General features: G+C 60.6%; 102 protein-coding genes, 1 pseudogene and 1 riboswitch (1 of these 104 cut by a window edge). Of the genes and pseudogenes, 34 read left to right on the top strand and 69 right to left on the bottom strand.

The genetic code is table 11. The features are described 5' to 3' along the window. From IE061_RS13435 to IE061_RS13425, 3 genes are all read right to left on the bottom strand, one after another. On the bottom strand, positions 1 to 461 hold the beginning of the coding sequence (locus IE061_RS13435; protein ID WP_039179803.1) for an NADH:ubiquinone reductase (Na(+)-transporting) subunit B. It extends 766 nt beyond the left edge of the window; the window shows 461 of its 1,227 coding nt (coding positions 1-461); its start codon is at positions 459 to 461; the stop codon falls past the left edge of the window. Then, a complete protein-coding gene (locus IE061_RS13430) occupies positions 461 to 1,810 on the bottom strand; it encodes a Na(+)-translocating NADH-quinone reductase subunit A (protein WP_144983153.1) in 1,350 nt (449 codons plus the stop codon). Before IE061_RS13430 ends, IE061_RS13435 begins: the two co-directional genes overlap by 1 nt. A 284-nt stretch (positions 1,811 to 2,094) precedes the next feature. Continuing rightward, the gene (locus IE061_RS13425) at positions 2,095 to 3,558 is read right to left on the bottom strand and encodes a glyceraldehyde-3-phosphate dehydrogenase (protein WP_193461833.1); all 1,464 of its coding nucleotides are present in this window, start codon (positions 3,556 to 3,558) and stop codon (positions 2,095 to 2,097) included. Positions 3,559 to 3,803: 245 nt separating this feature from the next. Between IE061_RS13425 and mfd the strand changes: the two genes are divergently transcribed. Together mfd and IE061_RS13415 are read left to right on the top strand one after the other, a co-directional pair. Further along, a complete protein-coding gene (gene mfd / locus IE061_RS13420) occupies positions 3,804 to 7,253 on the top strand; it encodes a transcription-repair coupling factor (protein WP_193461832.1) in 3,450 nt (1,149 codons plus the stop codon). A gap of 97 nt (positions 7,254 to 7,350) precedes the next feature. Continuing rightward, positions 7,351 to 8,475, top strand: coding sequence for a L,D-transpeptidase family protein (locus IE061_RS13415; RefSeq protein ID WP_193461831.1), 1,125 nt, complete (start codon positions 7,351 to 7,353; stop codon positions 8,473 to 8,475). Positions 8,476 to 8,655: 180 nt separating this feature from the next. Here IE061_RS13415 and IE061_RS13410 read toward each other — a convergent pair whose 3' ends face one another. The 6 genes from IE061_RS13410 to IE061_RS13385 form a co-directional block, all read right to left on the bottom strand. After that, positions 8,656 to 8,919, bottom strand: coding sequence for an Lpp/OprI family alanine-zipper lipoprotein (locus IE061_RS13410; protein WP_016914087.1), 264 nt, complete (start codon positions 8,917 to 8,919; stop codon positions 8,656 to 8,658). A gap of 226 nt (positions 8,920 to 9,145) precedes the next feature. Further along, entirely contained in the window at positions 9,146 to 9,778 is a 633-nt protein-coding gene (locus tag IE061_RS13405; RefSeq protein WP_039179791.1) for a L,D-transpeptidase, read from the bottom strand. Between the two features lie 186 nt (positions 9,779 to 9,964). Then, on the bottom strand, positions 9,965 to 10,429 hold the full coding sequence (locus tag IE061_RS13400) for a 2-hydroxyacyl-CoA dehydratase (RefSeq protein WP_193461830.1): 465 nt from the start codon (positions 10,427 to 10,429) through the stop codon (positions 9,965 to 9,967). 60 nt (positions 10,430 to 10,489) lie between these two features. Beyond that, the gene (locus IE061_RS13395; protein ID WP_039179786.1) at positions 10,490 to 10,951 is read right to left on the bottom strand and encodes a DUF6586 family protein; all 462 of its coding nucleotides are present in this window, start codon (positions 10,949 to 10,951) and stop codon (positions 10,490 to 10,492) included. Then, positions 10,948 to 13,575: a type I DNA topoisomerase gene (topA, locus tag IE061_RS13390; protein ID WP_193461829.1), complete on the bottom strand. Its 2,628-nt coding sequence runs from the start codon at positions 13,573 to 13,575 to the stop codon at positions 10,948 to 10,950. The genes IE061_RS13395 and topA overlap by 4 nt, the downstream gene beginning before the upstream one ends. Before the next feature lie 320 nt (positions 13,576 to 13,895). After that, the gene (locus tag IE061_RS13385) at positions 13,896 to 16,328 is read right to left on the bottom strand and encodes a DUF3141 domain-containing protein (protein WP_039179986.1); all 2,433 of its coding nucleotides are present in this window, start codon (positions 16,326 to 16,328) and stop codon (positions 13,896 to 13,898) included. Positions 16,329 to 16,578: 250 nt separating this feature from the next. Between IE061_RS13385 and IE061_RS13380 the strand changes: the two genes are divergently transcribed. Both IE061_RS13380 and lipA read left to right on the top strand, forming a co-directional pair. Continuing rightward, a complete protein-coding gene (locus tag IE061_RS13380) occupies positions 16,579 to 17,577 on the top strand; it encodes a LysR family transcriptional regulator (RefSeq protein WP_039179984.1) in 999 nt (332 codons plus the stop codon). An 85-nt stretch (positions 17,578 to 17,662) separates the two neighbouring features. Beyond that, entirely contained in the window at positions 17,663 to 18,715 is a 1,053-nt protein-coding gene (gene lipA / locus IE061_RS13375; protein ID WP_193461828.1) for a lipoyl synthase, read from the top strand. A gap of 72 nt (positions 18,716 to 18,787) precedes the next feature. On the opposite strand, the gene lipB is transcribed toward lipA, so the two are convergent. From lipB to IE061_RS13320, 11 genes are all read right to left on the bottom strand, one after another. After that, positions 18,788 to 19,438 (bottom strand): lipoyl(octanoyl) transferase LipB, encoded by a 651-nt coding sequence (gene lipB / locus IE061_RS13370; RefSeq protein WP_193461827.1) that lies wholly within the window; start codon positions 19,436 to 19,438, stop codon positions 18,788 to 18,790. A 1-nt stretch (position 19,439) separates the two neighbouring features. Beyond that, complete coding sequence (locus IE061_RS13365; protein WP_193461826.1) at positions 19,440 to 19,754, bottom strand: HP0495 family protein; 315 nt, start codon at positions 19,752 to 19,754, stop codon at positions 19,440 to 19,442. A 131-nt stretch (positions 19,755 to 19,885) separates the two neighbouring features. Then, positions 19,886 to 21,091 (bottom strand): D-alanyl-D-alanine carboxypeptidase family protein, encoded by a 1,206-nt coding sequence (locus tag IE061_RS13360; RefSeq protein WP_039179772.1) that lies wholly within the window; start codon positions 21,089 to 21,091, stop codon positions 19,886 to 19,888. 66 nt (positions 21,092 to 21,157) lie between these two features. Then, a complete protein-coding gene (locus IE061_RS13355; RefSeq protein WP_193461825.1) occupies positions 21,158 to 22,135 on the bottom strand; it encodes a septal ring lytic transglycosylase RlpA family protein in 978 nt (325 codons plus the stop codon). Continuing rightward, positions 22,128 to 23,105, bottom strand: a complete 978-nt coding sequence (gene mltB / locus IE061_RS13350; RefSeq protein ID WP_096922827.1) for a lytic murein transglycosylase B — start codon at positions 23,103 to 23,105, stop codon at positions 22,128 to 22,130. Before mltB ends, IE061_RS13355 begins: the two co-directional genes overlap by 8 nt. A gap of 93 nt (positions 23,106 to 23,198) precedes the next feature. Next, complete coding sequence (gene rodA, locus IE061_RS13345; protein ID WP_186299140.1) at positions 23,199 to 24,362, bottom strand: rod shape-determining protein RodA; 1,164 nt, start codon at positions 24,360 to 24,362, stop codon at positions 23,199 to 23,201. Next, entirely contained in the window at positions 24,362 to 26,269 is a 1,908-nt protein-coding gene (gene mrdA / locus IE061_RS13340) for a penicillin-binding protein 2 (protein WP_096922826.1), read from the bottom strand. Before mrdA ends, rodA begins: the two co-directional genes overlap by 1 nt. Before the next feature lie 65 nt (positions 26,270 to 26,334). After that, positions 26,335 to 26,802, bottom strand: coding sequence for a 23S rRNA (pseudouridine(1915)-N(3))-methyltransferase RlmH (rlmH, locus tag IE061_RS13335; protein ID WP_144983136.1), 468 nt, complete (start codon positions 26,800 to 26,802; stop codon positions 26,335 to 26,337). Then, the gene (rsfS, locus tag IE061_RS13330; protein ID WP_096922824.1) at positions 26,799 to 27,185 is read right to left on the bottom strand and encodes a ribosome silencing factor; all 387 of its coding nucleotides are present in this window, start codon (positions 27,183 to 27,185) and stop codon (positions 26,799 to 26,801) included. Before rsfS ends, rlmH begins: the two co-directional genes overlap by 4 nt. Before the next feature lie 107 nt (positions 27,186 to 27,292). Further along, the gene (gene nadD / locus IE061_RS13325) at positions 27,293 to 27,943 is read right to left on the bottom strand and encodes a nicotinate-nucleotide adenylyltransferase (protein WP_039179756.1); all 651 of its coding nucleotides are present in this window, start codon (positions 27,941 to 27,943) and stop codon (positions 27,293 to 27,295) included. Then, a complete protein-coding gene (locus tag IE061_RS13320; RefSeq protein WP_193461824.1) occupies positions 27,940 to 29,247 on the bottom strand; it encodes a glutamate-5-semialdehyde dehydrogenase in 1,308 nt (435 codons plus the stop codon). Before IE061_RS13320 ends, nadD begins: the two co-directional genes overlap by 4 nt. A 149-nt stretch (positions 29,248 to 29,396) precedes the next feature. Here IE061_RS13320 and IE061_RS13315 point away from each other — a divergent pair, with 149 nt between their 5' ends. The 4 genes from IE061_RS13315 to IE061_RS13305 are packed head-to-tail and all read left to right on the top strand — an operon-like array spanning position 29,397 to position 32,591. Continuing rightward, the gene (locus IE061_RS13315; protein ID WP_193461823.1) at positions 29,397 to 30,251 is read left to right on the top strand and encodes a hypothetical protein; all 855 of its coding nucleotides are present in this window, start codon (positions 29,397 to 29,399) and stop codon (positions 30,249 to 30,251) included. Further along, positions 30,248 to 30,787, top strand: a complete 540-nt coding sequence (locus tag IE061_RS18255) for a hypothetical protein (protein WP_308429547.1) — start codon at positions 30,248 to 30,250, stop codon at positions 30,785 to 30,787. The genes IE061_RS13315 and IE061_RS18255 overlap by 4 nt, the downstream gene beginning before the upstream one ends. 16 nt (positions 30,788 to 30,803) lie before the next feature. Then, positions 30,804 to 31,175, top strand: coding sequence for a diguanylate cyclase domain-containing protein (locus tag IE061_RS18250; protein WP_308429546.1), 372 nt, complete (start codon positions 30,804 to 30,806; stop codon positions 31,173 to 31,175). A gap of 18 nt (positions 31,176 to 31,193) precedes the next feature. Continuing rightward, a complete protein-coding gene (locus IE061_RS13305) occupies positions 31,194 to 32,591 on the top strand; it encodes a bifunctional DedA family/phosphatase PAP2 family protein (RefSeq protein WP_193461822.1) in 1,398 nt (465 codons plus the stop codon). A gap of 35 nt (positions 32,592 to 32,626) precedes the next feature. Here the strand turns inward: IE061_RS13305 and IE061_RS13300 are convergent, their stop codons facing one another. The 3 genes from IE061_RS13300 to mpl form a co-directional block, all read right to left on the bottom strand. Continuing rightward, a complete protein-coding gene (locus tag IE061_RS13300) occupies positions 32,627 to 33,247 on the bottom strand; it encodes a LysE family translocator (RefSeq protein ID WP_081192893.1) in 621 nt (206 codons plus the stop codon). 81 nt (positions 33,248 to 33,328) lie between these two features. Next, positions 33,329 to 33,943: a flavin prenyltransferase UbiX gene (locus tag IE061_RS13295; protein ID WP_081192891.1), complete on the bottom strand. Its 615-nt coding sequence runs from the start codon at positions 33,941 to 33,943 to the stop codon at positions 33,329 to 33,331. Next, positions 33,936 to 35,336, bottom strand: coding sequence for a UDP-N-acetylmuramate:L-alanyl-gamma-D-glutamyl-meso-diaminopimelate ligase (mpl, locus tag IE061_RS13290; RefSeq protein WP_193461821.1), 1,401 nt, complete (start codon positions 35,334 to 35,336; stop codon positions 33,936 to 33,938). The genes IE061_RS13295 and mpl overlap by 8 nt, the downstream gene beginning before the upstream one ends. A 220-nt stretch (positions 35,337 to 35,556) precedes the next feature. Between mpl and IE061_RS13285 the strand changes: the two genes are divergently transcribed. Beyond that, complete coding sequence (locus IE061_RS13285) at positions 35,557 to 35,946, top strand: glutaredoxin family protein (RefSeq protein ID WP_016914112.1); 390 nt, start codon at positions 35,557 to 35,559, stop codon at positions 35,944 to 35,946. A 24-nt stretch (positions 35,947 to 35,970) separates the two neighbouring features. Here the strand turns inward: IE061_RS13285 and IE061_RS13280 are convergent, their stop codons facing one another. Continuing rightward, positions 35,971 to 36,456 carry a hypothetical protein gene (locus IE061_RS13280; protein ID WP_193461820.1) on the bottom strand — a complete coding sequence of 162 codons (486 nt, stop codon included), beginning with the start codon at positions 36,454 to 36,456 and terminating at the stop codon, positions 35,971 to 35,973. 288 nt (positions 36,457 to 36,744) lie between these two features. Here IE061_RS13280 and IE061_RS13275 point away from each other — a divergent pair, with 288 nt between their 5' ends. The 7 genes from IE061_RS13275 to pepQ all read left to right on the top strand — a co-directional run bounded on the left by IE061_RS13275 (position 36,745) and on the right by pepQ (position 44,805). Continuing rightward, positions 36,745 to 38,316 (top strand): ABC transporter substrate-binding protein, encoded by a 1,572-nt coding sequence (locus IE061_RS13275; RefSeq protein WP_193461819.1) that lies wholly within the window; start codon positions 36,745 to 36,747, stop codon positions 38,314 to 38,316. Between the two features lie 146 nt (positions 38,317 to 38,462). Beyond that, complete coding sequence (locus IE061_RS13270) at positions 38,463 to 39,512, top strand: ABC transporter permease (RefSeq protein WP_016914115.1); 1,050 nt, start codon at positions 38,463 to 38,465, stop codon at positions 39,510 to 39,512. After that, positions 39,509 to 40,453 (top strand): ABC transporter permease, encoded by a 945-nt coding sequence (locus tag IE061_RS13265; RefSeq protein ID WP_193461818.1) that lies wholly within the window; start codon positions 39,509 to 39,511, stop codon positions 40,451 to 40,453. Before IE061_RS13270 ends, IE061_RS13265 begins: the two co-directional genes overlap by 4 nt. 7 nt (positions 40,454 to 40,460) lie before the next feature. Beyond that, positions 40,461 to 41,477: an ABC transporter ATP-binding protein gene (locus IE061_RS13260; protein ID WP_016914117.1), complete on the top strand. Its 1,017-nt coding sequence runs from the start codon at positions 40,461 to 40,463 to the stop codon at positions 41,475 to 41,477. Then, positions 41,474 to 42,529, top strand: a complete 1,056-nt coding sequence (locus tag IE061_RS13255) for an ABC transporter ATP-binding protein (RefSeq protein WP_016914118.1) — start codon at positions 41,474 to 41,476, stop codon at positions 42,527 to 42,529. Before IE061_RS13260 ends, IE061_RS13255 begins: the two co-directional genes overlap by 4 nt. Before the next feature lie 49 nt (positions 42,530 to 42,578). Beyond that, positions 42,579 to 43,490 carry a LysR family transcriptional regulator gene (locus tag IE061_RS13250; protein ID WP_100731378.1) on the top strand — a complete coding sequence of 304 codons (912 nt, stop codon included), beginning with the start codon at positions 42,579 to 42,581 and terminating at the stop codon, positions 43,488 to 43,490. A 10-nt stretch (positions 43,491 to 43,500) separates the two neighbouring features. Beyond that, entirely contained in the window at positions 43,501 to 44,805 is a 1,305-nt protein-coding gene (pepQ, locus tag IE061_RS13245; protein ID WP_081138902.1) for a Xaa-Pro dipeptidase, read from the top strand. Positions 44,806 to 44,887: 82 nt separating this feature from the next. On the opposite strand, the gene IE061_RS13240 is transcribed toward pepQ, so the two are convergent. From IE061_RS13240 to IE061_RS13220, 5 genes are all read right to left on the bottom strand, one after another. After that, positions 44,888 to 45,499, bottom strand: coding sequence for an OmpW/AlkL family protein (locus tag IE061_RS13240; protein WP_189463575.1), 612 nt, complete (start codon positions 45,497 to 45,499; stop codon positions 44,888 to 44,890). 568 nt (positions 45,500 to 46,067) lie between these two features. Next, positions 46,068 to 47,732 carry a diguanylate cyclase gene (locus IE061_RS13235; RefSeq protein WP_230478468.1) on the bottom strand — a complete coding sequence of 555 codons (1,665 nt, stop codon included), beginning with the start codon at positions 47,730 to 47,732 and terminating at the stop codon, positions 46,068 to 46,070. Continuing rightward, positions 47,722 to 48,114 carry a response regulator gene (locus IE061_RS13230; protein ID WP_081192875.1) on the bottom strand — a complete coding sequence of 131 codons (393 nt, stop codon included), beginning with the start codon at positions 48,112 to 48,114 and terminating at the stop codon, positions 47,722 to 47,724. The genes IE061_RS13235 and IE061_RS13230 overlap by 11 nt, the downstream gene beginning before the upstream one ends. Then, positions 48,111 to 51,299 (bottom strand): response regulator, encoded by a 3,189-nt coding sequence (locus IE061_RS13225; protein ID WP_193461816.1) that lies wholly within the window; start codon positions 51,297 to 51,299, stop codon positions 48,111 to 48,113. The genes IE061_RS13230 and IE061_RS13225 overlap by 4 nt, the downstream gene beginning before the upstream one ends. Beyond that, a complete protein-coding gene (locus tag IE061_RS13220; RefSeq protein WP_193461815.1) occupies positions 51,286 to 53,019 on the bottom strand; it encodes a sensor histidine kinase in 1,734 nt (577 codons plus the stop codon). Before IE061_RS13220 ends, IE061_RS13225 begins: the two co-directional genes overlap by 14 nt. A 185-nt stretch (positions 53,020 to 53,204) precedes the next feature. On the opposite strand from IE061_RS13220, the gene IE061_RS13215 reads away from it, so the two are divergent. Further along, positions 53,205 to 53,969, top strand: a complete 765-nt coding sequence (locus IE061_RS13215; RefSeq protein ID WP_193461814.1) for an SDR family oxidoreductase — start codon at positions 53,205 to 53,207, stop codon at positions 53,967 to 53,969. 62 nt (positions 53,970 to 54,031) lie between these two features. On the opposite strand, the gene IE061_RS13210 is transcribed toward IE061_RS13215, so the two are convergent. Continuing rightward, positions 54,032 to 55,096, bottom strand: coding sequence for a 2,3-butanediol dehydrogenase (locus IE061_RS13210; protein ID WP_016914124.1), 1,065 nt, complete (start codon positions 55,094 to 55,096; stop codon positions 54,032 to 54,034). Positions 55,097 to 55,111: 15 nt separating this feature from the next. Further along, positions 55,112 to 56,926 (bottom strand): NAD(P)/FAD-dependent oxidoreductase, encoded by a 1,815-nt coding sequence (locus IE061_RS13205; protein WP_016914125.1) that lies wholly within the window; start codon positions 56,924 to 56,926, stop codon positions 55,112 to 55,114. Positions 56,927 to 57,214: 288 nt separating this feature from the next. Here IE061_RS13205 and IE061_RS13200 point away from each other — a divergent pair, with 288 nt between their 5' ends. The 3 genes from IE061_RS13200 (at position 57,215) to IE061_RS13190 (ending at position 61,307) form a co-directional block, all read left to right on the top strand. Beyond that, on the top strand, positions 57,215 to 59,188 hold the full coding sequence (locus tag IE061_RS13200) for a sigma-54-dependent Fis family transcriptional regulator (RefSeq protein WP_193461813.1): 1,974 nt from the start codon (positions 57,215 to 57,217) through the stop codon (positions 59,186 to 59,188). 82 nt (positions 59,189 to 59,270) lie between these two features. Next, positions 59,271 to 60,125: an AAA family ATPase gene (locus IE061_RS13195; protein ID WP_039179688.1), complete on the top strand. Its 855-nt coding sequence runs from the start codon at positions 59,271 to 59,273 to the stop codon at positions 60,123 to 60,125. Between the two features lie 3 nt (positions 60,126 to 60,128). After that, positions 60,129 to 61,307, top strand: coding sequence for a vWA domain-containing protein (locus IE061_RS13190; protein ID WP_081138895.1), 1,179 nt, complete (start codon positions 60,129 to 60,131; stop codon positions 61,305 to 61,307). Positions 61,308 to 61,466: 159 nt separating this feature from the next. On the opposite strand, the gene IE061_RS13185 is transcribed toward IE061_RS13190, so the two are convergent. From IE061_RS13185 to IE061_RS13165, 5 genes are all read right to left on the bottom strand, one after another. Next, positions 61,467 to 61,994, bottom strand: coding sequence for a cytochrome b (locus tag IE061_RS13185; protein ID WP_039179682.1), 528 nt, complete (start codon positions 61,992 to 61,994; stop codon positions 61,467 to 61,469). A gap of 122 nt (positions 61,995 to 62,116) precedes the next feature. Continuing rightward, positions 62,117 to 62,677, bottom strand: coding sequence for a hypothetical protein (locus IE061_RS13180; RefSeq protein ID WP_193461812.1), 561 nt, complete (start codon positions 62,675 to 62,677; stop codon positions 62,117 to 62,119). A gap of 148 nt (positions 62,678 to 62,825) precedes the next feature. Continuing rightward, positions 62,826 to 64,769 carry a tripartite tricarboxylate transporter permease gene (locus tag IE061_RS13175; protein ID WP_193461811.1) on the bottom strand — a complete coding sequence of 648 codons (1,944 nt, stop codon included), beginning with the start codon at positions 64,767 to 64,769 and terminating at the stop codon, positions 62,826 to 62,828. Between the two features lie 83 nt (positions 64,770 to 64,852). Next, positions 64,853 to 65,983, bottom strand: a complete 1,131-nt coding sequence (locus IE061_RS13170) for a Bug family tripartite tricarboxylate transporter substrate binding protein (protein ID WP_193461810.1) — start codon at positions 65,981 to 65,983, stop codon at positions 64,853 to 64,855. A gap of 52 nt (positions 65,984 to 66,035) precedes the next feature. Further along, on the bottom strand, positions 66,036 to 67,148 hold the full coding sequence (locus tag IE061_RS13165; protein ID WP_084123794.1) for a 4-oxalomesaconate tautomerase: 1,113 nt from the start codon (positions 67,146 to 67,148) through the stop codon (positions 66,036 to 66,038). A 171-nt stretch (positions 67,149 to 67,319) separates the two neighbouring features. On the opposite strand from IE061_RS13165, the gene IE061_RS13160 reads away from it, so the two are divergent. Continuing rightward, positions 67,320 to 68,225, top strand: coding sequence for a LysR family transcriptional regulator (locus tag IE061_RS13160; RefSeq protein ID WP_026001725.1), 906 nt, complete (start codon positions 67,320 to 67,322; stop codon positions 68,223 to 68,225). On the opposite strand, the gene IE061_RS13155 is transcribed toward IE061_RS13160, so the two are convergent. Together IE061_RS13155 and IE061_RS13150 are read right to left on the bottom strand one after the other, a co-directional pair. After that, positions 68,218 to 69,681, bottom strand: a complete 1,464-nt coding sequence (locus IE061_RS13155; RefSeq protein ID WP_193461809.1) for a cobyric acid synthase — start codon at positions 69,679 to 69,681, stop codon at positions 68,218 to 68,220. The two genes, IE061_RS13160 and IE061_RS13155, sit on opposite strands and share 8 nt — an antisense overlap. Positions 69,682 to 69,767: 86 nt before the next feature. Further along, entirely contained in the window at positions 69,768 to 71,108 is a 1,341-nt protein-coding gene (locus IE061_RS13150) for a cytochrome P450 (protein ID WP_193461808.1), read from the bottom strand. Between the two features lie 204 nt (positions 71,109 to 71,312). Here IE061_RS13150 and IE061_RS13145 point away from each other — a divergent pair, with 204 nt between their 5' ends. Then, entirely contained in the window at positions 71,313 to 72,233 is a 921-nt protein-coding gene (locus IE061_RS13145; RefSeq protein WP_081138889.1) for a glutaminase, read from the top strand. A gap of 34 nt (positions 72,234 to 72,267) precedes the next feature. Here IE061_RS13145 and IE061_RS13140 read toward each other — a convergent pair whose 3' ends face one another. Continuing rightward, the gene (locus IE061_RS13140; protein ID WP_100731384.1) at positions 72,268 to 73,116 is read right to left on the bottom strand and encodes a bifunctional transcriptional activator/DNA repair enzyme AdaA; all 849 of its coding nucleotides are present in this window, start codon (positions 73,114 to 73,116) and stop codon (positions 72,268 to 72,270) included. Between the two features lie 93 nt (positions 73,117 to 73,209). Continuing rightward, positions 73,210 to 73,668 carry a hypothetical protein gene (locus tag IE061_RS13135; protein ID WP_193461807.1) on the bottom strand — a complete coding sequence of 153 codons (459 nt, stop codon included), beginning with the start codon at positions 73,666 to 73,668 and terminating at the stop codon, positions 73,210 to 73,212. Positions 73,669 to 73,789: 121 nt separating this feature from the next. On the opposite strand from IE061_RS13135, the gene IE061_RS13130 reads away from it, so the two are divergent. Next, positions 73,790 to 74,392, top strand: coding sequence for a YqaA family protein (locus IE061_RS13130; protein WP_193461806.1), 603 nt, complete (start codon positions 73,790 to 73,792; stop codon positions 74,390 to 74,392). Positions 74,393 to 74,419: 27 nt separating this feature from the next. On the opposite strand, the gene IE061_RS13125 is transcribed toward IE061_RS13130, so the two are convergent. After that, the gene (locus tag IE061_RS13125) at positions 74,420 to 74,827 is read right to left on the bottom strand and encodes a DUF4019 domain-containing protein (protein WP_039179653.1); all 408 of its coding nucleotides are present in this window, start codon (positions 74,825 to 74,827) and stop codon (positions 74,420 to 74,422) included. 64 nt (positions 74,828 to 74,891) lie between these two features. Next, positions 74,892 to 75,359 (bottom strand): GNAT family N-acetyltransferase, encoded by a 468-nt coding sequence (locus IE061_RS13120; protein WP_230478467.1) that lies wholly within the window; start codon positions 75,357 to 75,359, stop codon positions 74,892 to 74,894. 98 nt (positions 75,360 to 75,457) lie between these two features. On the opposite strand from IE061_RS13120, the gene IE061_RS13115 reads away from it, so the two are divergent. Further along, positions 75,458 to 76,207, top strand: a complete 750-nt coding sequence (locus IE061_RS13115) for a class I SAM-dependent DNA methyltransferase (RefSeq protein WP_016914144.1) — start codon at positions 75,458 to 75,460, stop codon at positions 76,205 to 76,207. Between the two features lie 16 nt (positions 76,208 to 76,223). On the opposite strand, the gene IE061_RS13110 is transcribed toward IE061_RS13115, so the two are convergent. Continuing rightward, positions 76,224 to 76,694 carry a YehS family protein gene (locus tag IE061_RS13110; protein WP_016914145.1) on the bottom strand — a complete coding sequence of 157 codons (471 nt, stop codon included), beginning with the start codon at positions 76,692 to 76,694 and terminating at the stop codon, positions 76,224 to 76,226. A gap of 8 nt (positions 76,695 to 76,702) precedes the next feature. Next, positions 76,703 to 77,125: a tetratricopeptide repeat protein gene (locus tag IE061_RS13105; protein WP_193461805.1), complete on the bottom strand. Its 423-nt coding sequence runs from the start codon at positions 77,123 to 77,125 to the stop codon at positions 76,703 to 76,705. 194 nt (positions 77,126 to 77,319) lie between these two features. On the opposite strand from IE061_RS13105, the gene IE061_RS13100 reads away from it, so the two are divergent. Beyond that, positions 77,320 to 78,516, top strand: a complete 1,197-nt coding sequence (locus IE061_RS13100) for a DEAD/DEAH box helicase (protein WP_016914147.1) — start codon at positions 77,320 to 77,322, stop codon at positions 78,514 to 78,516. Positions 78,517 to 78,564: 48 nt separating this feature from the next. Here IE061_RS13100 and rho read toward each other — a convergent pair whose 3' ends face one another. From rho to IE061_RS13085, 3 genes and pseudogenes are all read right to left on the bottom strand, one after another. Beyond that, positions 78,565 to 79,539 (bottom strand): transcription termination factor Rho, encoded by a 975-nt coding sequence (gene rho / locus IE061_RS13095; protein ID WP_193461804.1) that lies wholly within the window; start codon positions 79,537 to 79,539, stop codon positions 78,565 to 78,567. 68 nt (positions 79,540 to 79,607) lie between these two features. Further along, positions 79,608 to 79,775: a hypothetical protein gene (locus tag IE061_RS13090; RefSeq protein ID WP_193461803.1), complete on the bottom strand. Its 168-nt coding sequence runs from the start codon at positions 79,773 to 79,775 to the stop codon at positions 79,608 to 79,610. A 144-nt stretch (positions 79,776 to 79,919) separates the two neighbouring features. Continuing rightward, positions 79,920 to 80,141 (bottom strand): annotated as a pseudogene (locus IE061_RS13085) (Txe/YoeB family addiction module toxin); the annotation flags it as partial. 86 nt (positions 80,142 to 80,227) lie between these two features. On the opposite strand from IE061_RS13085, the gene IE061_RS13080 reads away from it, so the two are divergent. Beyond that, on the top strand, positions 80,228 to 80,467 hold the full coding sequence (locus IE061_RS13080; protein WP_016914150.1) for a type II toxin-antitoxin system ParD family antitoxin: 240 nt from the start codon (positions 80,228 to 80,230) through the stop codon (positions 80,465 to 80,467). Beyond that, positions 80,467 to 80,760, top strand: coding sequence for a type II toxin-antitoxin system RelE/ParE family toxin (locus IE061_RS13075; protein WP_193461802.1), 294 nt, complete (start codon positions 80,467 to 80,469; stop codon positions 80,758 to 80,760). Before IE061_RS13080 ends, IE061_RS13075 begins: the two co-directional genes overlap by 1 nt. Before the next feature lie 66 nt (positions 80,761 to 80,826). Here IE061_RS13075 and IE061_RS13070 read toward each other — a convergent pair whose 3' ends face one another. Together IE061_RS13070 and IE061_RS18330 are read right to left on the bottom strand one after the other, a co-directional pair. Continuing rightward, a complete protein-coding gene (locus IE061_RS13070; RefSeq protein WP_193461801.1) occupies positions 80,827 to 81,624 on the bottom strand; it encodes a hypothetical protein in 798 nt (265 codons plus the stop codon). Further along, positions 81,624 to 81,821 (bottom strand): helix-turn-helix domain-containing protein, encoded by a 198-nt coding sequence (locus tag IE061_RS18330; protein WP_373294985.1) that lies wholly within the window; start codon positions 81,819 to 81,821, stop codon positions 81,624 to 81,626. The genes IE061_RS13070 and IE061_RS18330 overlap by 1 nt, the downstream gene beginning before the upstream one ends. A gap of 128 nt (positions 81,822 to 81,949) precedes the next feature. Between IE061_RS18330 and IE061_RS13060 the strand changes: the two genes are divergently transcribed. Beyond that, the gene (locus IE061_RS13060) at positions 81,950 to 83,170 is read left to right on the top strand and encodes a DNA cytosine methyltransferase (protein ID WP_193461800.1); all 1,221 of its coding nucleotides are present in this window, start codon (positions 81,950 to 81,952) and stop codon (positions 83,168 to 83,170) included. A gap of 135 nt (positions 83,171 to 83,305) precedes the next feature. Here the strand turns inward: IE061_RS13060 and IE061_RS13055 are convergent, their stop codons facing one another. The 19 genes from IE061_RS13055 to IE061_RS12965 all read right to left on the bottom strand — a co-directional run bounded on the left by IE061_RS13055 (position 83,306) and on the right by IE061_RS12965 (position 103,975). Further along, positions 83,306 to 84,937 (bottom strand): UvrD-helicase domain-containing protein, encoded by a 1,632-nt coding sequence (locus IE061_RS13055; protein ID WP_193461799.1) that lies wholly within the window; start codon positions 84,935 to 84,937, stop codon positions 83,306 to 83,308. Between the two features lies 1 nt (position 84,938). Then, complete coding sequence (locus IE061_RS13050; protein WP_193461798.1) at positions 84,939 to 86,639, bottom strand: ATP-dependent nuclease; 1,701 nt, start codon at positions 86,637 to 86,639, stop codon at positions 84,939 to 84,941. Between the two features lie 161 nt (positions 86,640 to 86,800). Further along, on the bottom strand, positions 86,801 to 88,093 hold the full coding sequence (locus IE061_RS13045; protein WP_193461797.1) for a hypothetical protein: 1,293 nt from the start codon (positions 88,091 to 88,093) through the stop codon (positions 86,801 to 86,803). Between the two features lie 111 nt (positions 88,094 to 88,204). Next, the gene (locus IE061_RS13040; protein WP_020742832.1) at positions 88,205 to 88,894 is read right to left on the bottom strand and encodes a VIT1/CCC1 transporter family protein; all 690 of its coding nucleotides are present in this window, start codon (positions 88,892 to 88,894) and stop codon (positions 88,205 to 88,207) included. A gap of 557 nt (positions 88,895 to 89,451) precedes the next feature. Beyond that, complete coding sequence (gene cobO, locus IE061_RS13035; RefSeq protein WP_081135016.1) at positions 89,452 to 90,063, bottom strand: cob(I)yrinic acid a,c-diamide adenosyltransferase; 612 nt, start codon at positions 90,061 to 90,063, stop codon at positions 89,452 to 89,454. Positions 90,064 to 90,096: 33 nt separating this feature from the next. Next, a complete protein-coding gene (locus IE061_RS13030; protein WP_016914164.1) occupies positions 90,097 to 90,537 on the bottom strand; it encodes a YtoQ family protein in 441 nt (146 codons plus the stop codon). 107 nt (positions 90,538 to 90,644) lie between these two features. Next, entirely contained in the window at positions 90,645 to 91,955 is a 1,311-nt protein-coding gene (locus tag IE061_RS13025) for a cobyrinate a,c-diamide synthase (RefSeq protein ID WP_193461796.1), read from the bottom strand. A 14-nt stretch (positions 91,956 to 91,969) separates the two neighbouring features. Then, the gene (locus tag IE061_RS13020; RefSeq protein ID WP_193461795.1) at positions 91,970 to 92,758 is read right to left on the bottom strand and encodes an ABC transporter ATP-binding protein; all 789 of its coding nucleotides are present in this window, start codon (positions 92,756 to 92,758) and stop codon (positions 91,970 to 91,972) included. Beyond that, a complete protein-coding gene (locus IE061_RS13015; RefSeq protein WP_193461794.1) occupies positions 92,758 to 93,729 on the bottom strand; it encodes a FecCD family ABC transporter permease in 972 nt (323 codons plus the stop codon). Before IE061_RS13015 ends, IE061_RS13020 begins: the two co-directional genes overlap by 1 nt. After that, entirely contained in the window at positions 93,729 to 94,586 is an 858-nt protein-coding gene (locus IE061_RS13010) for a cobalamin-binding protein (protein ID WP_193461837.1), read from the bottom strand. Before IE061_RS13010 ends, IE061_RS13015 begins: the two co-directional genes overlap by 1 nt. Before the next feature lie 40 nt (positions 94,587 to 94,626). Then, positions 94,627 to 96,432: a TonB-dependent receptor domain-containing protein gene (locus IE061_RS13005; RefSeq protein WP_193461793.1), complete on the bottom strand. Its 1,806-nt coding sequence runs from the start codon at positions 96,430 to 96,432 to the stop codon at positions 94,627 to 94,629. 144 nt (positions 96,433 to 96,576) lie between these two features. Beyond that, positions 96,577 to 96,813: riboswitch (cobalamin riboswitch) on the bottom strand. 85 nt (positions 96,814 to 96,898) lie between these two features. Beyond that, the gene (locus IE061_RS13000; protein WP_096922782.1) at positions 96,899 to 97,336 is read right to left on the bottom strand and encodes a bifunctional adenosylcobinamide kinase/adenosylcobinamide-phosphate guanylyltransferase; all 438 of its coding nucleotides are present in this window, start codon (positions 97,334 to 97,336) and stop codon (positions 96,899 to 96,901) included. After that, positions 97,288 to 97,941 (bottom strand): histidine phosphatase family protein, encoded by a 654-nt coding sequence (locus tag IE061_RS12995; protein WP_193461792.1) that lies wholly within the window; start codon positions 97,939 to 97,941, stop codon positions 97,288 to 97,290. Before IE061_RS12995 ends, IE061_RS13000 begins: the two co-directional genes overlap by 49 nt. Next, positions 97,893 to 98,654 (bottom strand): adenosylcobinamide-GDP ribazoletransferase, encoded by a 762-nt coding sequence (locus IE061_RS12990; RefSeq protein ID WP_193461791.1) that lies wholly within the window; start codon positions 98,652 to 98,654, stop codon positions 97,893 to 97,895. The genes IE061_RS12995 and IE061_RS12990 overlap by 49 nt, the downstream gene beginning before the upstream one ends. After that, positions 98,651 to 99,199 (bottom strand): bifunctional adenosylcobinamide kinase/adenosylcobinamide-phosphate guanylyltransferase, encoded by a 549-nt coding sequence (locus IE061_RS12985; RefSeq protein WP_081135024.1) that lies wholly within the window; start codon positions 99,197 to 99,199, stop codon positions 98,651 to 98,653. Before IE061_RS12985 ends, IE061_RS12990 begins: the two co-directional genes overlap by 4 nt. After that, on the bottom strand, positions 99,183 to 100,295 hold the full coding sequence (gene cobD, locus IE061_RS12980; protein WP_193461790.1) for a threonine-phosphate decarboxylase CobD: 1,113 nt from the start codon (positions 100,293 to 100,295) through the stop codon (positions 99,183 to 99,185). Before cobD ends, IE061_RS12985 begins: the two co-directional genes overlap by 17 nt. Beyond that, complete coding sequence (gene cbiB, locus IE061_RS12975) at positions 100,295 to 101,302, bottom strand: adenosylcobinamide-phosphate synthase CbiB (RefSeq protein WP_193461789.1); 1,008 nt, start codon at positions 101,300 to 101,302, stop codon at positions 100,295 to 100,297. The genes cobD and cbiB overlap by 1 nt, the downstream gene beginning before the upstream one ends. After that, positions 101,299 to 102,390: a nicotinate-nucleotide--dimethylbenzimidazole phosphoribosyltransferase gene (gene cobT, locus IE061_RS12970; protein ID WP_193461788.1), complete on the bottom strand. Its 1,092-nt coding sequence runs from the start codon at positions 102,388 to 102,390 to the stop codon at positions 101,299 to 101,301. Before cobT ends, cbiB begins: the two co-directional genes overlap by 4 nt. 109 nt (positions 102,391 to 102,499) lie before the next feature. Continuing rightward, positions 102,500 to 103,975, bottom strand: a complete 1,476-nt coding sequence (locus IE061_RS12965) for an efflux transporter outer membrane subunit (RefSeq protein ID WP_096922777.1) — start codon at positions 103,973 to 103,975, stop codon at positions 102,500 to 102,502. A 148-nt stretch (positions 103,976 to 104,123) separates the two neighbouring features. Here IE061_RS12965 and IE061_RS12960 point away from each other — a divergent pair, with 148 nt between their 5' ends. From IE061_RS12960 to IE061_RS12935, 6 genes are all read left to right on the top strand, one after another. Next, positions 104,124 to 105,200 carry an efflux RND transporter periplasmic adaptor subunit gene (locus IE061_RS12960; RefSeq protein ID WP_081192001.1) on the top strand — a complete coding sequence of 359 codons (1,077 nt, stop codon included), beginning with the start codon at positions 104,124 to 104,126 and terminating at the stop codon, positions 105,198 to 105,200. 8 nt (positions 105,201 to 105,208) lie between these two features. After that, positions 105,209 to 108,331 (top strand): efflux RND transporter permease subunit, encoded by a 3,123-nt coding sequence (locus tag IE061_RS12955; protein WP_193461786.1) that lies wholly within the window; start codon positions 105,209 to 105,211, stop codon positions 108,329 to 108,331. 201 nt (positions 108,332 to 108,532) lie between these two features. Next, positions 108,533 to 110,434: a phosphogluconate dehydratase gene (gene edd, locus IE061_RS12950; RefSeq protein WP_193461785.1), complete on the top strand. Its 1,902-nt coding sequence runs from the start codon at positions 108,533 to 108,535 to the stop codon at positions 110,432 to 110,434. Beyond that, entirely contained in the window at positions 110,434 to 111,399 is a 966-nt protein-coding gene (glk, locus tag IE061_RS12945) for a glucokinase (RefSeq protein WP_193461784.1), read from the top strand. Before edd ends, glk begins: the two co-directional genes overlap by 1 nt. Before the next feature lie 17 nt (positions 111,400 to 111,416). Beyond that, entirely contained in the window at positions 111,417 to 111,905 is a 489-nt protein-coding gene (locus IE061_RS12940; protein WP_230478466.1) for an aldo/keto reductase, read from the top strand. Between the two features lie 16 nt (positions 111,906 to 111,921). Beyond that, complete coding sequence (locus IE061_RS12935; RefSeq protein ID WP_193461783.1) at positions 111,922 to 112,887, top strand: carbohydrate kinase family protein; 966 nt, start codon at positions 111,922 to 111,924, stop codon at positions 112,885 to 112,887. A 21-nt stretch (positions 112,888 to 112,908) separates the two neighbouring features. Here the strand turns inward: IE061_RS12935 and IE061_RS12930 are convergent, their stop codons facing one another. Then, complete coding sequence (locus IE061_RS12930) at positions 112,909 to 114,327, bottom strand: glycoside hydrolase family 32 protein (protein ID WP_230478465.1); 1,419 nt, start codon at positions 114,325 to 114,327, stop codon at positions 112,909 to 112,911. Positions 114,328 to 114,703: the final 376 nt, after the last annotated feature.

Genomic DNA, 114,703 nt, shown 5'->3' with positions numbered 1-114,703 from the left:
ACGAAGAAGCCTTCGTTGACTTCGTGGCCACGCTTGACCGCGAACAGGACTTCCCAGAAACCGCCGACCGCGAAGGTCACCAGATAGATGGGCAGGAAGTAGGTGGCACCGAGTACGAAGTTGGCCCACAGGCTACCCGGATCATGGCCACCCGCCAGGGTCATCATGATCGCTTCGCGCCAGCCGCCCATGGAAGCATAGCCTGCTTCGATGGCGGTGTTGGCTTGCCAGCCAGCGTTCCACATACCGAAGAACATGGCCGGGAAAGTACACATCCACACGGTGATCATGATGCGTTTCAGATCGACGCCGTCACGAACGTGGGCAGTGGTCTTGGCGACACTCGGGGGTGAGTAGAAGATGGTGTCTACCGCTTCGTACAGCGGATAGAACTTCTCGTACTTGCCACCCTTGTGGAAATGCGGCTCGAGATTATCGAGTGTTTGTCGAATACCCATCATCAGGCCTCTTTCTCGATCATGGTGAGATTGTCACGCAGGATGGGGCCGTACTCGTATTTGCCGGGGCAAACGTAGGTACACAGCGCCAGATCCTCTTCGTCCAGCTCCAGACACCCGAGCTGCATGGCAACCTCAATGTCGCCCACAATCAGCGAACGCAGCAGCTGCGTCGGCATGACATCCAACGGCATGACGCGCTCGTAGTTGCCCACCGGCACCATGGCACGCTCGGAGCCATTGGTGGAAGTGGTTGGCGCGTAGTTGCTCAGGCCTTTGAACTTGGACAGGTAGATGCCCATGATGGAGTGACGGTTCGCACCCAGCGAGAGCCATCCCATGAAGGTGCGCTTGTTACCCTCTTCCAACAAGCTGACCTGATTATGGAAGCGACCCAGATAGGTGATATTGCCCTCGGCGGCAAAGCCTGAAAATACCGAACCGGAGATGACACGAGTGTCCTCGGGTTGGATCACTTCGCCTGCCAGGAGTTCCTGGGTACTGGCGCCCACGCGGGTGCGCAGCAGACGAGGTTTCTCGGCGCGTGGGCCGCCTACCGCGACGATGCGGGTGACGTCCAGCTTGCCTTCCACGAACAGTTTGCCGAACGCGATCACATCCTGATAACCGATGTGCCACACTTTCTTGTGCAGCGCGACAGGCGACAGGTAGTGAATGTGCGTGCCGACCAGACCTGCAGGGTGCGGCCCGGCAAAGGTTTCGGTCTTGACGCCGCTGACATCGCTGCCGGGCAGTGATGCGTTGGCACCCGTGCACAGAAAAACGTTGCCCTCGGTCAGGCGGGTTAGCACCTTGAGGCCGTCTTCGAATGCCTGGGAGTTCTCATTGATGATGAGTGCCGGGTCAGCGCTGAGCGGATGGGTATCCACGGCGGTGACAAAGATATCGGCAGGAACGCTGTCGATGGCAGGCGTGCGCGAGAAGGGACGGGTGCGCAAGGCAGTCCAGAGACCCGACTCGACCAGTTGGTCGACAACGGTCTGACGATCCAACTGTCCTAAAGTGCCACGATCATGGGAAGCGAATGTCATCGCTTCTTCATTTTCGTCGACTTTAATGACCACAGACAGCAAACGACGTTTTTCGCCACGGTTGATAGCTACCACTTCACCAGCGGCGGGTGCGGTGAAGCGCACGCCGTCGACTTTCTTGTCGGTGAAGAGCAGTTGGCCTAGTTTGACCTTATCCCCTTCCTGAACTTCCATCGTTGGCTTCATGCCAACGTAGTCGGTGCCCAGGATTGCCACGTGACGCACAAGCTGCGCATCTTCAATACGCTGCTCAGGCGCTCCCGTGATGGGGAGATCCAGGCCTTTTTTGACTTCGATCATAGTCTCGCCCAGTTGATGGATCGGATATACGAAGGTAAGGGGTTCGATTGCTTAATTTCTGCTCAGCGAATTCTTGTTTTCTGTTCAGATTGTTACCAGTCCGGCCCAAGCAAGCTTGGACCACCCCGAAAAAATCCATCGTATTATAAAGATAAGCGCGGCCAATGACCACATCCCTGACCGCCTCCGAAAGTGCTATATACAAAAACGCCACCCGAAGGTGGCGCTTGAAAGGCATGGTGTTTCATCTAATGCTGTATTAGTCGAACACCCTCGCCGACCGCTCAGCTGGCCTGACGCGGCAGTTTCAGGAACTGCACGTTGGACATGTGCTGAAGAATGCGGATGACCTGGCAGCTGTAACCGAATTCGTTGTCGTACCAAACGTAGACCACGGCATGGTTGCCGTTGGCGATGGTCGCCTTGGCGTCCACGATACCGGCATGACGATTGCCGACGAAATCCGACGAGACCACCTCCGCAGAATCGACGAAGTCGATCTGTTTCTGGTAGGCCGAGTCGATGGACATGCGACGCAGGTAGTCGTTGAGCGCCACTGCATCGGTGCCCTTCTCCAGGGTCAGGTTCAGAATCGCCATGGAGACGTTGGGCGTGGGCACGCGGATGGCGTTGCCGGTCAGCTTGCCTTCCAGCTCGGGCAGCGCCTTGGCGACGGCCTTGGCCGCACCGGTTTCGGTCAATACCATGTTCAGGGCAGCGCTGCGTCCGCGACGGTCGCCCTTGTGGTAGTTGTCGATCAGGTTCTGGTCATTGGTGTAGGCATGCACGGTTTCTACATGGCCGGTTACCACACCGAACTCATCGTTGAGCACTTTCAACACCGGCACGATAGCGTTGGTAGTGCACGACGCCGCCGACACGATGCGGTCGCTTTCGCCGATGGTTTCGTGGTTGATGCCAAACACGACGTTCTTGATATCGCCTTTGCCCGGCGCCGTGAGCAGCGCCTTGGCCGCGCCCTTGCACTCCAGGTGCTGGCCCAGGCCCGCTTCGTCACGCCAGATACCGGTGTTGTCCACCACCACGGCGTTATGGATATCGTAAGCGGTATAGTCGATCTCGCTGGGCGAATCGGCGTAGATCACCTGAACCACGTTACCGTTGATGGTCAGCGTACGCGCTTCGGCGTCTACCGTGATGGTGCCATCGAAGGGCCCATGGACAGAATCACGACGCAGCAGGCTGGCGCGCTTCTCGAGGTCCTTGCCCACGTCGCCACGGCCACGCACCACGATGGCACGCAAACGCAGCAGGTTGCCGCCACCGGCTTTTTCGACCATGACACGGGCCAGCAGGCGACCGATACGGCCAAACCCGTAAAGCACCACGTCCTGGGGCTCGCCGGTACTGGCACCGGGCTGGTAGCCATTGATGATGTCGTTCAGCTCGCCGCGCAGGAAAGCGTTCAGGTCACCGCCGCCCTGACGCTTGAACATCACCGCCAGCTTGCCCACATCGACGTGGGCCGGCCCCAGGTTCATCTCGCTCATGGCCTGAACGATCGGGAAAGTGTCTTCCACGGACAGCTCGGTGCCCTCGATCTTGCGCACGAAACGATGGTCTTTAAGAATCCGAATAACCGACCGCTTGATCAGAGAACGTCCGAACATGGTGGCGACAACGTTGTTCTGGCGATACAGCTTCCCGACCAGCGGGATCATTTGCTCAGCCAGAGCTTCGTTGTTCTGCCAATCCTGAAAAACGTTGTCGAGAGTTTGCTGACTCACGGGCGGCCTCATAGGTAGTGAAGGGGATTTTCAGGGGGCATTATCCGGAGCCAGCGGCGTGGCCGCAATGAATGGATAGTCGCACAGGATGTAGGGGTATTACAGAAATAGGGCATTGACTACAAACACCAATGATGCAACGCGCGATGACGCCCCCGCCCGGCCCATGGGCCGAAAGGCGCTGCGTAAAAGTGTCGTTCGTGTATGATTCTGGTTCCGTTCCAGCGCAAAACGAAGCCGACTCCATGACCTCTTTTTCTCTGCTCGAACCGCCTCAGCCGCAAGGGATACGCGATACGCTCTACCTGAAAGCGCCGCCGGGCAGCGCCACTGCGCTGGCATTGGCCCAGGTGGCGGCCAGCGCACCGCTGCTGGTCATTACGCCCAATACCGCCAGCGCCCAGCGCCTGGAGCAGGATCTAGCCTTTTACAGCAGCGTGCCGGTGCTGCCGTTCCCCGATTGGGAAACATTGCCTTACGACAGTTTTTCACCGCACCAGGATATTATCTCCGCCCGCCTGCGCACACTGAGGCAGCTGCAGGACGGCGCGCGCGGCATCGTGCTGGTGCCCATCAATACGCTGATGCAGCGCTTGCCACCGGTGTCTTACATTGCAGGCCGCGTCATGACCCTGCAGTCCGGCGCCAGGCTCGACCGTGAAACCTTCCGCGAATCGCTTTCACGGGCGGGCTATCGCGCGGTGGAAACGGTCTACGAGCCGGGCGAATACGCCATGCGCGGGGCTATCATCGACCTGTTCGCCATGGGCATGGACGAGCCGATTCGTATCGACCTGTTCGATGACGAGATCGACACCCTGCGCCACTTCGACCCGGGCAGCCAGCGCTCTACCGACAAAATCGACGGCATCGAACTGCTGCCCGCCCACGAGTACTCGCTAAGCCGCAGCGCCATTGCCTGCTTCCGCGAGCAGTTCGAGACCCTGTTCGACGTCGACCCGCGCCAGTGCCCGCTCTACAACGACGCCCTGAAGGCCATTCCTTCACCGGGACTGGAGCAGTACCTGCCGCTGTTCTTCGACGAAACCGCGTCGCTGTTCGAGCACGTGACAGATGACACCCGGATCGCCCTGCTGCCGGGCGTCTTCGCTGCCGCCGAACAGCACTGGCAGGCCATCGAAGCGCGCTACGTCAATCTGGGCGTCGACCCGACACGCCCCCTGCTGCCGCCCCATCGTGCGTTCTTTCCGGTCAGCGACGTGTTTGCGGCCATCAAGGCACGACCCCGAGTGGAGTTCACCGAGGACGAGCAGCAGCGCCATGCGCTGGCACCCCAAGCCCGCGCCCTGCCCTCGCTGGCCATCAATGCGCGGGCCAAGCAGCCGCTGGCCGAGCTGGCAAACTTCATGGCGGCGCAACCCGATACGCGCCTGCTGTTCGTGGCGGAATCTCGTGGCCGCCGGGAAGCACTGGAGGAAGTGCTGGCGCCGCTCAAGCTCTCGCTACCCCACGTGGAGAGCTTCCACGCCTTCCTGCAAGGCAATCAGCCCCTGGCGATCACCGAAAGCCTGGTGGCCAGCGGCCTGTGGCTGGAAACGCCCGACCTGGCGGTGATCAGCGAAACCGAGCTGTTCGGCGACGTGGTACGACAGAGCCGCCGCCGCGAGAAAGCCACCGATGACAACGAACTGGCAGTTCGCCACTTGTCGGAACTCCGCGAGGGCGCGCCGGTGGTCCACCAGGCCCACGGGGTGGGCCGCTATCTGGGCCTGGAAACCCTGGAAGCCGGGGGCCAGGCCAACGAATTCCTGGCGCTCTCCTATGCCGACGGGGCCAAGCTGTACGTTCCGGTGGACAGCCTGCACCTGATTTCTCGCTACAGCGGTGCCGACGACGAGCTGGCACCGCTGCACAAGCTGGGCTCCGACCAGTGGGAGAAGGCCCGCCGCAAGGCCGCCGAGAAGATTCGCGACACCGCCGCCGAACTGCTCGACATCTACGCCCGACGCGAGGCCCAGCAAGGGGTGGTCTACGAAGCCCCCGGCGAAGAGTACGTGCGCTTCGCGGCCAGCTTCCCCTTCGAGGAGACTCCCGACCAACAGGCCGCCATCGAAGCCGTGATCAGCGACATGGTATCGCCCCAGCCCATGGACCGCGTAGTCTGCGGCGACGTGGGCTTCGGCAAGACCGAAGTCGCCATGCGCGCAGCGTTCCTGGCCGTGCAGTCGGGCAGGCAGGTGGTGGTCCTGGTGCCCACTACCCTGCTGGCACGCCAGCATTTCGAAAACTTCCGTGACCGCTTTGCCGACACGGCGGTGAACATCAGCCTGATCTCGCGCTTTACCGGCGGCAAAGAGATGACCCAGACCCTGGAAAGCATCAAGAGCGGGCAGACCGATATCGTCATCGGCACCCACAAGCTGCTGTCCAAGAGCGTCGAGCTGCCCAAGATGGGGCTACTGATCATCGATGAGGAGCACCGTTTTGGCGTCGCCCAGAAGGAGAAGCTCAAGACCCTGCGGGCCGAGATCGACATTCTCACGCTGACCGCCACGCCCATCCCGAGAACGCTGAACATGGCGATGAGCGGCATTCGCGACCTCTCCATCATCGCGACGCCACCCGCCCGCCGCCTGTCGGTCAAAACCTTCGTCCAGCAGCGCGACGACAGCGTGATCAAGGAGGCCCTGCTGCGGGAAATTCTGCGCGGCGGCCAGGTCTACTTCCTGCACAACGAAGTCAAGACCATCGAAAACGCCGCCGAACAGATTCGCGAGCTGGTGCCGGAAGCGCGAGTGGCGGTGGCCCACGGCCAGCTGCCGGAGCGTAGCCTGGAACGCGTGATGTCCGACTTTTATCATCGGCGCTTCAACGTACTGGTGTGCTCGACCATCATCGAAACCGGCATCGACGTGCCGAGCGCCAACACCATTCTGATCGAGCGGGCCGACAAGTTCGGCCTGGCCCAGCTGCACCAGCTGCGTGGGCGCGTGGGCCGCAGCCACCACCAGGCCTACGCTTATCTGCTCACGCCTTCGCCGAAGGCAATGACCCGGGATGCCGTCAAACGCCTGGAAGCCATCAGCGCCTCCGACGACCTGGGCGCGGGCTTCACCCTGGCCAGCCACGACATGGAAATTCGCGGCGCCGGGGAGCTGCTGGGCGACGAACAGAGCGGCCAGATGGAAACCATTGGCTACTCGCTTTACATGGAGATGCTCGACCGCGCCGTGAAGGCCATTCGGGCAGGCAAGACGCCCAACATCGACGCCCCCTTCAACACCGGCGTGGAAATCAGCCTGAACCTGCCCGCGCTGATCCCCGACGACTATCTGCACGACGTGCAGCAGCGCCTGGTGATGTACAAGCGCATTGCCAACACCCAGTCGGATGGCGAGCTCAAAGAGCTGCAGGTAGAGCTGATCGATCGTTTCGGCCTGCTGCCTCAGCCGCTGAAGAACCTGATCCGCCAGACGCGGCTGCGCCAGCGCGCCGAGCAGCTCGGCATTGCCCGCATCGAGGCCGGTGAATCCAGGGGCCGAGTGCTGTTCGACGGCTCTACCCAGGTCGACCCATTGACCCTGGTAACGCTGATCCAGACCTCCCCGCAGCACTACCGACTGGACGGTTCCGACACGTTAAGATTTGAATTTGCGATGGAAACCGCCGAGCAACGCTTTGAGAAGGTTGAAACACTGTTAAACACCCTTAATCAAAAAGTAGCGAAGGCGTGAACCTTGGGGCAAACTTGTCATTAAGCAGACAACCCTGCCAACGCATGGCCAACCACCGCCAGGCGTCTCTGCAGTGCATACTTGATTAGGAACGACCATGAAGACTCGCAAGATCATCAACCGTTGGGGCCCCACCAGTCTGGCGGTCCTGCTGGCCGCCAGCTTGACCGGACCCGTTTATGCCCAGCCCGCCTCAGAGCAGGCTGCGGTCAGCAGTGAAGCCACTGCCGGTGCCGAACAGGTCGCCGAGGCGCGCCACGAACTGCCACGCGGGCATTTTCGCCTGCCCGAGCAGGGTGACATCATCGGTGAGTACTACACGGTAACGGTGGACAACCCCGAAGAGACCCTGATCGACATCGCCCGCCGCCACAACATCGGCTACGAAGAGATTCGCATGGCGAATCCTGGCGTCAGCATGTGGGTACCTGGCGAAGGCACGGAAATCGTCATTCCGGCCCAGTACATCCTGCCCCCCGCACCGCGTGAAGGGGTGGTGGTGAACCTGTCGGAACTGCGCCTGTACTACTACCCGGCCAACAACCCCGGCATCGTCGAGACCTACCCGGTCAGCGTCGGTCGTGACGGTTTCGCCACCCCGGTCGGCATTACCCGCACCACCGTCAAGGTCAAGGACCCCGCCTGGGCACCGCCCGCCTCCATGCGTCGTGAAGCCGCCGAGCGTGGCGAGCCTGCCCCGGCCATCGTGCCGCCAGGCCCTGACAACCCGCTGGGCCGCCACGCGATCCTGCTGGCCATGCCGAGCTACCTGATTCACGGCACCAACCGTCCTGACGGCGTCGGCATGCGCGCCAGCCGCGGCTGTATCCGCATGTACCCCGAAGATATCGAGTCGCTCTACGAGCGCCTGCCCAGCGGCACCCAGGTCAACCTGATGGATGCTCCCTTCAAGGCAGGCTGGGCGGCTGACGGTACGCTGTTCGTGCAGTCTTACCCGCAGCTGGAAGAGAACGTCGAAGGCTCTGAGCCCCTGCGCGACGCCATGGAGCGCCTGAACGCCCTGGTGGAAGACCAGGTGGATATCGACGAAGCCCAGATCCAGCGCGCCATCGCCGAGCCTGACGGCCGTTTTGTCGCGCTTCACGGCCCGCAAGCCGCCGTTGAAGAACAGCCCCAGCCTGAAGCGCAGCAGCCGCAGCTGGAAGGCATTCTAGGCGACATCGAGCTGTCTACCGTAGTTCGTATCGAAGGCGACGCTTAATGCCTTCCAGGGCCGCCTCTGGCGGCCCTGTCATCTTCCGCCAAGCTCGCTCGACGATTGGCGACAGGAATGAAAGCAAAACCTGAATAAACGCCAAAAAAAACCCCGCCAGTTGGCGGGGTTTTTTCACATCTAACAGCAGCCGTCGGGTTCTTGACGAACCTGACGACCCAAGCAGAATTACTTCTGCATGGAACGCTGGAACATGCGGTTCATTTCTTCACGGTTCTGCTCAGACATCTGCAGGGCAGCTTGCGCGTCGCGCTGAGCCTGGTTTGCAGTGTTCAGAGCCTGTGAAGCCATGCTGCGAGCTTCTGCAGCGTCAGCTTGTGCAGATTCAGCAGTCATGCGAACTTCTTCCAGAGCGCTGGTAGAAGCACAGCCAGCCAGGATTGCCAGAGAAGCAGCAGCGGCGGTCATTTTCAGAGCAGTCTTAAGAGTCATGATGTTCTCCTTGAGTCTTCCTTGGGTACTACGTTTAAGGGTATGACAAAAAATAAAGCTAAATTATTAGCTTAGATTTGTCTACCTGCGATGCAGGTTCTTTTCACCGACTTGTACCAGGGCTTACCCGTAGGGTACGCAAGTCAAACGCTGTTTTATAATAGACCACAGCGGTTGTCTATAGTCGCGTGTCCAAAAACCTGGAACTTCCTTCAACAACATAAGCCTAGCGGATCACCACGCGTGTGCCAACTCCTACTAGCTCGGCAACCCGCTCGATTTGCTCATTGGTCACTGCCACACACCCTTGGGTCCAGTGGAAGTTGCCATGGATATCGGGGTCTCCTCGGCCAATGCCGTGAATCCCAATGGCTCCCCCCAGCGCGGTATCCTGCGGCGGGGAGCCGTAACGGCGATAGTGGTCGAAATAGGCCTCGTAGTCCGCCTGGGAGTAGATGCCTTTTTCGAGCGCCATGCGCGCGTGAGGTGGCGTAGGATAATCGATACTGATGAAGATATGCCACTGGCTTTCGAAATTAAATCGATTAATTCTGAACTCACCCAGCGGCGTCACGTTACCACCGCGGATACGATGCGTTCTGGCGCCCCCACGGCCTAGCGATACCGGCGCGAACCGCTCCAGCAGCGCATGACCACGAAACACGCTCAGCGTCGCCTCCTTGTCGTCTACCAGCACCCACACCTCGTTGCTGTGGCGTGGCACATCTGCCCTGGCCAGCAAGGTGGCGACCAGATCGGTAGGCTCGTAATCAGGCAGGGCACTGGTAGCCGCTGCACTGGCCACTACAGGCCAGCCCAGTGCCAGCGCCAAAAATCGGCGACGGTTTACAGGCATCATTGTTGCTCTCGAAAATGGGGTCGGCTCGACATCAGGTAAGCCAAGGCCGACCGATAACGCATGGATGGAGGCTGTTATACCCTATTCATGCGGCTTTTGTCAGCGTATCGACCCCACAATAAACGCCCAAAATACCCGCCATCTCAACCGCCAACTGTGCTTCAACGTAGCTTTGCAGACCTGGCGCTAGACGCCCTCCAGCTCTTGCAGGCTAGCCACCAGCTTGCGCGCTTCGGCGGCATGCCCATGGGCCAAGGTCGTAAAGAACGTTTCCTCAGGGGCCACTCTGGCCCGCGAGGCGCGATGCTCGTAGAGGGCCTGAAGCTGCTCGTGCGACTCCACGGCCGTGGCGGTCAACTCATCCAGTGAACCGGCCACGTCCCGCTCTGCCAAGGCTTCCAGCACCGGCGGCTGAGGAAAATCGCCTGACTCGTCGAACCATAGCTCCAGCACTTCGCGCTGATCCGAGCCATCGTGAAACAGCGCCTCCAGCCCGGACTTCATGGTCAATTCACTGCTGGCGAGATAGTTGAGCGCCATGGCCAGCCGCTCGTGTTCTGCCGCATCGGCTGCCGCGCTGTACTGGCGCGCCATACGCTCATGGTAGCCAGCAGCCCACTGCATCAGATCCTTCACTTGGTTGTATCGCATCCTTGCCTCCTGTTGAGTGACACACTCCATAGCATGGACATGATCAGCCATTTTTCAAGCCTACCACTCCAGGCTGGTCTCCCTGAGCAGCGCCATTTCACGCTTCGCAGACTGAAGATGTTCCAGCAATTGCTCGCCCAGGGACGCCTGAGCGCCTACGGCGATCATGGCGGGGTTATGCACCTGACGGCGGGCTGCGCCCTCGTCGCCATGCAGCTTCTCCAGTTGCGCTGTGAGCCACGCCAGCCAGCTATCCGGGCGCTGCAGCTCGTCACGCAGGCGCTGCAGCTCGGCAAGCGCCGGGCCGTCGCTGGCCAGCAGCCGCCGCCAGTCATGATCCGGTAAGCGCGCATGCTCGGTGACCTCTTTCAACAACGACACCAGCGCCAGCTCGAACAGCGCCAGCGCGCCCTCCTCCAGCGCCATCTGACGGGCAGCAGCGTGCTCGTCATCGCCCACCGGAAGCCCAATCATCAGCTCGGCTTGATAGACGAGCTGGTTAGTACGCGAACGGGCACTCACTTGCGCTTGTCCTCCACGTGCCATTTACCGCCTTCGTAGGTGGCTTTCCAGCCCGTGGCCTTGCCCTCTTCGTCGGTCATCACGTACTGCTCTTTATTCTTGCGTGAGTAACGAATCTGCGCCGGGCGGCCATCCGGGTCTTCGCTGGGCGCCTTGAGCAGGAAGTGGTACTTCTCGGGCAGCTCGTCGGCATGGGCCTTCAGCTCGTGAACCAGCGGCGGGCGTGTTTCACGGTTCTTGGGGAACTTGCTGGCCGCCAGGAACAAGCCGCTGGCACCATCACGCAGCACGTAGTGGTCTTCCACCTTCTGACAGGCCAGCTCCGGCATGGGAATCGGGTCCATCTTGGGCGGTGCCACTTCGCCGCTGCGCAGCAGCTTGCGGGTGTTCTTGCACTCGCTGTTGGTGCAGCCGAAATATTTACCGAAGCGCCCGGTCTTGAGCTGCATGTCCGAGCCACACTTGTCGCATTCGATCAGCGGGCCATCGTAGCCTTTGATCTTGAATTTGCCGCCCTCGACTTCGTAACCATCGCAATCCGGGCTGTTGCCACAGATATGCAGCTTGCGGGTTTCGTCGATCAGATAGTTGTCCATGGCCGTGCCACACTTCGGGCAGCGGCGCTTGGCGCGCAGCGCATCGGTTTCTGCCTCTTCCCCGGCATCTTCAGCCACGGCTTCTTCACCGGGAATGAGGTCGATGGTGGTCTTGCAACGCTCCTTGGGCGGCAGGTTGTAGCCGCTGCACCCCAGGAACACACCGGTGGAAGCGGTTCGAATCTGCATTTGACGACCACAGCTGGGGCAGTCGATGTTGGTCGCCACCGGCTGATTGGGGCGCATCCCTTCATCGCTCTCGGCCTTGGCCAGCTCATTACGAAACTCGTCGTAGAAAGCATCCAGCAGCGCCTGCCAGTTGCGCTCGCCCTCGGCGACTTCATCCAGGCTGTCTTCCATGCGCGCCGTGAAGGAGTAATCCATCAGGTCAGGGAAGGACTCCTTGAGGCGCTCGGTGACGATATCGCCCAGCTTTTCGGCATAGAAACGGCGGCTTTCCAGCTTCACATAACCCCGATCCTGAATCGTGGAAATGATCGAGGCGTAGGTAGATGGACGCCCGATGCCCTGCTTCTCCAGCTCCTTGACCAGGCTGGCTTCGGTGTAACGCGCAGGCGGCTTGGTGAAGTGCTGCTGAGGGTCGAGCACTTCGAGCCCCATGGGCGTGCCGGTGGGCAGGTCGGGGAGGGTCTGATCCTCGTTCTTGCCGGTCGGCTTCATGACTCGGGTGTAACCATCGAACTTGAGCACGCGCCCTTTGGCACGCAGCTCGTAGCCATCAACCTCGACACTCAGGGTGCTGGAAAGATACTCCGCCGGGGTCATCTGGCAGGCCACGAACTGCCGCCAGATCAGCTCATACAGGCGCTCGGCGTCACGCTCCATGCCCACCAGATCCGTGGACTTGCGCTCCACGCTGGAGGGGCGGATCGCTTCGTGGGCTTCCTGTGCGCTCTCTTTGCTGCTGTAGCGGTTGGGCGCTTCGGGCAGGTAGCGCTCCCCATACTCATCACCAATAAACGAACGCACGCTCTCGACCGCATCCTTGGACAAATTGGTCGAGTCGGTACGCATATAAGTGATGTAGCCAGCTTCATACAGCCGCTGGGCCATGGTCATGGTCTTCTTGACCGAGAACCCTAGCCGCCCGCTGGCCGCCTGCTGCAGCGTCGAGGTAATGAAGGGAGCGGTGGGCTTGGAGCGTGTCGGTTTGTCTTCGCGAGACGTGATCGACAGTTTGGCCTTGCTCAGCTTGGCAATTCGCTCCAGAGTCTCTTTTTCCGAAGTGGGGCGGAAGGCCTGGCCATCCTGCCGCGCCAAAGCAAAACGCACCAGCTCACCCTCGGGCGAGACCAGGTCCGCATGCACGTCCCAGAACTCTTCGGGGATGAAGGCGCGAATTTCTCGCTCACGCTCGACGATCAAACGCACGGCCACCGACTGTACACGGCCGGCAGACAGGCCACGGGCAATCTTGGCCCACAGCAGCGGCGAGAGCATGAAGCCCACCACGCGGTCGAGGAAACGGCGCGCCTGCTGAGCTTCCACACGGGGGATGTTCAGCACACCGGGGGTCTTGAAGGCATCCTGGATGGCATTCTTGGTGATTTCGTTGAACACCACGCGTTTGTAGCGGCTGTCGTCACCACCGATGGTTTCCCGCAGGTGCCAGGCAATGGCTTCCCCCTCGCGGTCCAAATCCGTGGCGAGATAGACGGCATCGGCTTTTTCGGCCAGCTTCTTCAGCTCGGCCACGACCTTTTCCTTGCCGGGCAGAATGTCATAGTTGGCCGCCCAGCCGTTGTCCGGGTCGATACCCATGCGGCGAATCAACTGGTCGTGGGCCTTGCGCTGCTTGTACTCGGCTTTCTCTTCCGCTGACATCTTGCGCGTTGCCGCGGCCTGGCGAGCGCGCTCCTTTGGGTCGGAGGCTGCCTTACCCGAGCCGCTGGTCGGCAGGTCACGGATGTGACCCACGCTCGACTTCACGATGAAATCGTTGCCGAGATACTTATTAATCGTCTTCGCTTTCGCGGGCGATTCGACGATGACCAGTGACTTGCCCATAGTGCTCCACTTTCCTGATGCCGAGGCGCTATCGCCCCGGCGCTAAATACGTTGTCGCCCTAAATCATGCCTTGGCGACCATGAGAAAAATGCGCCTACCCTACCCCAGCCCTTGCCCAAGCGCTAGTAGCAACCTTGTGCAGCGGTACACACGATGAGGTAGTGCCTCCTCGAAGAGGCCGTCGCAATCGACCGTGCTTTTTTTATATCGAGTAGCTAGACACTAGACTGCCGTATAGCACTCGGCAACCTTAAGCGGGGTTCTCCAACCAATCGCCCCCGCTGAAAAGCGGGGGCGTCGGCGGTGATGACACGAACGGCTAGCGCTTGCGTGACGTTCCGCGCCGCGCATTGGCTGACCTGGTCGCAGGCTTTTTAGCAGCCGCGGCAGGGGCTGAAGATGCCGCTGAAGGCTTGGCTTCCTGAGTGGTCGCGCCCTCGGTGTCGGTATCGGTGACGACTTCGGCCTTGGCCTCTGACTTGTTCTCAGGCTTGACCTGAGGTTTGGTGTCAGGTTCAGCCTCCAAGCTGTCGGCGGTTGCAGGCAGCGCAGGACGCGCTTGACCAAACAGCGCCTTGACCTGTTCGAAACGCTCGGCGGCATGGGCAGTCAGCTCACCGCTGGCCGAGAACACGTGCTCCAGATGCTCCAGGTGACCATCGATGGCCGCATTGTCCTCACCTTCCAGCAACACGGGCAGCGTGCTCAGGGCCTGCTCACGATCCAGCTTGAGAATGAAGAACTGTTCACGCACCAGGCGCTTGAACTCGCTCAACGAGCTGCTGGGCTCGAGCTTCGCACGCGAGGCGCGCAACCGCTTGAAGTTGCGCTCGTCGGTGGCGGGCGCACCGCCCAGCACGTAGATCACCGCTCGCATCACGGCTGCATGCGGGCCACCTTGGGTGATTTGCTTGCGCAGCTCATCCTGCTGATGCTGGATGAAGCGACGATGCTCCGGCTCGGCACCCGGACGGCGACGATGCACATGGGCATCACCATAAAGCCCGACGGCCGCCTGCAGCAGTGGCTGGCCATAGATATCCATGAACAGTCGCTCGGTGCTGCTGTCCCTGAAATCGCGCAAGGCATTGAGGCTGGCGACGATCTGATCCGAGGCCATGGTCTCGAACGCCTTGAACACGTTGTCCTGCCCTACCGGCTCACGATGCTTGCGCACGTAATCGGCCATCACCGGCAGCGGCACGCTCAGCGGGTTGCGGTCCGACAGCAGCTTGTAGCCCAGGCGAATGGGGTGCATGCGTCGGATCCAGCGTGCGGCCTCGGGCGTCATTACCGCCTGAAGCCAGGGCTGCATGTAAATCCGATACAGCCCCAGATTGATCTCCGAGATGCGTGCAACGGTGGCGAAACGGCGGTCATCTTCGGGCTTGTGCATGACATCCCGATCCAACTCCTCGAAGTTGCGCGGGTTGAATTCGAGCAGGTAGTCACGCTCGATCAGCTCGGCATCGGCTCGTTCACTGGCATGGGAAATCGTCGTTTCGTAAAGCCCTGGCGGCATCACGTCGATGTAATCCATATTGGCCGTGAATTCGGAGTGTTCCTTGCGGGAAACGCTGCCGGAAACGAAAATCCCCAGATGGCCCGTGGTGTCATGCAGGCAGTAGATGATGGTCTGGTCATTGGCGATGATATCCTCTTCGCCTTCGTACAGATCACGAATCCATCCCAGCGCCTGCGGCGGCGGGGTAATGTCGTCGCCACGGGAGCAGAACACCACCACCGGCGAACGCACGTTGCGCAGATCGATGCGGCGCCCGTCGCGGGTCACCAGCTGGGCCGTGGAGAGCCGGTTGCCCACGAACAGATTATCGACGATGTACTGGATTTCTTCTCCACCCAGCACCACGTGACCACCCCACCAGCGCTCGAACTCAAGATAACGCGAGGTTTCGGTGTCGATATTGGCATACAAGTGGTACTGCTTTTTCCAATAGGTGTTGGCCGGATTCAGGCGCTCGAAGTTCTGCACCAGCCAGGCGCCATCGAACAGACCATTGCCCATGTCACTGGTCAGCGCCGTGATCCAGCTACCGCCCACCATGCCGCCGGTATAGCGCATCGGCGCCTTGCCGTGCTCGCCCGCCCAGTAAGAGAGCGGCGCACCGGCAATCAGGATGGGCCCGAACACGTCGGGTTCCAGTGCCGCTGCCATCATGATCTGCCAGCCCGCCTGACAGTTGCCTACCACCATCGGCTTTTCAGTGGTTTCTGGGTGTAGCTCGATGACATGACGCAGGAAAGCGATTTCGGCTTCTACCACATCCTCGACCGTTTGGCCGGGCTCGGGAAAGGGCAGAAAGCCAATGAAATAGCACGGGTGACCCGCCTTGAGCGCCACGCCCAGTTCGCTGTCGGGCTTGAAGCCGCCGATGCCTGGGCCATGCCCGGCCCGTGGGTCGACCACCACGAACGGGCGCTTGCTGGGATCGGTGACCGTATCGCCCTTGGGCAATACGCGCAGCAGTTCGTAATTGGTCGGGTTGGGCAGCGTCCGCCCATCCATCAGCACTTCGGTATCGAACCCCAGCACGTTGGGCTTGGTCTGCTCCATATGGGCCAGGTACTGGTTGCCCCGTTCGCGCATCACATCCCAGTACAGCACGTTGCGCTCGACGCTGTCGCGCCAGTAGCTCAAGGCAGCACGGCCAAACCCGAACGGGTCCATCATGCTTGTCAGCGCGCTGTTGCCCAGAGTGGGGGAAAGCAAGGGATTAGCGAGAAAGTTCATAGAGTCTCCCGTGGGGTTGATGCGGGGCACCAAGCCCGAAGCCATGATGCTGCAATGCAATATAGTTTAGGCCACTCCTTGCCAGACGTCGATCATTACCCATGCATGAACCTGTGTAACAACCTATGCATGAACCATCGAGCGACAGCGATTCAAGGCGTTAGCGGGCAAAGGATGGTAGCATTTCGACATGGACCCACGCGCTTGGGAGTCGCTGACGCTGACCGAGCACGTTTACCTCGAGGTGGTTATGTCATCCCCGTCGCTGCTCAACCGCTTGACGTTTCGCCAACTGCAGGTGTTTCAGGCCGTACATCGCCAGCGCTCGTATTCGCGTGCCGCCGAACAGCTGGGCCTGACTCAACCCGCCGTGAGCGCCCAGATTCGCCAGCTGGAACAGGCGCTGGGGCAGCCGCTGTTTCGCTATGCCGGTAAAACCCTGCATGTACTGCCAGCCGCGGATACGCTGGCGCTCTCCACTCGGGAAATCTTCGGACAGCTCTCGCGCCTGCAGATGCACCTTTCAGATATTAACGGCAAGATCAGCGGCAAGTTGAGCATTGCAGCGGTTTCTTCTGCCCAATACGTGGTGCCCTACCTGCTGTCACGCTTTCGCGCCCGCTACCCCGATGTGCAGCTGCGTCTGAAAGTATGCAACCGCAGCCAGGCACTGGAGCGCCTCGCCGACCAGCAGGATGACGTGGTCATCATGGCCATGGTGCCAGAGGACGATGGCTTGGTGGTCATGCCGGTATTGGAAAATGAGCTGGTGGCCGTGGTATGGCCGGAGCATCCGCTGCTCCAACTGGCTAACCCTACCCTCTCGGACTTTGCCCGCCACTATGTATTGATGCGTGAGCCGGGGTCAGGCGTGCGCAGCGCCTTCGAGCAGCTGGCGGTCGATCAGGAAGTCGGGCTGCCCCACCGTATCGAGCTGGGCACCAACGAAGCGATCAAACAAGGCGTGATGGCGCATCTGGGCGTGGCGGTACTGCCGCGCATGGCCATTCAGCTGGAGCTGGAACAGGGGCTGCTGGCCACGCTGGCGCTGCCCCACTTTCCGATCCGCCGCGCTTGGTGCACCGTCTATCGCCGTGACCACTTTCCCACGCCGGTGGCGGAGCTGTTCTTGCGTTTCACCCGCGAACACCTCAGCGAGCTGCGTGCGCATTTCCAGGCGCCTCCCAGCCCCCTCCCCAGCCACGGCGTTTCCTGCCTGCCAGGCCTGAGCGTCGAACAGACCCCGTGATGCGCGACGGTGTCTTGTTGATTGCCAGATATGTTACATTATCTACCACCTACGTATCAGTTAGCGTGACTCGAGGCTCTCTCCTATGAGCAACACCCCTTCCCAGCGCGTGCCCAGCGGCGAAAAATTCCGCAACGAACACGGCATGACGGTGATCAAGGACGGCATGAAGCAGCGCAAGGCGCAGGCCGATGCGCCCGCCCTTGAACGCAAGCCCAAATGGCTGCGCGCCCAGATTCCAGGCGGCGAGCGTTTCGAAGCCGTCAAGAAAAACGTATCGACTCACCGGCTGAGTACGGTGTGCGCCGAATCCCACTGCCCCAACATGGGCGAGTGCTGGAGCAACGGCACCGCGACCATCATGCTGATGGGCTCCGTCTGTACCCGCGCCTGCCGCTTCTGCGCGGTGGACACCGGCAATCCCAAGGGTTGGCTGGACAAGGAAGAGCCCGAGAATACCGCCAAGTCCGTCGAGCTGATGGGCCTGCGCTATATCGTGCTGACCTCGGTCGACCGGGATGACCTGGAAGATGGCGGTGCCACGCACTACGCCTCGTGCATTCGCGCCATCAAGGCACGCACCCCCGAGGTCGTGGTGGAGGCTTTGACGCCGGATTTCGACGGCGATCAGGCCGCCATCGAGCGCGTGGTCGACTCCGGCCTGGAAGTGTTTGCCCAGAACGTGGAAACCGTGGAGCGGCTGACCTCCAAGGTACGCGACCCGCGTGCCGGTTACCGCAAGACGCTGGACGTATTGGCCCATGCCAAGCGCCACCGTCCGGACGTGATCACCAAGACCAGCCTGATGCTGGGGCTGGGTGAAACGGAAGAAGAGATTCTGCAGACGTTCGACGACCTGCGCGACATCGGTGTGGATATCGTCACGCTGGGGCAGTACCTGCGCCCCACCAAGAACCATCTGGCAGTAGAGCGCTATGTCACGCCGGAAGAGTTCGAGCGCTATCGCGTGCTGGGCCTCGAGAAAGGCTTCATGGAGGTTCCCTCCGGCCCGCTGGTGCGTTCGAGCTACCGCGCCGACCGCGTGTTCGAAAAGAACAACCTGGGCCTGGCCGCCCCTGCCGCAGTGCCTGGCCAGGAAACCGACAGTAACCGTATTCCGGCCTTCAACGTCGGCTGATACCCCGCACGAATGTCACCGGCATGCCCTTTCGGCATGCCGGTGAACCCGTCTTTTGCAGCACTTACTCGATCACGACGCCGAATCCACCAGCGATCGGCCTAGCTGCTCCGCCAGCGCCAGGGCCAGTTCCCCCCCGATATCTGCGCCATCGTCCAGCGTCACCAGATCGCCCAGACGCGTCACCTGCATGCCTGCATAGCCACAGGGGTTGATGCGCCCAAACGGCGACAGGTCGCCGTCCACGTTCAATGCAACACCGTGGTAACTGGCCCCTCGACGAATGCGCAGCCCCAGCGATGCAATCTTGGCCTCCCCCATCACCGTGCGGGTATACACGCCCGGCGCATCCGGCTTGGCCCAGGCATCGACACCATGGCGGGCCAGCACGTCGATCACCGCATTTTCCAGGGCGCTGACCAGCTCACGCACACCGATCTTGCCACGCCGCACGTCCAGCAACGGGTAAAGCACCACTTGCCCAGGCCCATGGTAGGTCACTTGACCGCCACGGTCGGTATTGACCACCGGGATATCGCCCGGCATCAGCAAATGTTCGGGTTTGCCCGCCTGCCCCTGAGTGAAGACCGAGTCGTGCTCGACCAGCCAGAACTGGTCGGGCGTATGCTCGTCACGGCAGTCGGTGAGCTCGCGCATGGCTTCCCAGACAGGCTGGTAGGGCCGACGCCCCAGGCGGTGCAGCTCGATGGGTGCGGGGCTCATGTCACACCACCATGTGCACGCGGCCCGTGGCTTTCAGCTCATCGAACAGGCTGGCCAGCTGTTGTTCACCGGTCGCCACGATGGTCACCCGTACCGATTGGAAGCGACCATTGCGACTATCCACCACCTGCAGGGTGGTTTCGTCGAAATCCGGCGCGTGCTTGACGATGACCTGGCATACACAAGCGGGAAAATCATCCGCCGCATCGCCTACCACCTTGAGCGAGTAGTCGCAGGGAAAAGTGATCTTGGGCGGCTTACTGGCCGTGGAGGGCTGGCGCAGGTCACGCAGCGGAGACTTGGTATCTTTTTTCATGAGTTGCCTATCTATGACGAATGCTAAAACGAATGAAACCCTGACGATGACGCCAGAGCTTCTGGTTGCGACCGGGAGGCTGGGGCATCGCAGGCAGGCCACGTCGGCCTGCCCAGCGTGCTCGAGGCTCGTCAGCTTCTGAAGTTGCCGATCAGGTTGCTGAAGAAGCGCTGCACCTGATCGAAGAAGCGCTTGAACAGGCCGCCCTCTTCGACGTTTTCCAGCGCCACCAGCTGGCGCTCGCCAACCATTTCGTCACCCAGGTAGACTTCCAGAGTACCGACTTCGTCGCCAACGGCGACGGGCGCACTCAGGTCGCTATCCAGATTCAGACGCGCGCGCAGCTCTTCGTTACGGTTGCGCGGCAGCGTCATGAAGACTTCACCATCGACACCCACGCGTAGTTCATTGGTGTCACCACCCCACACCCGCGGCGTGGCCAATACGGCACCGCGCTCATAGAGCTTCATGGTTTCATAGAAGCGGAAGCCGTAGCTGAGCAGCTTCTGGGTTTCCTGGGCGCGAGCCTCTTCGGAGCTGGTGCCCATGACCACGGAGATCAGGCGCATGCCATCACGCTCGGCAGACGACACCAGGCAGTAGCCCGCTTCGGTGGTCCAGCCGGTTTTCAGACCATCCACCGACGGGTCACGCCACAGCAGACGGTTGCGATTGGGCTGGTCGATGCCGCCAAAGGAGAAGTTGCGCTGTGAGTAGATGGCGTAGTGGTCAGGGTAGTCGTTGATGATGTACTGAGACAGGATGGCCATGTCTCGCGCCGTGGAGTAGTGCTGGTCACCCGGCAACCCGGTGGCGTTCTGGAAATTGGTGTTGTGCATGCCCAGGCGCGTGGCATGCTGGTTCATCAGGTCGGCGAACGGTGCTTCGCCGCCGGCCAGATGCTCGGCCATGGCCACGCTGGCATCGTTGCCGGACACGATGATGATACCGTGCAGCAGATTATCCACCGATACGCGGTCGCCCACCTCGATGAACATCTTGGAGCCACCGGTACGCCAGGCATTTTCGCTGATATTGACCATGTCGGTCAGGTTGATGGTGCCACGGTCCAGCTCCCGCTCGACCAGGTAGGCGGTCATCAGCTTGGTCAGGCTCGCCGGCGGCAGGCGCTCGTCGGAATTGTGCTCGGCGAGAATACGTCCGCTATTGGCATCCATCAAAATCCACGAGCTGGCCGCCAGCTGTGGAGGTGCCGGAATGATGGTCTGGGGTTGCGGCTGAGGAATCACCTGAGCCGAAGCAGGGATTGCCACGACGGTCATGGCAGCAAAAAGACACAGCTTGGCGGTCCGGCGAATCGATATCAATACATTCATCACACACGTCTCACTTACATTGGGTGGCAGCAGAGTGACGCTGCCGGGTGACTAAATTGGAACGCATTATCGCACTATAAACACTTGAGGAAAGCCCGCCCGGCGCAGATCTTCTCGGGCCTGGTTTTCCTGGGCAGGACTGACGGGCCCTACCTGAACACGATGCACCTCCGCCTCGCTTTTCACACGCACGCCATGGGCCAACTCCCCAGAAAGGCGCTGCTGCAATTGCTGGGCACCCTCTGCCGTGCCTAACGCGGCAATTTGCAGGAAGATGCCGTCGCCGCTTGCCTGAGCGGGCGCTGGCGAAGGGGAAGACGCTGGCGCAGCCGGGGCGCTCACGACACTCGGTGCCGACGCTGCGGGTACCGGTGCGCTTTCCGCCGTCGAGCGGGCCGACTCCCCACCTCGACCACGCTCTGCCAACCATTGCGCCGGGTCGATGGCCTCGACGCGAACAGGCCCCGTGCCATCGTCCAGAATGCCTAGTCGAGCCGCTGCGGCGTAGGAAAGGTCGATTTCGCGATCGCTGTGGAAAGGGCCACGGTCATTGACGCGCACGATCACCGAACGGCCATTGGCCAGACTGGTGACACGGGCAAAGGTCGGCAACGGCAGCGAGCGATGCGCCGCCGTCATCTTGTACATGTCGTAGATCTCACCGTTGGAGGTGGCGTAGCCGTGGAATTTTTCACCGTACCAGGAGGCCGTGCCCTGGCGAGCATAACCCCGCGAGTCCGGCAGTACACGGTAGGTTTCGCCCCACACCTCGTAGGTGGGGCGATTGCCTGCACGTGAGGGCTCCTCGATGCGCGGCTCGGCATCGGGCACCTGGCTGACGTCCGGCGGTGCTACCGGATAGGCATCGCCGGACATGGCATAGCGTTCGCCGCTGGGAGCGGCGCTGGCCACGGGCGAAGCGCTGGGCTGCGACGCGGCGCTGCCGCTGTCACGCTGCGGCGCTTGGCTGGCACAGCCGCTCACCAGCATCGCTAACACGAGAGAACCGCTCACATAACGGGCATTGGTCAACAGGTTAGTCATGCTCACTCTCAAACTGATGCTGGATCGCGTCCGCCAATTCGGCCACGGCCATGCCGTAAAGGTGGCTGTGATTGTAGCGAGTAATCACATAGAAGTTGAATTCACCCAGACGGTAGCCTTGCTCATCTTCTGAAAAATCCAGCAATAGCGGCACCACGGGGGCATCAGGGGCCAGCGGCGCCTCGCTAGTGATGCCCTGCTCCACCATGTCGGCGGCGGTCAAGGAGGGGCGCGAGGTCTGGTTGAAGGCGATGCCTTCGGGGGCTTCCTGTGGGCCGACGGCATCGTGGTAGATGGCGCCATCACGCTGCCAGCCATGCTCGGCAAAGTAGTTGGCTACGCTGCCGATGGCATCGACCGGGTTGTTCCACAGGTCGCGAATGCCGTCGTCATCGAAATCGACCGCGTAGGCTTGGTAACTGGTAGGAATGAACTGCGGATAGCCCATGGCCCCGGCGTAAGAGCCGTAGAGCGTTTCCGGCTCGACACCCTGCTCGTAGGCAATGGCCAGGAAAGCGGCCAGCTCGCCACGGAAGAAGCGCCCCCGCTGGGGGTGATGAAAGGCCAGCGTTGCCAGCGAATCGAGCACCTTGTGCGTGCCTTTGTGGCGCCCGTAATAGGTTTCCACGCCGATGATGGCGGTAATCACCTCAGGAGCAACACCAAAGACTTCTTCGGCACGAGCCAGCGTCTCGGCATGCTCGCGCATGAACTCGGCACCTTCTTCGATACGCTGCTGGTTCAGAAAAATATCGCGATATTCGAACCAGCGCAGACGCCGTTCTGCCGCCCCCGCCATGGCATCCAGCACGTTCTGGCGAAATGTCGCCTGCTCCAGCGCTTGCGTCAGCCACTGCTCGGGTACGCCCTGCTCCACCAGTTCACTGACCAATTGGCGCGTCTGCTCGTTGACGCGGGGGTCGAAATCGACCTCCTCGGCCGCCCAGGTGGCCGAGGCTGAACATGCCATCAGCGCCGCCAGTAAATACCCGCCCGCTCTTCTTCGCGCCCTGTTCATTTGCTTACCACTCCTGTGAAAAAGCGTCGACTGCACTTTGATCATTCAACGCGGCAATAGCCGCCGATGGGCGTGTATCGACATGAGAATACCGAACCCGGCCAGCAAGGTCACGCTGGAGGTGCCGCCGTAGCTCACCAGCGGCAGCGGTACCCCCACCACGGGCAGGATGCCGCTCACCATGCCGACATTGACAAACACATAAATGAAGAACGTCAGAATGATACTGCCCGCCACCAGGCGTCCAAAGGTGTCCTGGGACGCCGCCGCCAGCCACAGCCCACGACCGACGATCATGACGTACAGCAGTAGCAGCAGCAGCATACCGACCAGGCCGAACTCTTCGCCCAGCACGGCAATGATGAAATCGGTGTGGCGCTCGGGCAGGAATTCGAGCTGTGACTGCGTGCCCTCCAGCCAGCCCTTGCCCCACAGGCCACCGCTACCGATGGCGGTGGTGGACTGGATGATGTTCCAGCCGGAGCCGAGCGGGTCGCTCTCCGGGTCCAGAAAGGTCAGCACCCGCTGGCGCTGGTAGTTGTGCATGTTCATCCACAGTAGCGGCAGGCCCGCCGCCACCAGGGCCACTACCAGGCTAATCAAGCGCCAGGAGAGCCCCGCCAGCAGCACCACGATCAGCGCCGCGCTGGCCATCAAGAGCGAGGTTCCCAGGTCTGGCTGAATCGCCGTCAACACCACCGGCGCGCCAATGATCAGGGCACACACCGCGATGTCCCGCAGCCTCGGGGGGAGCTGACAGCGATTGAGGTATGCCGCCACCATCAGCGGTACGGCCAGCTTCATCATCTCAGAGGGCTGGAAGCGAATCACGCCGGGTATTTCCAGCCAGCGCTTGGCTCCCATGCCGATATCGCCAGCAATCTCCACGGCCACCAGCATGGCAAGCCCTACGCCATAAGCCAGCGGCGCCCAGCGCAGAAACGTGGTGGGGGAAAACTGTGCCAGCACGAACATGCCCACCAGGGCCAAGCCAAAGCGCATGGCCTGAGCAATCACGACTTCGATGCGCTGCCCAGAAGCGCTGTAGAGCACCAGCAGGCCGCCCGCCATCAGCGCCAGCAGCAGGCCCACGAGCCAAGGGTCGATGTGAATACGCTCCCAAATGCTCTTGCGCCTGGCGATGCCGCTATCGGGTGGGCGAACCGGGTGCCCTCGCCAAGAGCGTGTCAGCAGTTGCAGCGGCATCATCAGTTACCCTCCACGCGGCCGTTATCCTCTTCCAGCACTTCCTTGACCTCATCGGCTTCCGGCGCCGCCTCTTTCAGCAGCCAGGCATCGGTCATGGCGCGCGCCATGCGGGCAGCATGGGTACTGCCGCCCCCGGCATTCTCGACGATGACCGATACGGCGATTTCAGGCTCTTCCAGCGGGGCAAAGGCCATGAACAGCGAGTGGTCGCGCAGCCGCTCTTCCAGCTCTTCGGCGTTGTAGCGCTGATCCTGGCCCAGCGAAAACACCTGGGCCGTACCCGACTTGCCGCCCATGCGATACTCCAGGCCCACCCCGGTGCGCCTTGCCGTTCCTTCGCTGCCGGTCAGCACTTTCTCCATGCCGTTGAACACTCTGTCCCACCAGTTCTCATTGGCCAGGTCGATGTCGGGCAACGTGTCCGGCAGTTCCAGCGGGACGGGGTCTTCACCAATGCGCAGCGCCAGCCGAGGCTTGACCCAGTGACCACGGTTGGCCAAGGCCGCCGTGGCACTGGCCAGTTGCAGCGGGGTAATTTGCCAATACCCCTGACCGATACCGACCGAAAGGGTTTCCCCCGGGTACCAGGGCTGGTTGAAGCGTGCGCGCTTCCAATCACGAGAAGGCATCAAACCGGTGCTTTCTCCCTGAACGTCGTGAGCGACCCGCTGCCCGAAGCCAAAGTTGGACATCTGATCATGCAAGCGATCGATACCAAGGTCATGGGCCAGGGAGTAGTAGTAGGTGTTGTTCGACACGGCAATGGAGCGTTCCATGTCGACACGCCCATGCCCCCACCGCAACCAGTTACGGTAGCGACGGGAGTCATTGGGCAGCTGATAGAAGCCCGGGTCATTGATGGTGCTGTCCGGGGTGATCACCCCTTCCACCAGTCCTGCCAGCGCCAGAAACGGCTTGATGGTGGAACCAGGGGGGTAGTGGCCACGAATGGCGCGGTTGAACAGCGGCAGATCGATGTCTTCCTGCAGGGCGCGGTAAGACGCCACATCGATCCCGGTGACGAACTGGTTGCTATCGAAACCAGGCGTCGACACCATGGCCAGAATTTCTCCGGTGCGCGGCACGATGGCCACGATGGAGCCTCGCCGACCCTCCAGCAGCTCGTAGGCGAGCATCTGAAGCGAGCGGTCCAGGGTCAGGGTCAGGTTGGCACCGGGTACCGGGTCGGTGCGCCCCAGCTCGCGCAGCACCCGGCCACGGGCGTTGGTTTCGACCTTGCGAAGTCCCGCCTGGCCGTGCAATTCCGACTCGTAAAAACGCTCCACTCCGGTCTTGCCGATAAAGTGGGTGCCTGCGTAGCGGCCGGTGTCCAGGGTTTGCAGCTCTTCGGCATTGATCCGCCCCACATAGCCCAGCGCATGGGCCATCATTTCGGCGTCCGGGTAGTAACGCAGCAGCTGGGCTTCTACCTCGACCCCGGGCAGGCGGTGGCGATTGATGGCCAGGCGGGCAATCTGCTCTTCACTCAGATCGCTCATCAGCAGCGCGGGCTGAAACGGCCGCTGGCGCTGGCGAGAACGAACGTTGAAGGCCTCGATCTCTTCTTCCGGCAGCTCCAGAAGTTCCACCAGCAGCGCCAGGGTATCCTCCAGGCTATCGACACGCTCACGCACCAGCGTCAGGTTGTAGGTCGGCCGATTTTCTGCCAGCAGGGCGCCGTTACGGTCGTAGATCAACCCGCGATTGGGCGGCAGCGGCTCGACCCGCACGCGGTTTTTCTCGGAGCGGGTGCTGTAGAGGTCGTGCTGGACGATTTGCAGATACCCCAGTCGACCGACCAGCAAACCGGTCAAGACGATGACCACGAACACTGCCAGCAGCGACCGAACACGGAAGATACGCAGCTCTTGCTCAGGGTTCTTTAGCGTGTCACGGCGCTTGGGCATGGCAACAGACAACTCTCAATCAAACGATGAACGCAACGGCCACGGGGGTCGATAACAGATAACGTCTAACGGTGATAAGGGTGACCCACGAGCAGGGTCCATGCCCGATAGAGCTGTTCGGCGAGCATGATCCGCACCAGCGGGTGCGGCAGTGTCAGCGGCGACAGCGACCAGGCCTTGTCGGCCATGGCCGAGAGAGAAGGCTCCAGCCCATCGGGCCCGCCGACCAGCAGCACTACGTCCTGACCAGACATTCGCCAGGCATCGGCCTGCTGGGCAAGCTGCTCCGTGGTCCAGGGCTTGCCCTTGACTTCGAGAGCCACGACGATTTCATCGCCGCGCAGCTTGTCGCGGATCCGCTGGGCTTCTTGAGCTCGTGCTTTGGCGATGTCGGCATTCTTGCCACGCTGTCCCAGCGCGATCTCTTCGATTTCCAGGGCAAAATCACGCGGTAGCCGTTTGCGGTAGGTCTCCACGCCTTGTTCCACCCAGGCAGGCATTTTGGTTCCCACCGCCAACAGCCGAACCTTCATGACATGGAGGCTCGCTCTTCGACCTGACGCAGTGCATCGCCGATGGCGCCCGCATCGTTGGGCAGGTCTGCCCACAGACGCTCGAGGTCATACAGCGCGCGCGCTTCGGGAAGCATGACATGAACGACGATGTCACCCAGATCGACCAACACCCAATCCGCGTTCTCACCGCCTTCGACACCGCGAGGGTGCAGACCGGCAGCCTTGGCTTTCTCGACGAGATTCTGCGCCAGTGCTGCCACATGACGGGTAGACGTACCGCTGGCAATCAACATGAGGTCGGTGACCTCGGTCAATTTCGACACGTCCAACTGCGTAATATCACGAGCTTTAAGTTCTTCTAGCGCTTCGATGGCTAGGTTTTTCAATGTATCGATGTGCATGACTCCTGACGACAACCCCATTATTGACCTGACGATGATAGACGCCCGCCATTGGCAACGGGCGTTTGAGGCGGCCATTGTAACGGCTTCTTTCACGACTGCCAGCGCTATTCGCTGCTTTGATACCAGCCCTGTTGCAAAATGGCCGTTTCCACCGCGTGGGGCAGTAAATAGCGCACGCTTTCGCCTGCTTGCAGGCGCTGGCGAATGTAGGTCGCGGAGATGGCCATCAGGGAAGGCAACTCCAGCACCAACAGATGCCCTTGAGCCTGCTGCATCATCGTCTCGACGCTGTAGACTTCGCGATTGCCCACCAGTTCCTTCAGCGGTGCTGGCCAATCGTTGCTGTACCCGGGCCGAGCGATCACCACGACGTGCCCTAGCGCCCAAAGACGCTCGGCACGGTCCCACTGATGGAGCCGCAAAAAAGCATCCATGCCGATCACCATCACCAGTCGGGCCGAGGGGCCGTAGAGGTCGCGCAGCTCCGTCAGCGTATCCACACTATAAGAGGGGCCTGCTCGGCGTAGCTCACGGCCATCGGCCAGCAGGCCAGGGGTATCCGCGATGCCTGCTTCCAGCAGGGCCAAGCGCTGCTGCGGCGATACCTGCGGCACACCGCGCAGCGGTGGCTGCGGCGCAGGCACCATGTGCAGCACTTCCAGGCCCAGCGCGTCGCGCACTTCCAGGGCACTGCGTAGATGGCCGTTGTGCACCGGGTCGAAGGTGCCACCAAACATGCCGATACGCTGGCTCATTGGCGAACCTGGCCGTCTCCGAACACGATGTATTTCTGCGTGGTCAGGCCTTCCAGGCCGACTGGACCACGGGCGTGCAGCTTGTCGGTGGAAATACCGATCTCCGCCCCCAGGCCGTACTCGAACCCATCGGCAAAGCGCGTCGAGGCGTTGACGATCACCGAGCTGGAGTCCACTTCGGCCATGAAACGGCGCGCCAGCGTGTAATCCTGCGTGACGATGGCATCGGTGTGGTGGGAGCCGTATCGTTCGATGTGTTCGATTGCTTCGTCCACGCCATCTACCACCTTGATGGCCAGAACCGGGGCGAGGTACTCCGCGTGCCAGTCCTCCTCGGTTGCTGCCAGCGCCTGGGGCAATAGCGCCCGCGTCCGCTCGCAGCCGCGCAGCTCTATCTGGTGCTCGGCGTAGGCACGCGCCAGCTCCGGCAGCAGAAGATCGGCAACCGGGGCATCCACCAGCAGGGTTTCCATGGTGTTGCAGGTGCCGTAGCGGTGGGTCTTGGCGTTCAGTGCGATGGCCAGCGCCTTGGCAGGGTCGGCGGCGGTATCGATGTACACATGGCAAACGCCATCCAGGTGCTTGATCACCGGGACACGCGCTTCCCGCGAAATGCGCTCGATCAAGGACTTGCCGCCACGCGGGATGATCACATCGACATACTCGGGCATGCTGATCATCTCACCCACCGCGGCGCGATCCGTGGTAGCAACGACCTGAACGCTGCCCTCGGGCAGGCCCGCGTCTGCCAAGCCTGCCTGAATGCATCGGCTCAGGGCCGCATTGGATGCACTGGCTTCCGAGCCTCCACGCAATACACAGGCATTGCCGGACTTGAGACACAGGCTGGCGGCTTCCAGGGTGACGTTGGGGCGCGATTCGTAAATGATGCCGATCACCCCCAGCGGAACCCGCATCTTGCCGACCTGGATACCGCTGGGCCGGTAGCTCATGCCATCGATGGCACCGACCGGGTCCGGCAGCGCCGCCACTTGATGCAGCCCCTCGATCATGGCATCGATCCGCGCGTCATTGAGCGCCAGGCGATCCAGCAGCGCGCTGTCCAGGCCATTGTCCCGGCCCCGCTGCATGTCCTCCTGATTGGCCTTCATGATCTCGCCGCGCGACGCCTCAAGGCGCTTCGCCATGGCATACAGCGCCTGATTCTTGGCCTGGGTATCGGCACGGCGCAATACGCTGGCCGCCGCCCTGGCCCCCTGCCCCACGGCCACCATGTAACGAGCCACATCGCCGGCCGCCAGATGGTGTTGGGCGTCTTGTTGGAATGCGTCAGCGCTGCGCATGGGATCTCCCTGTGTAAGCAATACTGAAAGTAGGTAGGCTTATATTACGCCATGAGGGCATTATACTGAGGGATTGACAGGTTCGAGCCAAGCAATGCGTTATGCTACGGCCGAGTAACCCTCGTTTATCAGCCAGATAGTAAGCCACCATGCAAAGCAAATACAAAATCAGCCCGCTGAGGGCGACGTTGTTCGCTGCCGCCGTCGCGCTGGCCTTCTGGACACCCACCGCGCCGCTGGCAGCCGCCATTGCGCTATGGCTGGCCGTGGCCTGGCTGTTCATTACGGCGCTACTGCTCGACTTCAGCCATCGACGCTCGCGAGGGCTGCCTTGGCAGTTGCTGGCCGGTACGCTCCTGCTGTCGCTGATTGCCGTTGCCCCTGAGCGTCACCTGTTGCTGATATGGGCCTGGGGCGCAGTGTTCATGCTGCCACAACCCCGCTGGGTGGCCACCTTCAATGTCTGCGCTGCCCTGCTGGCCTGCCTGATCATCCAGCCACTGCTCACCCTGCCAGAGTGGTGCCTGCTGGTGGCATCCTTGGGGACGCTGTGCCTGCTGGCCATGGCACGGACTTACCTGCTGGTGCACTTGAGCGGCACCATGCGCCAGCGCCTGCGGCTGATTCCGGGGCTCAACCTATGGGCAGGGGAGCAACTGCTGCGTGATTTGACCAAGGAGCAGACACGCTCCGAACGAGAAGCCATTCACGCCGAAGTGCTGGTCATTCATCTCCGGCTCCACCAGCTCTGGCCTGCGGCCCACAAACTGTGCAGCCTGCTTTATAGCTTCGAAAACGTTTACCGCCTGAATGCCACTACGCTGGCCACGCTCATGTTGGCCAGAACGCCCCGCGAGGCCGCCCATCGTCGCCAATTGCTATGTGCGGCCCTGCCGGAGCACACCGTTTGCCAACCGCTTCCCCTGATAGAGCTTGAGCTGGAAGCGCTGACCCTCGAGGCTCTGGCCCAGATGGGTAAACAGCGGCCGAGCGTCATCACATGACGACGTCCGCGCCCCCCAAACGGCTGATGAGCCTGGCTTACAGTGCCAGCCTGATCGTTATCTGTGCTTACACCGCTTGGCTGTACGCCATGGGCAGCTACCGTGAACTGTTGGTTCCACTGTTCATGACCACCCTGATACTGGCCAGCCTGATGATGCACCTTGGGCGAGGCATCAAACCCTACCTGCCACGCTGCTTGCTGCTGGGCAGTCTGTTTCTGGTGGCGATGCACGGCGTACTGACCCACGCCAACCTGCCGCTGTATTGGTTAGGCCTGCCCCTTGCCGCCGCGTTCATTCTTCTGCCACTGTGGGGAGCGCTGGCCACCAATCTGGTCGCCATGGCCGTGATCATCTGGCAACTGCCCACGCTGAACGAGGAGTTTGCCCTGGGCTTTGCTGCCCTGACTCTACTGCTCGCACTGCCCCCCGTGGGAGCACGCCCGGCGCAAGGCGCTGTTGAGGGCAACCGACCCCAACGACAACGATTGCGATGCGTACCATATCGATACGCTGAAGGAGCGCCTCAGGAATGAGTTTCAGCGCGCCGCAATGCTCAACAAGCGGCTGGCCGTGCTGGTACTGCACTTGCCGCAGCTGGACATGGCAGAGGAGCAATTTGGCCAGCGCGCCAAGACCGCGCTGCTGGGCGCGTTGTGCAGCGAGGTCAATAGCCGCTGCCGTGATCACGACATTCTGGGCCGTGCGGGCAGTGCGACCTTCTGGCTGGTCTTGCCCGATACCAGTGAAAGCGGCGCGCTACTCGTGAAAGAGCGCCTTCAGCGCGCCCTGTCACGGCGCGTATTGGTAGAAACAGGCCAGTTGGAAGCACGGCTCGCCACTTGCCTGCCCATGCGCAAGGAGAGCTTCGAGCGCTACTTGCAGCGTCTGGAAGCACGCGCAGAATCCATTACCCATTTATAACCGCAGACGGAGTCACTCTTGGCGATTGTCGATACCCTGCTCTCTCTTACTCTTTCCCCTCCTTTGCTGCTGCTTCTGGTGTTGGGTATCGCCCTGGTCGAGTCGCTGGCACTCATTGGCCTGCTGGTCCCCGGGGTCGTATTGATGACCGCGGCTGCCACCTTGGCGGGCCACCAAGGGCTCGACCTGCCCTGGCTGATTGGCGCGGCGTTCATTGGCGCGATCATCGGCGACAGCGTCAGCTACTATCTGGGCTATCGGCATCGTGAGGCGGTGTTGTCCCGCTGGCCGCTGTCGCTTCACCCCGAGTGGGTGGGTCGTGGGGCACGCTTTTTCGAACGTTATGGGGTCTACTCGGTCTTCATTGGCCGCTTCGTCGGGCCTGTTCGCCCAGTGATTCCGTTGGTGGCTGGCATGATGCAGATGCCCGCACGCACTTTCGCCTGGGCCAACATTACCTCCGCAGCGCTCTGGGCTCCCGCCTATGTACTGCCTGGCTATCTGGTCGGCCATACCTGGCAGCAGCGGCTGAACCTGCCCACGAACGTGGAAATGGCCGTCATCCTGATTGCCGCCACGGTGGTGGTATTGGCCGTGGTGTTTTCATGGGGACGTGCCCAGGTGGACCGCCAGGGGCGCGTCTATTTTGCGCTGGCACGCATCGTGCGGCGCATTCCGGTCATGCGCCGCCCCTGGTTGGCCATGAGCCGTTCGGGGGAAGTGCCGCTGGGTTCCCTGCTGCTGCTCATTACCGCGCTTACCGGGGCCTCTGCCTGGACGCTGTACGTGATGCACCATGTGACGCCGTTGACGGTCGATCTGGAAGCTCAACGGCTATTCGACTGGCTCGACTCCCCCTGGCTTGCCCACGCCAGCCTGCTATTGGCCATGATCGGTGACAAGGCGGGCATCGTGGCCCTGGTCAGCCCGTGGGCGTGCTGGCTGCTGGTGGCCAAACGCTTCGATGCACTGCTGCATGGGGCTCTGGCCCTTGGCGGCATTGCCCTGATCAACACCGCGGGCAAGGCACTGTTCGCCCGGGCACGCCCCACTACCCCGGACCACTTGACCGGCTCATACGCCTACCCCAGCGCGCACACCTCTACCTGGGTGGTGATGATCGGGCTGGCGGCCGCCGTGATGGCCGCGCGCCTGCCTCGCCAGCGGCGTGCCTGGGTCTACTGGATGGCCATTGTCGTCACGCTGCCGATGGCGCTCTCGCGTTTGGCTCTGGGCGTGCACTGGCTAAGTGATCTGGTGGGAGGCGCGCTCATGGGGCTGGTGGTCTGCGCTCTGGTTCAGCTCAACTGGCAGCGGCGCTATCGCACGCCGCTACCCGCCATCCCTTGGGTGACGCTCACAGGAGCATCGCTGCTGCTGGTGAGCGCGAGAATGCTACTGTTCGGGCCGGTTTGATGGCGCCATCGCGTGGCTGGCTCGGGCTGGCGTGATCAGCCCAGCGCCAGCCACGCGCCCACGCCAAACATCAGCGTCCCGGCAATGCGGTTCAGCAGGCGTACGTTACCGCTTTTGCCCAGCACGCGACGCAGCGTCTTGCCTCCCGTGGCATACACCAGCATGCTGCCGAACTCGATGACCAGAATCAGGACAATCAACAGGCTGAGCTGGGGGACCAGCGGGCGGCTGCTGTCCAGAAACGGCGGCAGCAGCACCATGAAGAATGCCCAGCCCTTGGGGTTGGCCACGGCGGTCACCAGCCCCTGCATGGCCAACTGCCAGCGGCCTGCAGGCGGCCCTGTATCCAGCTCGCCAGGAATGGCCATGCGCCCCCGCGAGCGCCACATCATCACCCCCAGATACGCCAGGTAAGCCCCACCAATCCACTTGAACGCAGTGAACAGCTCAGGCTGGCGCAACATCAACGCGGCCACCCCTGCCCCTGCCGCCGCGGCCACCAGGCCCACGCCCATCAACTCACCGATCATCATCCAGAGCGTACGCTTCACCCCTTGGGTCATCCCCAGCACCATGGCCAGCGTCATGCACATGCCGGGGGTCAGCGATACGAACAGAAAGGTTGGCACGAAGACCGATAGAGTAGCCCAGGACATGGTGACGCTTCCTTGTGGTGAACGGTGGCGAAAGTCATTGATATGGCGAATCGTAGGCACAAAAGTGTGGCACCGCCGGGATTACCCTTCGCCCCAGCGTGGCATCAAGCGATGCTCGATGCCCAGCTGGTTGAGAATCCGCGCGACGATGAAATCGATCAGATCCTCCATGGACTGAGGGCGATGATAAAACCCCGGCGCGGCAGGCAGGATCACCACACCCAGGCGACTCAGAGTGAGCATGTGCTCCAGGTGAATGGGAGAAAAAGGACTCTCCCGGGGCACCATGACCAGCGTGCGCCGCTCCTTGATCGCCACATCGGCGGCACGCTCGATCAGGTTGTTGCTGGCCCCGGTGGCCACCGCAGAGAGGGTGCCGGTGGAACACGGGCAGATCACCATGGCGGAAGACGCGCCGGAGCCCGAGGCCACGGGGGCCATCCAGTCTTCACGCCCAAAGCAGCGAATTTGTCCGGGCCTGGCACCGCTTTGCGCCACCAGGGCCTCCTCCAGTCGCTGAGGCTGAGCAGGCAGCGATACCTCCGTTTCCGTGGCAATGACCATATGGGCCGCCTTGGAGATCATGACCCACACTTCATGGCCCGCCTCGACCAGCACGTCGATCAAGCGCAGGCCATACTGCGCCCCCGAAGCGCCCGTCAGCGCCACCGTCACAGGGGGGTTGAACTCACTCATCGGATACTCCTGTTGCAGGGTTTGCCGCTGTCAGCGCCGCCAACAGGCGCTCATGAACACCATCGAAACCACCGTTGGACATCACCACGATCCGGTCGAGCGGTGACGCCTGGGTGACCACTGCCTGTACCAATGCATCGATATCCCGATACAGCGACGCCCGCGACCCTTGCGCCTCTACCAGAGAGTCCATCGACCACTCCACGCCAGCAGGCTGGAACCAGAAGCTGTGATCCGCATCGGCAACGCTGTCGTTCAGACGTTCACGCAGCGCGCCCAGCCGCATGGTGTTGGAGCGCGGCTCGATCACGGCCAGCAGCCGCCCCCGCGGTGTGGCGGCACGCAAGCCCTGCAGCGTGGCGGCAATGGCGGTGGGATGGTGGGCAAAGTCGTCGATCACCTGAATGCCGTTGACCTCGCCACGCACCTCCTGGCGACGACGGGGCGTCTGGAAGCGTGCCAGCGCCGCGCAGGCACGCGGCAGGTTCACCCCGCACAGCCGTGCGGCCGCCAGGGCGGCCAAAGCATTGCGGGCGTTGTGCTCCCCCGTGAGCGACCACTCCACCACGCCGTCCTCCTCGTCCTGCTCACGGCTATACAGCACCTGAAAGCGGCTGGCGTCGGCATGCTCCAGACGCAGCTGCCACTGGCTGTCGGACTCGCTGCCAAAGCGGGTGACCGGGCTCCAGCTGCCCATGGCCAGCACACGATCCAGCGCGAGCTGCTGGTCAGCCACCAGCAGATGCCCCTTGCCTGGCACGGTACGCACCAGGTGGTGGAACTGGCGTTCGATGGCGGCCAGGTCGGGAAAGATATCGGCGTGGTCGAATTCGAGGTTGTTCATCACGGCGATCGTCGGGCGGTAGTGCACGAACTTGGAGCGCTTGTCGAAAAAGGCCGTATCGTACTCGTCCGCCTCGACCACGAACGGTGCTGCTGCGCCTCCTAGCCTGGCCGACACGCCAAAGTTGCGCGGCACACCGCCAATCAGAAAGCCGGGCTCCAGGCCTGCGCTCTCCAGCAGCCAGGCCAGCAGGCTGGCCGTGGTGGTCTTGCCGTGGGTGCCCGCCACGGCAATGACCCGGCGGCCCGGCAGCACGTACTCCGCCAGCCACTGGGCACCCGAGGTGTAGCGCAGGCCGCTATCAAGCAGCGCCTCGACTTCCGGGTTACCGCGTGAGAGAGCGTTGCCCACCACTACCAGGTCCAACGGGCCCTGCAGGTTGTCGGCGCGATACCCCTCCATCAGCGTGATGCCCGCCTCGGCGAGCTGAGTGCTCATGGGCGGATACACGTTCGCATCCGACCCACTCACCTCGTGCCCCAACTCACGGGCCAGCAGCGCAAGACTGCCCATAAAGGTGCCGCAGATACCAATCACATGTAAACGCATGGGCGAGCGCTCCTTCCATGACCCTGACAACGGACTGAAATATCAGCCTAAATGCATACATTAGGGGAAAGATTATCATGCCCGGGACGCCAGCTCATCTGGTTCCCTTCGCGACACCCGGTATCAGGGCAGGAAAGTGACAACGGGTGGCTTTTGATGCAGGATGCGGCACCTATCATGCCTTAAACACCCCGCTGCGCTGGCGAGAGGAGCTTTTATCATGCGCATTATCGTTCGTTACTTTTTCCGTGGCCTTCGCGTGCTGCTGGCCCCGGTGATGCTAGTGTCGGAAAAACTCTCCACGCCGCGCTCGGTGGAGCGCAGCGCCGAGGAGCAGGCTGAGGTCGACGCGGCCTGTGAGGCATTGGCGCTGTATCAGTTTCGTAGCTGCCCTTTCTGCATCAAGGTACGCAAGGAGATGGCGCGGCTTGGTTTGAAGATCGAACTGCGCGATGCCCAGTTGGACCCGGACCACAAGCAGGCCCTGCTGGAAGGCGGCGGCAAGGTCAAAGTGCCTTGCCTGCGCATCGCCCATGAAGACGGTCGTGAAGAGTGGCTGTATGAGTCCGATGAGATCAATCGCTGGCTACATCAGCGCTTTGGGGCCTGATTTGGTGCCTTAGTACCTGCCACGTCAAAACTCGACCTTGCGGGCCGTCACGTCGAACGTGACGGCCAGGCTAACACCCTCTTCCACAAGAGGGTCAGCCTCCGGGCTATGCTGTAGCGCCAGCGGCCCCTCGAGGGTGCCCTGAAGATGTAACCGGCTGCCTTCGCGCTCCACCCGAGCAAGCACCACGGTCAGCTCGTCATCGGTGGCCGTGTAATACGGCGGGTGAACGGCATCGCCGATCAGATGCAGTACTCGGGCATTGGTGAGCCGCTCATCAGTCAGCACCAACTGAATGAGCAACGCGTCTCGGGCCACCCATTTCTCCGGGTCCCGGTAGCCGGTCATCTCCACCACCCAACGGTCTCCCTCTTCGATGAACGTGGCACTGGGCTCGCTGCTGGGATCGAGGATAAACCACTGCTGGTCCTCTCCATCCAGCGTCCCTGTGATCCCTGCAGCTAGCTCGCTGGCAGCCGCCCAGCCTGTCATGGCCAGCAAAACAGTCATTAGTAACGGTTTAACACCTTGTATTTTCATTACCTTTCCCTTGTGGCTTACCTGCCGGGCACTTTTGCACGACCGCATGATCACGACTTTAGTCTTACAGCAGATGCCGTGGCGGCCGCGCCAGCCCCGATCATTCAGTAGATGAATGAGGCCTGTCATTATTTCGATTGTGTGTCACAACCACCTGTCTCTATGTTGTCAGGATAGCTTACGAGCTGACCGTGTCTGTTTTGTGGATGGGCCATCCGTCGACAAAACGAACAATAAACAATACACATGGGAACGATCATGACGCTGAAAAAGACACTACTGGCCACTGTCGTGGGTGCTGCCATGGCAGGCACCGCACTACTGCCGCTGACTGCCAGTGCAGAAACCCTGCGCATCGGCTACTCGGCCGACCCTGAAACCCTCGACCTGCACGAACAGCTTTCCGGCGGTGTCCTGCGCTTCTCGCATCTGGCCTTCGACCCCCTGGTGCGTTGGACCAAGGACTTCCAGTTCGAACCGCGTCTGGCCACCGAGTGGAAACAAGTAGACGACACCAATGTACGCATGACCCTGCGTGAAGGCGTTACCTTCCATTCCGGTAACCCGTTCACTGCCAAGGACGTGGTCTGGACCATCGAGCGCTTGAAAGAGAGCCCGGATTATCGCGCCATTTTCGAGCCGATCGCCAGCGCCGAAGCGGTCGATGACTACACCATCGAAATCACCACCACCGAGCCTTACCCGCTGCTGTTGAACCTGGCCACCTACATCTTCCCCATGGACAGCGAGTTCTACACGGGTGAGACCGACGACGGCAACGACAAGGCGGAAATCGTCAAGGCAGGCAACTCGTTTGCATCGCGTAACGTTTCCGGCACCGGGCCCTTCGTGGTCACCGACCGTCGCCAGGGCGTTCGCGTCGACTTCGAACGCTTTGAAGACTACTGGGACACCGAAAGCGAAGGTAACGTGACCAGCATCGTGCTGACGCCGATTGCCGAAAACGCCTCCCGCGTGGCGGCCCTGCTGTCCGGTGGCGTCGATTTCATCGATGCCGTACCGCCCAACGACCTGGACCGTGTGCGCGATGCACAAGGCGCCAATCTGGTTGAAATCCCCGGTACGCGTATCATCGGCTTCCAGCTGAATGAAGAGCGCGTCGAGGCTTTCCAGGATGCACGCGTGCGTCAGGCCGTCGACCTGGCCATCAACCAGGAAGGCATTGCCGACCGTCTGATGCGTGGCTTTGCAACGCCTGCAGGCCAGTTCTCACCGGAAGGCTACTCCGGCTATAACGCGGACCTGGTACCTCGCTACGATCTGGAGCGTGCTCAGGAGCTGATGGCGGAAGCGGGCTACGAAGAGGGCTTCAGCGTCGACATGATCGCTCCGAACAACCGCTACGTGAACGATGCGCAGATTGCCCAGGCCGTGGCCAACATGCTGGCGCGTATCAACATCAACGTTAACCTGCGCACCATGCCGCTGGCCCAGTACTGGCCGGAGTACGACACGCGTCAATCCGACATTGCCATGATCGGCTGGCACTCGGACACCGAAGACACCGCCAACTTCTTCCAGTACCTGTCGTTCTGCATCGACACCGAGAGCGGTGCCGGTCAGTACAACTACGGCAGCTACTGCAACGAGGAAATCGATGCGCTGGTAACCCAGGCCGACAGCGAAACCGACCTGGAAAAACGTGGTGAAATGCTGCGTGAAGCCGAAGCCATGCTGTACGAAGACGTTGGTTTCATCATGCTGCATTGGCAGAACCTGGCCTATGCCGCCGCTGACGGCATCGACATCGAGCCGGTGGTCAACGCCACCGACTTCCCCTACCTGGGCGATCTGGTGATTACGCGTTAATCACCCCTTAACGACATAACCCACGCAAGGACGCTTCGCTCTCCAGGATTCAGGAGGGCGAAGCGTCGTGCATGACGCGACCCGCCGGGCAGCGTCATGCCTTGCCCTGATGTTTAGTGAAACTTTCCACACAGGTGGCGTACGCCATGATTGCTTTTCTAATCAAGCGGCTGATGCACGCAATATTGGTGATGTTTGTCATCAGTGTACTGGCCTTCGCCATCCAGGATAACCTGGGTGACCCTGTACAGCAGATGGTCGGACAGTCGGTCCCCGAAAGTGAACGTGAAGCCATTCGCGAACGGCTGGGGCTCAACGACCCCTTCCTGGTGCAATACGCACGCTTCGCCAGAAACGCCCTTCAGGGCGATTTCGGCTACTCCTATTTCTACCGTGAACCGGCGCTGGAGGTGATTGCTCGCCACTTGCCTGCTACCCTCGAGCTGGTGTTCGCGGCCACGCTGATCATCGTATTGTTCTCTGTTCCCATCGGGGTATACAGCGCCATCAAACCGCGCTCGCCCATCTCGCGCTTTTTCATGGGGGCCTCGATCATCGGCATTTCGATACCGGTGTTCCTGACCGCCATCGTACTGATCCAGATTTTCTCCATTGGCATGACCGTTTCGCTGTTCCCGGAGGGCACCGCCTGGGGCGCCTGGCTGAACAGCGCGCTCTCTACCCAGGGCAACATGCCCTCCTTTGGCCGTGGCTATGATTTGGTCCACGTGGTCGGCCACTGGGATACCAACCTGGTCACCTGGGACGGCATCAAGCATCTGGTGCTGCCTGCAGTCTCGCTGGCCTCCATCATGCTGCCGCTGTTCATCCGCCTGATTCGCGCCGAAATGATGGAAGTACTGCAATCGGAGTACGTGAAGTATGCCCGCGCCAAGGGTATTTCCATGCGCCGGGTCTACTTCGTGCATGCGCTGAAAAACACCATGCTCCCGGTGATTACCGTGGGGGGCGTTCAGATCGGTACCATGGTGGCTTATACCATTCTGACCGAAACCGTGTTCCAGTGGCCGGGCATGGGACTGATGTTCCTGGATGCCATCAACCACGCCGACATTCCGCTGATCGTCACTTATCTGATGATCGTCGGGGTCATTTTCGTGGTGACCAACACCATCGTGGATTTGATCTACGGCTTCGTGAATCCCACCGTTAAACTGACTGGTAAGCCCGCATGACAACGTCCACTCCTCCCTCAGCCCCCAGCCGCTGGGAGCGCTTGCGCGACTCTTTCCTGTGGTACAGCTTCAAGCGCGACCGTACCGCTCAGCTCTGCCTGGCCGTGTTCATCTGCCTGGTGGTGGCGGCCTTCGCGGCGCCACTGCTGGCCCCTACCGACCCCTACGACCTGCGCCAGATCGACATCATCTCGTCGGAACTGCCGCCGTTCTGGATCGACGGAGCCGACGAGCGCTACACCCTGGGCACCGATGCCCAGGGGCGCGACCTGTGGTCGATCATTCTGTACGGCACGCGGGTATCGCTGCTGATCGGCTTTGGCGCGGTGGCACTGCAAGCCCTGCTGGGCGTGACCTTTGGCCTGATGGCCGGTTATCTGGGCGGGCGAGTCGATGCCTTCCTGATGCGCCTGGCAGACATTCAGCTGTCGTTCTCGACGCTGATGGTGGCCATCGTGGTCGGTGCCGTGGTGAAAGCCACCATGGGCAGCGCCTTCTACAGCCAGTACGCCGTGCTCATGCTGATTCTGATCATCGGACTCGCCGAATGGCCGCAGTATGCGCGTACCGTGCGCGCATCGGTACTGGCAGAGAAGAACAAGGAGTACGTGGACGCCGCCCGCGTCATGGGGCTGCGCAGCCGACGCATCATGTTCCGTCATGTGCTTCCCAATACGCTGTCGCCGATCTTCGTCATCTCCACCGTTCAGATCGCCAACGCGATCATCTCCGAAGCGGCGCTGTCGTTTCTGGGGCTGGGCATGCCGGAAACCCACCCGTCGCTGGGTTCGTTGATCAAGGCGGGCTTCGACTACATTCAATCCGGCTCCTGGTGGATCACCATGATGCCCGGCGCGGTATTGGTGGTGCTGGTGCTGTCGATCAATCTGCTGGGCGACTGGCTGCGCGATGTCATGAACCCACGACTGTATAAAGGCTGAAGACACCATGGCACTTCTTGAAGTCTCACAACTGGATGTTCGCTTTGCCCTGCGTCAGGGTGAAGTCCGCGCCTTACGGGATGTCAACTTCACCCTGGAGCGAGGCGAACGGCTAGGCATCGTCGGTGAATCCGGCGCGGGCAAATCGGTGGCAGCCTTTTCACTGCTCAACCTGATCGCACGGCCCGGATTCATTGCCGGTGGCAGCATCACCTTCGAGGGTAAAACCCTCAACACCATGTCCGAGCGGGGCCTGCGCAAGGTGCGCGGCAATCGTATCTCGATGATCTTCCAGGACCCGATGATGACCCTCAACCCGGTGCTCTCGATCGGTGAGCAGATGGTCGAGTGCCTGAAAGCGCACCGCCGCATCTCCACCCGCGAGGCCCGGGCCATTGCTCTGGACAAGCTCAAACAGGTGCAGATCCCGTCGCCGGAAAAGCGCCTGGACCAATACCCCCACGAGCTTTCCGGCGGCATGCGCCAGCGTATCATCATCGCCATTGCGCTCCTGTTGGACCCCGACATCATCATTGCCGATGAGCCGACCACCGCGCTGGATGTCACCATCCAGGCGGAAATCATGGCGCTGCTGCTGGAGCTTTGCGAGCAGCACAACGTGGGCCTGATCCTGATCACCCACGACTTGGGCGTCGTCAGCCAGGTCACCCAGCGCATGCTGGTCATGTACGCAGGCCGCGTGATCGAGCAGGGGCCGACCCGTGAAATCATCAATGACCCCCAGCACCCCTACACCCAGGGGCTGATCAACGCCCTGCCCCAGATGGCCACCCCCGGCGAAAAACTGAATCAGATTCGGGGCAGCATGCCGTCGCTTTCCAACTTGCCCACCGGCTGCGCGTTTCATCCCCGCTGCGACTTTATCCTGCGCAGCGACGGTCAGCCGCGCCCGGCGTGTACTCAGCAGGTGCCCACGTTCGTGGAGTCAGGCAACTGCCGCGTTGCCTGCCATATGGTGGCTGAAATGCTCGAAGATCGCCGCCTGAAGGAGGAGAGCCTATGAATGCCCAGGCCGACACACGCCCAACGACCGCTCCCGCTACGGCCAGCGATACGCTGCTGGAAATACGCGATCTGAAAAAGCGCTTTTCGCTATCGGGCGACTTTCTCGAGCAGCTGCGCTTCAAGGGCGGCAAGCTGGTTCGTCATCAGGAGTACGTGCACGCCATCAACGGGGTCAACCTGGAGATCAAGCGTGGCGAAGCGCTCTGCGTAGTCGGCGAATCCGGCTGCGGTAAATCCACCGTAGCACGCACGGTGATGGGGCTGATTACCCCCTCCGAAGGCGAAATTCGTTACGGCGGCGAGCGCATCGACCATCTCTCCACCCGTCAACTGCTGCCTTATCGCAAGCGCATGCAGATGATTTTCCAGAACCCCTACGCGTCGCTGAACCCGCGCATGACGATCCAGCAGACGCTGGAAGAGCCGCTGCGCCTGCACCACCCAGACTGGAACCGTCAGCAGATTCTCGACAAGGTGGAAGAAGTGATGCGCTCGGTGGGCATCGACCCGGACTGGGGCAAGCGCTTTGGCCATGAGTTTTCCGGTGGGCAGCGCCAACGCATCGCCATCGCCAGGGCGCTGGCCGTGGACCCGGAATTCATCGTGGCCGATGAGCCCATCTCGGCTCTGGACGTATCGATCCAGGCCCAGGTGCTGAACCTACTGATGGACGCCCAGCGTGACCGCCACCTCACCTACCTGTTCATCACCCACGACTTGGCGGTGGTCGAGCACTTCGGCACCCGCGTGGCGGTGATGTACCTGGGCACGGTGTGTGAAGTCGCCACCACGGCCACGCTGTTTGCCAAGCCGCGCCATCCCTATACGCAGGCGCTGCTGTCGGCCATTCCTCGGCTGGAAGATGACCGCCCCCAACACATTCGCCTCTCCGGTGAAGTGCCGACGCCGGTCAATCTGCCTAGCGGCTGTGTCTTTCATGGCCGCTGCCCCCATGCCAACGCCCGCTGCAAGCAGGAGATTCCGGCATTGCAAACACAGGATGACGGCACTCGCGTGGCGTGCCACGCTGTCGAGGAGGGGCGCTTGTAATGGCCCGCTTCATTCAGGCCTCACGCGAGGCCGTCTTGCGAGGTAAGGCATGGAAATTCGCTGGCTAGAAGACTTCATTGCCTTGGCCAGAACGCGACACTTCTCCCGCGCTGCCGACGAGCAGCACGTGACACAGCCTACTTTTTCACGGCGCATCAAGCTGCTGGAAGAGGAAATGGGCGTGACGTTGATCAACCGACAGACCCTGCCACTGTCGTTGACCCCAGCGGGAGAAGAGTTCCTGACGCTCTGCGAACAGGTCACCGAGCGCGTGCGCCTCACCAGAGAGCGCGTTCGGGCGATCAGCGCTGGCCAACAGCGCCGCATCATGGTGGCTGCCCCACAAAGTCTGCTGGCCCACTTTTTGCCCGAATGGCTGGCCCAACAGGGTTGGCAAGAGCGTGTGCAGCCCTACTTGCGCGCCACGGGCTGGGTGGCCAGCGACTATTTTCAGGCACTGGCCAGGGCCGAATGTGATCTGGCCATCTGCTACTGGCCCGTGGGCCGCTGCGATCTGGACATCGACACCAGCAGCAGTACCTATCGCGTCATTGGCCAGGAGCGGCTGATACCCGTGACGGGCCTGACCAGCGATGGGTCGCCCTGCACGCAGCTACCTGGCACGCGCCAGCAGCCGGTGCCCTGGCTTGCCTACCCCAAACGCGGGCTGTTGGGTTCGGCGGTCAAGGCACACCTTGCCCGCCTTCCCCATCCGACCTACCTGACCGCGCAGAGCGAGAACCTCTACGCCGCAGGCATCAAGGAACTGGTACTGTTGGGCTACGGCATGAGCTGGCTACCCGAACGCAACGTGGCCAGCGAACTGGCTAGCGGCCAACTGGTGCGCGCAGGCGACAGCCGCTGGGACGTGCCCATGGAGTTGAGGCTGTACCGTCACCACCAACACCACCACGCAGAGCTGGACAGCTTATGGAGCGAGCTCCCTCCCCTACGACCCTAAAGGAAACCCCATGTCTGCATCACTGAACGCACGACAGCGTGAGCATATCGCGCATCTTCGCCAGGCTTATAGCCAGTTGCTTGAGCACCATCAGCTGGATTGTCTGGCCATTTACAGCGGCCACGCCCGCTACCATTTTGCCGATGATCACACTACCACCTTTCAGGCCTACGGGCATTTCACCCACTGGGTAGGGTTGGCCGATGTTCAGCACAGCTGGATCGTGGTGCAGCCCGGTCAGCGGCCTCAGCTCTATATCTACGCGCCAGCCGATTTCTGGCACTTGCCCACCCAACTGCCGGAAGAGCCGTGGGTAGCCGAATTCGACGTGCATTTGTGCAGCGACAAGATCACCCCGCCGCTAGCGGGCAACGCAGCCGTGATTGGTGATATCGAGACCCTGGAGAGCGTTTCTGTGCTCGCCAACTCCGCACAGCTGCACCCCGCCGCCCTCGTCCGTGCGTTGGATGAGCTGCGCATGTACAAGACCGCCTATGAGATTGCCTGCCTGAGGGAAGCCAATCGTCTGGCCGTTGCCGGGCATCAGGCCGCCAAGGCGGCGTTTGTGGGCGCCGCCAGCGAGCTGGACATTCAGTTGGCCTACCTGCAAGCCAGCCGACAGCTCGAGTCGGACGTGCCCTACCAGAACATCATCGGGCTCAATCAGCACGCTGGCGTACTGCATTATCAGCATTATGACCTGAGCGCCCCCAGCCAGCGCCACAGCTTGTTGGTGGATGCCGGGCGGCGCTTTCGCGGCTACGCGGCGGACATCACCCGCACCCACGCAGGCCCCGATGCCCCGGCCGCCTTTGGCGAGCTGGTCACTGCCCTGCACCACCTGAAAGATCAATTGATCCAGCACGCCGCGCCCGGCGTGGAGTTTGTGTCGCTCCACGAGCAGATGCATCGCTATCTGGCCGAAATTCTGGTGCAGCACGGGCTGTACGAAGGCAGCGCGGAGAGCGCTATCGAGCTGGGCGTGACCCGAGCGTTCTGCCCCCATGGCTTGGGCCACTCGCTGGGCATCCAGGTGCATGACGTGGCGGGGCTGATGCACTCCGATGGCACGCCAGCGCCGCCGCCACCGCAACATCCGGCGCTACGCCTGACGCGCACGCTGCGCCCCGGCATGGTGGTCACCATCGAACCCGGGCTCTACTTCATTCCCATGCTGCTGGCACCGCTGCGCCAGCAGGGAATTGCCGTCAACTGGGCCACGGTGGACGCTTTGGCCGCCTGCGGTGGTATCCGCATCGAAGACAACATCGTGATCACGGAAAGCGGTTGCGACAACCTGACACAACTACATTAGTGCCAGGTAAGAAAACGCCCGGTTCCAATGAAGGAACCGGGCGTACCTTGGCGATTAACCGCCAGACTTGGAAACGTTAGGCTTAGAAACGGTAGGTAATACCACCGCCGACGGTGACGGGCTCGATATCCACTTCACCGACACGGCCTACGCCCTCCAGGTTGATGTCGGAATTGACGTCGGCGTAGCTCACATAGCCGTTCAGCATGATGTTTTCGGTGACAGCCAGATCAAGGCCTGCCTGACCGATGACGCCATAGCTGCTGTCCACGCTCAGGCCTTCCGGCTCACCCGAGAAGCGAGTGTAGTTCAGGCCCACGCCCACATAGGGCTGGACGCGAGAATCCAGGCCACCCATCGGGTAGTAATTGACCAACAGATTCACCGGCAGGCGATCAACGCTGCCTACGTCGCCACCCGGGCGCGTATTCAGGTCATGCTCGAATTTCTCGGAGCTGTTCAGCTCCATGCCGATCTTGTCGGTGAACAGGTAACCCGCACCAAAGGTAAAGCCACGGGCGCTTTGCACGTTCAGGTCCGCATCGCCCACGTTGCCGTTACCAGAGCCGGTATCTGTTTGGGCAACACCGCCACGCACGAACACATCACCCGCTTCGTAGGCCATGACGGCTTGGCTTGCCATGACAGCGCTGGCAGAAACAACGGCGGCAGTCATCAGTTTCAATTTGCTCATCAGGGTATCCTCTTGCGTCTTCCTTGGGGGGTAAGTGCCGGATCACACCAGCTATCCTATACAACATATACCATACGAACACTGTTTCCAAATTTCCTGTGAAATTTTATTATAGGTTTTTGGTCTCTGATAGCTTTTTTTAAAGAGGCATACCATCAGGCACGCAGGTGCCCTCACGGTGGGTATCTGGGCAAGTTGCCCCGATACCCATCGTAGCCAAACGACAGGATGACAAACGACAGGCATAAAAAAAGTCCCCCGAAGGGGACCCAGGTGGAGCACGCCAGCTCACTCGTTGTACCGTGCGACAGATCGCATCGGCATGGCAAAGAAGGGAGAGCTTCAATAATCCGCTGGTCAGGCTAACGGTGAAGACTCTATTCATTTGCCGCTTGCCTAATATATAGCGAGCAACGTGCCAATATTATATAAATAAATTAAAAACAACATCTTATAAAAATTTACACCTGTTTCTCGTAGGATCCTCAGCGCCAGGAAGCATGGTTCGCACCAATGGTGCGCAGGAACTCAGGTTTATGCTTCATAACGACGCTTGCCCCCCACGGTATCAGCTGCACACCTGATTGCGCCCACCGCGTTTGGCGCGATAGAGCGCTTCGTCGGCCAGCACCAGTAACCGCTCCCTGTCACTCTCTGCCACGTCCAGACTGCATACCATGCCCGCCGAAAGCGTACACGCAAACTCCTGCCCACCTTGGCTAAAACGCAAGCGCGAAAAGTATTCGCGGACATCCTCCAGACGTTTTCGACCATCTTCGGCACTGCAATGGGGCAGCACCAGCAGGAACTCCTCCCCCCCATAGCGACCAATCATGTCGGTTTGTCGCAGACGCTGACGCAGTAGAGTGGCTACCGAGGCAATCACCACATCGCCAATGGCATGCCCATGAGTGTCATTGACCGATTTGAAGTGATCAATATCGACCATGGCCACCACCACAGAGTAGGCCTGGCGATAACTTCGCGAGACCTCATTGATTGCGGCACTCTTGATGCTGGCGTGCTTCAGCAGCCCCGTCAGGCTGTCCTTGTTCAGCAAAGCCGATAGCGTACGCGAACGCGCCACGCGTACCCGAATCGAGGCCACCAGCTGCGCGGCCTGGATGGGCTTGGTCAGGAAGTCGTCAGCGCCATGGCTCAGGGCATCCACCTGCTTGCCCAGGTCGGTTTCCGCCGACAGGAAAACGATGGGCAGGCTGCTCCACTCATCGTACTGTCGTACCACCGATGCCAGGTCCGGGCCATCGTAGTCGGGCATGTGCACGTCCATCAGCAGCAGTTCGGGACGGAATGAATGCAGTTGGTCGAGGATATGGCGAGGGTTGTCGAGAATTCGCACCTCCATGCCCGCAGCTTCCAGCACCAGCTGGTAGTACGCCGCCAGCTGCTGGTCATCATCCACCACCAGAATGCGGGCAGGTGGCGCCTGGCGTTCTTGCAGCAGTTGCTCCAGCCGATTCACCAATTGAGGAATGTTGACCGGCTTCAGGAAGTAGCCACGGGCATTGAGCTGGGCAGCGCGCATGCGCGCATCGAAGGTATCACTGTCGCTGATGAACAGAACGGGACATGATAACGCCTGCAAGGGTGCCAATTGTCCGTCGTTGGTCATGGCATCTGCGATCACCATATCCGGAGTGCCCGTCGCCATCTCCTTGCAGGCATCCATGACATCGGTGAACAACCGCACCGAATAGCTGAAGTTGATCAACTGCTCCTGAATCCGCCGCCCCAGCTCGCGATCCTCTTCGATCAGCCAGATGGTGGCCGTGGCACTGACTTTTTCAGCGCTGACATCGACCGACATGCCTGGCTGCTTGTTAGGCATCAGCTCCATTTTCATGGCGTGGAGCTGATTATTGACCGCATCGATCAGCGGCAAATCCAGCGGCTGGTCATTCTCTTCCAGCCAGCGTTTGAGGCCGGCTTCCAGGGTGCGCGCCTGCTGGCCGATACCGTCAAACCCAAAGGTACCCGCCGAGCCTGCCAGCTTGTGCAAACGGCGATAGACGTTTTCCAGCACCTCTTCGTGCACCGCCCGCAGGTCAGCGTCGTTGGTCACCATGCCAGGGGTGAGCAGCTGCTGACGAACCTCCTGATGCAGCGCGCTCATGGCGTCACACAACGAGGTCAGTTCGTTTTTCAAGCTGTGCTGATAATTTTGCCGTAATAGTGTCAGCTTCTGTTCCAGCGTCTCGGAATCACTTTTCACCACACGCTTGCTCCCAGAGAGAACGCACCTGGGGTGCCAGGGTCATCGGGTCGAAGGGCTTGGCGATCACGCTTTCTGCCCCCAGGGCAATGAGCTGCTCGACTTCATGCGGTTGCACTTTGGCGGTCATGAAAGCGACCGGCACGTTCGCCAACGCCGGACGTTGCCGCAGCGCGGCCAGGGTGGATGGCCCATCCATGCCCGGCATCATCACATCCAGCAGGATCATGTCGGGGGCAAAGGCCTCGGCCTCAGCCAGCGCCTGCTCTCCCGACGAGCACACCTTTACCGTCAGCCCTCCCACGACCTCCAGCGCCAGCTTGGCCACTGTTTGGATATCGGGGTCATCCTCGACATATAAAACCCGTTCTAGAACATTCATTCCTTACCTTCCATCAGAGCCAGCTGCGTACGTTGTTGAACCGCCTCGAGCAATTGCTCAGAGGTGATACGCGATTTTAGAAATACCGCCTCGACCCGGTGTTGATCTGCCTCACTGATCGACTGTCCGGACAAAATGATGATGCTCGCCTCCGGTTGCTGCTGACGGATCTGCTCCAGCAGTTCCCAGCCATCCCCATCGGGCAACCCGATATCCAGAATCACGGCATCATAACGCCGCTGCCCCAGCGCCCGACGGGCCATGGCCACGTTGATCGCGTGCTCGCAATCCGCGTGAGGGCTCAACATCGTATTGATAACCGCATGGAGGTCCGAGTCGTCTTCGATATGCAACAGAGAGAGTCGCGTCGGCTGGGCATGCAGCTTTTCACTCAGCAACGCCAGCAGGTGGTGAACCTGGATAGGCTTGGCCAGCCAGGCAATATCTTCCAGATAGCCCTCCAACGCCACCTGCCCCCGCTCTACCGTGCCGGTCACGACCAATACCGGCGTGTGCTGGGTGGCGTGCTGTTCACGTAGCGCGTGGATGACCTCAAAGCCACTCATGTCAGGCAGCCCTAGATCGACAGTCACCGCACCGTAGCGATGCCGCGCCAGCTTTGCCAGCGCAGAAGCGCCGTCATAAGCTAGATCCACCCGGTATCCGGCCTCGGTGAGGGTGTCCTTGAGCACCCGAGCCACGGAAGGATCGTCTTCGATCACCAGCAGATTGGCCGTGGTATCGGGCTCACTTTCCCGCCCCACCCCTTCAGAGGGATGCAGCGGCAGTGTGAACCAGAAGCAGCTGCCCTGCCCCTCCTGCGACACAAAGCCAATCTCGCCCTCCATATGCTCGACCAGCTCGCGGGTAATGGCGAGCCCAAGGCCCGTTCCCCCCTTGGCACGGGAGTCGGAGGCGTCTACCTGGGCAAATTTAGTGAAGATCCTGGACTTGAAATTATCGGGTATCCCTGGCCCCTGGTCGGTCACGCTCACCCGGACCTTGTCCGACTGCTTTTCCACCACGATACGAACTTCTCCGCCCTCGGGGGAAAACTTGACGGCGTTCGACAGCAGGTTGGCCAGCACCTGCTGCAAACGCTGGCCATCCACGCGCACCTGACTGTCAGGGTACGGGTTATCCAGCGTCAGCGAGACATGGCGCTCGTGGCGATAATGACGATTCTCTTCGATGGCGCTTTCCAGCAGCCGGTGCAGCGGCTGCCATTGCATATCGAAGGCCAGCTTGCCTGCGGCAATTTTTTCGATGTCCAGCAGGTCATTGATCAGGTGGGTCAGACGCTGGCTGTTCTTGTGGGCAATGGTGACCATTTTCATGACCGTTTCCGGCACGCTACCCAGAGCCCCGGCCGTCACCATGCCCAAGGCGCCTGAAATCGAGGTCAGCGGTGTACGCAGTTCATGGCTCACCGTGGAGATGAACTCGTTCTTCATCTGTTCGATGCGCTTGGATTCGGAAATGTCTTCGGCAATGCCGAGGAACCCGGTAATACCGCCCTGCTGGTCACGTATGGCGGTCACCACCAGCTTCACCGGCAGGCGGTCTCCCGAGCGGGTGATATATAGCCACTCCTTACCGTCGCGCTTGTCCATGGCAGCGCGGTGCGTAAATACGTCAAAAGGTGCCAGTGAAATACCCAGGCTATGGCTGAGCTCCTGCAAGCGCTGTTCTACCTCGTCGGCGTCATGAAACAGCAGCGGCGTGTTCAGCCCCACTACCTCACTGGCTACGTAGCCCAGCATGTTTTCAGCACCACGGTTGAACAGCGTGATCTTGCCCTGGGGGTCCGTGGCAATGACAGCGAAATCTTCCGCGGCATCCAGCACCGAACTCAGCATGTCGTTGCTGCTCGCCAGCGCCTTCGTTCGCTGCTCTACTTCGGCTTCCAGGTTGCTTTGCGAATCTCGCAACTGCTTGAAGGCACCGCTCAGCTCTTGGCTCATCTCTCCCAGCAGTCTCGAAAGGGTGTGAAACTCATCGATACGACTGCGTGGCAGCGTCGGTACGTTGCCGCTGGCAATAGAGGAACTAAGGGTCTTGCCCGCCCTGGCCAGTTGCAGCAGTGGCTGACTGATCAAACGGCTGAGCAATTCGGCCAACACAACCCCCACGACGATGACCGCTCCCAGCATCATGAACAGCACGATACGGTAGGCCTCCATGACACGTACCGTGGGCAGTGCGGCGGTTTCGAGCACGACGCGATCGGCCTCTGTATCTCCCTGGAGTGGCACGTCCAGCACATAGTGGCCTTGCGAAAACCGCCACGCCGGCGTTTCCAACCGCCCCGGCAACCACATGGAGATACGCTCATTGATCGGCCTTAGCTCATCACCGAGCTGCAGGTCGAGTGACCTCAAGATACCCACTTGGCCAAGCAAACGCCCACTGGCATCCAGCACGCCGATGTCGACACCACTGGAGCCTCGCACCCGATTGAGATGGTAGGCGATGCGTTGCTCGGCCTCAGGCTCTGCCAACCTCTCCTGAAGCTCATTGGCATGGGAAGTCAGCGTCTGCTCGACGAACCCCTCCTGGGCCTGGCGCATCGAGTACCCTTCATACAGCACCAGTGGAATTCCCGTCAACAGGGTGACCGATAGCAAGGCGCAGAACAGTAGGTGGCGCAGCGCCAGCAGTGGCGCGGCCGTAGGCAGCCAAGGCCGTTTGGACAAGCCACTCAGGACCAGAATCACGCTGGCGATGACCGTGTTCAGAACACCATTGACGGCTTGCTTCAAATAGACCAGCTGCGTTAGCTCTTCGGACCAGCCCAACAGGTAGGGGAAAAAGATGAAACCGATAGGCGCCGCCACCACGGTCCAGAAAATCAGACTCGCAATGATCAGGTTTTTGACGACGTAACGATAAAGCAGTGACACCACGACGGCTTCGAGAATGAAAATCGCCACGGTGACCGGGTTTTCCCAGAACACATAGGTATAAGCCCCAGCCAGCGTGCCAATCAGAATAGCGGGCCAAGTGCCTAGCCAGGCAATGGCCAGCATCACGGCCACCGACCCGAACACGAAATATACGTTGAACAGCACCGACAGTTGCAGCATGTTGCCAATGATGCCCGCCATCAGAAGTGCCGCTAACAGTCCCAAACCTGCATTACGAGAAACACCGCTCGACCAGCTTAACTGATTAGTGAAGTGCACGATCTTGTTCCTCTACCCAAGGAAACGTGACATGAAACGTACTGCCCTGCCCCTGTTGAGAGGTGAAGCCAATACTGCCTCCCATGTGCTCGGTGATCGCCTTGCAAATTGAAAGTCCCAATCCCGTTCCTCCCTTCACGCGTCGGTCACTAGAATCTGCCTGGGAGAATTTTTGAAATACCCGAGGCTTGAACTCGTCCGGAATGCCACATCCTGTATCCCGGACATTGATTCGCACGTTTTTATCATGCTCCTTACAAAATATAGTGACGCGCCCCCCAGATAAAGAAAATTTAGCAGCATTGGAGAGTAAATTCGCCATGACCTGCTGAAACCGTAGAGTGTCCACATGGATCCAGCGCTCCTGCTCCAGGGGCTTCAATACAAAGGTCACATCATGTTCGGTGGCATAGGGCTGGTTCTCCTGAACGGCCGCGTTCAGCAGTGCCCCCAAGGGTTGCGGGTGACAAACGAAGTGCAGTTTACCTGCCAGCAGTTTCTCGATATCCAGCAGATCATTGACCAAACGTGCCAGGCGCTCGCCGTTTTTCAACGCCAAGGTCAGCATCTGCTGTGTGTGCTGGGGCACCGCACCCGTGGCACCCGCCATGACCAGCTTGATGCTGCCAGTCATGGCCGTCAGCGGCGTACGCAGCTCATGGCTCACGGTAGAGACGAATTCGCTTTTCATGGCATCGACACGCTGGCGGTCTAGGGCGGCCCCGACCCAGCGGCTGAGCAATTTCAGGAACAGCTCGTCACTCTTGGCAAATGCCTGTGCCCGCGGCGCTGCCGATGAAAAACTGATGGTGCCGAAAGGCTGATCCCCCAGGCGAATGGCACTACCAATGTAGGCTTCCAAGCCAAACGCGCTGTAACAAGGGTGGTGCCGAGCGTTACCTTCACTGGCGTGTTCGAAGGCCAGCACGCCCGGCTGCTGTAGCGTCATGTCACAGTAGGTATTGGCCAGCGGCAGGCATTGGCCAGCGTTCAGCGGTACGTCAAGAGGCGCCTGCACCGCCACGACCTCGAACACGCCCTGCTCGACGCGGCTGACGATACCGATCTGCATCCCCAGATAATCGCACCCCAACGTTAGGCTGGCATTGAGCTGTTCTGAAATGCTCAGGGCAGACGATGTGCTGATTTCGTTCAAGGCGGTCAGGGCGCTGACCAAGCGGCGCTGCTGCTGTTCGGCCTGTTGAAGCCGCTCACGGGCGCGCCGAATGGCGGCCAGTTCCTGCTCCAAGGCAGTGCGATTGATTTCTTCTTCGACACACGCCGCCAAATCGAGCAGTGCCTGACGTTCGGAGAGGGACAAATGGCGAGGTTCAGGGTGAATGATGCACAACGTACCCACGCGAAAGCCGTCTGACGTCGTCAGTGGCATACCAGCATAGAAACGTATTCCACCTCGCGTGGTCACCAGCACGTTCTGGCGAAAACGTGGATCCAGGCTGGCGTCTTCGACTTCGAAGATGCCATCGGTTTGAATGGCATGAGCGCAGAAAGACTCTTCTCGACAAGTCTGCGTCAAAACGAACCCCTGACGGGACTTGAACCACTGCCGCTCCTCATCCACCAGAGAAACCAGCGCGATATCGACCCCAAATAGCTGAACGGCGAGCCGTGTAAAGCGATCGAAGCGCTCTTCGGGTGGCGTATCCAATAGCGCCAGATCATGCAGTGCCTGAAGCCGCGCCTGTTCACTCTCCACCATGGTCAACCTCTCAATTGGCTTTCACACACCCTTGACCCGACGCTTACGGAGCGTTTGATATCCTTCAACATGTTTAACTCTATGCATTAAAGTAGGTGCTGTCTTTAGCTGTGTAGATATTTTACATTTGGCTCCGCGAACGCACGTTTCCCCTATTCACTTGGCCTTCAGGCGGTAAAATTGTCATGGTGCAGCGTAAAGCAGTGTATGTGACGGGCGGTGCCCAGGGGATTGGTCTGGGCATTGCGAATGAACTCCTCTCCAACGGCCACCAGGTGGCCATCGTCGATATCGATGCAGAGGCGCTGCGCGCTGCGGCGCAGCGGTTGAAACAGTACGACCAGCTACTGGTTCTGGAAGCTGACGTCAGCCAAGAGGAACACATTGCCCGCACGCTTGAACGTACCGTGCAACACTTTGGCAGGCTGGATGGTATCGTCCATAACGCGGGCATCGCCGATCCGTTTCATGGCACGATCGAACAGCTGACACTGGAAACCTGGCAAGCCTATTTGAATACCAACCTCACCGGCGCGTTCTTCTGCGCCAAGCATGGGGCGGCGCATTTGCGGCCCCATGGAGGCAGTATCGTGCTGATGGCCTCGTCCCGGGCCCTGCAATCCGAGCCCGACACCGAAGCGTATGCGGCCAGCAAAGGTGGCATCGTGGCCCTCACCCATGCGCTTGCCGTGAGCCTTGGCCCGGACATTCGCGTCAACGCCATCAGCCCAGGCTGGATCGAAGTGGGCGACTGGCAAAAGCCCAGCCGCCAGCAGCCGGTGGAGCACCGCGCCATCGATCGTGACCAGCACCCGGCTGGGCGCGTGGGCACGCCCCAAGACATCGCTGCCCTGACGCGCTTTCTGCTGTCCGACGAGGCCGGGTTCATCACCGGTCAGAACATCGTGGCCGACGGCGGCATGACCCGCAAAATGATCTACGCCGAGTAGCGACCCGCTCATGCCAAAAAAGGCCATCCGACGATGGCCTTTGCGGTTGACGAAAGGCGTCCCTAGGGCGTGACGATGATTTTCACCTGCGCCTTGTCGCTCAACAGCGCCTCGAAGCCCTCTTCGACGATGTTGGCCAGAGGAATACGCTGGGTGACCATGTCTTCGGCCCGGAAATAGCCCCGCTGCATCAACGCCATCACCGCCGGATAGACATGCCGATAGGCAATGATGCCTTTCATGGTGCGCTCCTTGATGACCAGGTCATTGGGCTGGAAGCTGGCGTCACCCTCCCATATGCTCACCACCACTACTTCGCCGCCTTCGTGGGTACTGTGCAGCGCCTGGTTGAGCACGGCGGGAATGCCGGTGACTTCGAACGCCACATCGACCCCACCCTCGCTCAATGCGTGCAGCTTCTCCACGGCGTCTTCTTGCTGTGGGTCGACCACAATGGCTCCCAACGCTTCGGCTTTGGCTTTGCGGGATGGCGCGACTTCTATTGCGTAGATCTGCGCAGCCCCGGCGGCCTTGAGGGCCTCGATGGTCATCAAGCCAATCGGCCCTGCACCGAACACCGCAGCACTATCCCCGGCCTTCAGGCAGCTCTGGCGCACCGCATGCAGCGCCACGGCGGCGGGTTCTACCAGGGCCCCCTGCTCGAAGCTCAGGTCATCCGGCAGTTTGTGCACCATGTGCTCGCCCATGACGGTGAACTCGGAAAAGCCACCACCGCCACCGGAAAGGCCGTGGAAGCCGAGCAGCGGCGTCAGGTTGTAGCGCTCCATCTGGTAAGCGCCATCCTTGTTGGGCGATAGGATCGGCTCGATGGCGACGCGATCCCCCACCTTCACGCGGGTGACTTTTTCACCGACCTCCACCACTTCCCCCGCAAACTCATGGCCCATGATGATCGGCGCCTGTTCGCCGCTGATGGGGTGCGGCTTGCCCACCGGGATGAAAATCGGCCCGGCGGCGTACTCATGCAAATCGCTGCCGCAGATCCCACAGGCGGCTACTTTCACCTTCACCGAGTGAGGGTCGTTAATGGCTGGCACAGGCACCTGCTCCACGCGAAGATCCCTGGCCGCATACCACACCGCTGCTTGCATATTGGTTTGACTCATGACTAGCCCTTCCTATCAAGACACATGATGTACCGGCTGAAGCCCGTACACGGGGGTTTCCAGGCCTTCCATACGCGCTTTCAACTGCAGCGCCAGGTAGTGCGAGTAGTGCCGGGACTGATGCAGGTTGCCACCGTGGAACCACAACGCCTCTTGCTGAGTGGGCTTCCACATGTTGCGCAGCTCGCCTTCCCAGGGCCCGGGGTCCTTGGTGGTGTCGGAGCCCAGCCCCCAGCACTTGCCCACCTTGTCTGCCACCTCCTGGGAGATGAGCCGTGCAGCCCAGCCATTCATCGAGCCATAGCCCGTGGCGTATACGATGAGGTCCGCCGGCAGTTCGCTGCCATCGGTCAAGGTAATGGAGCGAGGATTGATGCGCTCGATGCCGACGCCGCTGCGTAGTTTGATATCGCCATTGGCAACCAGATCACAGGCCCCCACATCGATGTAGTAGCCCGAGCCACGACGCAGGTACTTCAGGAACAGGCCTGAGTCGTCGTCACCGAAATCGAGCAGAAAGCCTGCGTCTTCCAGCTTCTGATAAAACGCCGCATCACGCTGCTTGATGGCGGCGAAGGCTGGCCGCTGGAAATCGGGCAGCACCTTGTAGGGAATCGACGCAAACAGCAGGTCAGCCTTGTCATGGGTCAGGCCACCCGCCACCGCATTTTCCGAATAGAGCGGCCCCAGCACCTCTTCCATCAACGAGTCCGACTTGACGATATGCGTCGAAGAGCGCTGAAGCATAGTGACATCGGCATCGTGCTCCCAGAGAGCCGCCGCAATGTCGTGGGCCGAGTTGTTCGACCCCACGATCACGCACTTTTTACCGGCGTAGGCGTCTGGCCCCGGATGCTGGCTGGAGTGCTGTTGCTCGCCTTCGAAATACTCCGCGCCCGGAAATTTGGGGATGTTAGGCATGCCCGACATGCCGGTGGCCATCACCAGCTGTTTCGGACGTAGCGTGATCTGCTCACCGTTGCGCTTGACGTTCACCACCCACTCGCCTGCAGCTTCATCGAAGCGTGCATTATCGCAGGTGGTGGAACTCCAATAGTTGAGCTCCATCACTTTTGTGTACATTTCCAGCCAGTCGCCCACTTTGTCTTTCGGGGCAAACACCGGCCAGTTGTCGGGAAACGGAATATAGGGCAGGTGGTCGTACCACACCGGGTCATGCAGGCAGAGGGATTTATAGCGCTTGCGCCAGGAGTCCCCCGCGCGTTCGTTACGCTCGATGATGAGGGTAGGCACGCCCATCTGCTTTAGCCGCGCCCCCAGGCCAATGCCGCCTTGTCCTCCTCCGATGATCACGCAGTAGGGCTGGCGCGTGTAACCCAGCTCAGCCTCTTCACGCTCGCGGGCTTCCAGCCAGGTTTCGCGCTGTTTGTTGGCGCCATGCTCGGCCCCTTTGGGGCGGTGGTGGTTACGCGGTTCGGGAAAATCATCCAGCGCCTGCAGGGTGGTGAGCAGCGTCCAACACTTGCCGTTCTTCAACCGCAGGTAGCCTTTGCCGCTGGCAATGGCCGTTTTAAACGTGAACCACCCCTCCACGGTATCGCCGTTCTCACTGGCGTCGCCGTCTATCTGCCACTGGCCAGGCCGGGTATTCGCCAGGGTGGCCTCGAGCATCGCCTGAATCTCCTGTTTGCCTTCGCAGGTTTTGAGATTCCAGGTAAAGGATAAAAAGTCGCGCCAATAGCACTCGTCGTTGAACAGCGTTAATACGCGCTGAATATCCTGCGCCTGCAGCGCGTCATCCAGGGCTTGCAACCATGCCTGCACGGAAATGGTGGCGTTAGAGGGTGTACTTGCCTCGGTGTGAGTCATCGCGGGTACTCCAGGGTCGTTGTTATTGTTGAGCTGTCGATAAGACACCCAACCCTAAGCACCCGCCGTGCCAAACGCTCAAAACCGGAAATAAATGACTGAAAAACATCATCAATCAAGCATGTTCGAAGCGCTATCAAACCGTGCCAACCGCGTACAGCTGTCACGCCTTGTGTACGCGCCACGTTACAGGTGTAACGCGCGACTAACGGCGTAATACGCCCTCGTTGACACCCACCACAAAGCGCATAGGCTGGAGACACAACAAGAATTTTGTGTGGATACGCCATGCCAACGCCATCACTGCCACCGACTCGCCTGGCCCCGATGCAGCGCCAGCACATCGAACACATCTTTCAGCTCGGCGAAGGGCTGGATGTGCCCCAGCTACCGGCGCAGGCCACTATCCGCCGCTCCTGGCTGCGCTGCTTGAACGAGTATCGGCTCGACCCCACGCAGCCCCGCCCTGCCCGAGTGGTGCCCCAGCAAACACTGCTCGAGCATCGCGAATCCGTCGATGAACTGCTGCACGTTGCCCGAGCCGGGGTCGACCAGCTCTACGGACAAATCGCCCAGCTCGGCTACGTGCTGCTGCTCACCGACCACCGGGGCATTACCGTCGAGTTTCGCGGCAACCCAAGCCAAGACCAGCAGCTACGCAAGGCGGGCCTCTATTTGGGTGCCGACTGGGACGAGCGCTTCGCGGGCACCTGTGCGGTGGGCACCTGCCTGCACGACCGCCAGGCGATCATTTGCCACCGCCAGGAGCACTTCGACGCCACGCATATTTCACTCACCTGCACCGCTGCCCCCATCGCCGACCCGCAGGGCAACGTCATGGCCGTGCTGGACATTTCAGCGCTCCACTCCCCGGCCCAGCACGAAAGCCAGAACTTCAGCCTCTCGCTGGTCACCCTTTACGCCCGCATGATCGAAGATGCCTACTTCTTGCAGCGCTACCGCGACTGCCTGATGGTGCGCCTGGATACCTCGCGAGAATTCGTGCATGTCAACGGGCGCGGTCTCATCGCCATGGAAGAGAACGGGCAAGTGATTGCCGCCAACGCCGTGGGCCGCGAGCTGATCAGTGCGCACCAGCGCCGCTGGCCGCCCTGGTCAAGCCATCACGCCCCCATGCTGGGTGAGCTGTTCGAGTGCGACATGGCCGACGTACTGAGCATCAATGGCGCCAGCGACGACCAACTGCGAGCGTTTCGTGCCCGTGCCAGCAATACCATCTATTTTCTCAGCCTGCTGGAGCCAAAACGGCCCCGCCGAGAGGCAGCAGAGCGTTCCCAGACTCCCTTGGCCGCGCCGTTGGCACGGCTGGGTGGCGACGACCCCGCCATGCGCAAAGTCCAGAAGCTCGCCGATAGGTTGCGCAATGAGGTCAGCGTCAACGTGTTGATCACCGGCGAAACAGGCACCGGCAAGGAAGTCGTGGCGAGAGCCCTGCACGACAGCGGCCACCGGGCCAACGGCCCCTTCGTGGCGGTGAACTGTGCGGCCATTCCCGAAGCTCTGATCGAAAGCGAGCTGTTTGGCTACGAACCCGGCGCCTTTACCGGTGGCCGGGCCAAAGGCATGCGCGGGCTGATCCCCCAGGCCCATGGCGGCACTCTGTTTCTGGATGAGATCGGCGACATGCCGCTGGCGCTGCAAACCCGCCTGCTGCGCGTACTGGCCGAGCGCGAAGTGATGCCGCTGGGGGCGAACAAACCCGAAAAAGTCGATATTCGGGTCATTTCCGCCACCCACCGCCATATCGACGCCATGATTGCCCAGGGCGAGTTCCGCGAAGACCTGTATTACCGCCTGAACGGCGCCCAGCTCAGCCTGCCAGCGCTGCGTGAGCGAGCCGACCGGCTCTTCGTGATTCGTCAGGTGTTCGATGAGGTCGTCAACGAGCGCCAAGGCGCGCACACGCCCCGCCTGAGAGCCGATGCCATCAGCGCCCTGCTGGCCTACACCTGGCCTGGTAATATCCGCCAACTAAAAAATGCACTGGCATTTGCCCTGGCCACTGCCGAAAGCGACGAGATTACCGTGCATGACCTGCCGGAGCAGTGCCTGGGCGCACGCATCACCCGCCGTCGTCTCGACCAGACCCAGCAGGCCAGCCCACAGCACCACCCGCTGGCCGAACTGCTCCACCAGCACCAGTGGAATGTCAGTGCCGTGGCTCGCCATCTGGACGTGTCACGCCCTACCGTGTACCGCCAGATGCATCGTCTTGGGCTGGTACCGCCCAACAAGACCTGAGCCGTGGGCGCTTGGCCGGGAGGGTCAGCCTCACGTACACTTGTTTGAATCTGATCACGCTTTCGACAAGCCGAGGCCCAGCATGGCGTTTGACTCTACCTCTTCGTATATCGCAACCGATGCACTCAAGCAGGCGGTGAATGCCGCCGTGGTACTCCAGCGCCCGCTGCTCATCAAGGGCGAGCCGGGCACCGGCAAGACGCTGCTGGCCGAAGAGCTGGCGGCTTCGCTGGGCACTCGGCTGATCACTTGGCATATCAAGTCCAGCACCAAGGCAGCCCAGGGGCTCTACGAGTACGATGCGGTGAGCCGCCTGCGCGATTCGCAGCTCGGCGTGGAAGGCGTCGAGAACGTCGGCAACTACATCAAGCCCGGCAAGCTCTGGGAAGCCTTCACCGCCGGTGAGCGTGTCGTACTGTTGATCGACGAAATCGACAAGGCAGACATCGAATTCCCCAATGACCTGCTCCAGGAGCTGGATCGCATGGAGTTTCACGTTTATGAAACCGGCGAGACCATCCGTGCCGAGCAGCGTCCGATCATCGTCATCACGTCCAACAATGAAAAAGAGCTGCCGGACGCCTTCCTGCGCCGCTGCTTCTTCCATTACATCGAGTTCCCCGACCGCGAGACCATGCAGGCCATCGTCGACGTTCACTTTCCCGACATTGCTCCCAGGCTCGCCAGCGAGGCGCTGGAGGTCTTTTTCGACCTGCGCAGTGCTCCAGGGCTGAAAAAGAAGCCTTCCACTTCCGAGCTGGTCGATTGGCTCAAGCTGTTGATGGCCGACGAGCTGGCTCAGGAAGCGCTGTATCATCGCGACCCCGCCAAGGCGCTACCGCCCATGGCCGGCGCGCTGGTCAAGAACGAGCAGGATACCCACCTGCTGGAACGCCTGGCGTTCATGATGCGTCGCCAGAAGAACAGCGGGCGCTAAGCCATGTTCATCGGCTTGTTCGAGACCCTGAAGCGCGCAGGCGTACCCGTTTCACTGCGGGAGCTTTTAGACCTTCACGCGGTGGTGGAGCGCGGCGTGGTGTTTGCCGATATGGAGGCGTTCTATCAGGTCGCGCGCACGGTCATGGTGAAGGATGAGCGCCACTTCGACCGCTTCGATCGCGCTTTTGCCGCCTGGTTCAAGGGCATCGAGGACATGGACGCCGCCATCGAAGCGCTGATTCCCGACGAGTGGCTGCGCCGCGAGTTCGAGAAACAGCTCACTGATGAAGAGAAAGCCAGGATCGAGTCGCTGGGCGGGTTGGAAGAGCTCATCGAGACCTTCAAGAAGCGCCTGGAAGAGCAGAAAGAGCGCCACGCGGGGGGCAACAAGTGGATTGGCACCGGCGGCACCAGCCCCTTTGGGGCCTACGGCTACAACCCGGAAGGCATTCGAATTGGGCAAGATGGCTCCCGCCACCGCCGCGCCACCAAAGTGTGGGACGAGCGACGCTTTCGCGATTACGACGACTCTCTGGAGCTGGGCACCCGCAACATCAAAATGGCCCTGCGACGGCTGCGCAAATTCGCCCGCCAGGGCGCCAGGGACGAGTTCGATGTGGACGGCACCATTCGCGAAACCGCCCGCGATGCCGGGCTGCTCAATATCCAGATGCGCCCGGAGCGCCACAATGCGGTCAAAGTGCTGCTGTTTCTGGACGTGGGCGGCTCCATGGACGACCACATCCGGGTATGCGAAGAGCTATTTTCTGCGGCACGTTCCGAGTTCAAGCACCTGGAGCACTACTACTTCCATAACTGCCTCTACGAAGGCGTCTGGAAAAACAACCTGCGCCGTGGCAACGAGCGTATCCCTACCATGGACGTACTGCACACCTACGGCGCAGACTATCAGGTGGTCATCGTCGGCGACGCCGCCATGTCGCCTTACGAGGTCACCCACCGTGGCGGTAGCGTGGAGCACTTCAACGACGAAGCGGGCGGAGTGTGGCTCAAACGGCTGGCCGATAAATTCCCCCGGTTGGCGTGGCTGAACCCCATGCCACCCCGCGCCTGGGAGTACACCTACTCGACCACCCTGATCCGCGAGCTGATCGACGACCGCATGTACCCCATGACCCTGGAGGGGCTGGAAAACGCCATGCGTGACCTGGCCAAGTAGCGGGCGTCTCTTCGCCACGACTGTTCACCAAAATTCTCCGCCACAACCATTCACCACAACTATCCGCCACAACTATTCACCACAACTGCAGCGCACAAAAAACGGCATGCCCAGGAGGCACGCCGTTTTTATGGACGCTATGCTGAACGGGCGCGCAGGCTATGCCATGCGGGTCATCAGGCTGTGGCCCGTCAAGCGGCGGTGCAGCACCGCCATGCCGATATGGCCCAGCACCAGTACCAGCAGCGCCCAGCCAAGCTCACCGTGCAGCAAGCCGCCCAGGTTGATCATCCACTCCACGCGCTCACCGCCTCCCGACATCAGCGGCACGCCGAATACCTCCAGCGGCCGCCCAGAGCCGTACTGACGAATCAGCGCAATGGTGGGTACTGCGATCATCACGCCATAGAGCGCCAGATGGCCCAGCTTGGCCATGACGCTCACGGCAGGCGGGCGGCGCGAGGCATTGGCCAGCGCCCAAAGCGCCCGCAGTACCACCAGCGTCATCAGCAGCACGCCAACGTCTCGATGAGTGCCCCACAAGAAGCTTTCAATGGCCGTATCTTCCAGCAGCACCCGAGCCCCAGCGCCACTGAATTGCCAAACGAACAGCAGTGCCATACCCCAGTGCAACGCACGACTCACCAGACCGTAACGAGACGTCGAATCCATGATCGCAAGCGCCATGATGCAAATTCCTCATAACCATCACTATTGAGGAAGCCATTTTACCCTGAACTTGACGACGCTTCGTGACAACAACGTGCAAACAGGTTCTCAAACGTGGAACACGCCGTTCCACCTGAAGGCTACAAAGACGCCGGGAACTGATTCAAGCCCGCCAGGAAGGCTTCCTTGGCCTGCCCGAAAGCGGCCGCGTCGTGCTTGAAACGACGCAGAATCAACGCCTCGTCCAGCTCCAGGGTGGGCGCCAGCTCATCCACATGGCTGGCAGGATGGCGCGCCACGAGCCCAACGCGCTGGCCCTGCGCCGTGGTCCACCAGCGCTTGAACCCGCACTGCTGGTAGAACGCCTCTTCCTGCTCACTGCTCACCTCGACACGTAGCGGCGCCTTCAGGCTCAGTTCGCTCAGCAGGCGGGCCTTGGCCCCTTCCACCAGCTCGCAGGCATGGGTGACGGTCATGCCCTGGCCTTTCTCGTCCAGCACCAGCAGCGCCAGGGCCAGCGGCTTGCCGTTGCCATCCACCCCCGCCAGCAAGCGCGCGCCTTCCTGGGCAAACAGCACGTTCCGAGTACCGGTGAAGACCACCAGCGGCGTCAACCCTGCCGCCTGGCCATAGACATCGGCACACAATCTGGCCAAACACGCATCCCGCTGGGCACGTTCACTTACATGGACTACCTTCATGACGCCCTCTCGTTGCGTTCGTTGACTCTATCGTTCTGGCCACATTCTACAGAAAGGCGCCAGAAAGGCAGAGCCCAAAGGCAGGCCGCGTAAAAGAGAAACACCAAAAGCCACCGCGTGGCTTTTGGTGCAACGAAGGCCGAGCAGGCTACAGGAATGCCAACATCCCGGTGGGATAGTTCAAGGTCAGCAGATTGGCCATGCCGACCAGGAACAGCGTGACCCCGGCTGCCAGCCCCACCGCCGCCACGGGCTTCATTCTTGCCACCGACAGCAAAAACCCAAGGCAGAACAGGCTGGCCATGACCAGAAAGCCGAATAGCATCACGCCACCGATCAGGCCAAAGAAGCCGAGAATCCACACCACCTGCTGGCGTAACGGCTGGTGCTGCCAGCGCATGGGCTTGATAACCGTTCTGACGATTTCCAGCAGGCACGCGGCCACGATGACCGCGATGGCCAGCCGAGGCATGATCCCCCCCAGCAGGGAAAGGTCGGCAAATGCGAACCAGACATACCCGGCCGTGGCCAACAGGCCAGCCAACAGCACGATATCGATGACGCCCAGTGCCAACGGGGCCTCCTCTTCCTGATGGGCATAGGCTTCCGGCACGCTTGCCTCACGGCGCTTTTGCAAGTAGCGGCGTAGCGGGGGCAGCAGTAACGAGGCGGCAATCAGCGCACCAATGATGATCACTCCCGGGCGCATGAAGGCATCGACGCCCTGGAACTGCGCGGCCTGATAAAAATAGGCCTCGGCCCCCGGCGCCAGCACGAACCCGATCAGAAACGCAGGGCGCGACCAGTTGGCCTGTTTGAACAGCACGCCAAGTGCACCAATCATGCCCAGGGCAAACAGGTCGCCCAGAGAGCGGGTGGCCTGGTATGCCGCAAAAAGAATCAGAATGGTGATCAGCGGCGCCAGAATCACGAAGGGCACGCGAGTCAAACTCGCCACGGGACGTGCCAGACCCAGACAGAACGCGGCCCCCAGAATGTTGGCCAAGGCCAAGGACCAGATGATGGTATAGGTCAGGTCCAGATTGGTCTCCAGCATGCTGACGCCCGGCTGCAGACCGAGCAGCAGCAGCCCGCCCAAAAATACCGCCGCCGTCCCCGACCCCGGGATCCCGAACAGCAGCGTGGGCACCATGGCCCCGCACGCGGTCGCGTTGTTGGCCGATTCTGGCGCAATGACACCGCGAATGTCGCCCTTGCCAAACTGCGACTTGCCCTTGGCGCTCTGTACCGCATGGCCATAGGTCAGCCAGTCCACCACCGAACCTGCCAACCCCGGAATGGTGCCCATAAGGCTGCCGATACCCGCACAGCGGGCCACCAGCCCCGGCCGTTTGGCCACATCCATGACGCCCTCTTTCCACCCTTTGCCAAGCTGGCAAGGCTGCTCGGCAATGGCCCCGCGCTTGACCAGCAGGTCGATGATTTCAGGCAGTGCAAAGATCCCCAGACCCACCACGACCAGCGGCAGGCCGTCATACAGATAGTCGATGTCCAGCGGCAGGCGGAATTCGCCCGTGGCCGGGGCCATGCCGATGGTGCCTACCAGCAACCCCACCCCGCAGGCCGCCAGCCCCTTGAACACGTCACGCCCGGACAGTACGGCCACCATGGAGAGCCCCAGCAGGGTCAACATGAAGAGTTCGGACGATGAAAACGACAGCACCACGGGCCTTGCCACCAGAATGAAGGCCGTCAGCACCATGGCACCGATCAAACCGCCAATCATGGAAGACAAAAACGCGCTGGACAGCGCTCTCGCCGCCTGACCTTTCTTGGCCAGAGCAAAGCCATCCACCACGGTGGCCTGGGAAGCGCTGGAGCCCGGAATACCCAGCAGCACCGACGCGAAGGTATCCCCGGTAGGAATCACGGCCACCAGCCCCATCAGCATCCCCAACGCAACGGAGGGTTCCATGCCATAGAGAAAAGGCAGCAGCAGCGACATGCCGGCAATACCGCCCAACCCCGGGATGATGCCGACCACGAGCCCAATCAGCACCCCGATGACCATGTACAGCATATGCGGGACAGTAAATAACTGCCCCACGCTGGAAAACAGAACGTCTAACATAGCGTTGGCTCTTTGAAAGTGGAAAGTAAAGGAGCCTGAAAGCGCTGCTCAGGCAGCGCTTTCAAGGGTGTATTGAAAGGGGCTCAGATGCGCGCCCCGTGCTGCTCCAACAGCCATTCCACCAGCCACTCGCGCGTGGCATCTTCCAACGCCATGGCATCCTGCAAATGCTGCTCCACGACCTCGCCCACCACTTGGGTATAGGGGCCAAGCTGTGCGTCGGCAGCCTGTTTGAACTCGTCGGTATCGATGAAGCGGCGCACCGCTTCACGATACTCAGCCACCAGCGCTTCGGGGGTATCCTTGGGCACCACGATCATCTTTTGCAGCGTGAAGCCCGATGCGAAGAACTTGTGGAAGGCGTCACCGGCCAGTCCACCGGGCTGCTCTCCATGAGCGGCTTCATACACCTCATTGAACGTCGGCAGTTCAGGGAAAGCAGGATCACGCACGATGTCGCCCTGATCGTCCAGCACGCCCAGTGAGAACAGCGGCACGGCACGGCCACTCTCCACCAGCGGCGCTACGCTGCTGAAATAGGCCGATGTGGTCTGGAAATCGATATCCGCCTCGCCGCGCTCGAAGGCCAACCGCCCCTCTCCTCGGCTGCGCATGCCCGACACGGCTTGTACGTCCGCTCCCAGCATATCCAGCGCGATCAAGACCGGTAACTCCAGGCCCGTGTGGCTCTGCACCGCAAACTTCACCCGCTGCTCGCTCAAGGCATCGAGCACTTCTTCCGGGCTGCTGCCCAGGCTGGGCTGGGCGTACACCACGCCGCCGGTGGGCGAAGCCAGTATCGGCGTCCAGTCGTTGTAGTCATAGCGTACGCGACGGTCCTGAAGCATGGCGGGATACTGGGTAGACGCCGACGTGCCCAGCCACTGGCTGCCATCGGAAGGCGCACGCATGGCATACAGGTTGCTGCCGTTGATGGAGCCTCCGCCCGGCACGTTGTCGATGACCAGCGTCGGAGCCCCTTGAATGTGATCGGTCATCCAGGTGGTCAAAAAGCGGGCCCATACATCCGTCCCGCCCCCCACGCCAAAGGGAATCGTCCAGCGGATGGTATCGGGCACGGCCACCTCGTCGGCCTGGGCATTCAGGCTGACGGCTCCCAGTGCCGAGCACGCCAGCACCAGCAGCGCTTTGCGATAGACATGGCGAGAGGCAGAGATCACGCTAGCGCGTGGTGAGTGAGTAAGAACGTTCATGGCGCTACTCCTGTTATTGATTATTGTCGGTCAATGCATTTATCGCGGTGGTTTACGTAGCGGCTTCCAGCGACGGAGCCGCGGGGGCCGCATAAAAAATCTGCCCGCTCATGATCTTGCGTGCGGTCCGCATGAGCGAGACACGGGCAATGTCGAAGGGGTCGTCATTGCGGTACTCGGCGGTCAGCGCAATGGTGCCAGAGGGGTGCTCCAGTACCAGATGGCAAAGCAGTTCATCAGGCGTTACTCGCCCGACGTCGCGGGCCAGCAGGTTGGCCACCGAGCCGGGCACGTTGATGGCGGCCACCACGGCCATCGCCCCGGTCACGGCAATGGCCTTATGGCAACGATGGGGCACAAAATAACGCACATTCAAGGTGCTTGCCCCCGCCGCTGGCGCCGACACCAGCACCACCTTGGGCAGCACGCTTTCACGCACGTCCCCCAGACCCATGCGCTTGCCCGCTTCACGGCGCAGCGCTTCCAGACGGTCGAGCAGGGGTTGATTGGCATCCAGCTCGGCGGGCGCTTCATGACCCGTCACGCCCAGCGACTCCGCGCGCAGCAGCATGATCGGCGTCGCCGCGTCGATGCAGCTCACCTCGACGCCCTCGATCATCTCGCTGGCGTGGCCAGTGGGCAGGAGCTGGCCCGTCTTGCTGCCCATGATATCCAGAAAGCTCAACTGGATGCCCGCCGCACTGCCGGGCACTCCGCTGATACACACATCGCCCTCGTACTGCACCTGCCTGGCCGGGGTAGGCACATGGCATTCGATCAACCGGCGCGTGTTCAGGTTGTACACCTTGACGACCGTGACGCCATCTTGCGGCTCTACCAGGCCGGTCTCCAGCGCGTAGGGGCCAACGGCCGAGAGCATGTTGCCGCAGTTGGGGTTGAAGTCGACTCGTTTGTTGAGCACGTCCACCTGTGCGAACAGGTAATCGACGTCGGCTTCCGGGTGGGAAGAGCGTTCGACGATGGCGACCTTGCTGGTCAGCGGGTCTCCCCCGCCGATGCCATCGATTTGCAGCGCATGGCCAGACCCCATCAAGCTCAGCAGAATGTCGGCCTGCTGCCCTTGATCTGCGGGCAGGTCCTTCATTCGCAAGAAAGGGCCTCGTGAGGTGCCTCCCCGCATAACGACACATGGAATACTGTTCATGGGCTCCACCGTGATGATCTTGACCCGTCGTGTCGACTGGTCGTTTTGACTGATAGGCGGAGAATGTCAGGCAATTTTTAATGCCTCAAATGCAAATATCCATTGCTATAAATCCATTTCTTGCATTAATGTGTTTTGCTTATCAAACCAGCTTTTTTGCGCAACAATCCGATGCTCCATAGACTCGAATTTCTCGACCTTCAGGCGTTCATTCTGGTGGCGGAACTGGGCACGTTTCATGAGGCTGCCCAGCGTCTTCACCTGTCCCAGCCCGCCCTCACTCGGCGCATCCAGAAACTGGAAGAACTCCTGGAAGTTGAACTACTTGAGCGCACCACACGGCGTACACGACTAACCCCCATCGGGGCCGATTTCCTGCCCCGCGCACGGCGCATGCTGGAAGAGTACGAGTCGTCGATTCTGGGTATCCGCGAGCTGGTGACCCACCAGAAAGGCACGGTGACCATTGCCTGCCTGCCCACGGCGGCCTTCTACTTTTTGCCTAGTGTGATTCGCGTGTTCAGCGAGGCCTGGCCAGGCATTCGGATCCGCATTCTGGACGTCAGCGCCAACGAAGGTCTGGAAAAGGTCATCAATGGAGAGGCCGACTTCGGGATCAACATGATCAGCGCGCAAAGCTCGGAAGTACGCTTCACCCCGCTGCTGCGTGACCCTTTCGTGCTGGCGCTGCGCTCTGATCACCCGCTGGCCAGCAAGCAGCAAATCGAGTGGAGCGACCTGGAAGATGTCCGCCTGATCACCGTCAGCCGGGACAGCGGCAACCGCACTCTGCTGGACAATGCCCTGTCGGCGGAAGGCGTGCACCTCAACAGCTTCTACGAGGTGCAACACCTTTCCACCTCGCTGGGGTTGGTGGAATCGGGGCTCGGCGTGGCCATCCTGCCGCGCATGACCATGCCCGGCCCCGACCACGATACGCTCTGCTCTCGGGCGCTACCGGAGCCGCGCATTCAGCGCTCGATCGGCCTGGTGCGCAGCAATTCCCACAGCCTATCCAGCACGGCGCAGCTGTTTATCGACCTGCTGCTGGAGCACTGGGGTAACGGCTCTACCTAGCGCCGCCTACGGGCGCCAGCAAGGCCAGTATTGCCTCGATATCCAGGTGCGCCTCCAGCGTATCGGCCAGGCGTTCCAGCGCCTGTTCACGGTGGGCGGTGTAATCGATGCGACTGGCGCTGGCCAGCCCCAAGCGTTCCAGCAAGGCCTGACAGGCATCGGGGTGGTCGAACAACCCGTGCAGGTAAGTCCCCAACACTTGCCCATCTTCGCTGATGGCCCCATCAAAATGGCCACCCAGGTCGAAGAGCGGGCGCTCCAGCGCCTTGCCCTCACTCACGCCGTGATGGATTTCGTAGCCGCTCACCGGCACCTGACTACCGGCCAGCACTCCATGCACGTTGCGCAGTTGCTTGGCCGGGGCCATGCGCGTCGAAAGCGCCAGCCAGCCCAGGCCCGCCACCCGCCCGGCGGCTCCCTCCAGCCCTTCGGGGTCGTCCACCCACTCCCCCAGCATCTGAAAACCGCCGCAAATGCCCAGCACCTTGCCCCCGTAACGCAAGTGCCTGGCGATGGCAGCCTCCCACCCTTGGCGCTTCAGCCAGGCCAGGTCGCTGGCGGTGCTTTTACTGCCCGGCAGGATGATCACGTCGGCTGCCGGTATCGGCTGGTCCGGCCCGATAAAGCTCAACGACACCTGCGGGTGCAGGCGCAAGGCATCGAAGTCGGTGTGATTACTGATGCGTGGCAAGGCAGGCACGATGACGTTCAGGGTGTCGCGCTGTTTTTCTGCCTGCACCGTGCCAATGCTGTCTTCGGCATCCAACAGCAGTCCGGGCAGATAGGGCAACGTACCCAGTACCGGTTTGCGGGTGCGCGCCGTCAGCCACTCGAGCCCCGGCTCCAGTAGCCCGATATCGCCCCGAAAACGGTTGATGATGAACCCCTTGGTCCGCGCCTGCTCGCTGTCGCTCAGCAGCGCCAGGGTACCCACCAGTTGGGCAAACACCCCCCCTCGATCGATATCGCCCACCAGCAGTACCGGGCAATCCACGGCTTCGGCAAAGCCCATGTTGGCGATATCGCCCTTGCGCAGATTGATTTCTGCCGGGCTTCCCGCCCCTTCGGCAATGATCACCTCATGGCGCTGGGACAACGCCTGCCAAGCGGCCATCACGCTCTCCTGGGCGGTACGCTTGAAGGCGTGATAATCCAGCGCATCCATATGGCCATGCACTTTGCCCCGCAGGATCACCTGGGCACCCCGGTCCGTTTCCGGCTTTAGCAGCACCGGGTTCATGTCGCTGTGCGGCATCACCCCCGCCGCCTGGGCCTGAAGCGCAGTGGAGCGGCCAATCTCTCCACCATCGGTGGTCACGGCGCTGTTGAGCGCCATGTTCTGGGGCTTGAACGGAGCCACCGAGAACCCCCGGCGCTGCAAAACACGGCACAGCCCCGCCACCACGGTACTTTTGCCTGCATCCGAGGTGGTGCCTTGAATCATCAGTGTGGTCATGGAAACTCATTGCAGTGGGCCAAAGGACGGCTTGCATTAAATAGCGCCCTGCCACCCCGTGCAAGAATCCCGACGCGCCGCGGGCCCTAGCGGTGCACCCGAAAACGCAAATGGAACGGGCTCAGCAAGCCCGGCATGGGGGCCTCTGCGGAGAGCTTTTCCGGGGGATGAAGTACGATGCGGGCCTGCCCCAACAGGGCAGCCAGGCAGTGGCTGGTCACCAGCAGCACCACATGCCTGCCGGGGCAGACACCCGGCCCACCGCTGAACGGCACCAGCGGCCAAGGCGTTTGGGTGTGGCTATGGCCTTCCGGCGTCAGCCAGAGCTCGGGGGTGAAGCGATGGGCGGCGTGCAGGTAGCGCTCGTCGCGATGAAAGTAGGGTGCGTGAATCAGTACCGAAGTGTTGGCGGGCATGGTGCCCGCCTGCCACTGGGTTGGCTGGGTGGTCTGGCGCAGCAGCAGCGGCGTGGTGGGCCACAGGCGTAGCGCTTCCAACAGGGTGGCCTTGAAATCGTCCAGCGGGTGGCCCTGCTGCGCTTTGGCCAGCGCCTGCGCCGCGAAATCCGAGTGCGCGCTGAGCAGCGCCAGGGCGCGGAAGGTCGCCATGCCCGCTGGCTCGAAGGCAAACAGCCATTGGGGCACCTGCTGCAACGGTGCCTGCTCCCGGCCAGGGCACTGCTGAGCCAGCGCAGACATCAGGCTGCCGGGTGCCGCTTCACGCAGGTAATACGCCAGGCGCTGCTCGAAGCGCTTGCGCAGGCGCTGGCGCTTGGGGCGCAAAAAGCCCCAGTTGGCCGCTTTGCGCAGAGCAGTCAGCTCCTCGGTCAGTACGCGGTCGTCAGCGGCGGCGTCGCCCAGCACCACGCGACGAACGATGCGGTCCCAGGTCAGCAGAAAGGTCGGCCAATCCAGCTCGTCATAGCGGGTGGCGACCCGCTCCAGCAGCGCCGTGACCTCTTCCTGCACTACCTGCACGAACGCCTCGGAAGCATCATGGTGAGGGCAATCGCTTTGCAGAACCCGCTCGTTCAGCGCCCTACGCTGCTCGCGGGCCTCTCCTTCAGAAATCAGCGAGAACCCCGGTTCGAAGTGGCTGAGGGCACTGTGCTTGGCTTGCTCATTGGGTGAAAAGGGGGTGGGCGTATGCTCCAGCACATCGTTGGCATCGGCGGGGTCCAGCACCACCGCCATGGACTTCATCGGCACCTTGAGCATCAACGGCCCGCGGCCATACTTCTCGCTCAGCGACTGCATGCGCTGTACGGCACGGGCGTCCAGCGACAACCGCTCGGCAACGCCGACCACATGGGGGCGACGAATGATCACCCCTTTGGCAATGTTGGGCGCCAGCACCTGGCACAGAATGGCCAGCGTATCGCGCAGTGACGCCGTGGGCAGCGGCCCCGCGTTGGATATCCTATCCATGAAAGCTCCTTTGACCGGGCAGGGTTCAGGCTGCAGTGTAGATGCCACCAGCCCCGCTGCAAGGGCTCCCACGGCAAACAGCATGTTTATCAACTCAAAGGGTTATCAAGGTTATTGCGCAGCGCCTCAGCGGGCTGCCGCCAGCAGACAGCCGGGCTTTTTTCCGCTAGGGTAGCGGCTCTTGAAGCGAGCGATGACCCCGAGATGCAAACGCTACTGAACGAGATTGCCGACGAGCTATCCCACGCCACCGAGCGCGGCAAGGTGGCCGACTACATTCCCCAACTGGCCCAGGTCGACCCCAACCAGTTTGCCATCAGCCTGGCCACCGTCGAGGGCGAGCGCTTCTCGGCGGGCTGCGCCGCCACGCCGTTCTCGATTCAGAGTATTTCCAAGGTCTTCACCCTGACCATTGCCCTGGGCAAGCTCGGCGATGCGCTGTGGTCCAACGTCGGCCGCGAACCCTCCGGCGACCCCTTCAACTCCATCGTGCAGCTGGAACACGAGAGCGGTAAACCGCGCAACCCGTTCATCAATGCCGGGGCCATTGCGGTGGTAGACGCCATCATGATGGGCCACGCCCCCAAGGAAACCCTGGCCGAAATATTGAGCTTCGTGCGCTATATCGCCGACGACAACAGCATCTGCTTCGACCATCAGGTCGCCGCCTCGGAAATGCAGCACAAGGACCGCAACGCCTCGCTGGCGCACTTCATGAAAGCCTTTGGGCGGCTGCGCCACGACGTGGACAAAGTGCTTGGCACCTACTTTCACCAGTGCGCCATCGCCATGAGCTGCGAGCAACTGGCCCACGCCGGGCTGTTTCTGGCTTCCGACGGCGTCAACCGCCCCAGCAACCTGCGGGTGGTGTCGCCCCAGCGGGCACGCCGAATCAACTCATTGATGATGATGTGTGGCCACTACGATGCCTCCGGAGAGTTTGCTTTCCGTGTGGGCTTGCCGGGCAAGAGCGGCGTGGGCGGCGGCATTCTGGCCATTGCGCCGGGGCGCGGCTCGCTGGCCGTCTGGTCGCCGGGGCTGGATAGCTACGGCAACAGCCTTCTGGGGGTGCGCGCCCTGGAGATGTTCGTGCAACGCACGGGCTGGTCCATATTTGGACATTAGCGTGCGCTAGCTGGGCACTAGCCGGTCACTCGCTTCAAGCGCTTTCCGAGGATTCCAGATGCTGGGCCGCTTCCCAGGCCTGCACCTGGCGTTTCACCTCCAGCCCCCAGCGGTAGCCACCCAGGGCGCCGCTTTGCTGAATCACCCGGTGGCAGGGAATCCATAGCGCCACGGGATTGGCGCCCACCGCGTTACCCACCGCCCGAGACGATTTCGGCGCCCCCAGCCACTGGGCGATGTGGGAGTAGCTGGCAAGCTGCCCGTCTGGGATCATCAGCAGCGCCCGCCACACGTTGAGCTGAAAGTTGGTGCCCCGCACATGCAGCGAAAGTGCCCCAGGCGCTGCGCGGCGCGGCGGTTCGAACAGCGCCTCGACGGCGTAACGCGTGGCGTCCGGCTGGTGGCGCAAGGTACAGCGCGGCCACTCGGCGGCCAGCTGCGCCAGAATCTCCGCTTCGGGTGTCGCTGCCAAAAAGCCCATGCGGCAAATGCCTCTCGGGGTGGTGGCGACCAGCACCTGGCCAAACGGCGTGGGGTGAACCCCATAAGCAATTTCCACGCCCTCCCCCTGGCGCTTGAACTCCCCCGGCGTGACCGCCTCCAGCGTCACGAAATGATCGTAAAGCCGCGAACCGCCGCTCAGTCCCAGCGCTTCGGCGGTGTCGGCAAGGCTCTGGGAAGAAGCAATCAACTGCTTGCCCCGCGCCAGCGTCAACGCTTGTAAAAAGCGCTTCGGACTCACCCCGACATAGCGGCTGAACAGCCGCTGAAAATGGAACGCACTCAAGTGTACCTGCTCGGCCACCGCCTCCAGGCTCGGCTGCTGGGCGGCGTGGGCCACCATGAAGGCCATGGCTTTTTCGATACGGGCGTAGTCGTTCATCGCGTCCATCTCACGGGCAAAGGGGCAAAAAGAGGCTGATGCTCGCTAAAGCTTACCCAGTGAAAGGCCCGACACATACCCGAATCTTGCGCACTACACATGCCGGTAAATCACCCGCAAGGGTTGCCCCAGGTGGCGTTGCAGCGACTCGGTCTGTTGGGGGCTCATGGCCCCTGTTCTGGGGTTGATGGCCGTGATCGAAAACCGAGCGAACCCTTGGGGGAAGGAGTAGTCGAGCTGGTGCACGCTGGCAACGCTGCCGCAGCACGGTAGCGTCTGGGGAAGGAGCGCAAAGCCACGCTGCGCGTCGTAATCCTGATCCATCAGGAGATGCCACTCAGGAAGGGTCAGCTCTTGCGCGCACAGGTGACAGCGCACGTACTCGAAGTTGCTGCCACAGTCATGAAACATCACATGCTCTGATACCTGCTCGTCTATACTCTCTGCCTCGGGCATCCACTGCCACAACGCAGCCTTGGCCTGGGCTACCTGCTGCGCAGAGGGCAGATAGTGAGGCTCTGCCGGAATGATGACGATATGATGATCACTCATGTGAGTCGGTCCACGTGCGTCGGTCAATGAATACGCAACAGTCTACTCTACACGACAACCCCGCACATTCATCATGTGCGCCGCCGCCAGTCGGCCATGCCATTTACGTCAGGAGGACACGATGGCGCTGATCTCTACCCGTACCCAGCACTGGCTGGAGCGTTTGAACGGCTCCAAACACATGCTCTGGCTGATCGCCACCCTCTCGTTTCTGGAAACCATCATACTGCCCGTGCCCATCGAGCTGGTACTGATCCCGTTGATGGCGGTGAATAAACAGCGGATCTGGGCGATTGCCACGGCCACCACGCTGGGCTGCCTGGTGGCGTCGCTGGTGGGCTATAGCGTGGGCATGGTGCTCTACCAATCGCTGGGGACCTGGTTTATCGAGTTCATGGGCATGGAGGAGAGCTATCAGGCGTTTCAGGGCTTCTTCAACCGCTACGGGTTTGCCGCGATTCTGGCCATCGGCATTCTTCCCATCCCCTTCCAGGTGGCCATGATTACCGCCGGGCTCTCCGGTTACCCCATCCTGCTATTCGTGCTGGCGGCGCTGCTCTCACGCGGGCTGCGCTACTACGGGCTGGCCTGGCTGGTGAAACGCTATGGCAAACGGGTTGAAACTCTGTGGAAGCGTCATGCGCTGATGACCAGCCTCGCACTCGGCAGCGCGGTGCTGGTCATCGTGTTGGTCATGCAGGCATTGGCGGGGATGATCGCATGATGGGCTAGCAGCTGATTGGCCCAGCCGTCACTCGATATAGTAACCACTGACCCGCCAGGTGCCGTTTTCCAGATGTGGGGTTACTACCTCGACCACTCGGGGGCGGTTGGCAAACTGGGTCTGGAAGGTAACGACCTTGAAGTCGCCCCGTTCAGCGCCGGGCATGGAGGTGTACTGCGAAACGCGCACTCGGCGGCGCGATTGCACCGAGCCAAAGTCCTTGCGCGACAGCGCAACGGTGCGTTCAAGCATAGTGGCAGAAAGCGGTGTGCTCAGCAGTGGCGAAGCGGCTTCCCATGCCTGTTCATACTCGCTGTTATCGATCTTCGCCAACCACGCCAGCGCCGCCTCCTCTGCCGCCTGCACAGATGCCTGAGCCGTTGCGGTAAGCATCAACAGGGCAGCGGACAACAACAGAGCACGTAATTTGGGCATGGCAGACTCGTTAGTGGCTAAGAAAAGACGTACCTTTCTATTATCGGAAAATCGCCAGGATTCTTTAGCCCTCCGTCAGGCATAGCCGCATGAAACAGCTATTGGGATCAAGCCGGTAGCTGCCGAACGGCCCGCAATACTCGAACCCGAACCGAGCATATAGACGGCGAGCGGGCTCGAAGAAGGCCATCGAACCCGTCTCCAGATAGACGGTGTGATAGTCCCGAGCGCGGGCCTCTTCCAGCACGTGCGTCAACAGCCGGGCGCCCACGCCCTGCTGGCGGGCAGCGGGCGTGGTACGCATGGACTTCAGCTCCGCCTGGCCCTCCCCTAGCGCCTTGATTGCCGCACAGCCCAACAGCTGGCCGTTCTGGCGGGCGCTGTAAAAGGTGATGTTGGCTGCCTTGAGCGCGGTCACATCCAGCGCATGCACGCTTTCCGGCGGCGAGGTGGCGTGCATGTCAGCCAGGTGCTCTTCCAATAGCGCCACCACATCCTGCGCTTCCAGCGTTTCAATTCCGATATGCATCATTGCCCTCTCCGTTGGCTAGCCAAACCCGGCTTCTCAAATACGAAGCGCTCGTATACCATGCGCCACCTCTTTCCTTTAGCGTTCACCGTTAGGCCACCATGTCCGTCAACGCGCTCTACACCGACCTTTCCGGCTATTACGATCTGATGTGCGTCGACATCGACTACCGCGCGCAAAGTAACGCCATTCATCGCCTGCATCAGCTGTTTGGCAACGCGGGCAGCCAGCACCTGGACCTGGCCTGCGGCACCGGCCCCCACGTGCGCCATTTTCTGGATGTGGGTTACACCAGCAGCGGGCTGGACATTCACCAGCCGATGCTGGACCTGGCAGCCACCCGCTGCCCGGAAGCTCACTTTTCGCTGCAAGACATGGGCCAATTCCAGGTGGATGAGCCGGTGGATTTGATCACCTGCTTTTTATACTCCATCCACTACAACGCCAACCTGGAAAAGCTGAGCGCCTGCATCGCCAGCGCCCACCGCGCCCTGCGCACCGGCGGCGTACTGTGCTTCAACAGCGTGGACAAGGAGCGCATCGACAACGCGCTGTTCGTCAAGCACACCGCCCAACAGGGCGAGGATCGCTTCACGTTTCGTTCGGGGTGGCACTATGCGGGGCAAGGGGAACGGCAAACGCTGCGGCTCAGTATCGAAAAAAGCACGCCTGCGGTCACCCAGGTATGGAATGACGAGCACCCCATGGTGGCGGTCAGCTTTGGCGAACTCATCGCCCTGCTGACGCCCTACTTCGAGGTGCACGTGTTCGAACACGACTACCAGACCATCACCCCGTGGGACAACGCGTCTGGCAATGCCATCTTCGTGTGCGTGAAGCGCGACGGCTAAGGTGCCATCTAAGGCGTCAGCTCTCCTGGCTGGGGCGCTGCTGTTGCTGCACACCCATCAGGAAGTTGCGCAGCATCTGGTCCTTGCACTCGCGGTAATTCTTGTGGCTTGGCTTGCGGAAGAACGCGCTCAGCTCGTGGGGGCTGAGCGGTAGCCCCACCTGCTCGAACACCGCCAGCACGTCTTCGGCCTTCATGTTCAGCGCAATACGCAGCTTCTGGAACACCATGTTGTTGTTCAACTGGGTTTCCGGCGCAGGCACCGGGCCTTCGCGCTTGCCGCGCTTGAAGCTGATGAAGCCATTCAAAAACGCCGCCAGCTCACGATTCTTCATGGGCACCAGCGCTTCATCCTCATCCTTCTTCAGCCAGGCCGTTACCTGGGCAGGCGTCACGTCCACCTCTGCCAGGGCGAAGATATTGACGATGGTGGCCTCCTTCAAATCGAAGGCATAGCGAATACGGCGAAAAATATCGTTATTGGTCAAGGGGACTCCTAACCGTTGGTAAGCGTGGCCAGCAGCTCGTCGATCTCTGCTTTCAGCTCGTTGTCTTCAATCGTTTGGGCGCTGGCCTGGGCGCGCTGCAAGCTTTCGATGGCGGCGTGGGGCTCGCCCAGCTCCACCTGCAGGGTGGCCATGGAAAAGCCAATCGAGGCCAGATGGTCGTTCAACTGCTTGGCCACCGCCTTGTCCAGCGCCTTTTGGTAGATCGGCAGCGCGTCTTCCAGCTCTTCGGTGAAGTCGGCCAGGGTTTCCCACTGCTCGGGGTGGTCTTTCTCGGTGTTCTCATGCTCGGTGCAGATCGCCTGCAGCTCGGCGTAAAGCGCTTCAAAGGTGGCGCGGTCATCCTTGGACGCGGCCTTCATCAGCTTTTCAGCCAGCTCGTACACCGCCTTGTAAATTTTGGTATTGATCATCAAACCACGACCTTATCGACGTAAAACAGCAGGCTAAAGCACACAGGCTTCGCCGGGAAGGGGGCATTATACCTTGTGTGAGGCGAGGTACGGTGACGCGGCGGGCAATATTCGAGCAACGGCGGGCCGATTTTACGCTATGCTGCACCACTTTTTACGTTCGACCCACCTACGACTCGCTGTCAGGGCCCCTTATGCCTTTTTCTACACTCGGTTTATCCACTCCCCTCGTTCAGGCGATCACCGAACTCGGTTACCAGACGCCTACGCCCATCCAGGAACAGGCCATTCCCGCCATTCTCTCGGGCAAGGACCTCATCGCCACCGCCCAAACCGGCACCGGCAAAACCGCCGCCTTCGTGCTGCCGCTGCTGGAGCGCTTCAGCAAGGCAGAAGCGCTGCGGGCCAAGCGCATCCGCGCGCTGATTCTGGTGCCCACTCGCGAGCTGGCGGTACAGGTCAACGCCAGCGTGGCGCAATACGCCAAGCATACCCAGCTCACCTCGATGGCCGCGTATGGCGGTGTGGATACCGCGCCCCAAAAGGAGCGTTTGATCGAAGGCGTGGACATTCTGGTGGCCACACCGGGCAGGCTGCTGGACCTGGCGCATCAGCGCGCCCTGCACTTCGACGAGCTGCAGGTCATGGTGCTGGACGAAGCGGACAGAATGGTCGACATGGGCTTTGTGGATGATATTCACAAGATCATCGTGCGCCTGCCGGAACAGCGCCAGAACCTGCTGTTCACAGCCACCATGACCCAGGACGTTCGCGCCCTCGCCCGCAGTTTTTCAGACAGCAAGATGACCGACCTGGCTGCCAACATCGCCATCACCCCCAACGTTCGCGCCGCCGACACCATCGAACAGTGGCTGATCACGGTCGATAAGGACACCAAATCCGCCCTGCTCAGCCACCTGATCAACGAACAGGCCTGGGATCAGGCGCTGATCTTCGTCGAGAAGAAGCACAGCGCGGCCAAGCTGGTGGCCCAGCTGGAGAAACGCGGCATCGTCGCGGACTCCATCCATGGCGGCAGAAGCCAGGCCATGCGCGAAAAGATTCTGGCCCAGTTCAAAACCGGTGAGCTCAAGTACCTGGTGGCCACCGGTGTCGCCGCGCGGGGGCTGGATATCGGCGAGCTGAGCCGAGTGGTGAACTACGACCTACCCTTCCAGCCGGAAGAGTACATCCACCGCATTGGCCGCACCGGCCGCGCCGGGGCCTCCGGGGAAGCCATCTCGCTGGTGGACATCAGCGACTTCAAGAACCTGTGTGCCATCGAACGGCGCATGAACCAGCTCATCGAGCGCCGGGAAGTGGCAGAGTTTCCGGTCAAGAAGGCCGTCCCGGCCTCCAACCTGAAGCATGTGAAGAAAGGCAGCCGCTAGGCGTTGTAGGCAACGTTGGCGAGCGAGGGCCCCAGGCAGGCGCAGTCCTTACCCCTGAGCGGGTGAAAACGCCGCCAGCAGCTCGGCGTTGGTGGGGTACTTCTCCAGCAGCGCCAGCAGCTTCTGCGCGCCGTCGGTTGGCTTGAGCGGCGTCAAGGCTCTGCGCAAGCTGCGTACCTTTTCGATCTCGTGGGCCTCGATCAATAGCTCTTCTCGGCGGGTACTGCTTTTGGCAATATCGAGCGCCGGGAAGATGCGCTGGCTGGCCACCTCCCGCGACAGCACCAGCTCCATGTTGCCGGTGCCCTTGAACTCCTCGAAGATCACCTGATCCATGCGGCTTCCTGTCTCCACCAGCACGGTGGCCAGAATGGTCAGCGAGCCGCCGTTTTCGATGTTCCGTGCCGCCCCGAACAGTTTGCGGGGGATTTCCAACGCCCGGGTATCCAACCCGCCCGACATGGTACGCCCACTGCCCCGCTGCCCCGCGTTGTGCACCCGGGAAAGCCGCGTCAGTGAGTCGATCACGATCATCGCATCGTGCCCTTCCCCGGCTTGCCTGCGCGCCGTTTGCAGCAGGTTATCGGCCACGCGCACATGGTGGGCGTAGCTTTCGTCAGACGACGAAGCGTGCACCTCGGCGGTCACGCTGCGCTTGAAATCGGTCACTTCCTCCGGGCGCTCATCGATCAGCAAGGCATACAGCTTGATCTCTGAATACGCCGCCGCCACGGCCTGGCAGATATGCTTCAAGAGCGTGGTTTTCCCCGCCCCCGGCGGCGCCACGATCAGCCCGCGCTGCCCCATGCCAATGGGCGCGATCAAATCCATCGCCCGCACGCTGTGCTCACGAACGCCATTGGCGAGATAAAGGCGCGGGGAAGGATGAATGGCGGTGCCGTTGAGAAAGCGCTTTTCGGGGTCGGTGTGTGATTGCTCTTCGGGTGAGGAATCGGCCACTGTCTCGGCGGGCTTGGCCTCTGGGGGCCGTTTCGTTTTGAGGCTTAGGGTTTTGCGGGTCATGGTTGGAGCCGTCTTTTCAAAGTGGGAATTCGTGGTTGGCCGTGTTCGTGGTGACTCGACGGCGGATGTTAAACGTAGGCATGGTATTCAACGACCTCCCTGACGGTACACAGCGCTTTTTCGAGCTGCTGAATATCTACCGATGCTAGCGCAAGACGGATGGCATGGGGCACCTGGGCTGCCGTTGAAAAGGGCGCAGCGGTCGATACACTGATGCCTTGTTGCAAAAGCGCCACCGTTCCCTCTTACGCCCATTGGCGTGCCATCGCCGTCACCAGTGCTGGCGTATTTCAGGTCGTCGCACGAATCGTGTGCTCTATCTCGGCGACGTCGGGCCGTGAATAAAGGCTAGTACATTCGCAACAGCCGTTGGTTATGCATTATTCGTAGTGACTCCAGAGCCTGAGCACTTTCACCACTCGCTCGTCATCGAGCACTTGATAGACCAGGCGATGCTGAATATTGATGCGGCATGAATAGGCCCCCGCAAGATCACCCACGAGCTTCTCAAACGGAGGCGGCTTGCGGTATGGGTCTTCCGCTACCAGGGCTAGCCGTTCCTGCGCTTTTGGTTTGAGGCCGCGGGAGGCTAGCTTCGCAGCGGCGCGACTTTATCGCGTCGGCCTGCCTTGCCTTGTTATGGGTGCTTTGCCATGATATACCAATATTTGGTACAGGAGTCTCCCCCATGGCTAGAAATACCAGCATTACGCTCGGCCCCCACTTTGACGAGTTTATAGCCACTCAGGTTGAAAAGGGCCGCTATGGCTCGGTGAGCGAGGTGGTACGTGCCGGACTGCGCCTGCTTGAAGAAACGGAAAGTAAGCTTGAACGGCTCCAACGCCTCCTGGATGAAGGCGAGCAGAGTGGAATCGCAGAGTATTCCCTTGAAAGCGTTATTACCGAACTGGACAACGAAGCTCACTGATGCGTCCATACCTGCTCACTGCCTCTGCCCGAAAAGACGTTGTCGAGATAGGCCGCTTCACCACCGAAAAGTGGGGAAAGCGCCAACGTGATACGTACCTCAGGCAGCTTGACGATGCTTTCAAGCTGCTCGCTCGCCAACCGGATATTGGCCGCGACGCGGGTGTCATAAAACCAGGGTACAAAAAGTTCAGTCAGGGCAGTCATGTTATCTTTTACAGAGCCGGTACGGAATCCAGGATCGTTGTCATCCGAATTCTCCATAACAGTATGGATGTGGAGCAGCATCTTTAACGCCCGCAATAAACGGCGCGAGGAACGAGCGTCCGGCGACCGCAGGGAGCGAATTTAATTGCTTTGTTAGGTGCATATCAATGAGGCTAAATCTGACGTCCAAACGCCAGGTCTCAACTGTAGTCTATTTGAGTATCTATCAGGATACCGCTCATGCCTGTCAAAGTTTTCCGCCTTGGCATATAGAAACTTCCATTCCATGGTTCTTGAAAACAAACAAGCTCCGACTAGATCTATTTCACCAACCCTATAAAACCTATTCCTCCGAGTATCACCATCACCATCCGTTGAATTCCTGGTCCGCTGGAAGTCTATTGTGATCGGAAACTCGTCGAATTGCTGCAAAAACTCTTCGTCAGAGATTTCACCCAACTTGGAAAATTCTACACGGGAAGCGCTATACTCATACTTAGCCATTCCTGATTCTCTGAATTTTTGAGGAAGCCGCTTAAATAACTCATTTATACGCTGCGTTGGCAAAGAATGTAGGTCAGAGTCAGTTGAGCCAACCTCTCTCAAAAATTCATCGATGACTGCACTGGCAATAAAGCCTTCTTGAGCGAGGTAATCTATGTAACCAGACCTCACCGTCTTGCTTGTCGTTTTAATTACCTCAACATTTTTACACTCAAGAGAGATTAGGGACGCCCCACTTTCCAAATAAAAGTCTTTATCCATATCTCCGGAAGCTGTCCTATATCCGTCTATCACGCCCTCTTGTCGAAGAGCATCAACCACCTTGGCTAAATGCTTCTCAGAAACTGCACCTCGAACCGCCATGTACGCTCGCGGGTTGTTCTGGAATACTTCGGACAACTCTTGGGGAGTCAACCCTGTGGCTTGGTACAAATCAAAATCGGTCACTAATAATCCTCTCGATAGACAACGAGGTCTGACACCTCGCATTGCAGGTGTTTACATAAAGTGTCAAGCACATGGAGGGTTGTGTTGTAGTCTGGCCTAGAGCCCAAGGCCTCCAATGTAGCTTTCGAGATGCCGGTTAGCTCAGCAAGCCCTTGATATGTAAGCCTTTTCCCGTTTTTTTGGGAGTACTCTGCCATTACCTCTCTTAGTCTCACCTCAATCACTTGTATCCTCAATACAATTTCAGTATCATTGGGTTGACGATGCCAATAGTTCGCGTAGCTTGGCACTAAAATAACCTTTCAAGGTACTTTAAAGCGGCCATATGCACAAGACGATTAGTTTATATACCGGCACCGGCGGCCTAGACCTAGGCCTAGAAGCCGCTGGATTCGACACCACCGTTGCCATAGAAATGGACAAATGGGCTTGCGAGACCGTTCGTCTCAATCGTCCTGAATGGAATCCCATCCAAGACGATATTCATAATGTAAGTAGTGAAGATATTTTAGCGACCGGCGACCTTACCGAAGGAGACGCATCTCTGCTTATCGGGGGGCCACCATGCCAACCATTTTCTAAGTCAGCGTACTGGTCTAAAGGTGAGACAAAGCGCCTAGATGACCCCCGAGCAGATACTTTGACTGCCTATCTTCGGGTGCTTAGAGACTTAAAACCAAGAGCATTCCTGATGGAGAATGTATTTGGGATAACTTACAAGGGAAAGGATGAAGCAATTACCCTTCTAAGGAATATCATCAATCAGATCAACAAGGAAGAGGGTACGAATTACAACTTTAATGTAGGTGTTTTAAACGCTGCTGACTACGGAGTCCCCCAAATTAGGGAGCGTGTTTTTATTATTGGTTCAAGAGAAGGGCTGGATTTCACTTTTCCCGCTCCGACTCACAGAAATCCAGAGATTGGACAAGATGATCTGTTCCACGTTGAACCTTGGAGAACAGCTTGGGATGCAATCGGTGACCTCGAAGGGATGTCCCATGATGCCCTACGCGCAACAGGAAAGTGGGCGGACCTATTGCCTAGCATTCCCGAAGGCAAAAACTACCTCCACCATACCAACCGGGGAGAAGGGATGCCTTTGTTTGGTTGGAGAACCCGTTATTGGAGTTTTCTTCTCAAGTTAGCAAAAAACAAACCTTCTTGGACTATCCAAGCGCAACCGGGAAGCGCAATTGGTCCTTTTCACTGGAAAAATAGACGCCTTTCAACGAGAGAACTATGCCGCCTTCAAACTTTTCCGGACGATTACGAAATAGCTGGCGGCAGAACAGAAGTTCAGAGACAGCTAGGCAACGCAGTTCCGAGCCTCATCGGTGAAGTTCTTGGCAGAGAAATTAAGAGACAATTTTTTGGCCAAGCAACCAATTCACCTTTAAAACTGTTGCAGAACGTCAACACAAAACCGTTTCAAAAGGAGCCGGTTCGGCCCGTTGAAAAAAAGTACCTCCAATTACTTGGCGATCATGAAGACCACCCAGGCACCGGAAAGGGCCCCAGAGCCGTCGGAGCATCTAGCACCTAACGCCTTGCTCACCGGAAAATTAGGAGCGCAGCGAGTAATTTTTCCGTGTGCAGCAACTTGTTAGATGGCAAATAGTATTATGTTGCGAGTTGCTGCAGGTCTTTCTCACGATGAAGAAATCGCATATGTATTAGGCTATAGATACAATCCTTCTAATCCAGGCAACGAAAAGAATTGAGACGGATTTCCTGTTTTGGTTTCATAGTCTCGATTGAGACGACTATTGCTTGTAACTAGAACACAATAATTTTTCGCTCTAGTTATCCCAACAAAGTGTAAATTCAACTCCTGCTCCCAATTATCATATATTACATCGAAGCAACCTCGAACAAACTTTCTTTTAGGGTGAATCCAATCGTATAGATCCAAGTGATACACAAGCTCAAATTCTAGCCCTTTAGATTTATGAAGTGTCATAACTTGGACTTCATTCTCATTTATCGGCTTATAATGCTGAAGTAACCTAGACTCCAAGCATATTGTATTGATCAACTCTTTGTCTGAAGCACTGATATCGACATTTAAGATTTGACCAGTGATATCCACAATCGTACGTGATAGTTCATCTTGAACTTTATCACCAATAGTTGATATCGTTTTACGCAATACAGATAAACTATTCTTCGAAACTGAAGTAAATGACTGTATATACTCAACAACATCATTTAAACGATGATGCTCGTCAAATCGAAACCTTAAAAGCTGAGAAAATAAATTACAAACCCTTGTATTTCTAACTGCCAATGGGTCTTCGTCAAAGATTCGAAACGGTACATTCAATCCATTACTAAGAAATTCTAGAGATATGTTATTTCTTACAAGTATCCCTATTTGCGAATAGGATTCAACTAGGTTGTTCTTAAACGCGAGTTCAATTGACTCATTTATTTTTCCAGTAACATCTACTTGAGTGCCTGTGTAGTGGCGCCTATATACTCTGATATCACTAGCTGGCAATAAATCACATTCAGCGTCGTAAAGCCGGTTAGAATAATTAGTGATTGATGGGTGACAGCGATGATTGATGTTTACGATATGATGTTCGAAGACATCAGGTTTGTTTGTTAATTCTTTAATAAACTCAGGATCACTCCCACGCCAAGCATAGATAGATTGTTGTACATCACCAACTGCAACACCTACAAGCCCCAGTTCTAGTAACTTGAGAAAGAGTACATGCTGTGGCTCAGAGGAGTCTTGATATTCATCTATGTATACCGAGTTGTATTTTGCTGCAATATATCTTTGACAAGCATGAGATACCGTTATGACATGATTGGCTATCACACCAAGTAGCTCGAGCAAGACAAAACCATGATCGAATAATATGACAATATCATCTTCTAAGCATTTAAAAGAGGTTGAGTTTATCTCATCGCTGTAATGAGGCATTACACTCAATCTATCCAAAACATATTTAGGCATTTCATCAGATTTAATGCACTCTAACTGGTGCTTTTTCCTATCAAGAACTCTCGCCAAAAAAGGATGTATAATCTCACTCAAACAAAAATGGTCAATAGTGCCAAAAAAGCTCATTTTAGTATCGCAAGCATTTTTCTTACATCGCTTTCTTAATTCCTTACTGGCCTTTACAGTAAAAGTAATTCCAATAACACCACGATAGGGCGGAAGGTCTTTAACTTCATTTCTGATCTTTTCTGCAACAACAGTGGTCTTTCCACTTCCAGGGCAAGCAGTAATAACCATATTTGAATTTGAGCTTATCGCTGCTTTTTGATCTGGAGTATACTCAAAATCACTCATGTTATTGGCCTACCAACTTAACAGCATGATGCAATGGTTTAGCTAACTCACCCCCACTTACTCCTGCAAGCTCCTTATGATTTTGAGACAAAAATTCTCGCATTCTAATGGCTTTCTTACTCTGCAAGTATTTTACTGCATCATTGATATCGGTCTTTCCAGAATAAGTTAACAATTCATCCGGAAGCTCTAAAGCCAAATCAGCTTCTAGATCAATCTTTGAAAGAAATATTCCGTGTGGATTTATTTGATCTGAAGTCGCTTTCCAAACTCCAGAATCAACTAAGCCTTGCGATGTTGTTGTTGGTGTATAGTCAGGTCCACTAGCTAGGCCAGCCAATGATAAGCATCTATTAATACCGACTGCTCTTTTGTTAACACTATTTTTAATACCTGAAACGTCATTATCTGTTCTCAAAACCCAAGGTATTTCCATAGCATCCAAAATTGTGCTGTAAACTTTAAATTGAATTCCATCAACACTAAGGATTGAGATATTATGAAAATCCAAATCTATTCCTAGCTGTATTGCCAATTCCTCATAGAAGAGTTTTTCTGATGGCCCTTCAACCAAAAAAACACAGCTAGAAAAAAAGGCCTCAGCAGGAAGAATACTCATCCTATAACCTAAGTCGTCCCAAGCATCGGAAATGCATGCAGAACAGCCACCTTTGGCCGCCAAACTTCCATTTTCAGCCAAGAGAATTCGAACTATTGAATCCGGCTTATATCGTTCTGTTATTTGAGGGGAATGGCTTGTAATTATAGTCTGTCCGGGAAGATCATGAATTAAGTAATCTGCCAGCTTTCGTTGTTGATGTGGATGTAAATGAGCTTCAGGTTCTTCAACACAATAAAATGTAACCTCGTGGTCAGGATCAAACTCTCTTTGACTTTTTGCCTTCCATAGGGCTAATAATATTTGATTGTTTCGACCATCACCACCAAGCATTAGTTTTGAACCAGATGTAGATGCACCTAATTCCAAGTTTTCAATAAACTGGTTTACTTTTATAGCCCCAGTATCTAAATGAACACTATAGTTATCATTTTTATATGATAGCTTTTTCAGCTCCTCATTAACTACTGAGGTAGCATCTTTTACATAGTTAAGCTCCGCAATCTTTTCGTTAACTTCGTTTAACTTGGCTGATATGGCTACCATTTCAACTTGGTCATGCACAAGCTCTTCATCTTCAAGGCTGTCTTGAGATTGTTTTAGTAACTTTCTTTTTTCTATTTGAATGAACTTTTGAAGGTCTCTTCGGGATTTTACATATCGCAAATTTAACTGTTTCAAATAGAATCGTGATGGAATAATCTCAAGCTCATCATCCGAACACCCGATAGATATCTCGTAATCAAGTGTCTTTCTATCTGCTGTAATAGAAATCACGGTCTTACTTTCATCACTCACACTTCCCTTTAGCGCAGAAAGAACAGCATCCTCATTGATATCAGAAAAATAGATTTTAATAGAGAAAGATTCTTCCTGAAGTCCATCGTTATCTATGAAGAAATCCGTAGCTTCCGGCTCAATATCCCTATCTGACAACGACTTATCAAGTAGCAAGCGGATGCCATAGAGTAAATTTGTTTTACCAACATCATTGCCTCCAATAATTAGCGTCTTATCTGTAAAGCGAATAGTAGCTTCTCGAAAGTTCCTAAAGCCTTCAAGACTCACTTTTTCAATTATCAATTTAAGTATCCTTTTAAAAAGTCTGAAAGTTCAGGTTTGATGGCAAGCAACTTTTCTCATCAAATTTTTTATGGTTGCAATGAACTACGGTTGCCCTCTAACGCAGCGCTCACCGGTAAATTATGCGCGAAGCGAATAATTTATCCGTGTGCAGCGCTTTGTTAACCATCTTCTTCAATTGCATCAGATTTAGCATATTTTCTAAGGTCAACATCAATTAACCATGCGTCAATTTCAGCATCAGTCACATGTTTGTTTTTCCTCATTGCGTTTATGACTGTCCCAACTTCAAAACTATTTTTAATTTCATAGTTTTCACCGCAAGCCTTAATAACTTTTTCAACTTGAGCTTTCGTGAAATCCGATGCGTATCTAGTAACTGTTGATGAAAAGCTGTTTGCCTGATCGAAAGACCCTGAGTTAACGTAAAGTTCTACGATTCTATCCCCAACTGGAATTGGCAAATCAAAGAATAATGGATCATCTATCTCTGCTCGTGTTGTTTTACGAAGTCGCCTATTTGCAGATGGAGACAAGCCTACATGTGAAAGCAAAAAATCTAGTTCATCTAGTTTTTCTTTCGGCAAATTCTCAACATAAGCTTCAAGTTTCTGCTTTACATCTGGTTCCAAGCACTCCCAACTATCTGTTAGTCTTTTGAGCACTGGAAATGTTTTATCAAGATTATCATCAGAGAGTGTTTTGATAAGGCTCGACAGTTTCGATTTTAATGTATCGGTGTAGTTTTCTTTGTGTATTTGTTCAACGGCATTCAGTGCAGAAGAAATCCTCAACCCCTCTTTGTAGTCGATTGCTTCTTTCAAGAGCTTCTTCAAAAGAACAACTATAAAGTTTCTGACTAGGCTTTCTCTAGCTTTAAACAACGGACTATTTTTAAATGCTGTTACTGCCTTACTTAAATTTGTTGGAAAGTACTCAGAGCCGACTTCGTTGACAAGGCTTTCAAGAGCATACTTTCCTTGCGCAGGTGGAAACTGTAGCAAATACTCAACAGCGGAACGAATATGTACTCTTGCGAGCTCAGCAGAAGGATTAAATATTTCACCATCTGATGTCATTGAAGGATGTGCACACCTGTTCCTATCTTGCTGCAATCTTTCTAGATCTATAAATTCGATATGTGAAATTAGTTCAAGCTTATCCCTAGCTATTTGCAAAATATCTCTTTCAAATTTTAGTGAGCTAGCAATATCACCAGCTTTCCTTGCCTTTTCAAACTCTTCTAATTGCTTCTCTGCTTCCTTGTCACCTGCAAGAGATAAATCCTTTAATTTATCAATAATGTCAAATGAGACAGCTATCCATGTAGAAACTATGGCTGATCTAAATGCACCAGATTTATAGCACGAAACAGATTCTTTGATGTAACTCTTCGCCTTCTCATCCCTGCATCTAAGAACGAGCTCGTCTAAATCTGATAAGGGTGATGCCACGAACTACTCCTTAAGATGGTTAACGCCGCGCTCTGCGGCAAATTTGAAGCGCAGCGGAGAATTTGTCCGACAGCAGCGCCTTGTTAGGCGAGAGAATGCACCGCCAGAAAATCATACGGCCACACCGAAGAGCGCACCGACCCCAGCCGTCAAAGCCATTGCCAGAGCCCCCCAAAACGTGACCCGAGAGGCGGCCTTAAGAACAGGAGCGCCGCCGACTTTCGCTGCTAATGAGCCTAGTAAGGCAAGGAACACCAATGAACTGCCAGGGACGACCCACATAAGTAACCACTCCGGAAACGATAGGACGACACATAAGGGAAGGGCCGCACCTACCGAGAATGTGCCTGCCGACGCCAATGCAGCCTGAATTGGACGGGCCGTAGAGACCTCTGAGATGCCAAGTTCATCGCGTGCATGTGCCCCAAGTGCATCCTGCTTCATCAGTTGACTTGCTACGCTGTCTGCGAGCGCCCGGTCTAACCCGCGCCTGACGTAAATCTCGGCAAGCTCCGCATGCTCTTGTTCAGGCGCATCAGCCAGCTCGGCTTTCTCTCTGGCAAGGTCGGCCCCCTCCGTATCGGCTTGAGAGCTGACTGACACGTACTCACCTGCTGCCATCGACATAGCACCTGCAACGAGACCAGCTACGCCTGCGACTAACAAAGCCTTGGAGTCCGCCCCTGCTGCTGCCACCCCCAAGACCAGGCTCGCAGTAGATACAATCCCGTCGTTTGCACCAAGAACCGCAGCACGAAGCCAACCGATTCGATCTGTTTTGTGTCTTTCAGAGTGTCTCATGCGAAGTCCAAATATAAGGTGAGCAGTAGCGCCTAACAGTGATTATACGCCCTTCCACATAACACTTTTGAACGCGCCAGCATGACCATTGATGTTATATCGCCACTCAAGCAAGCATAAACCACTGTTTCTAATAGTCTATGCCTAGCACATGGCAGCATAACCAAAATTCGCGTGCCCGCTGCTTTTTGCGATTTCATCATACTCTATTGATAAATTTGGCTTTGGTCACGTAGATTTTTGGAAAAATTGCGTTGGGTCAAGGGGTGGAGTGGTTTTAGGAGTGTGGTTGAGGGGATGTGGCGGGGTCGGGGCGGCTGGGCGCCGCCTCCGCGGGTGCCTTCCTCGCTCGTTGCTCTCGCTCGGGCGTTACGCCGCGCTACGGGGTTGGTGGCGCTTTGGGGGATGTGGCGGGGGCGGGGCGGCTGGCGCCGCCTTCGCGGGTGCCTTCTTCGCTCGTTGCTCTCGCTCGGGCGTTACGCCGCGCTACGGGGGCCGAACGTCTAACACTCACGGGTCACCAGCCACTCCTCTCCCCTTCCATTTTTCTCCTCACTTCAAAGCTCGATGCCTTTTTGGGCTTTGATGCCTTGGTCTTTGAAGGCGTGTTTGACGACTTTCATTTCGGTGACGGTGTCGGCGAGGTCGATGAGGGGTTGGGGGGCGTAGCGGCCGGTGACGATGGCGTGTTGCATGTCGGGGCGAGCTTGCAGGTCGTCGAGGACCTGGTCCAGGTCGAGGTACTCGTAGCGCAGGGCGATGTTGAGTTCGTCGAGCAGTACCATGTGGTAGCTGTCGTCTTGCAGCATGCGCTTGGCTTGTGCCCAGGCGGCGTTGGCGGCGGCGACGTCGCGTTCGCGGTCCTGGGTGTCCCAGGTGTAGCCTTCGCCCATGACGTGGTAGTCCACGTTGGGCAGGTTGCGGAAGAAGGCTTCTTCACCGGTGCTGAACGCGCCCTTGATGAACTGTACCACGCCGACCTTCATGCCGTGGCCCAGGGCGCGGGCGAGCATGCCAAAACCGGAGCTGCTTTTGCCTTTGCCGGGGCCGGTGAGCACCAGCAAGATGCCCTGCTCTTTGTCGGCGCGGGCGATGCGCTCGTTCATGATTTTTTGCTTGGCCGCCATGCGCTGAGCATGGCGTTCCGGGGTTTTGGCATTTTCGCGCATGGGGGCTCCTTGGGATGTTTTACGAGCTACGTTTTACGCTTTCAGTACGTAGCGCAGGGTTTCCACGACCTGATCGGTGGTGGTGCACCAGGCTTGGGCCTGGGCGTCGACTTCTTTCAGCGGGTGAACGATCTCTTCGCTGTGCAGCGTGATGTAGGGCTTGGCCAAGGCTGCGCAGTAGCCTGCATCGAAGGCGGCGTTCCACTGTTTGTACTTGTCGCCGAAGCGCACCACCACCAGATCGGCTTGTTCGATCAGGGTGCGGGTGCGGATGGCGTTCACTTTGGAGGACTGGTGGTCGCGCCAGAAGCCGTTGTCCGGCTTGCCCAGGTGGTCGCCAGCGGCATCGGAGGCGTCGTGGTCGGTCACCGGGGCGGTAAAGACCACGTCCAGGCCTGCGGCTTCTGCGCCGCGCTGGATCTCTTCGCGCCAGTCGGTGTGAATCTCGCCGGAAAGGTAGACGTAAAAGCTCATGGTGGCTCCTTGGGGTTGGGGAGTGTGTGTCGCTCTATCATAGCCCACTGGGCTTTTTTGGAAAAACCTTCCATATTTGATTTGCGGCGACCCGCCTCCCCTGCTCGTTACACGGTGGGCTGCAGTGCCTGGCCGGTGAAAATATCCGCCACCAGCCTGGGCGCGGAGGGAAAGTAGCCGTGGAAGTAGCTGGCCACCAGCGCGCCCTCGATGTAAATCGGTTCGGCTTCGCTGCCTGCCAGCTTGCGGGTGCGGGCCAGCGGCTTCAGGGAGGTGTCCAGCAGCGAGTGGTGGTAGGTGTGGCCGCGCAGTTCGCCGCGTTGGGTGTGCAGGCTTTGCAGCCCTAGCGCGGTGAGCTTTCCGGCCATTCTGGCGGTGCCGGGCAGTAGCCCCAGCATGGCGTGGCCGTTGCCGTCGCCATCTACCAGCTGCTCTACGCAGCTCATCAGCCCGCCGCACTCGGCCAGTATGGGCTTGCCTGCCCAGTGATGGGCGCGAATGGCGTCGTGCATGGGCTGGTTGGCGCTGAAGCGGGCGGCGTGGAGTTCCGGGTAGCCGCCGGGCAGCCACAGGGCATCGCACTCTGGCAGGGCTGCGTCATCGAGCGGCGAGAAGAAGCGCAGAATGGCACCCATCTCTTCGAGCACGTCGAGATTGGCGCGGTAGAGAAACGCGAAGGCGTCGTCTTTGGCGATGGCGATACGCACGCCGCGCAGATGTGCCGGGGCAGGTGTGGGGGCCTCAGCGCTGAGCGTGACCCGCTTGAGCAGGCGGCCCAGCCCGGCCTCTTCCAGTACTTTCGCAGCGGCATCCAGCTGGGCATCCAGGCCGCCCAGTTCGCTGGCTTGCACCAGGCCCAGGTGGCGGTCGGGGATCTGCATGGCCTCGTGGCGGGGAATGGCCCCCAGCAGGGCAATGCCTTCCGGCATGCTCTCGGCCAGCAGTTTGCCGTGGCCGGGGCTGCCCACGCGGTTGGCGATCACTTCGTGAATGGCGAGATCCGGGTGGTAGTTGGCTAGGCCCTGGGCCACCGCGCCGAAGGTTTGCGCCATGCCCCAGGCATCGATAACCGGCAGCGCGGGAATACCCGCCAGCATGGCCAGGTCCGCGCTGGAGGGCGAGCCATCGAACAGCCCCATGGAGCCTTCCACCAGAATCACATCGGCTTCCTGGGCGGCTTTGGCCAGCCGCCAGCGGCACTCGTGCTCGCCGGTCATCCAGGGGTGAAGCTGGTACACCGGCTGGCCAGAAGCGACCTCTTGCACCATGGGGTCCAGGTAGTCGGGGCCGTGCTTGAACACCCGCACGGTGCGCCCGGCATTGCGGTGCAGCCGGGCCAGTGCCGCCGTCACCATGGATTTGCCCTGGCCGGAACCGGGGGCGCTGATCAACGCGGCGTGTGCTTCACCTTGCAACATGTGGCTTCCTTGAATCATTCATGATCGATCAATGGCGCTTGAATGGGCACGAACACCGGCGCGCCGTCCACCTCTACCGTGGCCAGCCGCTGGCGGTAGAGCCGCTCCAGCGCGCTGGGCACCAGCATGGTGTCCCGGGGGCCCCAGCAGGCTTCGCCGCTGGGGTAAAGCAGCAGAATGTGGTCACACCAGCGGGCGGCCAGGTTGAGGTCGTGCAGGCACATCATCACCGCGCTGCCCTGGGCGGCCTGTTCGGCCATCAGCGCCATCACCGCACTTTGATGGTGTAAATCCAGATGATTGGTGGGTTCATCGGCCAGCCAGAGGCTGGGGGCCTGGGTCAGTACCGTGGCCATGGCCACCCGCTGGCGTTCGCCGCCGGAAAGCGTATTCACCAGGCGGTCGCGCAGGTGGGCCACGTCCAGCGCGGCCAGCGCGGCCTCGGCGCGGGCGTAGTCGTCGGCACCTTCCCGCTGCCACAGGGAAAGGTAGGGGTGGCGGCCTATCAGCGCGGTCTCCAGTACCGTGGCGGGAAAGCCGTCCAGCCGCTCCTGAAACACCAGCCCCAGCCGCTGGGCCACTTGTCGCCTGCGCAGCTGGCCAAGCGGCGTGTCGCCCAGCAGCACCTGCCCCGAGCGGGGGGCGTGAAGCCCGGCCAAAGTGTGCAGCAGCGTGGTCTTGCCCGCGCCGTTGGGGCCCAGCACGCCCCATACCTGCCCCGGCTCGATGGTGAGGTTCAGCGCGGTGCCTGAACGGCGCCCCGGCACGTCGATGATCAACTCCTGGGTGGCCAAGCGGGTCATCAGCGGCTCCGGTAGAGCAGAAAGAGGAACGTGGGCACGCCCAGCAGCGCGGTGATTACCCCCACGGGCAGCTGCTCCGGGGCAATCAAGGTGCGGGCCAGAGTGTCGGCCAGCACCAGCAGCGTGCCCCCGGCCAGGGCGCAGGCGGGCAGAATCAGCCGCTGGTCGTTGCCCAGCACCAGGCGCAGCATGTGCGGCACGATCAGCCCCACAAAGCCGATGCTGCCCGCGCTGGTCACGGCGGCGGCCGTGAGCAGGCTGGCGGCGATGTAGATGCTCCACTCCAGCGGGCGCACATCGACCCCCAGCGCGGCCGCCTGCTGGGGGCCTCGGGCCAGTACGTTCAGGCTGCGCCCCAGCGGCACCAGCACCAAGCAGGTCATCAGCAGCAGGAGCAGCGGCGGCCAGGGGGTGCGGGAGTAGGAAAGGTCGCCCATCAGCCAGTAGAGCATGCCGGGCAGCCGCTCGGCGGGGCTCAGCGCCAGCATCAGGGTAATCACCGCGCCCCAACCGGCGGCCACCACCACGCCGGTCAGCAGCAACCGGGAAGGAGTCCAGCCGCCCCGGCCATGGGCCAGGCCAAACACCAGCAGCGTCGATACCAGCGCCCCCACGAATGCAGAACCGGAGACCAACAGGCCGCCCAGGCCCGCCAACATGGCCGCCAAGGCACCAATCGAGGCGCCGCCGGAAAGCCCAAGCACGTAGGGGTCGGCCAGCGGGTTACGCAGCAGCACCTGCATCAGCGCCCCGGCCACGGCCAGCAGCCCGCCCACCGCAAAGGCCGAGAGCGCCCTTGGCAGGCGCAGCTCCACCACCAGGGTGCGCGCCAGCGCATCGCCCTGCCCCTGAACCACGCCCCAGAGCTGAGCCATGGAAAGCGAGGCGCTGCCCACCGTCAGCGAAAACAGCAGCGCCGCCACGGCCATCAGGGCCAGCAGGCCAAGGGGTGTCCTGCGGCGCAGCGGCATCAGGCGTCCTCGCGCTTCTGGCGCGCCTGGTCGAGTTTGTCGCACAGCAGCTGTGTGCCTTCCAGCAGTCGCGGGGTGGGCCGCTGGATCAGTGAAGGCGGTACAAAGTAGAGGTTCTCCTTGGCCACCGCGTCCAGGTGGGGGTATTGCTCCCAGTGGGTCAGCCAGTGGCGGTTCTCTTCGCCCATGCCGCCCGCGATGATGGCTTCCGGGTTGGCGGCCAGCACGGCTTCGTCATCCAGTCTGGGCACCAGCCGTTCCAGCCCGCCAAACACGTTCTCGCCGCCGCACAGGGTCACCACCTGGCCAATCAGATGTTCGTCACTGACGCCCATCAGCGGTTCGTCCCACACCTGGTAAAAGGTGGGTACCGGGTCGCGTTCGCGGTAGCGCGCGGTGAGCGCGGCCATGCCGTCTCGGAACTCGCTGGCCGCCTGTCGCCCTATTGGCTCGGTACCGGCCAGCCGGGCGAGTCGTTCGATGGTGTGGGCGACGGCTTCCACGCTGCGCGGCTCGATGTAGAACACCGGCATGCCCAGCGCTTCCAGGGTCTCCATCTGCTCGGCGGGGTTGCCGGTCACCCAGCCGATGACCAGGTCCGGCGCTAGCCCCACCAGCGCTTCCAGATCGATGCGCGTGTGGCTGCCTACCGAGGCCACCTGTTTGGCTTCCGGGGGGTAGTCGCTGTAGCTCACCACCGCCACCACCTGATCCCCCGCCCCGGCGGCCCAGGTCAGCTCAGTGGCCCCCGGCGAGAGCGTGGCGATACGGTTGGCAGAGGCGTGCAGGCACACCTCTCGGTCGCGATCATCCACCGCGCAGCGTGAATGGTCATGCCCCTGGGCGGCGGCCGCCATGAACGAAAACGCGAGGCCCAGGGCCCCGCGTGTCAGTGTGTCATTGGCCAAAGTGAACACTCAGGAACCCTGCCCGGCCAGCGTTGATGTAGTCGGCACCGTCGAAGGAGCGCGTGGTGGTGTACTCCTGGTCCAGCACGTTCTCCAACGTCACCCGGGCGCTCCACAGCGGCGCAAACTGCCAACCGGCGCGCAGGTTCACCAGGCCGTAGCCACTCAGGCGGTCCTGATTGGCGGCATCCCGATAGCGGTGGTTCTGGGCCAGCCAGGAGCCGCCCACCGACCACTCGCCCAGCTCACGGTCGATGTCCAGACGCAGGCTTTGGGAAGCGCGGTTTTGCAGGCGCATGCCGGTCAGGCGATTCTCCGGGTCGGTGTAGGTGAGCGCCGCCGCCAGCGTCCAGGCGTCGAGTTCGAGCCCAGCGCTCAGCTCGGCTCCCCGAATACGGCTTTCCGGCACGTTGAACTGCAGCCCCTGCCCCGCAATCAGGTTGTCGATGTCGGTCTGGTACAGCGCCGCATCCCAGAACCACTGGGCATACTGGCCGCGTAGCCCAGCCTCGACGGTATGTGACGTTTCCGCTTCCAGATCGGGATTGCCGAAGCCAGGGAAGTAGAGCTGGTTGTAGGTGGGCGCATTGAACGCCGTGCCGTAGCTGGCGCGCAGGGTGTGGTGGTCGTCCAGCTGGTAGCCCAGCCCCAGGCTGCCGGTCACTTCCTCGCCGTAGGATTCGTTATCGTCGAAGCGCAGGCTCGCCTGTACCAGCAGCGGGGAGAAGTCCAGCAGGGCCTGGGTGAACACGGCGGCATTGCTGCAGCTGGTTTCATCGTAGGCGGTGGTGCTGTCTACCCGGTCTTCGCTGTACTCGGCTCCGGCCACCAGCTCATGGGCCCCTGCGGTGAAAGTGTTTTCCCAGCGGGCAGCGCGGATCCTGGTATTAAAGGCAGACTCGCTGAAGCCATCGAAGTTATCGCTCTCATCGCGGGATTCGCTGAGCGTCAGGCGGCTACGCCAGCTGTCTGTCAGCGGCAGCTCGCCATATACCCCGGCCACCTGCTGCACGAAGTCGTTCTCGCCGCCGTCGTATTCGTTATGGCCACGGGCACGCAGGGCCAGCACGCCCGCTTCGGCACCGTTATCGAAGGTATGCGATACCCGCGCCAGCGCCGAGGTGTTGTCGTACCCCTTGTCGTCGCCATCGCGGCGCACGGGCTGGCCATCGGTGGTGAAGTGGCTACCGGCAAAGCTGTAGCGGGTGCCGCCTTCTCGGCCGCTGATACCCGCGCTGAGCCGCTGGGTGTTGAACGAGCCACCGCCTGCGGAAATACGCGGCTGCGGGCCTTCCTCACGCCCTTCGGGGGTAAACAGTTGAATGACGCCACCCATGGCATCGGCACCGTAGAGGCTGCCACGGGGGCCGCGCACGACTTCGACGCGGTCGAACATGCGTGGTTCCAGGTACTGCCAGGCCGCGCCGCCGCTGGTGGCCGAACGTAAGCGAATGCCGTCGATCAGCAGCACGTTCTGGGCGCTGCCGGTGCCGCGCAGAAAGACGCTGCTGTTCTTGCCGAAGCTGCCGTTGCTGGAAACGTCCACGCCCGGCTGGCCGCGCAGCAGGTCCGTGATGCTCACCGGGTCCTGGCGGCGAAGCGTCGCTTCATCCAGAACGGTGACCGAAGAGAGACTTTCGTTGGCAGTACGCGGTGCCAGCGCCGCCGTCACGACGACAGGATTGAGCGTATCGTGACTGGCCGAGGCCTGCTGCTGCGCCTGCGCATGAACGGCCATGGGCACGGCGGCCATGGCAAATGCCGCCAGCGTGGCGGTAGAAGATAAACGTTGCATGATGGATCCCTTGCGCACTGTGCTCACCCGCACAGCGTGTTTTTTAGTGGCCGGCGCAGGCGCACACGCAAGGCAGGCAAGCTGCGTTGGCAGCCCACCCTACACCCTGCACATGCCCACCGCATGCCGGTAATCCGTGGCTTTTTCAGCCGTCACTCCTGGGCCGGTCTCCGGGCTGACGAGCGAAAGGAGACGCTTTTTTCAAGCGCCGACCCTTTCCGAACGACCACCTTCCCATGCCTGAGCACAGTGGCGTCCTGGCCGTTCTTGTCTCGATCACCGTTGCGGGGGCAGCGTTGGATTGACGCAGTCGCGTTCACCAACTTCCCGTTTAACTGAGGGCGAAGGGTCGCCATCAGCACCTAAGAGTGCGCGTAAACTAGCAACTTGCGCTAATCAGGTCAATTTTGGCCAGGCGGGGCGTGCTGCACTATGTCGGACTTTATGCCGTGCTTTATGCCGTGCTTTATGCCGTGCTTTTCAGCGCTTGCACGAGCCCATGGCGCACGTACCACACCTGGCTTGCCTGGGCGGCGGCGTCCTGGGTGAACCAACCGCTGAGGTCCCTCAGGCGGCGCTGGTCCCGGGCCATGGGCACCAGGCCTCGGCCCAGCTCGTTGGCAATCACCACCAGGGTGGCCTGCTGGCCTGCCGCTGCCTCGTCCAGGCGCTGCAGATCTTCGCGCCAGTGGGCGCGCCATTCGTCGCTGCTGAAGTCGGAGTGAATGGCCGCCGAGAGCCATTCGAACAGGCCATGCAGCACCAGCGGAGTGCCGGGGTGCATGACGTGGGACACTTCCTGCAAGCGCTGGCCCGGCGCCAGGCGCCACCACACCGCGCCGGGAAAGCGCTGTTTTACTGCGTCTCGCTTGCCTGCGCTGGCACCGCCGATGAACAGTTGCATTGCCACTCTCCTTTGCCTGCATCGTTGGGCTGATAGGTCAGCTGCCAGCGACGGCCCTGGGCCTGATGGACGATGCCCGCCCAGAAATCCAGCGTTTCGAACCGGCGGCGCAGCTCACGAATCACCCCGCCGTGGGTCACCACCAGCACCTTGCGATGGCCCTGTTCGCGCGCCTGTTGCGCCACCTCTTCCAGCCAGGCATCGAGGCGCTCGCGCAGCTGGCCAGACGACTCACCGCCGGGTATCTGCAGCTCGCCCGCGCTGTCTATCCAGGCGCGGTAGTGCGGCAGCTCCTTGAGTTCATCGTAAACCTTTCCTTCGTACTCGCCAAAATCCAGCTCTCGCAAGCGCGGCTCCCGGTACACCGGCATGCCGGGCCTGGCCGCCTGTGACCACGCCAGGGTTTCCTGGCAGCGGCCCAGGTCACTGGCATGAATGGCATCGAAACGCTCGCTTGCCAAGGCGTCACGCAGGGCCAGCAGGCCCGCTTCCGCGTCCGGGAACAGCAGTGGAATGTCGCGCTGCCCCTGGTACCGACGCTCCAGATTCCAGGACGTTATACCGTGGCGAACTGCCACCAGCTCCACATCAAGACCAGTAGCCAAAGCTCTCCTCCTTCGATAGTGGCACCCACCATGTCACCGTTGATGCCGTGAAATAAGCGCAGCAGCGCCTGACGCATCAGCACGACCCACAAGGCCGTGGCCACCAGCCAGACCCACAGCCCCGGCATGAACAGTGCCCCGACCAGCAGCGGCAGCAGGGCCAGCACCACGTCCCTTCGGCCCAGCGACTGCTGCCAGCTAAAGGCCAGGCCGCTGGGCTGGGCACAGGGCGTCAGCACCAGCAGGGCCACCCCCGCCAGCCGACCCAGCGCGGGGGCCACCGCCAGCCAGCCAAGCGGCGCCTGATAGTGCACCAGCGCCCATAGCAGCACCCCTTTCCAGGCCAGCAGAAACACCAGCGCCAGCATGCCAAAACTACCCACCACCGGGTCTTTCATGATCTCCCATCGGCGGGCCACGGGCTGGTTGCTGCCCAGCGCATCGGCCAGGTCCATCACGCCATCCAGGTGCAGGCCACCGGAAATGGCCACCCACAGGCTAAGCAGCACCAGCGCCGTGATGGGCGATGGGGTTTGCCACTGGCCCAACAGCAGGGCGACACAGGCTAGCAGCGCTCCCACCATCAGGCCCACCAGCGGGTAGGCGCGAATGGCCCAGCGCCGGGTGGCCGGTGTCCAGGGGCAGGCAACGGGGATCGGCAGGCGCGTCAGAAACTGCAGCGCCAGCAGCATGCCGTACAGGGCGTGTTTCATGGTGCGCCAGCCGCCTTCCATTCGATGGACTGCCCGGCCACCACCTCCACCACCCGGTCGGCCTGAGCCGCCAGCCAGCGGTGCAACCTTTGCAGGAATTCCACGTAGCGCCACACCTCTGCCGAGGCAGGCAAGGGCGCTTCGTTGAGATCGTTGGAGACCACCACCAGCGTCACCCCCCGGCGGCGGGCATCGTGAAGCGCACGCACCAACAGTGCAAAGGCTTCCGTTTCACTGACCGGGGCGGCGTCCTCCTGGGTATTGAACATCACCTGGCTGGCCCAGAGGGTCAGGCAGTCCAACAGGGCGGCATGGCCGTTGGGCACCTGGGCCACGGCCTGTTCGATGTTGAGCGGGGCTTCCAGGGTGACCCAGTGGTTGGCGCGGCGGGCCTGATGATGGCCTACCCGTTCGGCCATTTCGCTGTCGTAGATATCGGCGGTGGCCACGTAGTAACACGTCTTGCCGTCGGCGTATTGCTGAACACACTGCTCCGCCACCAGGCTCTTGCCCGACCGAGCCCCTCCACTAACAAAGACAATCATTCAGCACCTTTAACAACCGATCATTGGTCACACCATCGCGCAGTGCCAGCCTTAGCCAACCACCCTTCAAGCCAGCAAAACCATGGGTATGTCGCGCCAGCATACCTTGGTGAAGCAGGCGTTCAAGCAGCACGATACTGGAAATGCCCCGCTGCCGCTGGGCGGCCCCAGGCCGCAACAGATGAAAGCAGCTGTGGCTGGGCACCACCTCCAGCCCCAGCGCGGCCAGGGCAGCGCCCATGCGCGGCTGCTCACCGGCCAACCACTGGTGGGTACGCCGGGCAAAGCCCTCATCCGCCAGTAGCGGCGGCACCAGTTCGGCGGCCAGATGATTGACGCTCCAGGGCGGTTGCTGCGCCTGAAGCTGGCCGATACGCCCCTCATCGGCCAGCACGTAGCCCAGCCGCAGGCCCGGCAGGGTAAAGAATTTGGTCATGGAGCGCAGCAGGATCAACGCCGGGTAGCGTTGGAGCAGCGGGGTCAGCGGTGTAGCTTCCAGCGCCAGGTCGATAAAGGCTTCATCCACCACCAGCGAGGCCCCCGGTTTCAAGGCGTCCAGCAGCGCCTCGATAAGCGCCACGGGCAGCAGCGTGCCGGTGGGGTTGTTGGGGCGACAGACGAACACAACATCAGCGCTGGCCGCCGCCTGCAGCAACGCGGCCTCGGGCGGGTCGAAGGTGCCCGGCAACAGGCCAAGCTCGCTGATGCGCACACCGTGGGCGTTGCAGGCCCGGGCGTACTCGCCAAAGGTGGGGGTGACGATCAGCGCCTGCTGGCCAGCGTGGTGCGCCGCCGCCAGAAAGATGGCTTCCGCGCCGCCATTGGTGAGCAGTACCTGCCCCGGCTCCACGCCTGCGTGTTCGGCAATCGCCTGCCTGGCGGCGCGGTAGTCCGGTTCGGGGTAGCGGCCCAGCCCAGCCAGGCGTTGGGCCAGGTAGCCGGTTACCCAGTCGGGCGGGCCCAGCGGGTTCAGGTTGGCGCTGATATCTTCCAGCGGGTGGTCGGCAGGCAGGCCAAAGCGCTGCAGCAGCGCGGCGGCCTGGCCACCGTGGCTTGGCCAATGGTCGAGGGGAAGGTTGCCGGGCTGGTCGCGCATCACCCGGCCACCGTAGCCATCACGAGGCACAGCTGCAGGAAGAACAGCAGCAGGAAGAACATCAACCAGGCCCCGTGCATCAGCCAAATCGTGGTAGTGATGTGGCTGGCTTTCAGTAAATCATGGGCGGTGCCCAGCGTGGCCCGGTGTGATACTTGCCCCTGGTAGACGTTGGTGCCGCCCAACTGGACGCCCAGCAAATTCGCCACCATTGCCTCGGGCCAGCCCGCGTTGGGGCTTGGGTGGCGGGGTGCTTCGCGCCAGGTGGCCGCCAGGGCGCCCCGCCAGCGCAGAGGTGAGCGGTGAAACACCCCATACAGCACGCCCGCCAGCCACAGGCACAGGGCGGTCAGCCGGGCAGGCAGCCAGTTGGCCAGGTCGTCCAGCCTGGCCGAGGCGTAGCCGAAGTCGCCGTAGCGCTCGTTCCGGTAGCCCACCATGGAGTCCAGCGTATTGACGGCCTTGTAGGCCAGCGCCAGCGGCGCGCCCCCCAGCAGCGCAAACAGCAGCGGCGAGGTAATGCCATCGACGGTGTTTTCCGCCACGGTTTCCACCGCGCCTCGGGTAATCTCGGCTTCATCCAGGGCCTGGGTATCACGCCCCACCACTCTGGAAAGCGCCTGCCGCGCGCCGGGCAAGTCGCCCTGCCGCAACGGGGCGGCAATGGCCCGCCCGGCATCCGCTAGCCCCTTGATGGCCAGCGTGGTGGCCAGCAGCCAAAGCTCGGCGGCCAGCCCCAGCCAGGGGTGCACCCACGACAACAGCGCAAGCCCCAGCCAGGCCACCGAAAAGGTGCCCAGCACCACCACCAGGGTAAGGCACCCGCCCAACAGGCGCCGCCGCTGGGGGCTGCCGTGGTTACAGCGGTGCTCCAGGGCGCTAATCGCCTTGCCGATGATCACCACCGGGTGGGGCAGCGCGCGCGGGTCCCCCACGATCAAATCGATGACGATGGCCAGCGCGACCCATCCGGCCAGAGCGGGCAGGCTCAGCAAGTCGAGGCTCATGGTGCCTTGCCACTCACCCCCGCCTGGGAGAACGTGGCCATGTCACTGAGCATGGCGGCAGCAGCCTGTAGCAGCGGGTAAGCTAGCGCCGCCCCGCTGCCCTCGCCCAGGCGCATTTCCAGGGCCAGCAGCGGCTGCGCCGCCAGGGCTTCCAGCGCCAGGGCGTGGCCCGGCTCCGCCGAACGGTGGCCAAACACCAGGTAGTCGCGCAGTGCTGGGGCCATGCGGCAGGCGGTCAGGGCCGCCACCGTGGCAATGAAGCCATCCACCACCGCGGGCAGGCGGTAGGCCGCCGCCGCCAGGTACGCGCCCGCCATGGCGGCGATTTCCAGGCCGCCCAGCTTGCACAACACCTCCAGAGGGTCATCAGGATTCGCCTGGCGATTGGCCAGCGCCCGTTCGATGACCGCCGCCTTGTGGGCCTGCTGGGTGCTGTCGATGCCGGTGCCCGCCCCCACCACCTGGGCGGCAGGCACCCCTAGCAAGGCCGCCAGCATGGCGCTGCTGGCGGTGGTGTTGGCGATACCCATTTCGCCCACGATGAGCCCATTGGCCCCCGCCTTTACGGCCCGCTCGACCGCTGCCATGCCGGCCTGCAGGGCCTGGCGCGCGTCGTCCAGCGGCATGGCGTCGTGGTGCAGCATGTTGGCCGTGCCCGAACGCACGCGGGCATCGGTGGCTCCCGGCAGCGGTCGCGGCGACGCCACCCCGACATCCACCACGTCCACCCGAGCGCCCAGCTGGCGGGCAAACACGTTGATGGCCGCGCCCTGCTGAACGAAGTTGGCGACCATCTGCGCGGTCACCTCCTGGGGAAACGCCGACACGCCTTCAGCGGCCACGCCGTGGTCGGCGGCAAACACCACCACGGTGGGGCTATCCACCCGAGGGCGGGCGCTGCCTGTGATAGCGCTGAGCTGAATCGCCAGCGCTTCGAGCCTGCCCAGGCTGCCGGGCGGCTTGGTCAAAGTGTCAAGGTAGGCACGGGTGCGCTCAGCGGCGGCGGCATCGACGGGGCCGATGTCGGGCAGCCAGGGGTAAGCGGCAAGGGACTCAGAAGCGGCAGCAGAGGACGCGCAGGGAGGCATGGCAGCTCCAGTGGCAGCAAAACCAGAGATGAAGTGATCGCAAGCGCAGCATGGTAACAGATGCGGGCGGCCAACGGAGCCGCCCGGGCTGTGGTTACCTTACCGGCAATCAGTAAACGGGGGTTTCCTGCCAGCCACCGCCCAGCGCCTTGAACAGCGTGGCCGTGGCCGCCAGCTGTTCACGGCGCGCATCGGCCTGGGCCAAACGGGCCGAGAGCAGGTTGCGTTCGGCGTCCAAGCGCTCCAGCTGGCTCACCTGCCCCTGGTCGTACATCAGCACGGCCAGCTCCCGGGTACGGGCAACGGCCTCCAGCTGTTCGTCGATGGCGGCCAGCCGTCGCTCGCTGAAGTCGTAGCTGTAGAGCGCATCGCGCACTTCGTTGAAAGCGGTCAGCACGGTCAGGCGATACTGCGCTTCGGCCTGTTCGGCCAGCGCTTCGGCGCTTTCCACCCCGGACTGGCTACGGCCGAAGTCGAACAGCGGCCCCATCACCGAGGCCCCGACGCCCCAAGTGCGGGCCACATCGCTGAACAGATCACTGGTGCTGGCGGCCGTAGTGCCCAAAAAGGAACTGAGATTGAGCGACGGCAGGCGGTTGGCCTCGGCCACGCCGATCTGGGCGGTGGCCGCAATCAGCGCCGCTTCTGCCGAGCGAATATCGGGCCTGCGCTGGAGCATCGCCGACGGCATCACGGCAGGTATGCCCACCGGCTGGGCCAGGTCATCCAGCCGCGACGTGCCGGTGTCCAGGGTAGTCAGCAGCTCATCAGGGGACATGCCCACCAGCGTGCCCAGGGCCCCGCGCAGGGTTTCCACCTGCTGCTTGAGCGACGGCAGCTCTGCCTGCAGGTTGCGCCACTCGGCTTCGGCCTGGCGCAGTTCCAGTTCGCTGATGTCGCCATGCTCGAAGCGCAGCGCCTGAAGGCGATAGGTCTCCTGGTACGCGGCCAGGGTCTCTTCCATCAGCGCTTGCTGGGCTTCGGCACTTTTCAGGCTGACGTAGGTGGTGACCACGTCACCGATCACGCCCAGCTCGGCGGCGTCTCTGGCAAACAGGCTCTCCTGCAGGGCGGCCATGGCCGCAGCACGCTGGTTGGCCAGCCGCCCCCACAGGTCGATTTCATACTCCAGGCTGGCGGCCAGGGAGTACTGATTATTGGTGGAGGTCAGCAGCTCCTGCACGGGCTGAACATCGATGGGCAGCGCCGCCCCCGGGGTGCGCTCACGGTTGGCTTCGGCCTGATAACCCACGGTGGGAAAGCGCTCCGCATCGGCAAACCCCAGCTGAGCACGGGCCTCGCGGATGCGCCCCAACTGAATCGCCAGTTCGAGATTGTCTTCGCTGGCGCGCTCGACCAGCCGGTTCAACGCCGGGTCTTCGAAGCGCTGCCACCAGCGGTGCCAGTCGTCACGGGCCTGCTGCTCCAGGGTGATATGGGCAGGCCAGCTCTCCGGCAGCTCGATGTCGGGCGCTTGATACTCCGGGCCGACCGCACAGCCTGCCAGCAGCAAGGCCAGCGCCGAGGCAGTGGTGAACGGTTTGAGGCGGGGGCTCCACGGGCGATTCCTGTGCACGCTGATCATCCTTGCAGTTCGGGTGAATACCGATTTAGGGCGGCGTTTAACCAAACACCTGTTCGAAGTGGCTAAGAGTACCTATTATAGGAGACTAACGAAACAGGGGATACATCACACCACCGTGATCCCCCATTGACTTGCAGGGAGGCATTGAATGAGGTTCATCCGCAAGGGGAAGTGGCTACCCACTCTGGCCGGGTTGCTGGCATGCGTGACGTTATTGGCAGGTTGCAGAGACGCCGAAGAGCCCCCCGAGCCTCCGGCTCAGGTGGTCAAACTGTTTGAGACCGGCCAGCAGCAGGCCTTTTCGGGCCGTCGTTTCGTGGGTCGCGTCGATGCCGTGAGCACCGTCAATCTGGCCTTTCAGGTGGGCGGGCGCCTGACCACCTTTCCAGCCGTACAGGGCACCACGTTGGCCAAAGGCGAGCTGATCGCCCAGCTCGATCAAACCGATTACGCCTTGCAGGTGCGCGCCGCGGAAGCGGAATTGACCCAGGCCCGTCAGCATCTGCAGCGGCAGGAAAATCTGTATCGCCATAACGCCGTCTCCGCCTCGGTGCTGGAAGCGGCCCGCACTGATGCCGAGCTGGCCGCTACCCAGCTGGAGAGCGCCCGCCAGGAGCTGGCCTACACCTCATTGTACGCGCCCTTTGATGCGCTGATTGCCCGCCGCCTGGTGGAAAACCACACCACGCTGCCGCCCAATGCCGAAGTCGTCCGTATTCAGGACATCTCGGAGCTGCGCATTCGCATCAACGTGCCCGAAGCGCTGATGCAGCATCTCGATGGCGAACACGGTTTCAACGCCGAAGCCGAGATCGCCACGCTGCCCGGCGAGCGCATTGCGCTGGAGTACCGCGAACACATCACCGAGCCCGACGAGGTCGCCCAGACCTATCAGGTGGAGTTCGCGCCCGCCCAAGGCGAGCACCTGGTGGCGCTGCCCGGCACCACGGCCACCGTGTTCATCGAACCCGCCGAGCGGCTGGTGTCCGGGGTGATGATGATTCCAGCCAGCGCCCTGGACACCACCGAGAGCGGTGATTTTCGCGTGTGGGTCTACGACCCCGACGAGGGCACGGTATCGCCCCGGGAGGTCACCGTGGGTGAGCTGAGCGACGACGCCGTGATGCTGGTGGCAGGCGTTCAGCCTGGCGAGTCGATTGCGGCGGCCGGGGTACACCTGCTGCGCGACGGCATGCGCGTCAAACCGCTCAAAGCCGCGCTCTAGGAGGCCTTATGAATATCGCAAAGCTGTCCATAGAACGGCCTTTAAACACGTGGCTAATCGTCTTAATTTGCTTATTTGGTGGTTTGTGGGGATATAACGCCGTCGGCAAACTCGAAGACCCATCCTTCACCATCCCTAACGCGATTATTAATACGCCCTATCCTGGCGCCACCGCGACAGAAGTAGAAAATGAGGTCACCGAACGCCTTGAGCGCGCTATCCAGAAAATGGAGCAGATCGACGTCATCAAGTCGAAGTCGCTACCTGGGCGCTCGGAAATCCAGGTGGAAGTCCACTCCAGCTACAGCAGCCACGAACTGCCGCAAATCTGGGATGAGCTGCGCAACAAGATCAACGATGCCCAGGGCGACCTGCCCGAGGGGGTGCTGGGCTCCCAGGTCAACGACGATTTCGGTGAAGTGTACGGCCTTTTCTATGCGGTCACGGCCGATGGGCTCACCACGCGGGAGATCCGCGACATTTCGACGTTTCTTCAGCGCGAGCTGCTGGCAGTACCCGGCGTGGCCAGGGTGACCACCGCAGGCGAGCGGGAAGAGACCATCTACATCGACATCTCCAACGAGCGCCTGACCACCCTGGGCATTCCCATCAATCAGGTCATCAACACCATCCAGACCGAAAACGCCGTGGAAAACGCGGGCAGCCTGCGGGTAGGGGAACGCCAGGTGCGGCTGGTGGCGCGTAGCGACATCGACAGCACCGCGCTGATCGAAGCCATCCGCATCGGCCGCCCCGGCACCACCGAACAGGTGTCGCTGATGGATATCGCCACCGTCTACCGCGAGCCCAGCGACCAGCCCAACCAGCTGATTCGCTATAACGGCGAGGATGCCTTCACACTCGGCATTGCGGGCGCCGCCAACGACAACATCATCGAAGTGGGCGAAGCCGTCGAAGCCCGCATGGAAGAGCTGAAAAGCCGCCTGCCGCTGGGCGTAGAGCTACATCCTCTCTACGAACAGCACCATGTGGTCAACGATGCCATCAACGACTTCCTGCTCAACCTGGCCATGTCGGTGGCCATCGTGATCGGGGTGCTGTGCCTGGCCATGGGCTGGCGCATCGGCGTGGTGGTCGGCAGTACCCTGCTGCTCACCGTGCTGGGCACCCTGCTGTTCATGGGGCTGTTAAACATCGAGATGGAGCGTATCTCGCTGGGGGCGCTGATCATCGCCATGGGCATGCTGGTGGATAACGCCATCGTGGTCGCCGAAGGCATGGTCACCAACATCAAGCGCGGCCAGCGCGCCAAGGAGGCAGCCGGCAGCGCCGCCAAGCGTGCCCAGCTGCCGCTGCTGGGCGCCACGGTGATCGGCATCATGGCCTTTGCCGGTATTGGCCTGTCGGACGATGTCACCGGCGAATTTCTCTACTCGCTGTTCATGGTCATTCTGGTGTCCCTGATGCTGAGCTGGCTGCTGGCGATCACCGTCACCCCGCTGTTTGGCTACTACCTGCTGCGCCAAAAAGGCGACGACGAGGATCAGTCCGCTGACGAGCAGCAAGCAGGCGAGCGCCAGCACGAGAACGAGGAGAACGACGACGAGCCCAGCAAGCGCGAGCTGTACGGCGGCCTGCTCTATCGCGCCTATCGCCGGGTGCTGCTGTTGGCACTGCGCATACGCATCGTCACCGTCAGCGCGCTGGTGCTGATCACCGCCGTGTGCCTGTGGGCCTTCAGCCTGATACCCCAGTCGTTCTTTCCGGACTCCAACACGCCGCTGTTCTTCGTCAATGTGGAGCTGCCCCAGGGCACCGACATTCGCTCGACCGCCGACTACGCCGCCGATATCGAGGCGTATATCCTGGAGCAGGAGGACGTGGTATCGGTGGCCAGCTTCATCGGCCAGGGCGCTACCCGCTTCATGCTCACCTACGCTCCGGAGCAACCCAACACCGCCTATGCCCAGTTCATCGTGCGCACCGAAGACCTGGACGCCATTCCCGCGCTGGACCAGCGCTTCTACCGAGAGCTGAACGAAGCGTTTCCCAGCGCGCAGGTACGCACCCAGCGGCTGCAATTTGGCCCAGGCGATGGCGCGGACATCGAGGCGCGCTTTCAGGGGCCCTCCCCGGAAGTGCTGCGCTCGCTGGCCGACCAGGCCCAGCGCATCATGGCCGACAGCCCCTACCTGATCGACCAGCGCACCGACTGGCGTCAGCAGGAGTTGGTGGTGCGGCCGCGCATCAACGAGGAGCGCGCCCGCATTGCCGGGGTCAGCCGTGAAGACATCACCCAGACCCTGCAGTTTGCCTCGTCGGGCATTCGGGCAGGCACCTACCGTGAGGGCGAGCACCTGCTGCCCATCGTCGCCCGCCCCCCGGCGGCCGAGCGGGACGATGTGGCGCTGCTGGAAAACCGCAACGTGTGGAGCGCCGCGCAGCAGCGCTTCGTGCCCATCAGCCAGGTGGTCTCCTCCTTCGATACCGATAGCGAGGAAGCGCTGATTCAACGCCGCAACCGGGTGCGCACGCTAACCGTCGGGGCCGACCCCGCCGAGGGCTATACCGCCGCCCAGGCGTTCGACGGCATTCGCCAAGAGATCGAGGGCATGACGCTGCCACCGGGCTACCAGCTGAGCTGGGGAGGTGAACACGAGGATTCCGGCGATGCCCAGGAGGCGCTGGCCCAGCAGCTGCCCATCAGCCTGCTGGTGATGCTGCTGACCTCGATTTTGCTGTTTGGCAAGCTCAAGCAGCCGCTGATCATCTGGCTGGTGGTGCCCATGTCGGTGTGTGGCGTGGTGATTGGCCTACTGGTAACCGGCCTGCCCTTCTCGTTTACCGCGCTGCTGGGCATGCTCAGCCTGTCGGGCATGCTGATGAAAAACGCCATCGTGCTGGTGGATGAGATCGACGGGCAGATCAAGGAGGGCAAGGCGCGCTTTTCTGCACTGGTGGACGCCAGCGTCAGCCGCTTGCGGCCGGTCTTCCTGGCCGCTGGCACCACCATCCTTGGCATGCTGCCGCTGCTGGCCGACGCCTTCTTCAACAGCATGGCCGTGACCATCATGGGCGGCCTGGCGTTTGCCTCGCTGCTGACGCTGATTGCCGTGCCCACCCTGTATGCCATGCTGTTCCATATCAGCAGCGATGAGGTCGAGTCCTGAGCAGGCGCGTTCGGCCCATGAGCGCTTTTTGGCTATCATGGGCTGGACGCCGGGATCATCCGGCTCATCCTTTCGGGTAATAAAACTACAACTTAAGCTATAAATCGGCTTTTTATTGCCGTAAGGTCTCTATTATTGGCGCCATAAAATGTAAAATAACTACAAGATACTTTCACCGTCTCTACTCATGCAGAGGTTTCTATGCCTGGTTCAACGTCTGGTTCTACCCCCGCAGCCCTTCACCCCAAGGTCGCGGAAGTCACCCAACGCATTCGTGAACGCTCTGCCGAGCGCCGCGCCCTCTACGAGCGCCGCATGGCCGACCAGCACAAGCGTGGCGTGCATCGTGCCGAGCTCTCCTGCGGCAACCTGGCCCACGGCTTTGCTGCCTGTAGCCCCCAGGAAAAAGATGCCCTGAAGCTGATGAACAGCGCCAACCTGGGCATCATCTCGTCTTACAACGACATGCTGTCGGCCCACCAGCCGTTTGAAACCTTCCCGGAAACCATCAAGGCAGCGGCGCGGGCCATGGGTTCCACCGCGCAATTTGCGGGCGGCGTACCGGCCATGTGTGACGGCGTAACCCAGGGCCAGCCGGGCATGGAACTATCGCTGTTCTCCCGGGACCTGATTGCCATGGCCACGGCGGTGGGGCTGTCACACAACATGTTCGACGCCGCCATTTACCTGGGCGTGTGCGACAAGATCGTCCCGGGCCTGTTCATCGGTGCCGCGCGTTTCGGCCATCTGCCCGCCATGTTCGTACCCGCAGGCCCCATGCCCAGCGGCCTGCCGAACAAGGAGAAAGCGCGCATTCGCCAGCTGTATGCCGAAGGCAAGGTGGGCCGCGAAGAGCTGCTGCAGGCAGAGTCCGACTCTTACCACAGCCCCGGCACCTGCACCTTCTACGGCACCGCCAACTCCAACCAGCTGATGATGGAAGTGATGGGCCTGCACCTGCCGGGCACGTCGTTCGTGAACCCCGGCACCGAGATGCGCGAAGCGCTGACCCGCTACGCCACCGAACAGACCATTCGCAATACTGAAGCAGGCGGCGAGTACCGTCCGTTCTACAAGCAGATCGACGAGCGCGCCATCGTCAATGCCGTGGTCGGCCTGCTGGCCTCCGGCGGCTCGACCAACCACACCATGCACCTGATTGCCATGGCCGCGGCGGCGGGCATCACCCTGAACTGGGACGACTTCACCGACCTCTCGGCGGTGACCCCCAGCCTGATGAAGGTGTACCCCAACGGCCAGGCGGACATCAACCACTTCCAGGCCGCAGGCGGCATGAGCTACCTGTTCCGTGAACTGCTGGGCGCGGGCCTGCTCCACGGTGACATTCCCACCGTCTTCGGCACCGACCTGACCGCCTACACCCAGGAGCCCTTCCTGGAAGAGGGCAAAGTGGTCTGGCGCGAAGGCCCGGAGAAGAGCCTGGACGAAGAAGTGCTGCGCCCGGTCGCTACGCCCTTTGCCGCTACCGGCGGCCTGACCGTCATGAAAGGCAACCTGGGCCGTGGCGTGATCAAGGTCTCGGCGGTGGCCGAAGAGCACCGGGTGGTCGAAGCGCCGGTCAAGATCTTCGAAGACCAGAACGAAATGAAAGCCGCCTTCGAATCCGGCGAGCTGGACCGTGACGTGATTGTGGTGGTGCGCTTCCAGGGGCCCAAAGCCAACGGCATGCCCGAGCTGCACAAGCTCACCCCGTTTTTGGGGGTGTTGCAGGACCGTGGCTTCAAGGTCGCGCTGGTCACCGATGGCCGCATGTCCGGTGCGTCGGGCAAAGTGCCTGCGTCCATTCACATGAGCCCGGAAGCGCTGGACGGCGGCCCGCTGGCCAAGCTGCGCGACGGCGACGTGGTGCGCCTGGATGCCAATGCCGGCACCCTGGAAGCCAAGGTGGATGCCGCTACCTGGGCCGAGCGCCCGCTGGCCGTTGCCAATCTCGACCACTACCACGTCGGCCTGGGCCGCGAGCTGTTTGCAGGCTTCCGTCATCTCGCCATGCGCGGTGAAGAGGGAGCCGGTTCGCTGGGGGGATTCGAAGCCGATGACCTGGCCCGCCAGGAAGGTCAGATCTTTCAAGAGGACGCCTGATGCGACCGGCACTGATCGGTGATATTGGCGGCACCAACGCTCGCCTGGCGCTGGTAGCGCCTGGCGAGGTGACGCCCCACGATATCCTCAACCTGCCCTGCGCAGACTACCCCGGCGTGGTCGAGGCGATTCAGGATTACCTCGCCCGCGTGGGCGCGACCGGGGATAACGCCCCCGAGGAGGCCTGCCTGGCCTTCGCCTGCCCGGTGCACGCCGAGCGGGTGAAAATGACCAACAACCACTGGGACTTCATGAAAAGCGACGTCCAGCAGGCGCTGAACCTGTCGCTGTTCAAGGTCATCAATGACTTCACCGCCCAGGCGCTGGGCGTACCCCACGTGGGCGAAGACAACCTCGTCGAAGTGCAGCCCGGCGTCGCCCAGTCGCACTCGACCCGTCTGGTCATCGGCCCGGGCACCGGGCTAGGCGTGGCCGGGGTGTTTCCCGGCCAGCACGCCTGGATTCCGCTGCCCACCGAAGGCGGCCACGTCACCTTTGCGCCCACCGACACCACCGAGCGGGCGCTGCTGGATGTTTTCCTGCAGCGCCACCAGCGGGTCAGCGTCGAGCGCATCCTGTGCGGCCAGGGGCTGCTGGAACTCTATCAGGCCCACTGCACGCTGGAAGGCCAAGCGCCACGTTGCGAAACCCCAGCCGAGGTGACCCAGGCGGCCAATCAGGGTGACGCCCTGGCCACAGCCACCCTGCTGCGCTTTTTGAAAATCCTCGGCGACGTCTGCGGTGACGCCACCCTGACCATGGGCGCACGCGGCGGCGTGTATCTGTGCGGCGGCATTCTGCCCCGGCTGCTGGCGTGGCTACCTAAATGCGAGCTGCACGCCAGCTTCGTCAACAAGGGGCGCATGGGGGCGTACAACGCCGATATTCCGGTGTGGATCGTGACCCACCCGTGGACCGGCCTGCTGGGTGCCGCCGAAGCGCTGCATAACGAAGAAGTCTTTTAAACTGACGGAAACACGCCATGGCTGCTGTGACCTTTGACGTGCCGTTCGTACTCGGCATGATGCGCCTGCATGAAGCGCAAGAGATGCACCAGGCGAGCCAGCTGGCCGACTGGATCGAAGCCCGCCTGGAACAAGGCCTGCACTGGTTCGACCATGCCGATATTTACGGCAGCGGAGCTTGCGAAACGCTATTCGGCCAGGCGCTGCGTGCCCGCCCGGCGCTGGCCAAGCGGCTCCACGTGGTCACCAAAGCCAGCATTGCCAACGACAACCCGAGCGCGGGCGGTCAGTTGATGCAGGGCGAGGTCAGCCGCGTGCTGAACCGTTTGGCAGGCGAGCTCGTCAGCACCCCCGGCGCCGGTGGTGGGCAGCGTGAAAGCGGAGCGCATTGCCGATATGCTCAATGGCCCGGAAGCCCTGCCCCGAGAAGCCTGGTACGAACTGCTGGAGGCGGCCCGCGGCCACTGCGTCGCTTGACGCGCTTATTTCACATCCAATGCCAATAATGACAAGGAAAGACCTATGACGCCGGTGATTGCTTTCGGTGAAGCCCTGATTGACATGCTCTCCAGCCGCCTGGGCGACGACACGGGGCCAGAGACCTTCACCCCCTACGCAGGCGGCGCGCCAGCCAACGTGGCGGTGGCCTGCGCCCGGTTGAACGTACCCAGCCAGTTTCTGGGCATGGTCGGTGACGATACCTTTGGGCACTTCCTGATCCGTGAGCTACAAAGCCACGGCGTGGACACCCAAGGCGTGGTGCTGACCCGAGAGGCCCGCACGGCGCTGGCCTTCGTTTCCCGAGACAGCCATGGCGAGCGCACTTTCGACTTCTACCGCCCACCCGCCGCCGACCTGCTCTACCGCCTGGAGCACCTGCCCCACGGCGTGTTCGAGCAGCCTGCCATCGTGCACCTGTGCAGCAACAGCCTGACCGACCCGGAAATCGCCGACACCACCCTGGCCATTGCCGCCATGGCCAAGCGAGCGGGCTGCCTGGTAAGCGTGGATGCCAACCTGCGCCACAACCTGTGGGCGGACGGCTCGGCGGATGTGTGGCGGGTCACCGAGCTGATCGATAGCGCCGAACTGGTGAAGGTCTCGCTGGAAGAGCTGGACTACCTGCGCGGCAACCATCTCAGGGAGGCGTGGCTCGCCGAGCGTATGGCCGCCGGTGTGAAAGTCATCGTGATCACTGACGGCCCCCATGACGTGGTGCTGAAAGGCGTTGGTATCGAGCAGACCATCGCTCCACCCAGCGTGACGGCCGTAGACACCACCGCCGGCGGTGATGCCTTCATTGGCGGCCTGCTGGCGGAGCTTTCCCGGTTCGGCATCCGCGCCAACTGGCATCAGGACAGCGCGTTTCTCAGCCGCGCGGTGGATATTGCCTGCCGCTGTGGCGCCCATGCCGTGACCCGACCCGGCGCGTATGCCGCCCTGCCCACCCACGCCGATATCGAAGCCCTGCGCGGCTCCGCAGGCTAGCCCTCAGCGTCGCCGAGCAGTCTACTCGGCGACGCTCTGAGTGAGGCCTTCCATGATCGCCACCCGACCGCTGACCAGGTTCAGTGCGATCGGCTGACGGCGATGATCCACCAGGCTCACCTGGCTGATGCTGCGCTGCTCGGTGGCGCCCTCGATCAACATTTCCAGCGTTCCGTGATCGCACCACCAGAGGATCTTGACGGTCAATCCATCGACGCTGCCCGCCGCATGGTCGCAGGCGAAGTGCTCATCGAAGGCGGCCTGGCCGTTACTGCCCTGGCGCGCATAGTGCAGCGCCGTCTGCGTTTCGCCTGCCGACAGCCATAACTGCTGCTGGTAGCCCTGCTGCAGCGAGAGCGCCAGCCGCGTCCCCGGCTTCAGCGTCAGGGTCATCTGCCCTTGCACGGCCGTGCCTTCCGGCAGGGCGATACAGTGCTCCCCCACCGTTTGCAGCGAGCGAGGCGAGAGATGGCGGGGGGCGCCGAGCGCTCGAGCCGCCTCACGGGTGAAGCGCTGATATAAGCGCACGCCACGATGCGTTGCGCGCAGCGCAAGCTCCCTGGGCAGACTCATGGTGCCCCGCCAGCCCGCTTCAGAGGCATGGTTGGCGTACTGCCAATTGTTCAGCCACGCCAGCGCCAGCCGCCGCCCAGGGGTATTCGACCAGCTCTGCACCGCGTAGAAGTCCCGCCCTTCGTCCATCATCAGCACGCTATCCGGGGCGTTGTCATTGGTGAAACGCTGGCCGTCGAAATCACCCACGAAGTACTGGGTAAACGAGCCAAACGGGTTATCCGGCGTAGCACCAATGCCTACCACCAGCACCCAACGCGACGCGGGCTCATGGGGCTCGGCGCCTTCCACCGGTAGCTCGAACAGGTCCGGGCACTCCCAGGGGTGCTGGGTGTGCGCGCCCTCGCCCGCCCCAAAAGCGCTGGCAAACTGCCACGCCAGCAGGTTGGTCGAGGTATAAAAGTGAATCTCCTGCCCGCAGGCCAGCGCCATCACCCAGCGCTGGCGGGGGGCATGCCACACCACCTTGGGGTCGCGGAAATCCTTGAAACCGGGCGGCGGCAGGACGGGATCCCCCGCATAGCGCTGCCAGGTACGCCCCTTGTCGCGGCTGTACGCCAGGCACTGGGACTGCTGGTAATCCTGCGGGTCATCGGAGAGCACCTTGTGGCAGGTATAGAACGCCAACAGCCCAGGCTTGCCATCGAACAGCCCCGTGACATCGTGCTCATCCACCACGGCGCTGCCGGAAAAGCAGGCCCCTTCTTCATCGGGCGCCAGCGCAATGGGCAAATGCTGCCACCGGCACAGGTCACGGCTGACCGCATGCCCCCAGTGCATCGGCCCCCACTCGGTTCCCAAGGGGTGGTACTGATAAAACAGATGGTACTCGCCTTCGAAAAACACCAGCCCATTGGGATCGTTCATCCATCCCATCGGGGGAGTAAAATGCACCACAGGCCGCTGAGGCTCAAAATCCGCTAACGTCATGCTTAAACCTTAACTTAATCGTTTAAGTTAGCGTATCACGATGCTTGCTCTTAATCTTTCATCCAATAGCCTTACTGGCGACTATTGGCTGACTTGTTAAAATGTCAGACATTTAATAGACTTTTTCAAACTATTTCAAAGAGAGTTATCCATGTCGCTGAATGCTTTACCGCCTCACTCCGGCGGAGCCATCAATTTAGCGCGCCTGCTAGGGAGCGTTAACAATTAGGCCAGCCATATGACGGCGGATACAAGGTTGAGTAGCGACTGGTAGTTTCTCGCCAGTCGCTCATAGCGTGTTGCCAGCCGCCTG

It is taken from the genome of Vreelandella hamiltonii (assembly GCF_014651795.1).
In the GTDB taxonomy this organism is placed as follows: domain Bacteria; phylum Pseudomonadota; class Gammaproteobacteria; order Pseudomonadales; family Halomonadaceae; genus Vreelandella; species Vreelandella hamiltonii.
This window is presented reverse-complemented; position numbering and strand designations above follow the sequence as displayed.

What these genes read in the sequence shown, in the direction of transcription:
- IE061_RS13430 (WP_144983153.1), bottom strand. Translation starts at nt 1,810, where the DNA reads ATGATCGAAGTCAAAAAAGGCCTGGATCTCCCCATCACGGGAGCGCCT.
- mfd (WP_193461832.1), top strand. Translation starts at nt 3,804, where the DNA reads ATGACCTCTTTTTCTCTGCTCGAACCGCCTCAGCCGCAAGGGATACGC.
- IE061_RS13415 (WP_193461831.1), top strand. Translation starts at nt 7,351, where the DNA reads ATGAAGACTCGCAAGATCATCAACCGTTGGGGCCCCACCAGTCTGGCG.
- IE061_RS13410 (WP_016914087.1), bottom strand. Translation starts at nt 8,919, where the DNA reads ATGACTCTTAAGACTGCTCTGAAAATGACCGCCGCTGCTGCTTCTCTG.
- IE061_RS13405 (WP_039179791.1), bottom strand. Translation starts at nt 9,778, where the DNA reads ATGATGCCTGTAAACCGTCGCCGATTTTTGGCGCTGGCACTGGGCTGG.
- IE061_RS13400 (WP_193461830.1), bottom strand. Translation starts at nt 10,429, where the DNA reads ATGCGATACAACCAAGTGAAGGATCTGATGCAGTGGGCTGCTGGCTAC.
- topA (WP_193461829.1), bottom strand. Translation starts at nt 13,575, where the DNA reads ATGGGCAAGTCACTGGTCATCGTCGAATCGCCCGCGAAAGCGAAGACG.
- IE061_RS13385 (WP_039179986.1), bottom strand. Translation starts at nt 16,328, where the DNA reads ATGAACTTTCTCGCTAATCCCTTGCTTTCCCCCACTCTGGGCAACAGC.
- IE061_RS13380 (WP_039179984.1), top strand. Translation starts at nt 16,579, where the DNA reads ATGTCATCCCCGTCGCTGCTCAACCGCTTGACGTTTCGCCAACTGCAG.
- lipA (WP_193461828.1), top strand. Translation starts at nt 17,663, where the DNA reads ATGAGCAACACCCCTTCCCAGCGCGTGCCCAGCGGCGAAAAATTCCGC.
- lipB (WP_193461827.1), bottom strand. Translation starts at nt 19,438, where the DNA reads ATGAGCCCCGCACCCATCGAGCTGCACCGCCTGGGGCGTCGGCCCTAC.
- IE061_RS13365 (WP_193461826.1), bottom strand. Translation starts at nt 19,754, where the DNA reads ATGAAAAAAGATACCAAGTCTCCGCTGCGTGACCTGCGCCAGCCCTCC.
- IE061_RS13360 (WP_039179772.1), bottom strand. Translation starts at nt 21,091, where the DNA reads ATGAATGTATTGATATCGATTCGCCGGACCGCCAAGCTGTGTCTTTTT.
- IE061_RS13355 (WP_193461825.1), bottom strand. Translation starts at nt 22,135, where the DNA reads ATGACTAACCTGTTGACCAATGCCCGTTATGTGAGCGGTTCTCTCGTG.
- mltB (WP_096922827.1), bottom strand. Translation starts at nt 23,105, where the DNA reads ATGGCATGTTCAGCCTCGGCCACCTGGGCGGCCGAGGAGGTCGATTTC.
- rodA (WP_186299140.1), bottom strand. Translation starts at nt 24,362, where the DNA reads ATGATGCCGCTGCAACTGCTGACACGCTCTTGGCGAGGGCACCCGGTT.
- mrdA (WP_096922826.1), bottom strand. Translation starts at nt 26,269, where the DNA reads ATGCCCAAGCGCCGTGACACGCTAAAGAACCCTGAGCAAGAGCTGCGT.
- rlmH (WP_144983136.1), bottom strand. Translation starts at nt 26,802, where the DNA reads ATGAAGGTTCGGCTGTTGGCGGTGGGAACCAAAATGCCTGCCTGGGTG.
- rsfS (WP_096922824.1), bottom strand. Translation starts at nt 27,185, where the DNA reads ATGCACATCGATACATTGAAAAACCTAGCCATCGAAGCGCTAGAAGAA.
- nadD (WP_039179756.1), bottom strand. Translation starts at nt 27,943, where the DNA reads ATGAGCCAGCGTATCGGCATGTTTGGTGGCACCTTCGACCCGGTGCAC.
- IE061_RS13320 (WP_193461824.1), bottom strand. Translation starts at nt 29,247, where the DNA reads ATGCGCAGCGCTGACGCATTCCAACAAGACGCCCAACACCATCTGGCG.
- IE061_RS13315 (WP_193461823.1), top strand. Translation starts at nt 29,397, where the DNA reads ATGCAAAGCAAATACAAAATCAGCCCGCTGAGGGCGACGTTGTTCGCT.
- IE061_RS18255 (WP_308429547.1), top strand. Translation starts at nt 30,248, where the DNA reads ATGACGACGTCCGCGCCCCCCAAACGGCTGATGAGCCTGGCTTACAGT.
- IE061_RS18250 (WP_308429546.1), top strand. Translation starts at nt 30,804, where the DNA reads ATGCTCAACAAGCGGCTGGCCGTGCTGGTACTGCACTTGCCGCAGCTG.
- IE061_RS13300 (WP_081192893.1), bottom strand. Translation starts at nt 33,247, where the DNA reads ATGTCCTGGGCTACTCTATCGGTCTTCGTGCCAACCTTTCTGTTCGTA.
- IE061_RS13295 (WP_081192891.1), bottom strand. Translation starts at nt 33,943, where the DNA reads ATGAGTGAGTTCAACCCCCCTGTGACGGTGGCGCTGACGGGCGCTTCG.
- mpl (WP_193461821.1), bottom strand. Translation starts at nt 35,336, where the DNA reads ATGCGTTTACATGTGATTGGTATCTGCGGCACCTTTATGGGCAGTCTT.
- IE061_RS13285 (WP_016914112.1), top strand. Translation starts at nt 35,557, where the DNA reads ATGCGCATTATCGTTCGTTACTTTTTCCGTGGCCTTCGCGTGCTGCTG.
- IE061_RS13280 (WP_193461820.1), bottom strand. Translation starts at nt 36,456, where the DNA reads ATGACTGTTTTGCTGGCCATGACAGGCTGGGCGGCTGCCAGCGAGCTA.
- IE061_RS13275 (WP_193461819.1), top strand. Translation starts at nt 36,745, where the DNA reads ATGACGCTGAAAAAGACACTACTGGCCACTGTCGTGGGTGCTGCCATG.
- IE061_RS13270 (WP_016914115.1), top strand. Translation starts at nt 38,463, where the DNA reads ATGATTGCTTTTCTAATCAAGCGGCTGATGCACGCAATATTGGTGATG.
- IE061_RS13265 (WP_193461818.1), top strand. Translation starts at nt 39,509, where the DNA reads ATGACAACGTCCACTCCTCCCTCAGCCCCCAGCCGCTGGGAGCGCTTG.
- IE061_RS13260 (WP_016914117.1), top strand. Translation starts at nt 40,461, where the DNA reads ATGGCACTTCTTGAAGTCTCACAACTGGATGTTCGCTTTGCCCTGCGT.
- IE061_RS13255 (WP_016914118.1), top strand. Translation starts at nt 41,474, where the DNA reads ATGAATGCCCAGGCCGACACACGCCCAACGACCGCTCCCGCTACGGCC.
- IE061_RS13250 (WP_100731378.1), top strand. Translation starts at nt 42,579, where the DNA reads ATGGAAATTCGCTGGCTAGAAGACTTCATTGCCTTGGCCAGAACGCGA.
- pepQ (WP_081138902.1), top strand. Translation starts at nt 43,501, where the DNA reads ATGTCTGCATCACTGAACGCACGACAGCGTGAGCATATCGCGCATCTT.
- IE061_RS13240 (WP_189463575.1), bottom strand. Translation starts at nt 45,499, where the DNA reads ATGAGCAAATTGAAACTGATGACTGCCGCCGTTGTTTCTGCCAGCGCT.
- IE061_RS13230 (WP_081192875.1), bottom strand. Translation starts at nt 48,114, where the DNA reads ATGAATGTTCTAGAACGGGTTTTATATGTCGAGGATGACCCCGATATC.
- IE061_RS13220 (WP_193461815.1), bottom strand. Translation starts at nt 53,019, where the DNA reads ATGGTGGAGAGTGAACAGGCGCGGCTTCAGGCACTGCATGATCTGGCG.
- IE061_RS13215 (WP_193461814.1), top strand. Translation starts at nt 53,205, where the DNA reads ATGGTGCAGCGTAAAGCAGTGTATGTGACGGGCGGTGCCCAGGGGATT.
- IE061_RS13210 (WP_016914124.1), bottom strand. Translation starts at nt 55,096, where the DNA reads ATGAGTCAAACCAATATGCAAGCAGCGGTGTGGTATGCGGCCAGGGAT.
- IE061_RS13205 (WP_016914125.1), bottom strand. Translation starts at nt 56,926, where the DNA reads ATGACTCACACCGAGGCAAGTACACCCTCTAACGCCACCATTTCCGTG.
- IE061_RS13200 (WP_193461813.1), top strand. Translation starts at nt 57,215, where the DNA reads ATGCCAACGCCATCACTGCCACCGACTCGCCTGGCCCCGATGCAGCGC.
- IE061_RS13195 (WP_039179688.1), top strand. Translation starts at nt 59,271, where the DNA reads ATGGCGTTTGACTCTACCTCTTCGTATATCGCAACCGATGCACTCAAG.
- IE061_RS13190 (WP_081138895.1), top strand. Translation starts at nt 60,129, where the DNA reads ATGTTCATCGGCTTGTTCGAGACCCTGAAGCGCGCAGGCGTACCCGTT.
- IE061_RS13185 (WP_039179682.1), bottom strand. Translation starts at nt 61,994, where the DNA reads ATGGCGCTTGCGATCATGGATTCGACGTCTCGTTACGGTCTGGTGAGT.
- IE061_RS13180 (WP_193461812.1), bottom strand. Translation starts at nt 62,677, where the DNA reads ATGAAGGTAGTCCATGTAAGTGAACGTGCCCAGCGGGATGCGTGTTTG.
- IE061_RS13175 (WP_193461811.1), bottom strand. Translation starts at nt 64,769, where the DNA reads ATGTTAGACGTTCTGTTTTCCAGCGTGGGGCAGTTATTTACTGTCCCG.
- IE061_RS13170 (WP_193461810.1), bottom strand. Translation starts at nt 65,983, where the DNA reads ATGAACGTTCTTACTCACTCACCACGCGCTAGCGTGATCTCTGCCTCT.
- IE061_RS13165 (WP_084123794.1), bottom strand. Translation starts at nt 67,148, where the DNA reads ATGAACAGTATTCCATGTGTCGTTATGCGGGGAGGCACCTCACGAGGC.
- IE061_RS13160 (WP_026001725.1), top strand. Translation starts at nt 67,320, where the DNA reads ATGCTCCATAGACTCGAATTTCTCGACCTTCAGGCGTTCATTCTGGTG.
- IE061_RS13155 (WP_193461809.1), bottom strand. Translation starts at nt 69,681, where the DNA reads ATGACCACACTGATGATTCAAGGCACCACCTCGGATGCAGGCAAAAGT.
- IE061_RS13150 (WP_193461808.1), bottom strand. Translation starts at nt 71,108, where the DNA reads ATGGATAGGATATCCAACGCGGGGCCGCTGCCCACGGCGTCACTGCGC.
- IE061_RS13145 (WP_081138889.1), top strand. Translation starts at nt 71,313, where the DNA reads ATGCAAACGCTACTGAACGAGATTGCCGACGAGCTATCCCACGCCACC.
- IE061_RS13140 (WP_100731384.1), bottom strand. Translation starts at nt 73,116, where the DNA reads ATGAACGACTACGCCCGTATCGAAAAAGCCATGGCCTTCATGGTGGCC.
- IE061_RS13135 (WP_193461807.1), bottom strand. Translation starts at nt 73,668, where the DNA reads ATGAGTGATCATCATATCGTCATCATTCCGGCAGAGCCTCACTATCTG.
- IE061_RS13130 (WP_193461806.1), top strand. Translation starts at nt 73,790, where the DNA reads ATGGCGCTGATCTCTACCCGTACCCAGCACTGGCTGGAGCGTTTGAAC.
- IE061_RS13125 (WP_039179653.1), bottom strand. Translation starts at nt 74,827, where the DNA reads ATGCCCAAATTACGTGCTCTGTTGTTGTCCGCTGCCCTGTTGATGCTT.
- IE061_RS13120 (WP_230478467.1), bottom strand. Translation starts at nt 75,359, where the DNA reads ATGATGCATATCGGAATTGAAACGCTGGAAGCGCAGGATGTGGTGGCG.
- IE061_RS13115 (WP_016914144.1), top strand. Translation starts at nt 75,458, where the DNA reads ATGTCCGTCAACGCGCTCTACACCGACCTTTCCGGCTATTACGATCTG.
- IE061_RS13105 (WP_193461805.1), bottom strand. Translation starts at nt 77,125, where the DNA reads ATGATCAATACCAAAATTTACAAGGCGGTGTACGAGCTGGCTGAAAAG.
- IE061_RS13100 (WP_016914147.1), top strand. Translation starts at nt 77,320, where the DNA reads ATGCCTTTTTCTACACTCGGTTTATCCACTCCCCTCGTTCAGGCGATC.
- rho (WP_193461804.1), bottom strand. Translation starts at nt 79,539, where the DNA reads ATGACCCGCAAAACCCTAAGCCTCAAAACGAAACGGCCCCCAGAGGCC.
- IE061_RS13080 (WP_016914150.1), top strand. Translation starts at nt 80,228, where the DNA reads ATGGCTAGAAATACCAGCATTACGCTCGGCCCCCACTTTGACGAGTTT.
- IE061_RS13075 (WP_193461802.1), top strand. Translation starts at nt 80,467, where the DNA reads ATGCGTCCATACCTGCTCACTGCCTCTGCCCGAAAAGACGTTGTCGAG.
- IE061_RS18330 (WP_373294985.1), bottom strand. Translation starts at nt 81,821, where the DNA reads ATGGCAGAGTACTCCCAAAAAAACGGGAAAAGGCTTACATATCAAGGG.
- IE061_RS13060 (WP_193461800.1), top strand. Translation starts at nt 81,950, where the DNA reads ATGCACAAGACGATTAGTTTATATACCGGCACCGGCGGCCTAGACCTA.
- IE061_RS13055 (WP_193461799.1), bottom strand. Translation starts at nt 84,937, where the DNA reads ATGAGTGATTTTGAGTATACTCCAGATCAAAAAGCAGCGATAAGCTCA.
- IE061_RS13040 (WP_020742832.1), bottom strand. Translation starts at nt 88,894, where the DNA reads ATGAGACACTCTGAAAGACACAAAACAGATCGAATCGGTTGGCTTCGT.
- cobO (WP_081135016.1), bottom strand. Translation starts at nt 90,063, where the DNA reads ATGCGCGAAAATGCCAAAACCCCGGAACGCCATGCTCAGCGCATGGCG.
- IE061_RS13030 (WP_016914164.1), bottom strand. Translation starts at nt 90,537, where the DNA reads ATGAGCTTTTACGTCTACCTTTCCGGCGAGATTCACACCGACTGGCGC.
- IE061_RS13025 (WP_193461796.1), bottom strand. Translation starts at nt 91,955, where the DNA reads ATGTTGCAAGGTGAAGCACACGCCGCGTTGATCAGCGCCCCCGGTTCC.
- IE061_RS13020 (WP_193461795.1), bottom strand. Translation starts at nt 92,758, where the DNA reads ATGACCCGCTTGGCCACCCAGGAGTTGATCATCGACGTGCCGGGGCGC.
- IE061_RS13015 (WP_193461794.1), bottom strand. Translation starts at nt 93,729, where the DNA reads ATGCCGCTGCGCCGCAGGACACCCCTTGGCCTGCTGGCCCTGATGGCC.
- IE061_RS13010 (WP_193461837.1), bottom strand. Translation starts at nt 94,586, where the DNA reads ATGGCGGCCGCCGCCCAGGGGCATGACCATTCACGCTGCGCGGTGGAT.
- IE061_RS13005 (WP_193461793.1), bottom strand. Translation starts at nt 96,432, where the DNA reads ATGCAACGTTTATCTTCTACCGCCACGCTGGCGGCATTTGCCATGGCC.
- IE061_RS13000 (WP_096922782.1), bottom strand. Translation starts at nt 97,336, where the DNA reads ATGCAACTGTTCATCGGCGGTGCCAGCGCAGGCAAGCGAGACGCAGTA.
- IE061_RS12990 (WP_193461791.1), bottom strand. Translation starts at nt 98,654, where the DNA reads ATGAAACACGCCCTGTACGGCATGCTGCTGGCGCTGCAGTTTCTGACG.
- IE061_RS12985 (WP_081135024.1), bottom strand. Translation starts at nt 99,199, where the DNA reads ATGATTGTCTTTGTTAGTGGAGGGGCTCGGTCGGGCAAGAGCCTGGTG.
- cobD (WP_193461790.1), bottom strand. Translation starts at nt 100,295, where the DNA reads ATGCGCGACCAGCCCGGCAACCTTCCCCTCGACCATTGGCCAAGCCAC.
- cbiB (WP_193461789.1), bottom strand. Translation starts at nt 101,302, where the DNA reads ATGAGCCTCGACTTGCTGAGCCTGCCCGCTCTGGCCGGATGGGTCGCG.
- cobT (WP_193461788.1), bottom strand. Translation starts at nt 102,390, where the DNA reads ATGCCTCCCTGCGCGTCCTCTGCTGCCGCTTCTGAGTCCCTTGCCGCT.
- IE061_RS12965 (WP_096922777.1), bottom strand. Translation starts at nt 103,975, where the DNA reads ATGATCAGCGTGCACAGGAATCGCCCGTGGAGCCCCCGCCTCAAACCG.
- IE061_RS12960 (WP_081192001.1), top strand. Translation starts at nt 104,124, where the DNA reads ATGAGGTTCATCCGCAAGGGGAAGTGGCTACCCACTCTGGCCGGGTTG.
- IE061_RS12955 (WP_193461786.1), top strand. Translation starts at nt 105,209, where the DNA reads ATGAATATCGCAAAGCTGTCCATAGAACGGCCTTTAAACACGTGGCTA.
- edd (WP_193461785.1), top strand. Translation starts at nt 108,533, where the DNA reads ATGCCTGGTTCAACGTCTGGTTCTACCCCCGCAGCCCTTCACCCCAAG.
- glk (WP_193461784.1), top strand. Translation starts at nt 110,434, where the DNA reads ATGCGACCGGCACTGATCGGTGATATTGGCGGCACCAACGCTCGCCTG.
- IE061_RS12940 (WP_230478466.1), top strand. Translation starts at nt 111,417, where the DNA reads ATGGCTGCTGTGACCTTTGACGTGCCGTTCGTACTCGGCATGATGCGC.
- IE061_RS12935 (WP_193461783.1), top strand. Translation starts at nt 111,922, where the DNA reads ATGACGCCGGTGATTGCTTTCGGTGAAGCCCTGATTGACATGCTCTCC.
- IE061_RS12930 (WP_230478465.1), bottom strand. Translation starts at nt 114,327, where the DNA reads ATGAACGATCCCAATGGGCTGGTGTTTTTCGAAGGCGAGTACCATCTG.